Genomic DNA, 111359 nt, shown 5'->3' with positions numbered 1-111359 from the left:
CCCATCCGGCGACAAGCTCGCGGCGCACCACCCCACGATCCGCTCGAGCGCGCCGAGATAATTGAACACGTCCGACGCAACGATAAGCCCATAGCGATCCGGAGAGATCGGCATGTCCTGAATGTCGGCCTTTTCAAGGACATCGTAAACGCCCTTCGCGCGCGCCTCCTCCAGCATGGCCTGAGACAGATCGATGCCGGTGAGATGGGTGCAATGCGGACGCAGCACCGGACCGATCAAACCGGTCCCGCATCCCAGATCGAGCGCGCGTTCCACCGGAAGATCCGACAGTTGCGCAACCGCGTCCTCGATGATCTGCGGTCCCTGATAATCGAGGTGTTCCAGCAGCGAGGCCTCGAAGCGCGGCGCGTATTGGTCGAACAGCATCTCGACAAAGGCCGGCGGCATCGTATCGCTCAATGGTTGATCGCGCAGCAGGTCGCGGCGCAGCCCGGCTCCGAACGGATCGTCGGGCTGTTCCTGAACCGCGCGGCCCCACGCTTTGGCTGCTCCGTCGCGGTCCCCTGCCCGTTCCAGGTATTCACCCAACCGGAACCATCCCGCGCCCCATGTCGGCACGATCTCAAGCGCCCCGCGCAACACATCCACCGCCGCATCGATATCGCCCAGATGCGCCAGTGTCTCGGCAAACTCCGCCCGCCTGTCGGCTCGAAGATCACCGGACGCAAACAGCTTTGCCACCATCTTGCTTTGTCTGTCCAAAAGGCCCGCTCATTTGCCTGCATCCACAGACCACGCGACGGGCGACACGCTTCACCGAAACCCCGGTGAACGACAGCGCGTTAGCGCCACGACGGCCTGCCTGTCAATGGACAGCTTGCACCGGGTGCGATGATGAACCTGCAAAAGGCATGATGCGCCCGGCCAATCCGTCAAACGCTGCGACCGATGCCCGACGGCGGGACGGATAACGATCTTCCGGAACCTCGGCTCCGTGAGCACATCCACACGTCCCGCGCAGAGCGCGCACAGCACCCCGAGGTGTTTACGAGCGCTCACATGTCGCAAAGGAGATGGACGCCCCGGAAACGAAAGCATATCGGGGCAGCATGACCGTCAACACATCGCCCGTCCCCTCAACCGACCGCATCCTCGCAGGCGTCGCCCTGATGCTGGGCTTCTGCGTGACGGCCCCGTTGCTTGACGTTGCCGCCAAACTGGCGTCCAGCACCGTCCCGGTGGGGCAGATCACAGCGGCACGCTTTGTCGTGCAATGCGTGCTGATGGCCCCGGTCGTCTGGCTCATGGGGCTGTCAGTGCGCGTGGCGCCAAGGCACTGGCTCCCCCTTGTGGTGCGGGCATTGCTTCTGTTTGTGTCGACCTTCTGTTTCATCGCCGCGATCCGCGTGATGCCGCTGGCCGATGCACTGGCGATTGTCTTCGTCGCGCCGTTCATCGTGCTGCTGGTGGGGAAATTCTACCTGAAGGAAGATGTTGGACCCCGCCGCGTCGGGGCCGCGATGGTGGGGTTCACGGGGGTGCTTTTCGTGATCCAGCCCAGCTTTTCGGCCTTTGGGGCGGTGGCTCTCTATCCACTGGGAACCGCCGTGGGCTTTGCGTCTTACATCCTCGTGACACGCGGTCTATCCAGACATGTGCATCCGGTGACGCTGCAGTTCCACACCGGGCTTGTGGCAAGTGTGCTCTGCCTTCCGGTGATGGCGTTGTCCGATGGCACGGGGTCGGACCTACTCGATCCGGTCTGGCCTGAGGGTATCGTTTGGCTCTGGCTGTTTGGCGTCGGCTTTTTCGCAACGGTCAGCCACATGATGATGACCTACGCGTTGTCGCTCGCGCCGTCTGCCACGCTGGCCCCGCTGCAATATTTCGAACTGCCCGTTGCCACCCTTCTGGGGTACCTCGTGTTCGGCGATTTTCCGAATGCACTGACTTTGATCGGCATTGCCATCATCATCGGCGCGGGGCTTTACATGATCCACCGCGAACGGGTCACCGCACGCCAACTGGTGACAGAACGCGCCGCGCCACCGATCTGACGGATCGCATCGCAGCGATGGCCGGGTCACTTTTTGATGTCAGGGTGGACAAGTGGTGCGGGTGAAGGGACTCGAACCCCCACGCCAAAGGCGCCAGAACCTAAATCTGGTGCGTCTACCAATTCCGCCACACCCGCATTGCGCTGGTCACTAGCAAAGCTCAGGAGCCGATGCGAGTAGAATTTTCGTACGAAAATTCTTTTGCCGAGAAACTTCGTACGAAGTTTCTTAGCGCGCGAGGGTTGAGAAAACCTTTGGCAACATCTCCGGCAGGTCTTCGGCTATGAGGCCGGGGCCGAAACACCGTGCCGCCTCGCAATGCAGCCAGACCGCTGCTTCGGTGACGCAGAAGAGGTCCGGCGCGGTTTCCGGCGCGGCAAGACCGGCAATCAGGCCCGCCAGCACGTCCCCGGCCCCGGCGGTGGCCAGCCACGGAACGGCACGCGCCCCGGTGGCGCTGTGAACGCTTGCCCCTCCGCCGGGTTGGGCGATCACGGTATCCTCACCCTTGAGCAGGACCACACACCCGGCCCGGTCCGCCGCGATCCGGACCACGTCTATCTTGGAGCGCTGCCCGCGACTGGATTGGGCGAGATCGGGGAAGAGACGCGCGAACTCTCCTTCATGCGGGGTCAGCACCGTGCGCGCATGGGTCAGCGCGAACAGCGCATCCGGGGCGTCGGCAAAGGAGGTGAGCGCATCGGCGTCCAGCACCACCGCAGGATCCCGCCATCCCCGGTCGCCCCGGCGATGCGCCAGGGCGGCAGCGACAAGCGCGCGGGTCTCTTCGCCCACGCCCATGCCCGGACCAAGGCAGAGAGACGAGACCCGGTCATCCACGATCTGCCGGAACGCATCGGGATCTCCGCAGGCCCGCAGCATGATCGCATCCAGATGACAGGCGTTTTCGGTCAGCGCATCCGGCGGACAAAGGACGGTCACCAGTCCCGCTCCGCTGCGCAGGGCGGAGCGCGCGGCCATCCGGGCCGCGCCGCCCCGGCCCGGGCCACCGGCAAGAACCATGGCGTGACCGTAGTCGTACTTATGTCCCTGCCCGCGCAGTTTGGCGATCATGGACCCGGGCCAAAGGCGCAACGGGAGATCGCTGTGCAGGAACTCCGGCGCCGCGAGTCGGGCGCGGTCCGGATCAGGCGCGGTCCCGACCATGGCCCGCTCTGCCGCGTCCGGACCGGTCAGCCCGATATCCACGGTCCTCACGTCGCCACACAGAACCGGCCCAAGGGCCAACTTGTGGCCGGCCTTAACGCTGTGAAACGACACGGTCAGGTCGGCGGAATTGACCCTGGGCGCGGTCTCTCCATCCGACGGCACCATTCCGGTGTCGAGATTCAGACCGGATGGACAGTCGACCGCCAGACGCCGAATGCTCTGCGCCTCGCTCCAGACGTTCATCAGCCGGACATCCAGAACCTCGTTCAGCATGTCGGGCAAGGGGCGCGTCAGGCCGGTGCCGAATACTGCATCGACAAAAAGATCGGGGCGCTCGCACGCGCGGATGGTCTCGGGGGCGCAGGGCGAAACGCGTCCCATCTCGAGCCAGAGGTCGTGGTTGGTCTTGGCATCCGGAGGCAGTCCGGATCCGTCGCCGTACAGAAAGACATCGACCGACCAGCCCCGGTCGGCAAGGCGCCGGGCTATGACAAACCCGTCTCCACCATTGTTGCCCGGCCCGCACAGGATCAGTGCGCGGTGGCGTCCCTTGGCAAGTTCGGGCCATTTGGCCAGCGCGGTTTCCACGGCACCGCGCCCGGCGCGTTCCATAAGCTGCAGGCCGGTCACGGCGCCCGACTCGATTTCTGCCAGCTCAATGGCGCGCATCTGGGCGGAGGTGAGCAATTCGGTCACGGGATTTCCCTCGCTCGATTCAATTCTGCACGTTTTTTGTGCAAGATGCATAATTTTTGATCGCCACAATCCAAAGGCGGCTGCGGGATGCGCTATTGATACCCTAGCCGATTGTGGCCCCCAAACAGAAGTGGTCTGTCGGGCCTCGACGCAGGAGCGAGGGAGCCGCCATGAAAAAGATTGAAGCCATCATCAAACCCTTCAAACTCGACGAGGTGAAGGAAGCTCTTCAGGACGCCGGAATTCAAGGTCTGAGCGTTGTGGAAGTCAAAGGCTTCGGCCGTCAGAAAGGCCACACGGAACTGTACCGTGGTGCTGAATACGTGGTGGATTTCCTGCCCAAGGTGAAAATCGAGGTTGTCCTCGACGACGATCAGGTGGACGGCGCGATTGCCGCGATCGTCGAAGCCGCCAAGACCGACAAGATCGGCGACGGCAAGATTTTCGTGTCGCCTATCGAGCAGGCCATCCGCATCCGTACCGGCGAGTCCGGATCCGACGCGATCTGACCTGCCCCGAAATATCGAAACAAGACCCAAACTCAGTGAAAGGGAAGAGAGAATGAGCACTGAAGCGCTTCTCAAGATGATCAAGGACGAAGATGTCGCCTATGTTGACATCCGCTTTACCGACCCGCGCGGTAAGCTGCAGCACGTGACTGTGATGTCCGACCAGGTGGATGAAGATTTCCTCGAAGAAGGCTTCATGTTCGACGGCTCCTCCATTGCAGGCTGGAAATCCATCGAAGCCTCCGACATGAAACTCATGCCGGACACCGAAAGCGCGTATCTCGATCCGTTCTACGCCGAAAAAACGGTCTGCGTGCATTGCTCCATCGTCGAGCCGGACACCGGCGAAGCCTATGAGCGCGACCCGCGTTCCACCGCGCAGAAGGCGGAAGCCTACCTGAAGTCCTCGGGCATCGGTGACGTGTCCTACTGGGGACCGGAAGCGGAATTCTTCCTGTTCGACGACGTGCGTTACTCGAACAGCATCAACAAGGTGTCCTATGAGGTCGATGCGCTCGACGCGTCCTGGAACACCGATACCGAATACGAAATGGGCAACACCGGCCACCGTCCGGGCGTCAAGGGCGGTTACTTCCCGGTGAACCCGATCGACGACGGTCAGGACATCCGTTCGGAAATGCTCTCGACCATGAAGCGCCTGGGCATGAAGGTCGACAAGCACCACCACGAAGTGGCGTCCTGCCAGCACGAGCTGGGTCTGATCTTCGGCACGCTGACCAAGCAGGCCGACGAGCTTCAGAAATACAAGTACGTCATCCACAACGTCGCGCAGGCCTATGGCAAGTCGGCCACCTTCATGCCGAAGCCGATCTACGGCGACAACGGCACCGGCATGCACTGCAACATGTCGATCTGGAAAGACGGCAAGCCGCTCTTCGCTGGCGACAAGTACGCTGACCTGAGCCAGGAAGCGCTTTACTTCATCGGTGGTATCCTGAAGCACGCGAAAGCGCTCAACGCCTTCACCAATCCGTCGACGAACTCCTATAAGCGTCTGATCCCGGGCTTCGAAGCACCGGTGCTGCGTGCCTACTCCGCACGCAACCGCTCGGGTTGTGTCCGTATTCCGTGGACCGAAAACCCGAAAGCAAAGCGCGTCGAAGCCCGCTTCCCCGATCCCTCTGCAAACCCGTACCTGTGCTTTGCAGCGCTGCTCATGGCCGGCATCGACGGCATCATGAACAAGATCGATCCGGGCGAGGCGATGGACAAGAACCTCTACGACCTGCCGGCGGAAGAGCTGGAAGGCATCCCGACCGTCTGCGGTTCGCTGCGTGAAGCCATCGAAGAGCTGAAGGCCGACATGGACTTCCTTCTGGCCGGTGACGTGTTCACCAAAGACCAGATCGATGGCTACATCGACCTGAAGATGGAAGAGATCGAGCTGTACGAACACACACCGCACCCGGTCGAGTTCGGCATGTACTACAGCTGCTGATCTCAGGATCGGACAGTTTCGGGAAAAGGCGTCCTTCGGGGCGCCTTTTTTCGTTGGCGCGACATTTTTCTGGTTGCCCAGAAATGGCCGCTGTTCCGTCCCCGACTCGCCTTATCCGGGTGGGACCTCTGACCTTGGCCCTCCTGCTCTGACGGGGCCGTTCGGAAACCTGCGTTGAGGACCTGTGTCATGACCACCAATTTCGAAGACCGCATTGCCCGGTTGAATGCGAAAGCCGGGGTTCAGAGTGTCGAGCTTGCACTGGAGACGCCTCACAGCCACCCGGAACCGCAGGATGAACTTCATGCCGCTCCGGCCTCGCGACCGATCCTGAAATACGTGTTCGTCGGGCTGCTGATCCTTGTCGTGATGCCGGTCGGCGCCGCGATGGGGACGATCTACTATGCCAAGAACAAGGACACGATTGCGGGTCTGACCGGAGGCTTCAGCAACATCAGCTTCGGTCGCTGACCGCGTCTCAGCCGCAGGGACTCGGACTTCGCGCTACCCCGCAAGTGGCGGAATCGCGCGCCTGACAGACCCTGTGCAGTTGTACCGATTGCAGCGACGACCGCACAAATCCGCGCGGTTTGTCCCATCAAAATGCCCTAAACAGACCCAATTTCCCCTTTGCGCCCGAATACGACCCCATTTCGAACACATTCCAACGCTTGAATGGCGATAACGGAATTTTCTTGCACCTGGGGAGGTGGAAAAATGTCTGCTTCGGACGTCACAGTGATCAGCCTCGTGACCGACAAGTGCCGCGATGACATTTGTCAGTCTGTCGTACCTTCGATTGCCCGCGCGCTCACGGCGCAGCGTGTGAACTTCAAGCGCCTGCCGCTCACCCGTGATTACATCGACTGGGTGATCAACGACACGGATACGCTGACCGTTGCCATCGACGCAGGAGAAACGGCCAGCGTTCTGCTTCTGGCCTCACGCGGAGAGGATGCGCAGTCCTGCTCGAGCCGTCTTGCCAATCTCGCCGCAGACCTCTGCCGTGACTACGACGCCCACACGGTCTTCTGGAACGGATCGAACCAACCCATCGCGGTTGCGGATTTCCTTGCCGCCGGAGACCCGGTCGCCAGCACGGAGACCGCCAACCGGATCGTGCCGCGCAAGGTCAAGGCCGTGCGCAAGCGCCGTGCGGAACAGCGTCGCGAAGCTGCCCGGATGGACAACTGGTTGATTGCAGCGATGCGCAGCAAGATGAACAGCATCACGGTCGAAGAGATCGAAGAGATGGAACTCGCGGAACGCCGCACGACATCGGCGCCGCTGCGCCTGTCGGCCTGGGCTTTCTCGTTCACCACGGCGCTGATCGCGCTGCCGCTGGCTTTCCCGCTGATCATCCACAACGCGATGCGGGGCGAGGACCTGCGCGCAGGTGCAATGGCGCTTGGTGTGGCCGGGCTCTACGCCGGGTTGGCCCAGTCCGGCATGGCACCGGGTCTGACCGGACTGCTCTGATACCATCACTTGATCGTGCGGGCACGGGGAAACCTGTCCGCGCGTTCTCGCTTGCCGATCCCGACACGTTTGTTAACGTTCCGCCAGTTCAACTGTTGGAGTGTTTCTTGATGCGTCGTCTCATTGCTGCTGCCTGTATGTCGATATGTGCAGCCTTCCCCGCCCTCTCGGCAGAATGTATCACCAGCAAAGGCGCGTTCGATCAGTACAAGCAAACGCTGGCCCGCGAAGCTGCGGCGGCAGGCATTGGACAACGCGGCCTGTCGGCTCTGCAGAACGCACGGTTGTCGAACATCACGTGGAAATTCGAATCCAATCCGGGCAATCAGACCGGCACGCTTCAGGGTGATCCCGCAAAGTTCCTGGCCAAGCGGTCGGGCAGCACAGCGGAGAATTTCATCGCGCAGACCCGCAACAAGATTGCGCGCAACCCCAACACATTTTCCTCGATCGAACGGAATTACGGCGTGCCCGCCGGGATTCTTGCGACGATCTGGGGGCTTGAGACAAGCTGGGGCGGCTATCTGGGCGGCACCTCTGTGGTCGATGGCGCTGTGACGCTGTCATCCTACTGCCGCCGGCACCCGCGCTTTGAACCTCATGCGATCGCGGCGCTTCAGATGGTCGATGCGGGAATTCTGTCCCCGGCGACCAAGGGCGGCCCATCGGGCGAACTGGGCCACATGCAGTTTCTTGCGGGCAACTGGCTGAAATACCGCGTCGATGGCAACGGCGATGGCCGCGCCGATCCGTATGACGCCGTCGATGCGCTGGCCACCGCCGCCAACATGCTGCGCCGCAATGGCTGGCAGGCGGGGCAGCCGTTTGGCGAAGGCACGCGCAATTTCAATGTGTTGTCGGTCTGGAATGACAGCGGCAACTACCTGCGCGCCATCGTCTATTCCGCCCAGCGCGCCGGAAGCTAAGCCACCTCTGCTGTGCCCGGAACGTCTTTCCGGGCCAGCACGAAGGTGTGAATCGTAAACAGCACCGCATCGCTGTCTGGCAGGCGCCAGATCACCTGACGTTCGCTGCGCAGATACGGCGTCTGACCGGCCTCGGTCACAGGTCGTGGCGAGGTCTCGGAGCGCGGCTGGTGCAGCTTCGGGTCTTCGTACCAAAGCGCGTTGAACCGCCAGATCGGGCGACCCGGACGCACCCCGTCGAACAGGCGCTGAACCCGGCGGGCGATGTCATCCGTGTAGCTTTTCACCGGGACATGGATATGCGTCAGCGGGTGTCCGATCTTTTCCGAGAGCCGCCAGCTTGCCGGGAAACAGAGAACGGCCCCAGTCAGAACGTGCTCGTCTCCGCGCTTCTCAAGCAGGCAGACATCGTCCTGAAGGATCTGGCCCAGTGTCCCGAACGGATCCTTCCGGTCAATCCCGACTCGGCGGCCATCCGGGCAGGTCACGGTGGCTCCGCTCAGGTCGAAACCCGGTGGCAAATGCGCCAGCACCGCATCCATCATCCTGTCGAGCGTCTCCGGGTCCGGCTGCGCGGTGGCGATCACATCCGCGCGGTGTTCAGACATCAGGCGCAGGCGTTCCGCCATCTGCGCGCCATAGGCGTCATCCACAAGAAACCACGGTGCGTCCCCCAGCGGAGAAACACCCGGCAGCATCCGAGGTGCAGAGACGTCGTAAGGCAAAGAGCGTTGCAGGATCATACGGCCTGATTAGCCCAAGGGCGCGGGACGCGAAAGAGACCCGATCCAGCGACATGCAGTTGCAGCAAAGCCAAAAACGTCAAATCCCCCGCCGGACATGGTCGCAAATCGGCGCGTTTGACCATCGTTTCCTGTTCAGCATCGGCGCAGGAGACAACGCCATGAACACCCATTTCCGCGACACGCGAAAAATCGACCCGACCCGTGGGGCCACCACGGGCGACAACACGCCCAACGACCAGAACCGGGTCGAGATCGGCCCGACGCAGCTGGCTTATGCCGAATGGGCCGCAGCGGGTCTGGAGCTGCCCGACCTTCAGGAAATGCGCCGCTACCGCTGGGCACGGCTGACGCAGCATATCGTGGATCGCGATTATGCCGGGCTGCTCATGTTCGACCCGTTGAACATCCGCTATGCCACCGACAGCACGAACATGCAGCTTTGGAACACGCATAACCCGTTCCGCGCGGTGCTGCTGTGCGCCGATGGCTACATGGTGATCTGGGACTACAAGAACTCGCCCTTCCTGTCGCAGTTCAACCCGCTGGTGCGCGAAGCGCGGTCCGGCGCGGACCTGTTCTATTTCGACCGGGGCGATAAGGTTGACGTGGCTGCCGACGTCTTCTCGAACGAAGTGCGCGCGCTTCTGGCCGAACATGCGCCGGGCAACAGGCGGCTGGCGGTGGACAAGATCATGATTCACGGGCTGCGCGCGCTCGAGGCGCAGGGCCTGGAGATCATGGAAGGGGAAGAGGTCACCGAGAAATCCCGCTCGGTCAAAGGGCCGGACGAGATCAAAGCGATGCGCTGCTCCGTTCATGCCTGCGAAGTGGCTATGACCGAAATGGAGCGCTTCGCCCGGACGCATGTACCCGGTGGAGCCGTGTCCGAGGACGACATCTGGGCCGTCCTGCATGCCGAAAACATCCGACGGGGCGGCGAATGGATCGAAACCCGCCTGCTGACCTCCGGGCCACGCACCAATCCGTGGTTTCAGGAATGCGGCGGACGGATCGTGCAGAACAACGAGATCGTCGCTTTCGACACCGATCTGGTGGGCAGCTATGGCATCTGCACCGACATCAGCCGGACGTGGTGGATCGGAGATCGGCCCCCGCGCCCCGATATGATCGACGCGATGAAACATTCCCATGAGCACATCATGACCAATATGGAGATGCTCAGACCCGGCGTGACGATTCCCGAACTGACCGCCAACACCCATGTGCTGCACGAGAAATATCAGGCGCAGAAATACGGCTGCCTCATGCACGGTGTCGGCCTGTGCGACGAGTGGCCTCTTGTCGCCTATCCGGATCAGGAGGTTCCCGGAGCGTTCGACTATCCGCTGGAGCCCGGCATGACGCTTTGCGTTGAAGTTCTGGTGGGCGAGGTTGGCGGCGACTTCTCGATCAAACTGGAAGATCAGGTTCTGATCACCGAGACCGGCTACGAGAACCTGACCAGGTATCCGTTCGATGCGGCGCTGATGGGGCTGACCGCCTAGGTCGGATCAAAGACAAACACCCGCGCCAATACCCCGCTGTGGTCGGACCCGAGCAGCGGGCGCAGTCTCGCCTCGCCACCTCCGGGTGCATAGACATGATCGATCGGAAGCGGTGCGCCAAGTTTGCGCAGCGTCGGAAAGAGTGGCCCGGCGCGATGCGTTCCGGTGCTTGCGGACAGGCTGCGCAGCGCGTGGGACCATGGAACCATGTTGAAATCCCCGCCGATCACCACCGGATCCTCGAGTTCGGCCAAGACCGGCAGGATGCGCTCGAGCTGGCGCGCCTGTCCGTGCGGCCAGGGCCAGAACGCGTGCAGGCTGACCGCCCAGAACGTTCCCTCCGGCGAGGCCACCTGAACACCGACAAGTCCCTGATTTTCAAGACATAGCTCGCCCTCGACCGGCCATCGCGACAGGATGGCGACACGCGCCCATTCAACCAGCGCACAGCTGGCCTGATAGGGGTACTCCGCCCGCAGATCGCGCACCAGCGGCGCACTGCGCGAGGTCAGTTCCTGAAGCGTGACGATATCTGGATCGGCGGCGCGGATATCGGCCGCAAGTGCCGCCACCTGATCATTCTGGAACAGAAGGTTCTTCTGGTAGACGGACACGGGCCCGGACGGATGTGATACGTATTTCTGTGCCACGATCTGCACCATGGCGGCGATGCACAGCACCGCCACCGACCAGCGCAGCCACGCGGGCCAGTTCGACCAGATCACCCAGATCGCAAAGACCACCGCAATCGGGATTCGAAACACGGCGAGGCTGTCACCCGCGGGGTGCAGCGCTCCGGCAAAGCTGCCGAAAAATCCGGCTCCGAGGCCGAGTGCAACAATACTCACCATCCATGGCATCGCTCTCACCATCCCGTGACGCTCCCGACACAATGCTTGCGCAAGGGGCCACGGCCCCACACTCGCAACACCGATAACCGCCAAAGGGCGCCCTGCCCCGGCCCCAAGGACCTGACCCATGACCACCGAACGCATCACCTTTCCCGGCCATTCCGGAGATCCGCTTGCCGCGCGTCTCGACCTGCCCGATGGTCCACATCTGGCCACCGCCCTTTTTGCGCATTGCTTCACCTGTTCCAAGGACATTCCGGCCGCACGGCGGATCGCCGCGCGTCTGGCCTCGATGGGAATCGCGGTACTGCGGTTTGATTTCACGGGCCTCGGCCATTCGAAAGGCGAATTCGCCAATACGACCTTTTCCTCGAATGTGGGCGACCTGCGGGCGGCGGCAGAGTATCTGACCGGGCGCGGAATGGCTCCGAGCCTGCTGATCGGTCATTCGCTTGGAGGCGCTGCGGTGCTGCGCGCTGCCGGTGAGATGGCGGGAATCAAAGCGGTGGTGACGATTGGCGCGCCGTTCGATCCGGGCCATGTGACCCACAATTTCGCTGACGCGCTCGAGGACATCGATACACGCGGTCAGGCCACGGTCGATCTGGGTGGGCGCCCGTTTACCATCGGCAAAGCCTTTGTTGAGGACGTGACAGCGCAGGCGCTGGCTCCGGCGATCCGGGGGCTGAAAGCGGCCCTTCTGGTCATGCATGCCCCGCGCGATGCCGTGGTGGGAATCGAAAACGCCACCAACATCTTTACCGCCGCGCGTCATCCCAAGAGCTTTGTGACACTGGATGATGCAGACCACCTGATCACCGAGCCGCGCGATGCGGAATACGCCGCCGAAGTGATCGCGGCCTGGGCCGGCCGCTACCTGCACCTGACACCGCCTGCGCCCCCCATCGGTGCGCCAGAGGGCATAATCCGCGTGTCCGAGGCCGACCCGACCCGGTTTCTTCAGGATGTTCAGTCCGGACCGCATCACCTTTTGGCGGATGAACCGCTGGCCTATGGCGGCACCAATCGCGGGCTGTCGCCCTATGGGCTGCTTGCTGCCGGGCTTGGGGCCTGTACGTCGATGACGCTGCGCATGTATGCCCGACGCAAGGGCTGGCCGCTGACGCATGTGTCGGTGGATGTCAGCCACGACAAGGTCCACGCGCAGGATGCGGGCACGCCAGCGGCCGGAAATATCGATCTCTTCCGCCGCAGGATCACCGTCACCGGCGACCTGACCACCGAACAGCGGCAGAAACTGCTGGAGATCGCGGACAAATGCCCTGTTCACAAGACGCTCGAGGCGTCTAGCCGGGTGGAAACGGAACTGGTCTAGGACCCGCGCTGAAAACGCGTCAACGCGTTTCCGGCGATCCGTCTGCGGATCGCCCTGCGCCCGGTTCATAATGGTCTTGAGAATTATGAATTTGTCTCAACAGCGCCGATGTGTCAGGCAGGCGCAACTCTCCTGATCAGCGGGCCTGTCATGACCAACCCCTTGCACGACCTTCTTTCCCAACGCGATTGGCTTCTGGCCGATGGCGCGACCGGGACCAATCTGTTCAACATGGGGCTGGAAAGCGGCGATCCGCCGGAGTTCTGGAACGAGACCAAACCCGACAACATCCGCGCGCTCTATCGCGGCGCGGTCGAGGCGGGCAGCGATCTGTTCCTGACCAACACGTTCGGCGCGAACGCCTCGCGTCTGAAGCTGCACAATGCCGGCCACCGGGCGCGCGAGCTGTCGCGCATCGGGGCCGAGATCGCCCGGGAGATCGCGGACGCGGCAGGCCGCACGGTGATCGTCGCGGGGTCCGTTGGCCCAACAGGCGAAATCATGGAGCCGGTGGGCGCGCTGTCGCACGCGGATGCGGTCGAGATGTTCCATGAACAGGTGGAGGGCCTCAAGGAAGGCGGCGCCGACGTGGCCTGGGTCGAAACCATCAGCGCGCCGGAGGAATTCCGCGCTGCGGCCGAAGCCTTTGCCCGGGCCGACATGCCGTGGTGTGGCACCATGAGTTTCGACACGGCGGGCCGCACGATGATGGGGGTCACCTCGTCAGCCATGGTGGAGCTTGTCGAGTCGCTGCCCAATCCGCCGCTGACCTTCGGCGCCAATTGCGGAACCGGTGCGTCCGATCTTCTGCGCACGGTGCTGGGTTTCGCCGCCACGGGGACCGAACGGGCGATCATCGCCAAGGGCAATGCAGGCATCCCGAAATATGTCGATGGCCACATCCATTACGATGGCACACCCGAGCTGATGGCCCGCTACGCGGTTCTGGCGCGCAACGCGGGCGCCAAGATCATCGGCGGCTGCTGCGGCACAATGCCGGTGCATCTGCGCGCCATGCGCGAAGCGCTGGAGACCACCCCGAAGGGCGACGCGCCGACGCTTGAGCAGATCGTGGCCGAGATCGGCCCGTTCAGCTCGGACAGCGATGGCACTGGCGATCAGAGCGGCGCGCCCAAACGCGAACGGCGCGGACGCCGCCGCGCCTGAGCGGTTTGTCCGTAACGCCATGTTGACCCCACCCAGTACAAACCTGAGGACATGTGTGATCTCTTTGCCCGGACCCTGTCCCGGGTCAAAACAGACTGAGCTGGTCTCCGGCACGGGGTGGCCGTTGAAACAGGCCGCAGTCGAGGGGCTGCAGATCACCGTCAAGCCCAAGCCGTCTGCGCGCTTTCGTGAAGCGTTGCGCAATGAGGGCGGCATAAGCCCCCTCGCCGCGCACCCGTTTGAAGAACTGGGCATCATAGACCTTGCCGCCATGCATTTCGCGCAGCTTGGACATCACGCGGGATTTCCGGTCGGGGTAATGCTCGTCCAGCCAGGCCTCCCACAGCGGGGCTACCTCCAGCGGCAGGCGCAGCATTGCCCAAGTGGCGGCGCGCGCGCCGGCGTCGCGGGCGGCAGACAGAATCGGCTCGATCTCGGAATCGGTCAGGCCCGGCACGACGGGCGACAGCATCACGCGCACCGGGATGCCCGCGTCCGTCAGCCGGCGGATCGTCGCCAGCCGACGGGTCGGGCTGGGCACCCGCGGCTCCATCCGGCGGTTGAGCTCCGCGTCCAGCGTCGTGATCGTGATGCCGACCCGCACAAGGTTCTGCGCCGCCATGTCCGACAGGATATCGATATCCCGTTCGATCAGGGTGCCCTTGGTCGCAATCATCACCGGATGCCGGAAGGCGCGCAGAACTTCGAGGCACGCGCGCATGATCTGGCGATCCCGTTCGATCGGTTGGTAAGGGTCGGTATTGGTACCGATGGCAACCGGCGCGATCTGATAGCGCCGCGCGCGCAATTCGCGCTCGAGCACATCGGCCGCGTCGGGCCGCGCCACCAGCCGTGTTTCGAAATCGAGCCCCGGCGACAGGCCAAGCCAGGCATGGGTCGGTCGCGCAAAGCAGTAGATGCAGCCATGTTCGCACCCCCGGTAGGGGTTGATGGTGCGGTCGAAGGAGAGGTCCGGCGAGGACACGTAGTTGATCAGGCTTCTCGGACGCTCCTCGGTCACCTCGGTGCGCAGCGCCGGCATCTCTTCTTCAATGTCCCAACCATCGGCCACGTCGACGCGACGGTGGCGTTCAAAACGACCGGTGTCCCGGCTCAGGGCACCGCGCCCGCGCCGTTGCTCGGGTGGTACATATCGGTCCGATTGGGTCATTGCGTGAAGATAGAACGAAAAGAGAACATCCACAAGCGTGGCGTGCATTCGGTCTTCCGCAGGACACCCTGCGTCGGTTGCGTTCGCGCGCATGTCGGATTTCACCAAGTGAGCGTGTCGGAAAACCACGAATAGTCGGAAAAACAATGCCCGGCGGCGACGCCGGCGTCTGGAGTGACATCTATGGCTGACGAAGAAGACGATATCATCCTGTCGGAACTGAACGACGAGGAACTGGTCGAACAGATGTTCGACGACCTGTATGACGGTCTGAAGGACGAGATCGAAGAAGGCGTGCAGATCCTGCTGGAGCGCGGATGGCAGCCCTACGACATCCTGACCAAGGCGCTTGTCGGCGGGATGACCATCGTCGGCAACGATTTCCGCGACGGTATCCTCTTCGTTCCGGAAGTGCTTCTTGCGGCCAACGCGATGAAGGGTGGCATGGCCATTCTCAAGCCGCTGCTGGCGGAAACCGGTGCGCCGCGTGTCGGCAAGATGGTGATCGGCACCGTCAAGGGCGACATTCACGACATCGGCAAGAACCTCGTCTCGATGATGATGGAAGGCGCCGGGTTCGAGGTGGTCGATCTGGGAATCAACAACCCGGTGGAAAGCTATCTGGAAGCGCTGGAAGCGGAAGAGCCCGATATTCTCGGGATGTCCGCGCTGCTCACCACCACCATGCCCTACATGAAGGTCGTGATCGACACGATGGTCGAGAAAGGCATCCGCGACGACTACATCGTTCTGGTGGGCGGCGCGCCGCTCAACGAGGAATTCGGCAAGGCCATTGGCGCAGACGCCTATTGCCGTGACGCAGCCGTGGCGGTGGAAACCGCAAAGACCTTTGTCGGACGGAAACACAATCAGCTGGCCGCTGGATGATTTTGCGCGAATTTGCGCTTTTTTGGCCTCGCCCTTCGGCGGGGCCTTTTCATATCGATCAAACTGCCCCATATTTTTGGAACAAGGAGATCAACATGCCAGTGACCACCTTCGTATCCATGATCTTGGCCGTGATTGCGGCGTCCGGCCTGACGGTCTGGGCCATGGCGCAATTCGGCATCCTCAAGGTCCTGCCCGCGCTGATTGCTCTGGGGCTTCTGGCGCGCTGGGGTCTGGCGCATGTCCCCGGCGATGACGAGCCTGCCTGACGACACAACCCTGACAGATGCGGGTCTTGAAGCGCGCGGTTCCGGCCGGGTGCTGATCGTAGCCTGTGGTGCATTGGCGCGCGAGATCATCGATCTGCGCGATCTGCACGGCTGGACCCATCTCGATCTGACCTGCCTGCCCGCGATTCTGCACAATCACCCCGACAGGATCACCGCCGCCGTGCGCGAGACGGTTCAGAAGCATCGCGATCGTTACGACGACATCTACATCGCCTATGGTGACTGCGGCACCGGAGGCCAGCTTGAGAGCGCCTGCGCCGAGATGGGTGTGCAGATGATCGCCGGGCCGCATTGCTACAGCTTTTTCGAAGGCAACACCGCGTTTGCCAAGCGCGATGAAATTACCGCCTTCTACCTGACGGATTTCCTTGTGCGCCAGTTCGATGCCTTTGTCTGGAAACCGTTGGGACTGGACCGGCATCCGGACCTGCGGGACATGTATTTCGGACATTACGAGACACTGGTCTATCAGGCACAGACCGACGATCCGGCACTGACCGAACGGGCGCGCGCCTGCGCTGCGCGTCTGGGACTGCGATTTGAACGGCGCTTTACCGGCTACGGCGATCTGGAACGCCATCTGACGGATTGGGCACAGGTGTAGGGTTTCCGTCGACGGAAACCCCCGGACGCGTCGACGCGTCCGGGCCTCAGTCCGAAGACTCGCGCAGGATTGTCGAGACCGGAACCATGGCCACGCTCGAGGCCCTGTCCTGCAGGCTCCAGAGCAGGAGCGCCGACAGCGTGTCCGGTGTCAGACGTCCCAGCATCACCACCGATCCATCCTGCCGCGCGCGGAAGGCAGCCCCGTCGAGGAACCGTCGTTTGGTCCGGGCATCCTGCCCTTCACCATCGAAATCGCGCAATATGCTGACCGCCGGAACATTCTCGCGGCGGGCAATCGCCTGGGCGGTGTTCAGGCCGTTCGGCACAAAGACAAGGCCGTGACCGCTGTCGGCGGCAAAGCGCGTGGCCTGTTCGGTCACATCACGCCCGCCCTGCAAAGGTCCGCCCGGCGCTTCGATCAGCGCAACCGATTCCGGTACGGCCGCAGTGGCTCCGGCGAGGATCTGTTCGACATCCGCAGGCTGCGCGGCGTCGGGCAGATCGACGAGAACCGCCACCTCATAGCCCAAGGCCCGATAGCCCTGCATCCGCGCGGCGGCGTCGGGGTGACCGGGATCCAGCGCAAATGTCACCGGGAACGGGAAGGAATCGAGCGTATCCGGACCAAGTGGCCCCGTTCCATCGTCAATCATCACGATGGACATTTTCGGCAATGCGGGATCGATCTGCACATCTGCCGCATAGCGCTCGAGCGGAGGCAGGCTGCTGTCGGCGGTTGGCGCTGCCTGTGGTGCGGTGTCCTCCTCCTGTTCAGCGGTCCCGATGGACGGAAGCCGCGACCCGTTTGCGGCATTCCGGTCAATGATCGAGCCGGCCGGACGACCGATTGTCGGGCGCTGAAGTGCCGCTGTGGTGTCGTCGGTCCGGGGCTGCTCCTCTGCCGCGTCAGGCACAAGGCGGCGCACCTGCGGACGGTCGGACTGGTCCGCGCCTTCTGCGTCCGCGCTGCCCGTCTCGGGCGATGCAGTGTCATCGGGCTCGGGTGTCGGGTCGGGTTCGGCGGGTGTCTCGGGGTCTGGCACCAGCGGTGAGTCCCCTTCCGGCACCGAAGGCGCCGGAGGTTGCGCCGGTTCGGTCGAGACATTCAGCCCGGTTTCGCTTTCGGGTGTCTGAAGCGTCGGTGCCGGCGCTGCATCGGGCGACGCATCCGCACCCGGCGCGACAGGTGCCGCCGGGGCGTCGGGAGCGTCCGGCGCATCCAGCGCGGCGATGTCGTCTCCCGTATCGGGTGCAGGCATAGGCGCGGCGGCGGTGTCGGCGGGTGTGGCGTCCTGCGACGGATCGGGCGACGCAAGGTCCGGCGACTCTGCTGTTGCCGTCACAGCCGCTTCATCACTCGGACGGCGGCCGGGAACGGCGGGTTCCTGCGCTGGTATCGATGCCTCCGCCGTGTCCGCGTCCGGAGCCGTTTCCACCTCGGGTTCGGTGGCATCCGTTTCCGTGCTCTCTGGCGCAGGCTGGGGCTGCGGGTCCGGGGACGGCTCCGGCTGCGCCTCGGGTGCAGCATCCGTCATCGGTTCGGTGTCAGTCTCGGGCCCTGTCGCAGCTGTCGTGTCCGACGTCGCAGGCGGCTCGGTCGCCTCAGCCTCGGGTGCTGACGTATCGACAGCGTTGTCGGCCTCAGCCACAACCGGCTCTGTCCGGGGCTGCACCCCGTCCTCGGGTCCCGGGGTCAGAACCGACACGGCCCCCAAGCCGCCGACCGACAGCACAGTCCCCCAGATGGCCCCTGACAAAAACCCTCGTGCCATGTTTCCTGCCCTCGCCTTGCCCTCGCAACTGTGCCCGGCATCTCGCGCGTGCCGGTTGTATGACCCGCGCCCTTGACGCGCCTTGGTCGGCCTGCGCATGTATACCGCGATTGCCCCCTGCCCCGCCAGCCCCGACTGAGAAGAAACACCCATGCTGCTGCTCATCGACAATTACGACAGCTTTACCTACAACCTCGTGCATTATCTGGGCGAACTTGGAACCGACGTGAAGGTGGTGCGCAATGATGCGCTCACCGTGCAGGACGCGATGGGGCTGAACCCCTCGGGCATCCTGCTGTCACCCGGCCCCTGTGACCCAGATCAGGCGGGCATCTGCCTGCCGTTGACCCTTGCCGCCGCCGAAACCGGGATGCCCCTGATGGGCGTGTGCCTCGGGCACCAGACATTGGGTCAGGCCTTTGGCGGGTCGGTGGTGCGCCATTCCGAGATTGTGCATGGCAAGATGGGTCTGATGCACCACGCAGGCAAAGGTGTGTTTGCCGGTCTGCCGTCACCTTTTGAGGCGACACGCTATCACTCGCTGGTGGTGGACAAGGACACGATCCCGAACTGTCTCGAGGTGACGGCCTGGTTGGAAGACGGCACCGTGATGGGGCTGAGCCACCGCGACTTGCCGATGCACGGTGTGCAGTTCCACCCCGAAAGCATTGCCTCGGAACACGGGCACGCGCTGCTGAAGAATTTTGTCAACGAACTGAAGGTTCCCGCATGAGCGACGCGATGAAGCCCCTGATCTACGCTGCCTCTGAAGGCCCGCTGAGCCGGTCGCAGGCCGAACAGGCGTTCGAACTGCTGTTCGACGGCGAAGCGACCCCGGCTCAGATGGGCGGTTTGCTGATGGCGCTGCGCGCACGCGGCGAGGCGGTGTCGGAATACGCGGCCGCCGCGGCGGTGATGCGCGCCAAATGCACGGCGGTAAAAGCGCCCGAAGGTGCGATGGACATCGTCGGCACCGGGGGTGACGGCATGGGCACGCTCAACATCTCGACCGCGACGGCTTTCGTCGTGGCGGGCGCTGGAGTGCCGGTGGCCAAACACGGCAACCGCAACCTGTCGTCGAAATCCGGATCGGCGGATGCGCTGACCGAGATGGGCATCAATGTGATGGTGTCGCCCGAGGTGGTGGAACGTGCCATTGCCGAGGTCGGGATCGGCTTCATGATGGCCCCGATGCACCATCCGGCGATGAAGCATGTGATGCCGGTGCGGCAGGAGTTGGGGTCGAAAACCATCTTCAACATCCTTGGCCCGCTCACCAACCCGGCTGGGGTCAAGCGGCAATTGACCGGCGCCTTTGCCATCGACCTGATCTTCCCGATGGCGGAAACGCTGAAGGAACTGGGGTCGGAAAAGGCCTGGCTGGTGCATGGCGGCGACGGCACGGACGAGATCTCGATCTCGGCCCCCACGCAGGTGGCGGTGCTGGAGGATGGAAAGATCCGGGGCCGCGAGGTGCATCCCGAGGATGCGGGCCTGCCGGTCCACCCCTTCCGCGACATTCTTGGCGGCACACCGGCGGAAAACGCGCAGGCGTTCCGCGATCTGCTGGACGGGGCCAAAAACGCCTACCGCGATGCTGTGCTGCTGAATGCGGCGGCGGCGCTGGTGGTGGCGGATAAGGCAGCCGACCTCAGGGTCGGGGTAGAGATGGCCGCCGAGAGCATCGACAGCGGCGCGGCCAAGGCCAAGGTCGAAGCTTTGGCGCGGGTCACTCAAGCGGCGTGATCTCCGTTCGGGGGTTGGACGATGCGTCGACGCATCGTCGATTTTCCGTCGACGGAAAATCCTGGGGCTCTGCCCCAGACCCCGAGGTATTTTCGAAACAGAGAAGCAGGGGCGTCGCATGTTGACCCCGCCTGATGCATGGCGGCATTTGCCGTTTTTTGCGGAGAGTTTGCCGGGGATCGCGGCTGTAGTCGCCAATGAGACCCGTGTTGTTCTGCCCCCCGCGCCTCTGGTGTTTGCGGCGCTGGAGGCCTGTGCGCCTGACGATGTGCGGGTGGTCATCCTCGGGCAGGATCCCTATCCGACGCCCGGCCATGCACATGGGTTGGCGTTTTCCGTGGCACCGGATTTGCGCCCCCTGCCCCGATCATTGGGCAATATCTTCAAGGAGCTGCACAGCGAGTTTGGCGATGTGCCGCCCAATGGCGACCTGCGTTTCTGGGCCGATCAGGGCGTGTTGCTGTTGAACGATGTGCTGACCGTTCCGGCCGGGGACGCGCGGGGGCATCGGCGGCTTGGCTGGCAGAAACTGGTGCCTCAGGTGTTGGAGGCGCTTTCGGACCGGCCACGCGCCTTTGTGCTTTGGGGCAATGATGCGCGGGCCCATGCGCCGCGTCTTGCCGGGCATGGGCATCTGGTTCTCGAAAGCGCCCATCCCTCACCGCTTTCGGCCCGGCGCGGGTTTTTCGGCTCGCGCCCCTTTTCCACCGTGAACGCGTGGCTTAAAGAACAGGGTCAACAGCCGATCAACTGGACGGACCCATGAGCGCAACCATTCTCGACAAGATCAAGGCCTACAAGCTTGAGGAAGTGGCCGCCGACAAGGCCCGCGTGCCGCTGTCGGCTGTGGAAGAGGCTGCACGGGCGGCTGATCCGGTGCGCCCCTTCGGAGCGGCGCTGCGCGTGGCTCAGACCACCGGCTACGGGCTGATTGCCGAGGTCAAAAAGGCCTCGCCCTCCAAGGGACTGATCCGCGCCGATTTCGAACCTGCCACGCTTGCACAGGCGTATGAGGCCGGGGGCGCGACCTGTCTGTCGGTGTTGACCGACACCCCCAGTTTTCAGGGCGACAAATCCTATCTGGTGGCGGCGCGGCAGGCGACGTCGCTGCCGGCGCTGCGCAAGGATTTCATGTACGACACCTATCAGGTGGCCGAAGCGCGCAGCCTGCATGCGGACTGCATCCTGATCATCATGGCCAGCGTGTCCGACGCGCAGGCGGCGGAACTGGAAGACGCGGCCTTCGCATGGGGCATGGACGCGCTGATCGAGGTGCATGACCGTGAGGAGCTTGATCGGGCATTGGCACTGAAATCCCCTCTGATCGGTGTAAACAACCGTAATCTCAAAACCTTCGAGACCACTCTTGAGACAACGCGCGAACTGTCGAAGCATGTGCCGACCGATCGGATGCTGATCTCGGAATCGGGTTTGTTCACCCCGGCGGATCTGGCCGACATGGCGTCCTGCGGTGCGCGCAGTTTCCTCATCGGCGAAAGCCTGATGCGTCAGGCGGATGTGACGGCGGCCACGCGCACGCTGCTCGCCGATCCGGTGGCGGCATGAGCGGGCTGACCCATTTCGACGCCAAGGGCGATGCCCATATGGTCGATGTGTCGGACAAGGCCGTCACATCGCGGGTGGCGGTGGCCGAGGGCTATATCCGCATGGCACAGGAGACCTTTGACATCATCACCGAAGGTCGGGCCAAGAAAGGCGACGTGATCGGCGTGGCACGGCTTGCGGGGATCATGGGCGCGAAGAAGACGCCCGATCTGATCCCGCTCTGCCACCCCCTGCCGGTGACCAAGGTTGCGGTGGAACTGACACCTGCACCCGACTTGCCGGGTCTGCGGATCGAGGCAACGGTCAAGACCACCGGGCAGACCGGGGTCGAGATGGAAGCGCTCACCGCTGTATCGACGGCGGCGTTGACGGTCTATGACATGGCAAAAGCCGTGGACAAGGCGATGGAGATCACCGGCATTCGGGTGATGCTCAAGGACGGGGGCAAGTCCGGGCGGTACGAGGCGACATGATCTCGGTCGCTGAGGCTCTGGATCAGCTTTTTGCGCTTGCCCGGCCGCTAGGGGTCGAGACCGTGCCGCTGTTGCAGGCACACGGGCGCGTGCTGGCGCGGGATGTGGCGGCGACGCGGAACCAACCGCCGTTCGATGGGTCGGCCATGGATGGCTACGCGGTGACTGAAGTGGCACCGGGGCTGAAACTCAGGATGATCGGGGAGTCCGCTGCGGGGCACGGATTTTACCAAACGGTCAAATCCGGCGAAGCGGTGCGGATCTTTACCGGTGCGCCGGTCCCTGACGGGGCGACTGCGGTGGTCATCCAGGAAGATGTCACCCGCGATGGCGACTGGATCACCATCGGGGACTCCCCTGAGGACAACGATCACATCCGTCCCGCCGGGGGCGACTTCAGGGTTGGCGATACGGTCAGCGCGGGGCGGGTTCTGGGCTCCAACGACATTGCGCTTCTGGCGTCGATGAACATTGCTGAGGTGCCGGTCGCGCGGCGGCCGGTGGTGGCATTGATCTCGACCGGGGACGAATTGGTGATGCCCGGTGAGACCCCCGGCCCCGATCAGATCATCGCGTCGAACACCTTTGGCCTGCATGCGCTGATGCGCGATCTGGGGGCCGAGCCGCGGCTTTTGCCGATTGCGCGGGACAACGAGCCGTCGCTGAAAACCGCCTTTGAACTGGCCCGGGGCAGCGATCTGATCGTGACGATTGGCGGCGCGTCGGTGGGCGACCATGACGTGGTGGCCAATCTTGCGCCGCAGCTGGGCTTTGATCAGAGCTTTTACAAGGTTGCGATGCGCCCCGGCAAACCGCTCATGGCCGGGCGCTTTGGCGAGGCGATGATGATCGGCCTGCCGGGCAATCCGGTGTCGGCGATGGTCTGCGGACATGTGTTTGTCGCCCCTGTTGTGCGGGCGATGCTGGGCTTACCCGCTCAGCCCGCGCCGCGACGGACCGGCGTTCTGTCTGAACCGCTTACACCCAACGGGCCGCGCGAGCACTACATGCGGGCACGGTTCGAGAATGGCGGTCTGGTGGCGTTTGGGTCGCAGGACAGTTCGCTTCTCAGCATTCTGGGGAAGGCCGATGCGCTGATCGTGCGGGCGCCGAATGACGGGCCACGCGCCGCCGGTGAGACCGTGGAGTACCTGCCGCTTCGCTGAAATCACACCGTTCTTAACGGATTCTTGACACAAAACAGGAACATCCATAGAACAAACAGTGAGGATCATGCGAGCGGAGGCAGAACATGCTGACGAAAAAACAACTGGACCTGCTGGAATTCATCAACAAGCGCGTGGCGCGCGATGGTGTGCCGCCCAGTTTTGACGAAATGAAAGAGGCGCTGGACCTGCGGTCGAAATCGGGCATTCACCGCCTGATCACCGCTTTGGAAGAGCGGGGATTTATCCGGCGTCTGGCACATCGGGCGCGCGCGATCGAGATCGTGAAGCTGCCCGACACACTTGCTGCGAAGCCCGCGGGCTTCACGCCGCAGGTGATCGACGGTGACCGGCCCGACTCCCCTGCCCCGGCACACTCCATGCCGGTGGAAACCGTCGATGCGATGGACCTGCCGCTGATGGGCCGGATTGCCGCCGGTGTTCCGATTGAATCGATCAATGACGTGCCTCCCTCCGTGGCGGTTCCCGGTGCGATGCTTTCGGGCAGCGGGCGTCACTACGCGCTTGAGGTCAAAGGCGACTCGATGATCGACGCCGGGATCAATGACGGCGATGTGGTGGTGATCCGTGAAACCTCGTCAGCCGATAACGGCGATATCGTCGTGGCGCAGGTGGAGGGGTATGAGGCCACGCTCAAGCGGTACAAGCGCAAGGGCGAGAGCATTATCCTCGAGGCCGCAAACCCCGCCTATGAGCCGCGCATCCTGCCCGTGGGCGCGGTGAAGGTGCAGGGGCGGCTTGTCGGGTTGATCCGCACTTACTGAGCCTGTCGCAAGGCTGCATCATTCCAAAGGCGCGCGCCCGACCGGTCGCGCGCTTTTTCGATCTGCCATGTCCCCGTTTCAGTGCGGGAGACGGCAAGACTGCCCATGCCCCTCAGATGATCGGCATCAAGGACGACGCAGTTCGTCGCCTGCGGCCTGTCAGGCAACGGCGCGCTTGCAATGACCAGCGCGCCGTCAGAGCAGCCGTCGTAGGATGCGGCATTGCGTTTCCCATGGATATGGCGGACCGGCGCAGTGGGATTCCAGAGCGCCGCGGCCTCGGGCTGACTCAGCCCCTGCCCGTCGTTTTCCAACCAGACACTGGCCACAAAGCCAGCGCCCCGCGCGCGGGACAAGGCCCGCCCGTGCGACGTCATCACCCCGACGAGTTGCCCGTTTTCGGCCACCAGAATTTCCGGGCGGTCGGCCTTTGACCAAAGCGCGGCAGCCAGGACCAGCGGGATCAGTCCCATCATGCGCAGGCGACCCTGCCAGAGGATCACGAAAAGCGCCCCGAGCGCGATCATCGGCAGGACCGCCGGTCCCGGCGTCATGATCGGGCGCACCGCGCCGGTCCAATCGGCCATGGATTGCGCGACGTGAAGGATCCAAGTCAGGCCGATCCCCATGATTTTCAGGCCGAGCGCTTCGAGCCCGAACGGCATAAGCAGGACGCCCACAACCGCTGCCGGGATCACCAGAAGACCCATGAGCGGCACGGTCAGCAGGTTTGCAAGCAATCCGAACTGGGCGATCTGATTGAAATGGGCCATCGCAAACGGGGCTGTTGCGGCACCGGCCACGGCGGACGACAGGACAACCGACGCAATCCCCCGCAACACACGATGGCGTGGCAGATCCTGTGTGCTGTCGCGGATCGCACCGAACACCGCGACCAGCGCGGTTGTTGCCGCAAAAGACATCTGGAACCCCGGTCCGATCAGCGCCTCCGGCCGCAAGAGCAGGACGATCAGCGCCGCCAGCGCGACCGCCCGCAGAGAGAACGCGCGACGGTCGACCATGATGGCCAGCAGCATGACGGCCACCATGACAAAGGCCCGTTCCGTGGCGACGTTTCCGCCAGACAGCAGGAGGTAGACCGCCGCAACGGCCAGCGCGCCAGCGGCCGAGATCTTTTTGACCGGCCAACGCAAGCCGACGGGCGTGAGCAGAAGGCCAAGACGGAGAACGGCAAAGGCAAATGCGCTGACAAGGCCCATATGCAGCCCGGAGATGGCCAGCAGATGTGCGAGATTCGTGTCCCGCAGCGCCTGCAGCACAGGCTGCGGGATGGCGCTGCGGTCTCCGGTGATGATTGCCGTCGCAAAGGCTCCGGTGTCGCCGGGCAGCGTGGCCTGAACGCGCGCCGAGATTGCCATGCGGGTCTGGAACACGGGTCGGTTGTGTCCGGCTTTCTCCCACAGGACGAGAGGAACGCGCGTGTACCCCACCGCGCCGAGCCGCAGGAACCACGCGTGGCGCCGGAAATCGAAGCCTCCGGGTTCGACCGCGCCCCCTGGCGGGGCGAGATGGGCCGTGGTCATCACCGTCTGGCCGGGTTCAGGCGCGACGCCGGCATTCGTCGCGTGCAGCGACAGTCTTACGCGGCGCGGCGTCTGGGACAGTGGGACATCCGTGAGCCATACGCGGTCGAGCGTGATGCGCCGCGCGTCGGAGGCGGACCGGTCAATGGCGACAACCCGGCCTGTCACAGGGCCGTAGTATCGCCAGTCGAGCACGGGGCCCGCCACCAGATGCGCCCGTGTGCCGGCCAGCGCCAGCCCCAGCGCGACCATCGCCACGGCACAGATCAGCGGCGCAAGACCCGAGACGCTGCGCAGGTGCCAGACAAGCAGCAGCGCTCCGGCAGCTGCGGATGCCGCAAGCATCCAGACAGAGGGTTCGAAGCGGAGCGTGAAATAAAGCCCGATGCCAAGGCCAAGGAACACCGGAGCGAAAGGGAACAGCCCGCCACGCTGCGCCAGAAGCGCCCCGGCGATGGCATCGCGCAGCCGCGCCATACTTGCCCCCGTTGCAGGTGCTGGTTAAGACACCCGCAAGATATCTCCCTTATGGTGAATGAAAGGTAAATGCGCGCTATGTCCCGCCAGATCGTCACCCGTTTCGCCCCCTCGCCCACCGGATACCTGCATATCGGCGGGGCGCGCACGGCGTTGTTCAACTGGCTTTACGCGCGTGGGCGTGGCGGCAAGTTCCTGCTTCGGATCGAAGACACGGACCGCGCGCGCTCGACGCCCGAGGCCACAGCGGCAATCCTGAAGGGGTTGGACTGGCTTGGCCTTGACCATGATGGCGACGTGGTGAGCCAGGCCGCGGGCGCGGATCGTCATGCAGAGGTGGCGCATGAGCTTCTGGCCAAGGGGGCGGCATACAAGTGTTTCTCGACGCAGGAAGAGATCGAGGCGTTCCGCGAGGCGGCTCGGGCCGAGGGCAAGTCGACCCTGTTCCAGAGCCCGTGGCGCGATGCGGACCCGAGCACGCACCCGGATGCACCCTTCGTGATCCGTCTGAAAACGCCGACCGAGGGCACCACCGTGATCCGCGATCAGGTGCAGGGCGACGTGACCATCCGCAACGATCAACTGGATGACATGGTTCTGTTACGGTCAGACGGCACACCGGTCTACATGCTGGCGGTTGTTGTCGATGACCATGATATGGGTGTGACCCATGTGATCCGGGGGGATGACCACCTCAACAACGCCGCGCGGCAGATGGGCATTTACACCGCGATGGGATGGGATGTTCCCGTTTGGGCGCACATCCCGCTGATTCACGGACCCGACGGCAAGAAGCTCTCAAAGCGGCATGGCGCACTGGGGGTCGAGGAATACCAAGCGATGGGCTATCCGGCGGCGGGCATGCGCAACTACCTTGCACGTCTGGGCTGGAGCCACGGGGACGACGAATTCTTCACGGATGATCAGGCCAGGGAATGGTTCGATCTGGGGGGAATCGGCAAGTCACCGGCGCGGTTCGACTTCAAGAAGCTCGAGAATCTGAGCGGCCAGCACATTGCAGTCGCAGACGATGCTGCACTGCTGCATGAGTTGCAGTCCTACCTTGATGCCGCAGGGGAGCCGCCTCTGAGCGACGCGCAGGCGGACGGGATGCATCGTGCGATGTATTGCCTCAAGGAGCGGGCGCGCACATTCCCGGAACTCATTGATAAAGCGCACTTTGTTCTGGCAAGCCGCCCAATTGAGCCCGATGAGAAGGCCGCGAAGGCGCTTGATACGGTATCCCGTGGTATACTGAGATCGTTGACGCCGCAGTTGCAAAATGCTAGCTGGACGCGCGACGAGCTTGAAGCCGTCACATCCCGATTTGCAGAAGAGCACGGGACCAAATTCGGCAAGCTGGCAGGCCCGATGAGGGCGGCGCTGGCGGGCCGGGCCGTGACGCCGAGTGTGTTCGATATGATGCTGGTTCTGGGGCGCGACGAGACCATCGCGCGCCTGTCGGAAGCAGCCGCCGCGGGGGACGTCTGACACCGGCTTGGTGGTGTTTCCCGAGGCTTGGGATAGCTGGCTCTGAACCTCTTGAGGTCAGGGCAATGAGACGAAGGGACCACGAATGTCTGACACCTCCAAATCCGCACGTTTGACCATTGGCAATGACACTTATGACCTGCCGATCTATTCGCCCTCTGTCGGGCCGGATGTGATCGACATTCGCAAGCTCTATGGCCAGGCGGGCGTCTTCACTTACGACCCGGGTTTCACCTCTACCGCGGCGTGCGACAGCACCATCACCTATATCGACGGCGACAAGGGCGAGCTGCTGCACCGGGGCTATCCGATTGATCAGCTGGCGGCCAAGTCGCACTATCTCGAAGTGTGCTACCTGCTGCTTTACGGTGAACTGCCGTCGGCAGCGGAGCTTGAGCATTTCGAGAGCACGATCACCCGCCACACAATGATCCACGAGCAGATGCACAACTTCTTCCGTGGGTTCCGTCGTGACGCGCACCCGATGGCCACGATGGTGGGTGTGGTTGGTGCCATGTCGGCCTTCTATCACGACTCGACCGACATCTCTGACCCGCGCCAGCGCGAGATCGCCTCGCACCGCCTGATCGCCAAGATGCCGACGATCGCCGCGATGGCCTACAAGTACTCGATCGGTCAGCCCTTCGTGTACCCGCGCAACGATCTGGATTATGCGGCTAACTTCCTGCACATGTGCTTTGCCGTTCCGGCCGAGGAATATGTCGTGGACCCGATCCTTGCCCGTGCGATGGACCGCATCTTTACCCTGCACGCCGATCACGAGCAGAACGCCTCGACCTCGACCGTGCGTCTGGCGTCGTCTTCGGGCGCAAATCCGTTCGCCTGTATCGCTGCCGGTATCGCCTGCCTCTGGGGTCCGGCGCATGGTGGTGCGAACCAGGCCTGCCTCGAGATGCTCAAGGAAATCGGCACGCCCGACCGTATCCCGGAATACATCGCCCGCGCCAAGGACAAGAACGATCCGTTCCGCCTGATGGGCTTCGGCCACCGCGTCTACAAGAACTTCGACCCGCGCGCGACGGTGATGAAGCAGTCGGCCGACGAAGTGCTGGACCTGCTGGGCGTCGAGAACAACCCGATCCTCGCCACCGCGAAGGAGCTGGAACAGGCCGCACTGGCAGACCCGTATTTCGCCGAGAAAAAGCTGTTCCCGAACGTGGATTTCTATTCGGGCATCATCCTCGAGGCGATGGGCTTCCCGACATCCATGTTCACGCCGATCTTCGCACTGAGCCGGACCGTTGGCTGGATTTCCCAGTGGAAAGAGCAGCTTGCCGATCCGCAGATGAAAATCGGCCGTCCGCGCCAATTGTATCAGGGCGAGACGATGCGCGACTATGTCGACATCGAGAACCGCTGAGAGAACAGGAAAGGCCGCCTTCGGGCGGCCTTCTTCATATGACGCAACTGCGCACGAAAAGGCTGGTGCTGAGAAAGGCCCGGATCGCAGATCTGGAGGATCTGCATGCGGTCTACAGCGATCCGCTGGTCATGCGCTATTGGTCCACACCGCCGCATGAGGACATTGCCCTCACCCGCCGCCATCTGGAACGCATGATCGCGTCATCTGAGCCGGTCGTGACCTATTTCGTGATCGAACGCGCAGGCCATGCCATTGGCTGTGCAGGCGTGCATATGGGCGACGAGGTGGGGTTCCTGCTGCGGTCGGACCATTGGCAACAGGGGTTGATGTCCGAGGCGCTGTCAACCCTGATCCCATATTTCTTCGAAGACCTGCGATATCCGCAACTGACGGCGGATGCCGATCCCATGAATGCCGCGTCGGTGGCGACGCTGATTGCCGCCGGATTCGTAAAGACCGGCGAAGCCCAGAACACGTTCTGCGTCGATGGGGTGTGGTCAGACAGCGTGTATTTCACGCTGAAGCCGGAGTTTCGGGCGGCATAGGCCGGGTACGCCTGCCCGACCCGCCTGCGGATTGCGTCAGCGGCCTTCGTACTGCGCGGGGCGCTTTTCGAGGAACGCCATAACGCCTTCCTTGAAGTCGCGGGTCTTTCCACATTCGCCCTGCAACCGCGCCTCGAGCGCAAGCTGCGTTTCGAGATCGTTGTCAAACGCCGATCTGATGGATTGCTTCACACGCTGGTAGGCTGCTGTCGGCCCTTTGGCGAGGTGAAGCGCACGGGAATTCCAGTGATCTGCAAAGCTGGCATCGGCCACCGCTTCGTAGATCATACCCCAATCGTCCGCCTGACGTGCGGTGATCTTGTCCGCGAACAGCGCCGCCCCCATCGCCTTGGCCAGCCCCATCTGGCGCGGCAGGTAGTAGGTGCCGCCCGCGTCGGGGATCAGACCGATCCGGGTGAAGGCTTGCAGGAAGAAGGCGGATTCGGTGGCGATGACCACATCCGCTGCCAGCGCGAGATTGGCCCCTGCCCCGGCCGCCGCGCCGTTGACCGCACTGATCGTGGGCACCGGGCAGTCATAGATCGCACGCAGCATCGGCACGTATTCGTCGCGCAGCGTGCGTTCGAGGTCGAGATTGGCTGCCGTCGCGCGGTCGCCCAGATCCTGTCCTGAGCAGAAGGATTTCCCCGCGCCCGTCAGCACGACGACCCGCGCGGACTTGCCGCCTTCGAGTACGGCATCTGTGATCTCGGCGCGCATCTGCGTGTTGAGTGCGTTCATCACCTCGGGCCGGTTCAACGTGACCGTGGCGATATCGTCGGTGATGTCAAAGGTGATCGTGTCATATTTCATGCGCCGGGCACTCCTGCTGATGTTGGTCGCATGAAACACACAAGCGCCCGGTTTGGCAAAGCCCAACGCGGCGTCACATCCTGAGCTCAGGAGTCTTTCAGGATTTCCTTGAGACGGGCCTCTTCATCAGCAGACAGCCCCGCCTCGGTCGGGGCGGCGGCTGTTGCACGGCCGCGCACGTAGACCAGACCGATCCCGAGTGCGAGCAGGAACAGCGCCGGGCCGGACAGCCACAGGACAAGGTTCCAACCGTCGGTGCGGGGTTTCAGCAGGACGAATTCACCGTAGCGTTCGACCAGATAGTCCAGAACCTCGCTGTCACTGTCGCCCGCCACCAAACGTTCGCGCACCACAAGGCGCAGTTCCCGCGCGAGATCCGCGTTGGATTCGTCAATGCTTTCGTTCTGACACACGACGCAGCGCAGTCCCTTGGACAGCTCTCGGGCCCGGTTTTCGAGCACGGGATCGTCCAGCATTTCGTCCGGTTGAACCGCAAAGGCCGGCATGGACAGAGGTGCGGCCAGCGCAAGGCACAGGATCACGGCAAGGGACTGCAATTTCCTCAGAACAGTGTTCATTCCGCCGGAACCCCCTGCGGAGCCGCCTGGCGCCGCGCACCGGCGGCCACACGGTAGCGGCGGTCGGTCAGGGACAGCACGCCCCCAAGCGCCATCAGGATCGAACCGGCCCAGATCCAGTTCGCCAGCGGCTTGATATAGGTCCGCATGACCCAGCCGCCGTCGGCCTGCTCATCTCCGATCACCACGTAAATGTCACGCAGGAAGCGATAATCGATTGCGGCTTCGGTCGTCGGCATCTGCGCGACGGGGTAGTTGCGCTTTTCCGGGTTAAGGACCGCAATCTCGTTGCCGTCCCGGCGCACGGTCACATCGCCCATCGTCGAGAAATAGTTCGGACCGCGCACCTGGTTGACCGCAGTCAGTTCCAGTTCGAACACGCCCACCTGGAAAGGCTCTCCGATCTGCGCAACGCGGATGTCTTCTTCCTGCCAGGCCATCAACCCGGCAATGCCCACCATCGTGACCCCCAGACCGATATGCGCGGTCGCCTTGCCCCAGTCCGCCCGTGGCAGGCGCAACAGGCGAGACAGGTCACGGGACTGACCGGTGCGGTTCATGAGATCGATCAGCGCTCCGGATACGATCCATGCGCCGAGGAACATGCCCACCGGGCCCAGAAGGCTGTTGCCGGTCTGCATGGTCCAGAACAGGCCCATCACGAGAACGCTGAGGATGAAAGCCGGGACGAGCTGCCTCAGAGTCCGGTCCAGCTTGGCCCGTTTCCAGCTGAGCATGGACCCGAGCGGCAGCAACAGGCCAAGCACCACCATGAAGGGCGTAAAGGCCATGTTGAAGAACGGTGGACCGACGCTGAGCTTCGTGTCGAAGAACATCTCGGCGACAACAGGCCAGAGCGTTCCGACGAAGACGACAAAACAGCTGACGGCCAGCAGTACGTTGTTCGCCACAAGCGCGCTTTCACGGCTGGCCACGCTGAAGACGCCCTTTGCCTCCATTGCCGACGCACGGAACGCATAGAGTGTCAGCGCCCCGCCGGTGAAGAACACCATGATCATGAGGATGAACACGCCCCGTTCCGGGTCATTGGCGAAGGCGTGAACCGAGGTCAGAAGCCCCGACCGGACGATGAACGTGCCGATCAGCGAGAAGCCGAAGGCGAGGATCGCCAGCAGGATGGTCCAGCTTTTCAGTGCCTCGCGCTTTTCGACGACAATGGCCGAGTGCAGCAGCGCGGCGGCCAGCAGCCAAGGCATGAAGGATGCGTTCTCGACCGGGTCCCAGAACCAGAAGCCGCCCCAGCCCAGTTCGTAATAGGCCCACCACGACCCCAGAGCGATGCCGATGGTCAGAAAGACCCACGCGGCCAGCGTCCACGGGCGCACCCAACGCCCCCAGGCCGCGTCCACACGGCCTTCGATCAGGGCGGCCACGGCAAAGCTGAAACAGATGCTGAGGCCCACATAGCCCAGATACAGGAAGGGCGGATGGAAGGCCAAACCCGGGTCCTGAAGCAGCGGGTTCAGGTCCTGCCCGTCAAAGGGCGGTACTGCGAGGCGCAGGAACGGGTTGGACGTGAAGAGGATGAAGGCGAAAAACGCAACGGCCACCGCGGATTGCACGGCAAGCACGCGCGCGCGCAGCGTCGGTGGCAACCCTTTGCCGAACCAGGCGGCCATCGCGCCGAAGAGGGTCAGGATCAACACCCAGAGGAGCATCGAGCCTTCGTGGTTCCCCCAGACGCCACTGATCTTGTAGAGCATCGGCTTGGCCGAATGGCTGTTGAGCCAGACCAGACGGAGAGAAAAATCAGAGGTTACAAAGGCATAGGTCAGCGCAGCAAAAGCAAACCCCGTCAGCAGGAACTGCACCGTGGCGGCGGGTTCAGCCACCGCCATCCAGCCGGGCCAGCGTTTCTGCGCCCCGACGAGAGGCACAACGGATTGCACGATCGCGACAAGAAACGCGAGGATGAGGGCGAAGTGACCGAGTTCTGTAACCATAAGTCACAGTATAGGCCCCGCGCATGGCGGGGCCAATCCGTTTCGGACCTTCCGGAGGTTCACATTGTCGCGGGTTTTCCGTCGACGGAAATCCCGGACGCGTCGGCGCGTCCGCGCCCTAGCGGAGTTGCCGCAACCAGTCTTCCAGCGCGGCGTTGCCGTCGGGCTCTGGCTCTTCTGTCGGCTGAACCGGTTCGGGTGTCGGTGCGCGGCGTGGCGTTGATCGCGCCAGGTGCTCCACGAGTTCGCGCTGGAACTCCTGCCCCTTGGTCTGATGCCGGGCACCGAAATAGAAGCTCACGATCGCGCCCAATAGCCACCAGAGCGGCTCTGGCACCAAGGCCAGCCCGAGCATTCGGGCGGAAAACCAGTCCGGATCCAACATCGCCGCAATGAAAAGCCCCAGCGTGCCCAAAGCCAAGGCCGGACGCGGCACCCGGTTCAGCGCATCCATAAACCGGTCGAACCAACTGCGCTGGGGTGCATAGAATTCGGCGGCGAACTGGGTCAGCGACGCATCGTGCCGCGCGTGGTCACGCTGCGCCTGTGCCTCGGCATTGGGACGGAAGACCTCGACCGTATCCCGCACCACGTTGCGGCCCGAGCCAAAGACCAGAGAAAACACCTGTTCGATCAATCCCATGCTGCCACCCTTCTGCGGAATGCTGCGTCACTCAGATGATACCGGGGCGCGATGAAGCTCTCGGCCCGCGTGATCCATCCCCCCTTCCCGCCTGCCCGACTGCGCGCGTATTTGCGGCTGACGGGGCGGCGGTCGGCCAGTTCGAAATAGTAGGTGCGCCGTTCGATCCCGTAGGCATCGACGATGTGGTCCGGCGCACTGGCTTGGGCGCGCGCGGTTGCCGCGATGGTCCTGGGGCCGATCACGCCGTCGACAGCCACGGAGAAGTCCATCTTGCGCAAGAGGCGTTGCAGGATCTTCACCGCATTGGCCCCGGCGTTCACATACATATCGAACACCGTTGCGTGCAGGGGCTGCGGCAGGTCCGCGATGCGGGGCTTCTCAAAGTAGTGGTCGATGAAGATCGCAACGGCCTGCTCTTCGGTCAAGCGCCGCACATCGGCCGCCGTCACTTGCCCATCGCCCGTCAGGTCAAGGCCCAGACGGCGCATCGTGTGGATCGTCACGCCATGTTTCGTGGCACCGCCCGGATCGTCGGGATCGTTCACATAGCCACCTTCACGGGCCACGATCTCCTTTGCAACAGACCGCACATTGCGGTTTCCCTGGTCCATCCCACGCCCCCGATTGCTCCTTGCCGCAAAGACTGCGAAGCTGTGGTTAACCAAATCACAAGGCACCGGACGGTGGGGAGCGCGCCCTTGAAACAGATTGATATTGAACAGAAATCTGCTGCAGAGATTATCGACCGGCTCGATCTGGCCCCGCATCCGGAAGGTGGGCATTACCGCCAGACCTGGATCGCAGACGAAGCCGGGCGGCCCTCGGGCACCGGTATCTATTTTCTACTCAGCGCAGGCGAGCGCAGCCATTGGCACAAGGTGGATGCAACAGAGATCTGGCACCACTATGCCGGCGCGCCGCTGATCCTGTCCCTGTCAGAAACCGATACCGGACCGGCGCTGGAGCATGTTCTGGGACCGGACCTGTTTTCCGGGCAGGCCCCGCAAGTGATCGTACCGCCACACCATTGGCAGGCCGCGCGCAGCACCGGCGACTGGACACTGGTGGGCTGTACGGTCAGCCCCGCGTTTCAATTCGAAGGTTTCACCCTCGCGCCTTCCGGGTTTGACATTCCCCGCGCCGGTTGAGAGAGCGCATCCATGACAGATGTCCCGTTCCTCACCCCGCTTTCCCCGAACCAGCAGCGCGCCTTCGGTCTGACGGAGCCATGGCCGCTGGCCTTGGCCGACCGCGTGCGTTTTGCCGAGCTTGATCCGCTCAACCACGTCAACAACGTGGCATACCTGATCTGGTTCGAGGGGGCCCGTGTGACCTATTTCAAGCATGTGGGACTGACGACATATACGGCACCCGACTCTGAGCCGCGCATCGTCATCCGGCGGGGCGAGATCGACTGGCTTCAGGAGATGCGCGCAGACGAAGAGTATGTGGTGGTGACGCGGACAGTGGATTACCGCACCACCAGTTTCACGCTCCGGCAGGAGATCTGGTCGGGCGGGACGGTGCGCGCGGCCTTCACATGCGTGATCGTTCTGCTGATGCCCGATGGCAGCGGACGCATGCCGATCCCGGAGCCTGTGCGGGATCGATTCCATGCGGTGGACGGGGTGGAAAGGCGCGTCGACGCGCCTTGATCAAGCGCGTTCGAACGCGCTTGCCCGCCTCAGGAATAGCGTTTGACGTAGCCCAGCAGCGCTTGTGTGCTGCCGTCCTTGTCGTCAGCTGGCGCATCACCAGACACGAGCGGGCCAAGCGACGTGGCCAGTTCCTTGCCCAGTTCCACACCCCACTGGTCGAATGAGTTGATCCCAAGGATCACCCCTTCGACAAACACGCGGTGTTCGTAGAGCGCGATGATCTGGCCCAGCACCTCGGGCGTCAGTTTCGGCATCATCAACGTTGTAGAGGGACGGTTGCCCGGGAACACCCGATGCCGCGCCTGCCGTTCCAATTCGTCACCGGTCAGGCCTTTCTTCGCCATGATCGCCCGCGCTTCGTCCAGCGAGCGCCCGCGCAGCAGCGCTTCGGACTGCGCGAGGCAGTTGGCGATGAGCAGCTCGTGGTGATGGCGGAGATCCGCCTCGTGCCCTTCGGCGGCAACCATGAATTCGCAGGGAATGACCCGCGTGCCCTGATGGATCAGCTGGTAGAACGCGTGCTGGCCGTTGGTGCCGGGTTCTCCCCAGACCACGGGGCCGGAATGAACGGTCAGGCTCGTGCCGTCCATCGCCACCGATTTGCCGTTCGATTCCATTTCCAGCTGCTGTAGGTAAGCCGGCAGGCGTGACAGACGGTTGTCATAGGGCAGCACCGCGCGGGTGGCATGGCCCAGACCCTGGTTGTGCCAGATGCCCACAAGCGCCAGCATCACCGGCATGTTCTCGTGCAGCGCCGCCGAACGGAAGTGCCGGTCCATCGCCTGCCCGCCGCGCAGGAACGCCTTGAACGCGTCCGGGCCAATGGCGATCATCAGCGAGAGGCCGATCGGCCCCCACATGGAATAGCGCCCGCCGACCCAATCCTCGAAACCCAGAACGCGCTCAGAAGGGATGCCCCACTCGCTGGCGGCGTCTGCGTTGGACGAGAGCGCGATGAAGCGGCCATCGGTGCTGACACCGTGCTCCTGCAACCAGGCGCGCGCGGTGCGCGCGTTGGTCATGGTCTCGATCGTGGTGAAGGTCTTGGAGGCAACGATGAAAAGCGTCTTTTCCGGATCGCAACCGCGCAGCGTGTCCGCGATATCGGCGGCATCGACATTCGATACGAAGTGGCAACGCGGACCGTCGCAATAGGGCGCGAGTGCCAGATAGGCCATTGCGGGGCCAAGGTCGGACCCGCCGATGCCAATGTTCACAACATCGGTAAAGTCCGACGCTCGGACATCGTTGGCCACCGTTTCCATCCGGGCCAGCGTATCCAGCACGCCGGGTATCACGTCCTGACCATCGACCATCACCGGGTCGCCATCCAGATTGCGCAACGCCGTGTGCAGGACCGCGCGTCCCTCGGTGTCATTGATCTTGGTGCCCGAGAACATCGAATCGCGCCGCGCTTCGACATAGGCCGCACGCGCCAGAGCAATCAGCACGTCCCGCGTTGCCGTGTCGATCTGGGTTTTCGAATAGTCGAACAGCAGATCCAGAGCCGTTACGCTGAACGCTTCCGCGCGATCCGCGTCGGCGTCGAAAAGGTCAAGAATGGACCGGTCACGGCCCGCCTCTGCTGCAGTTTTCAATGCGTCCCACATGGTCTTACTCCGCCCAGTGAACAGTTGCGCCGTCGAGAACGGCGTTGATCGGTGCATCTTCCGGCAACTTGCCCCGCGCGTTTTCCAGCGCCTCGCGTTTCTCATCCCCGAAGATCAGCACATGTTTGCGGATTGCCTCGTTCAGCACCCGCGCCGACAGCGTGATCCGTGGCTCGGGCGCGCCGGGTGCCCGCATCGGGACAAGGATCGGCGCGTGGGGATCAAGCGCCTTGGCCAATTGGTCCGCTCCCGGAAAAATCGAGGCGGTATGCATGTCGTTGCCCATACCCAGCAGCACCACAGCGAGCGGCAGTTCATCGATGATCTGCGATTCCAGTTCGGCCAGCACCTCTTCAGGTTCGTGTGCCGGGACGTAGAGCGGCAGCAGCCGCGCTGCTGCGGCCCGGTTGACCAGCAGTCGCTCGCGGATCAGGCGCGTGTTCGAGCGGTCGCTGTCCTCGGGCACCCATCGTTCGTCGGTGAGCATCACATCGACCCGGCTCCAGTCCAAGTCGGCGGCACAGAGATCGTCGAACACCGGTCCGGGCGACGTGCCCCCCGGGACAGCCAGCACAACACGGTCCTCATGGGTAAGGATCGTCCGCAGATCACCGGCAAGCTTGTTGGCGAGATCCATCGCCAGCATCTCGCGGTCGGGATAGGTTTGCAGCTCGTAATTCATGCGGTCACCTCGCTCCACTTTTGTGCGTCACCGCAGCCGCCATCCGGCAAGCCGCGGCATGCGTCCGGCGGTTCAGGCCTTCACGTCGCGCCACTTGCGACCATCCCGATGCATCAGCATCAGGGCGTCTTCGGGACCGGAACTGCCGGGTTCGTATTCCTTGGGCACATCGTTGCGTGCTTGCCAGCCCTCGATCAAGGGGTCGGTCCACGCCCATGCGGCTTCGACCTCGTCCCCTCGCATGAAAAGCGTCTGGTTGCCCCGGATCACGTCCATAATCAGACGCTCATAGGCGTCCGGCACCTCTTCGGCATCCGGGCCCAGCGCGTCTGCAAAGCTCATATCCAGCGGTACGTCGAGAAGACGCATCCCCCCCGGTCCCGGTTCCTTGATCGTTACATCCAGCGTCATGCCTTCGTTCGGCTGCAGCCGGATGGCCAGCACGTTGCGGTGCCGCCCGGCATCTGCCCCGAAGATCGAGTGCGGCGCATCCTTGAACACAACAGCAATTTCGGACGCACGGGACTTCAACCGCTTGCCGGTGCGCAGATAAAACGGCGTCCCCGCCCAGCGCCAGTTCGAGATATGACACTTCATGGCAATGAAGCTCTCGGTACGCGACTTGGGGTCTTCCACATCCTGGCGATAGCTGGGGCCGTTTTCATCGGCGCCGTACTGACCGCGCACGATGTGGTGCCAATCCACCGGTTCAAGCGCGCGGATGACCTTGAGCTTTTCATCCCGCACCGAATCCGGTTCGAATTTCGAAGGCGGCTCCATCGCGATCAGGCAGAGAAGCTGCATCAGGTGGTTCTGCACCATGTCCCGCATCGCGCCGGACTTGTCATAATAACCACCGCGCCCGCCGACACCCACGGTTTCAGCCACGGTGATCTGGATATGATCGACATACTGCGCGTTCCAGAGCGGCTCGAACAGCATGTTCCCAAAGCGAACCGCCATCAGGTTCTGAACGGTTTCCTTACCCAGATAATGGTCGATCCGGTAAATCTGATGTTCGTCGAAATGCTTGGCCAGCGTCGCGTTCAGCGCCTTGGCCGAAGCGAGGTCATGTCCGAACGGCTTTTCGACGACAATCCGGCTGTCCGGTGTCGCCATGCCGAACCTGTGCAGCCGCTCTGCCAAGTCCCCAAACAGCGACGGACCCACCGAAAAGTAAAACGCACGGACCTTGTTGTCGCGCACCTTTTCATTGAGCTGCGCCCAGCCGCCATCGCCCTTAGCGTCGGTCATCACGTAGGACACGGTTTCCAGAAACGCTTCGAGCATTCCGCTTTCGCTGCCACGCGATCCGCCGAATTCGGCAATCGCGTCCGCCACCATCGACCGATAGCCAGCGTCATCCATGTCTGAACGCGCGGCCCCGATGATCTGCGAGCCTTCCGGCATCTGCCCCGAACAGAAGCGCCGGAACAGCCCGGGCAAGATTTTGCGACGAGCCAAATCCCCCGTACCACCAAAAATCACCAGATCAAACGGATCTACGGGAATAACGCGAGACACCATGGCGCGGTCCTTCCGATTCTACTTCGGTCAGCGTCTTGTTAGCGCTAACGAGCCAGATGTAAACTTGTTTCCTCACATATGTGGCAAGTCTAACACTCCAAAATGCGTCTGCAATCGCGTTGCTGAAGGAACAGGCAAACGCCCGCCCGCCTGTATCATCGCGCTTGATCCTGCGCCTGCCCCGTGTCACCACCGCGCCAACCAAGGAGGCTTCGATGGCACCCCGCAAAATCATCATCGACACCGATCCCGGCCAGGATGACGCCGTCGCGATCCTGCTGGCCCTTGCGTCGCCGGATGACCTCGACGTTCTGGGAATCACGGCCGTTGCAGGCAACGTGCCGCTGCCGCTCACGCAGAAGAACGCACGGATCGTTTGCGAACTTGCCGGCAAACCGGACACCCGGGTGTTTGCCGGATGTGACGCCCCCATCGCGCGCAAGCTGGTCACGGCGGAACATGTGCATGGAAAGACCGGTCTCGACGGGCCAACCCTGCCCGACCCGACCATGCCGCTTGAGGAACAGCATGCGGTGGATTTCATCATCGACACTCTGCGGTCCGAGCCTGAAGGAACAGTCACGCTCTGCCCTCTGGGTCCGCTGACGAATATCGCCACCGCTCTGACCCGCGCGCCGGATATTGCGAACCGCATCCAGGAAATCGTTCTGATGGGCGGCGCATATTTCGAGGTCGGCAACATCACTCCGGCGGCAGAGTTCAACATCTATGTCGATCCAGAGGCGGCGAAGATCGTTTTCGACTGCGGCGCACCGATCACCGTCATGACACTGGACGTGACCCACAAGGCGCTGGTCACCAAACAGCGCAATGACGCGTTCCGCGCGCTGGGCACTCCCGTCGGCATTGCAGTGGCGGAAATGACGGATTTCTTTGAACGGTTCGACAAGGAAAAATACGGCAGCGCAGGCGCGCCGCTGCACGACCCCTGCGTCACCGCATATCTGATCAAGCCCGAACTTTTCACCGGTCGGCACATCAATGTCGAAATTGAAACCGGGTCCGAGCTGACACTTGGCATGACCGTTGCGGACTGGTGGCGCGTGACCGATCGCCCACCAAACGCCACCTTCATGGGGGACATCGACGCCGACGGGTTCTTTGCCCTGCTGACGGACCGGCTGGCCCGCCTATGAGATCGCTGCATCTGGCCACCCCTGAGGACGCGCCCAAACTGCTGCCACTGGTCGCGGCGTTTCATGAACATCAGGGGCTGGCCACATCCCCGGAACACCAACATGACGCGATCATGCCGTTGCTCGAAGGCAGCCCGCACGGAGCCATCTGGCTGATCGGTCCGCGCCGCGCACCTGTCGGTTACGTGGTCATTTCGTTTGGATGGTCCATCGAATACGGCGGCATGGATGCGATCGTGGACGAGATCTATGTCCGCAGCGCCGTGCGCCGACGCGGTATGGGCTCGGAGGCGTTGAACGGGTTGGCCAAAGCGTTGCAACAGGGAGGCGTCCGCGCCCTCCACCTTGAGGCTGATCTGGAAAACGAGACGCTGATCCGGTTCTACCAGCGCGCCAAGTTCGTCACCCGCGAGGGCTATGCCTACATGTCGCGAGAGTTGTAGGCGCGTGCGGTCTCTGGCGCGCTGACGATCCCGCCCCTATATCAGCGGCATGACCCTGCACATTCCCTTCGACAACAGCTACGCCGCCCTGCCCGACGGGTTTTTCGCCCGTGTCCATCCGGAGCCGGTGCGAGAACCGTCGCTGATCGCCCTGAACGAACCCCTTGCGCGTGAGCTTGGCATTGACGGGTTGGACGACCCGAACATCGCCGCGCTTTTTGCAGGCAATGCCGTGCCCGAGGGTGCCGCCCCGCTGGCGCAGCTCTATGCCGGACATCAGTTTGGTCAATACAACCCGCAGCTTGGCGATGGACGCGCGATCCTTCTGGGCGAAACCATCGGCACCGATGGTATGCGGAGAGACATTCAGCTCAAGGGGTCGGGCCGCACGCCGTTTTCCCGCATGGGCGACGGGCGGGCGTGGCTGGGCCCGGTTCTGCGCGAATACGTGGTGAGCGAGGCCATGCACGCGCTGGGGGTTCCAACGACCCGCGCACTGGCGGCCGTACGCACCGGAGAACCGGTGATCCGCGAACGCCCGCTGCCCGGTGCGGTCCTGACCCGTGTGGCGCAAAGTCATCTGCGTGTCGGCACGTTTCAGGTGTTTGCCGCCCGCGGAGACACCAAAGCGCTGCAAACGCTGTTCGACTATGCTGTTGCGCGGCACTATCCCGACGCCACAGACCCGGCATCTTTTCTCGACGCGGTCATGCGGCGCCAGGCGGCCCTCGTCGCCCACTGGATGAGCCTTGGCTTCATCCATGGCGTGATGAACACCGACAATTGCAGCATTTCGGGCGAAACCATCGATTACGGCCCCTGTGCCTTCATGGACAGCTATCACCCTGAAACCGTCTATTCCTCAATCGACCGCTATGGACGCTACAGCTATGCCGCGCAGGCCGACATCATCGTGTGGAACATGGCGCAACTGGCAACCGCGCTGCTGTCTCTGATGCCGAACCCCGAAGCCTCGGTTGAACCCTTCACTGCGCAGATCCACACCATGCCGGACATGATCCGGGCCGAATGGCTGCGGCGGTTCGGGGCAAAGATCGGGATTGCCGATCCAGAGCCCGGAGATGCCTCTCTGATCGCGGATCTGCTGACACTGATGCAAACGGCCGAGGCAGACTTCACCAACACGTTTCGCGGGCTTGCAGACGGCACTGCCCGCGAACAGTTTGCCGACGCGTCTGCGTTCGACGAGTGGTCCGCGCGTTGGTCCGCAAGACTTGACGACGAAAACGACCCGCACGGGTGGATGACTGCGGCAAACCCCGTTCTCATCCCACGCAATCACCGGATCGAGGAAATGATCACCGATGCGGTTGCCGGGGACGACAGTCTTTTCCACCGTCTGATGGCGGCCTATGCCATGCCCTATGACGCGCGGGAACAGTTTGGCGATCTGCGCAAACCGCCCGCCCCCGAGGAGGTCGTCGAGGCCACGTTCTGCGGGACCTGACTCAGCGCCTGCGCCGTCGGTTGATCAGCACGATCCCGACGGCGACAAGGCACATCGCGCCAAGAAATCCGGGGCCCACCGGCTCGTTCAGCAGCAGCCACCCCAGACCTACGGCCAGCACCGGAGACAGGAAGCTGAACGCCGCGATGTCCGAAGCCGGGTAGATCGTCATCAGGCGAAGCCAGAACAGAAAACCGAGGCTCGCCACAAAGACCGCCTGGAAGGCAAGTCCGGCGAGATGCAGCGCCGTTGGCGTGCGGATAAGCTCACCGAACAGCGGGGCCACGGCCAGCAGTCCGACCGCCGACACCGAAAGTTGCCAGAACAACTGGCTTTCCGGTTTCAGCTCGGACACCCTGGTAAGACGCACGGTCAGTGCGATCCCGGCCCAGGCAAAAGCCGACAGCAGCGCAAGAATATCGCCCGTCAGGCTTCCTGCCTCCCGCGAGTCCGGATCGAACAGCGCCCAGACGACACCCGCCATAGCCAACGCCAACCCAAACGCGCGCCGCCAGGACAGGGTTTCCCCGGGCAAAGAGAAATGCGCAATCAACGCCAGCCAGACCGGCATCGAATAGAACAGGATCGACACGCGGGATACCGTGGTCAGATCCAGCGCGATGAACAGAAAGATGAACTCAACCGTGAACAACCCGCCGAGCAGCAGCCCGGGCCAGAAGGTGCGCCGAAGACCCTCCAGCCGCCTGCCCCGAAGCCAGAGCCACAGTCCCAGCACCCCAAGCGCCAAGGCCGATCGGAGCCCGGCTGCGAAAACCGGGCCGAACCCGGCATTCGTGACCTTGATCACCACCTGATTGAAGGCGAGCACCGTGGCAAACACCACAAGCCCCGCCGCTCCGGCCAGATCGATTGCATCCTTGCGTTCCATCCGGCTCAGGGACACCCGCATGCGACCGGGGTCAAGCAGAAAGACCTTCGCCACGTTCCGTCGGAAAAGCCCTGATCTTCCGCGATGGCAAAGGTTTTTCCACATCCCACGCGCGAATCGGGCATCCTGCCCCGAGTAAGACAATCTGATCGACGGAGTTTTGATATGAGTCTCATGGGAACATTGGCCAAAGTGGCCATCGGATATGCCGCAGCGCGCGGCGTTGACCATCTGTCCGGCGGAAAGGGCCTGGGCGGTTTGATGGGCGGCGCGCAGGTTCCGGGCGACAATCCCATGGCTCAGATCCAGGCGCAGATGGGGCAGATGATGGGGGGCGACAACCCGCTTGCCGGCATCATGGACAAACTGCAATCCGGCGGGCTGGACCTGTCGGCGATGATGGGCGGCGGCGCTGCTGGTCAGGCTGCCGGCGACAAGGGAGGGCTGCTGTCGCAGCTTGGTGGCGCGGGCGGTGCCGGACTGGCCGGCCTTCTGGCTGCCGCGGGCGGAATGGCCGCCGCCGGTGGCAAGAACATGGGGGGCATGCTCGACCAGTTCGCCAATTCCGGCGCGGCTGCCCCGCAGGCCGAGGAAACCGCTGCCCTGATGCTGCGCGCGATGATCCAGGCCGCGAAATGCGACGGCGGCATTGACGAAGCCGAACGCGCCAAGATCCTCGACACGGTGGGCGACGATGCCGATGCCGAAGACATCGCCTTCGTACAGGAACAACTGGCCGCCCCGGTGGATGTCGACGCACTGGCTGCCGACACGCCCGCACCGCTGCGCGCGCAGGTCTATTCCGCGTCTCTTATGGCGATCCGGCTCGATACCCAACCTGAGGCACAATACCTCGACGCATTGGCGCGGGCGATGGATCTGGACCAACCCACGGTGAACGCGCTGCACATGCAGATGGGGGTTCAGCCGCTTTACAGCTGATCCTGACGCTCTGAATGAAAGGTATCCTTCTGGCCTGTCTCGGTGTCCTGATTCTGACACCGGACGCGCTGCTGATCCGTTTGTCCGGGCTTGATCCCGCGCCACTTGTGGCGTGGCGCGGGCTTGCGATGGGAACGCTGTTTCTGACGGCTGCGGTGCTGACAGGCCAGATCCGCCATGTCGCGCGTCTTGCCTCGGCGGTTGGGGCGGGCTTGATCCTGGCGCAATGGGCCAATGCCGCATTGTTTGCCCCGGCGATTGCAATTGCACCGGTGGCGCTGGTCCTGATCGCAGTGGCCACGGTCCCGATCTGGGCCGCCCTGCTGTCGTGGCTGCTTTACCGGCAACCCACGCGCCCGGCGACATGGATCACGATTGCGGTCGTCTGTGCGGGGATCGTGCTGGCCATGTCCGGCAAAGGCGATGTGACCCTGACCACGGGCGCGTTGCCCGGAGTGGCCTGCGGGCTTGGCGTGGCGATCAGCCTTGCGCTGAGTTTCACCCTGCTGCGCCACAACCCCGAGATGCCGCTTCTGCCTGCCGTCGGCAGCGGCTCCATCCTTGCCGGGCTGAGCGCCTTCAGCCTGACGGATATCGGAGAGATGACCTCGGGAACGACCTGGGCCATCGCACTTGCGAGTTTCGTCGTGCTGCCCCTGTCGTTCTACCTGATGTCCGAAGCCTCGCGCCACACGGCGTCGGTCAACGTGAGCCTCGTTCTCCTGCTTGAAACCGTGCTCGGGCCGGTCTGGGTCTGGACCTTTCTGCGCGAAGCCCCCACCCCGAACATGTTTGTCGGTGGCGCGATCGTGGTGACGTCGCTCGGGCTTTACCTTTGGCACCTGCGCCGCAGGACATAATTTTTGCCGCCCGGCTTATGGTCATGGCAAGCCGGGTTGGCTAAACCTCTCTGCACCACGACAAGGGGCCCCGACGATGTCCGACACCATCATCTCGCGCTGCGAAGCCCAGGGACTGCGCCTGACCGAGCAGCGCCGCACGATTGCACAGGTGTTGGAAGACGCAACCGATCACCCCGATGTCGAAGAGCTCTACGCCCGCGCGTCCAAACTCGATCCGAACATTTCGATCGCCACGGTGTACCGCACGGTCAAACTGTTCGAAGAGGCCGGAATCCTCGAGAAGGTCGATTTCGGAGACGGGCGCGCCCGGTACGAAGACGCCGAACGCGACCATCACGACCACCTGATCGACCTGCAGACGGGCAAGGTGATCGAATTCGTCGATCCCGAAATCGAAGCCCTGCAGGAAAAGATCGCCGCGAAGCTTGGATACAGGCTGAAGGGCCACAAGCTCGAACTCTACGGCGTGCCGATCAAGAAGTGACCGGCATCCGGCGAACCGGCTGGCCGACAGGTCTGGTCTCTGCCGACAAACAGGCGTAGCTGGACGCTATGCAGACCGTCCGCGCCATTCTTCTGATGATCCTTGCAATGGCGCTTCTTGCGCTCAGCGACATGTTCATCAAGCTGTCCTCCCGCGCTTTGTCGCCGGGACACGTGATGTTCTTTCTGAGCCTCGGCGGCAGCCTGTGCTTCGTGCTGATCGCCCTTTGGCAACGTGCCAACCTGTTCAGCCGGGATTTCTTCCACCCGTGGGTCATGGCACGAAACGGGTTGGAGATCATCGGAGGGCTGGGGCTTGTCATGTCCATCGGGATGATCCCGCTGTCACTCTTCGCGGCGATCATGCAGATGGCGCCCCTAGTCGTGACACTGGGCGCGGCGGTGTTTCTGAAGGAACCCGTTGGCCTGCGGCGGTGGCTGGCCATCCTTGCCGGAATCGTGGGTATGCTGCTGGTCATCCGCCCCGGCGCAGAGGGCTTTGAACCTGCCGCGCTGTTCGCAGTGATGGGTGTGTGCGGGCTCGGCCTGCGAGACCTGATCACGCGCCGCGCGCCGGATCATGTCCCGTCGATCTCGCTGGCCACCTGGGGCTTTGCAGCCACGATCCCAACCGGTTTTCTGCTCATGCTCGCGATGGACCCGCCCGGTGAGGTGACCCGGGTCACGACTGCGCATATGGCCGGGGCGGTTGTGGTCACGGCGCTGGGTTACTACGCGGTCACGCAGGCCATGCGAATGGCACCTGCCGCCGTCGTCTCTCCGTTCCGCTACACCCGTCTCATCTTCACGATGAGCCTCGGCATCCTGGTGTTCGGAGAACGGCCCGACGGCATGACCCTTCTCGGCGCGGCAATCATCCTGACCGCAGGCCTGTATGCGCTCTACCGGGAACGGAAACTGGCGCTCGAACAGGAGCGGCAGAGTAGACACGCGACACGTTAGCGCTAACTGCCCCAGTTTACATTGGCTCTTTCCCTGCTATACCGCCGCGTAGATGCAGCTTCATCAGGACCAAGCGCAATGAGCACCATCATCGACATTTTCGCCCGTGAAATCCTCGACAGCCGGGGCAACCCGACGGTTGAAGTCGACGTCACACTCGAAGACGGCACCATCGGACGCGCTGCCGTGCCGTCGGGCGCGTCCACCGGCGCATACGAAGCGGTCGAAAAACGCGATGGCGACAAGAGCCGTTACATGGGCAAAGGCGTGCTCGAAGCTGTTGCGGCGGTAAATGGTGAGATCGCCGAAGAGATCGTCGGCATGGACGCCACCGAACAGGTCGGGATCGACATGGCGATGATCGAACTCGATGGCACGGACAACAAGGGCCGCCTGGGTGCGAACGCCATCCTCGGCGTCAGCCTCGCCGCCGCCAAGGCCGCCGCCGATTTCTCGGCCCAGCCGCTTTACCGCTATGTCGGCGGCACCTCGGCGCGCATTCTGCCGGTTCCGATGATGAACATCATCAATGGCGGCGAACACGCCGACAATCCGATCGACATCCAGGAATTCATGATCATGCCGGTCGCGGCCCAGAACATCCGCGACGCGGTGCGCATGGGCTCTGAAGTGTTCCACACGCTGAAGAAAGAGCTGTCGGCAGCAGGCATGTCGACCGGCCTCGGCGACGAGGGCGGCTTTGCGCCCGAGCTTGGCTCGACCCGCGATGCGCTCGACTTCATTCTGAAATCCATCGAGAAAGCGGGCTACACACCCGGCGAGGATATCTATCTCGCGCTCGACTGCGCGGCGACCGAATATTTCAAAGACGGCAAGTATGAACTCAAGGGCGAAGGCAAATCGCTGACCTCGGACGAGAACGTCGCCTACCTGCAGGCACTCGTGAATGACTACCCGATCATCTCCATCGAAGACGGCATGTCCGAAGACGACTGGGATGGCTGGGCGATGCTGACCGAGGTGCTGGGCGACAAGGTACAACTGGTCGGCGACGATCTTTTCGTGACCAACCCGGCGCGTCTGGCTGACGGCATCGCCCGCGGCTGCGCGAACTCCATGCTGGTCAAGGTCAACCAGATCGGCACGCTGACCGAAACGCTCAAAGCTGTTGAGATGGCACACCGCGCCCGCATGACGAACGTCATGTCGCACCGCTCGGGCGAAACCGAGGACGCGACGATTGCCGACCTCGCGGTGGCCACGAATTGCGGTCAGATCAAAACCGGCTCGCTGGCACGGTCCGACCGGTTGGCCAAGTACAACCAGTTGATCCGCATCGAAGAGATGCTGGCCGAGACAGCCGAATACGCAGGACGGTCCATCCTGCGCGGCTGATCAGCTTCCAATTTTCCTTCGGAAGATCCGACAGGCCGGGCGTTGCGCGCCCGGCTTTTTTCGTATTTGAAAAAAGAAGACGTGCAGGCGGTCTCTTAGCTGCCCGCGTCGGGTTCTTTGTAGACGCCCTGCTCCTTCAACGCATCCACCACCTCAGCCGGCATGTATTCTTCATCATGTTTGGCAAGAATTTCAGTGGCTTCGAACACGCCATTCACATAGCGACCGGTGCCGACCATACCCTCGTTCTCCGAGAAAAGATCGGGAAGGACGCCGGAATAGACCACGGGGACAGTCGCCCCGCCATCGGTCACGCTGAAGGACACGGTTGACCCCTGCCCGCGCACGATGGAGCCCTCTTCGACCAGCCCGCCAATGCGGAACACCTCGTTCGGTGCCGGCGGCTCTGCCATCACCTGGCTGGGCGAGCGGAAGAAGTTGATCCCGTCGCGCATCCCATAGCCGATCAGCGCCGTGGACAGGATCAACGCGACCGTCGCCAACGCGATCACCTGGATGCGGCGTTGTTTCTTCAGCGATTTCAGAGCCATGGCATCCTCCCGATTGCGCCCAATTCAATATAGACACAGATGGGCCGCGCGCAAACTGCGGCAGATCAATTTGCCGCAGTCTGAATTGGTTTTTTCTTAACCCCATGGGGACCAAGAGTCTTCGTACGAAGACTCTTGGCGCTGCCCAGAAAATTCTAGGGGAAACACGGGGCCAGCATCAGGCCAGCCGTTTCCTCCAGACCCAGCATCAGGTTCGCGTTCTGCAACGCCTGCCCCGAGGAGCCTTTCGTCAGGTTGTCGAGCGCCGCGACAATGATGGCCCGACCCTCGATCCGGTCCCCCGTCACACCGATATGACAGAAGTTCGATCCGCGCACGTGGTGGGTCGAGGGGGTTTCCCCGAACGGCAATACTTCGATGAACGGCTCATCCGCATAAGCGCTGGCCAGCGCACCATACACCGCCTGCGCATCACCGCTGACATAGCAGGTGGCGAGAATACCCCGGTTTGCCGGGATCAGATGCGGCGTGAACTGGACGCGCACCTCTTCGCCCGCCAAGGCGCTGAATTCCTGATCGAATTCCCCCAGATGCCGGTGCGTGCCCCCAACGGAATAGGCGTTGTAGCCTTCGGACAGCTCGGCATGCAGAAGGCTTTCCTTGAGAGAGCGCCCCGCCCCTGACACCGCGCATTTCAAGTCTAGGATGATGTCCTTGAGCCCGATCACTTTCTCGGCGATCAGCGGCCGCAGGATGTATTGCCCGGTTGCCGCATTGCAGCCCGTGCCGGCCACCAGCCGCGCATCGCGGATCGCATCGCGGTAGAACTCGGTCAGGCCATAGACAGCCTCTTTCTGCATCTCGACCGCCGCATGCGGGTTTCCGTACCACGTCTCGTACGCTGCCGGATCGCGCAGCCGGAAATCCGCGGACAGATCAACGATCTTGAGGTCCGTCGGCAGTTTCGAGATCACCTCCTGGCTGGTCTTGTGCGGCAAGGCACAGAAGCACAGGTCGATGCTCGAAAAGTCGATTTCTTCCCATGTCACAAGTTGCGGCAGATCGAGATGGCGCAGGAACGGAAACACCTGCGCAATCGTCTGACCCGCCTTGGAATTCGCCGCCAGCGCGGCAATCTCCATGTCGGGATGGGTTGCGATGAGGCGCAGAAGTTCGGCTCCGGTATAGCCGCTGGCACCGATGATGGCGATCGAAAGGGTCATGAGAATTCCTGAGGTGGGAGTTGAGGAAACACGTCTGCTACCTTCATGGCAACACGATTCATGTGGCAGCCGGCAGCGCCACGGGATTGTTCATCGTCGGACCAGACGGAATACAACCAGCGTCATCATCGTTTCCTTCTCTGCGTGCGGGATACATCCGAAATACCCGCCGCGCAACCGTTTGACGTTGACACCAAAACTTGCAACCGAACAGGAAAGTTGGTTCCGTAGTGAAATGGGCTACGCGAAAGACAAAAAACCACTCCCACTTTGGCGGTTGTTTTGGAATATGGGCGGGTATTTCACGCTCTTCGGAGCAGCCATTGTCATAGTGACGCTACTCATATTCAACGAGAAAGCTAAGTCCGAACAGGAATTTGCACTGCATGGAGAGGTCGCCACCGCAGAACTTGTCCGCAACTACACAACCCGGAAACGAAAGACCACCGGCACCGTTGGATCCAAAACCGTATACAACTTCTCCCTTCGGTACGAGACCGTTCAAGGCATGGCGGTCTCGAGTGACCGAAGAGTGGAAAGGCATCTTTTTTACGCCTACGACGAAGGCTCTGAATTCGAGATAAAATACCTCCCAGACAATCCTCAGAAAACGCGCATCGGCGATGATGACTACGCAAGAAGTGCCGCCGAGGCGCTTCGGATCGCGATATTGCTCGCCGTTATCACGACAATCATCTCAGGCTATGTCTTGCGCCAGGCGATGGCCGCGCGGCATGCACGCGATCATGGGCGCCGCGAAACTGCAAAGGTTGTCAGAGTCCAGAAAACTTGGGTGCGCGGTGTCAAAGACTGGCAAAGCCGTTTGATCTGGATGGATTCATCAGGGCAGGAACACAAAAGCCGCCTGTATGAATATGATGAAATCAAGGATTTCGAACCCGGGCAGACAATTGCCTTTTACAGAGGAAAGAAACGGGCGTGGTGGACCGGGGACGTAGGCGAAAGAGCCGAAGATTGAAAGACCGCTCCCAATGCAGATACAAGCGTTTGAATGCTCAACCGCTTCTTAGCGTCAGGCCGCTTCAAACGTGATCCGTCGTCGCAGGAACTGCGTTGCATGGTCCGACACGCGCTTCGGGTCGCCCGTGGTCAGGAACATCGAGTCCTCCCCCGGCCCTTTCATGTTCGGATGGCGCTCAAGGTAATCGGCCAGCGACTCGGCCACCAGATTGGCCTGGCTGTAGACAGCGACCTCCGGTCCCAGCGCGTCCTGAAAGATCTCCTGCATCAGCGGGTAATGCGTACAGCCAAGGATGGCCGCCTGCGGGTTGGGCATCTTGCGCTTGAGCGCGTCGACATGGGACCGCACCAATGCTTCGGCCAGGATCATGTCGCCCTCTTCGATGGCATCCACCAGACCGCCACAGGCCTGCGCCTCGACATCGACACCGATGGCGCGGAAGGCCAGTTCGCGCTGGAAGGCGCGGCTTCGCACGGTGGCCGGGGTTGCAAACAGCGCCACGTGTTGAACCGCAACTTCGCGCGGCGGGGAATTGTCGCCCCATTGCCGTTCGGTCAGCGCTTCGATCAGGGGCACGAACACGCCCAGCACACGCTTGTCGCGCGGGATCCAGTTTTCCTGCATCCGCCGGAGTGCCGCCGCAGAGGCGGTGTTGCAGGCCAGAATCACCAGATCGCAACCCGCCTCCCACAGCCGTTCGGTTGCGGCGCAGGTCAGAGTGTAGACGTCGTCGGCATCGCGCACACCGTAAGGCGCGTGCTTGTTGTCACCCAGATAGACGAAGGGCACGTCAGGCAGACGCTTGGACACCGCATCCAGCACCGTCAGCCCACCCAGACCGCTGTCAAATACGCCTACCGCCATATCGCCCTCGCGCATGTGGCAAGGGGTGGCGTTCAGCCGCGCACCCGGTGCCGCTCTTCAAACTCAAGGCCGTAGTCGTAAGACGCGTACGGCGTTGGAGACAGCTCATACGTGGCTTTGCGCAGAAAATCCATCAGCTCTCGCGCGTCTTTTTTGCGCGTGTCGATCTCCGGCGCTGGGATCGGCGCACCGATGACGATCCGCACCGGCGTGTCGACCCGCTTGCGGAACTCTTTGATCAGAAGCCCCATGCGCAGAGTGCTGTGCAGGTGACTGGCCATCTGGAACAGACGGCTGGTGTGACCGTCGAAATAGATCGGCACCACGGCGGCGTTGGATTTGGCAATCATACGGGCGGTGAACCCGCGCCAGCCGGGGTCCATCGGCGTGGCAAAGGGGGTGACGGCGGTGGACACGGTCCCCCCGGGGAACACGCCCACGCAGCCGCCATCACGCAGGTAATCCAGCGCCACTTTGCGCGTCTCGATGTTCTGCGCGACCGCCTCTTTGGTCTCATCGAAATTGACCGGCAGGATGATGCGGTCAAGGTCTTCGGCCTTGCGGAAGACCTTGTGCGCCAGAATTCGGAAATCGCCCCGCGTGACCGACAGGATATGGCCCAGGATCAACCCGTCGAGGATGCCATAGGGATGGTTGGCGATCACGATCAACGGACCGGTCTTGGGGATATTGCCAAGCGACCCGCCCACCACGTCGAGGCTGAGACCGTACCGATCGACCATGACCTCCCAGAAATCCCGACCTTGGGCCACCTCGTCCTGATAACCCGCCGCGCGCTTGATCAGAGCAAGACGCCCCGTGGCGTTTTCCATAAGACGGATTATCGCGCGACCGGGTTTGGAACGGGCGGAATAGGCGTAGGAAATGTCACGGGCGGCGGAGGATGGCACCGATAGGTCTCCGGTCAATCAAACTCGCGCTCTGCTAGCGCGGGTCTGATTATCCGCAAAGATGTAACAGTTCTTTAACGGCTTTATGACGCATCACTCCGCCGCCTGCTTCAACCCCGCCCCACCGGAGCGCAGAACCGCCAGCAGCTCTTCCCGCCGTTTCTCGGCCTTGGCGGCATTGGCGTGCTTGACCGGACCGAAGCCCCGGATCTGCAGGGGCAGTTCGGCCAGGGCCACCAGCGCATCCATGATCTCGGGCTTGGCCTTGGGGAGCCATTCGCGCATGTCGGCCTCGTACTGCTTGATCAACGCGCGCTCCATGCGGCGTTCGTCGGTACGGCCAAACGGGTCGAACATCGTTCCCCTTAACCACTTGAGTTTCGCCAAGAGACCAAAGCCGCGCAGCATCCCTTCGCCGTACTGCTTTTTCACCGGACGCCCGTCCGGTCCGGTCTTGGACAGCATCGGCGGGGCAAGGTGGAAGGTCATCTTGAAGTCACCGCCAAACTGCTCTTCCGCCTTGGCGCGGGTTTCCAGATGCAGGCGGGACACCTCGTATTCGTCCTTGTAGGCCAAGAGCTTGTGATAGCCTTTCGCCACCGCCTCTTTCAGACGGGGCTCCGAGACACCGTCCACCAGCTTTCGGTAGCGTTTGGCATAGCGGGTGCTTTGATATTTTACCAAATGGTCAAATCTGTACGCGATCTTCTCGTCCAGCGTCTTGGGCAGCGGGATCACCTTGGGTTCGGCCACCCGCGCTGCGTCCTCGGGATGCAGTACCGCCCAGCGGCCGATCTCGAAGGCCCGGATGTTTTTCTCGGACGCCGCACCGTTCAACTCGATGGCCTGAACGATGGCGTCATAGGTCAGCGGCACCAGCCCGCGCTGCCACGCGGCGCCAAGGATCATCATGTTGGAAAAGATCGAATCCCCCAGCGTCGCCTTCGCCAGATCGGAGGCATCGAACAGATCGAGCCCGTCCCGCAACCGCGCCTGAAGCGACACGGTCAGCCGGTCGGTCGGCAGGGCAAACTCGGTGTTCCGGGTGAAATCGCCGGTTATGATTTCGTGGCTGTTGACCACCCCGCCCGTGCGCCCCGTGCGCATGAGACCCAAGGTCTTGGCCCCGGCGCTGACCACCAGATCGCCGCCGATGAGCGCATCCGCCTCGCCGGTCGCCACGCGAATGGCGCTGATGTCGGCGGGGGTGTTGGCCAGCCGCAGATGGATATGCACCGCACCGCCCTTCTGGGCGAGGCCAGCCATCTCCATCATGCCGGCCCCCTTGCCGTCGATCTGCGCCGCCTGCGCCAGCACCGCGCCGATGGTGACGACGCCGGTCCCGCCAACGCCTGTCACAACGACGTTCCAAGTGCCGTCGATCTTGGGCAACTCGGGCGCAGGCAGGTCCGGCAGGTCGAGAGATGTGGTCGCGGCCTTCTTCACCTGCGCGCCTTCCAGCGTCACGAAGGACGGACAGAACCCTTTGAGACACGAGAAGTCCTTGTTGCAGGACGACTGATCAATCGCCCGCTTCCGGCCCAGTTCGGTTTCTTTGGGCACGATGGACACACAGTTCGACTGCACGCCGCAGTCGCCGCAGCCTTCGCAGACATCTGTGTTGATGAACACGCGCTTGTCGGGGTCGGGAAACTGGCCCCGCTTGCGGCGGCGGCGTTTTTCGGCGGCACAGGTCTGGATGTAGACAATGGCGCTGACGCCTTCGATTTTCGCCAGCTTGGCCTGCACGGTCTGCAAATCCGCACGTTCCGCAAATTCAACGCCTTTCGGGAAAGAGGTGAGATCCACATCCTCTTTCTCGTCATAGACGACGGCAAGGTGTTTCACTCCCATCGCGGTCAGTTCTGCCGCGATCTGCTGCGGCGACAACCCGCCGTCGTTTTTCTGACCGCCGGTCATGGCGACGGCATCGTTGAAGAGGATCTTGTAGGTGATCGTCGTCCCCGCCGCGATGGCCGCGCGGATCGCCTGCACGCCGGAATGGTTGTAGGTGCCATCACCGATGTTCTGGAACACATGCGGCGTCTTCGAGAACAGCGACTCCCCAATCCAGTTCGCACCCTCGGCCCCCATATGGGTAAAGCCCAGTGTCTCGCGGTCCATCCACTGCACCATGTAGTGACAGCCGATCCCGGCATAGGCGCGGCTGCCCTCGGGCACCTTGGTCGAGCTGTTATGCGGACAGCCGGAACAGAAATACGGAAGCCGCGCCGCAATCTCTTCCGCGTTGTCGGCCTTTCGCGCCTCATCAATCGCCTGCATCCCGGCCCGGATACGGTCGGTGTCGCGCCCTTCTTCGATCAGGATGGTCCCAAGCTTTTCAGCAATCAGGATCGGGTCAAGCGCGCCGCGTGTCGGAAACAGTTCTTCGCGGTGCAGGCCACCCGCACCGCCCTTGTACCAGCCGTAAACACGGACGCGGTTATCGTCGAACAGCGCTTCCTTGATTTGCACCTCGATCAGCTTGCGCTTTTCCTCGACCACCACGATCAGTTCCAGCCCCTCGGCCCAGTCGTGGAACCCGCGCATGTCCAGCGGCCAGGTCTGGCCCACCTTGTAGGTGGTGATGCCCAGCCGCTCGGCCTCATCCGCATCGATGCCCAACAGCGACAGCGCATGCACGAGGTCGAGCCAGTTCTTGCCAGCCGCCACAAAGCCGATCTTGGCCCCCGGCTTGCCCCAGATCCGTTTGTCCATCTTGTTGGCATGGGAAAACGCTTCGGCGGCAAAGCGTTTGTGGTCGATCATCCGCGCTTCCTGCGCATGGGGCGTATCGACAAGGCGGATGTTCAACCCGCCTTCGGGCATGTCGAAATCCGGTGTCACAAAAGACATCCGGTCCGGACGGCCATCGACCACAGAGGTCACTTCGACCGTGTCCTTCATCGTCTTGAGGCCGACCCACAGGCCGGAAAACCGCGACAGCGCAAAGCCATAAAGGCCGTAATCCAGGATTTCCTGCACCCCGGCGGGCGACACAACCGGCATATAGGCATCGATCATTGCCCATTCGGACTGGTGCAGCACGGTCGAGGATTCCCCGGTATGGTCATCGCCCATCGCCATCAGCACCCCGCCATGCGGCGACGTGCCTGCCATATTGGCGTGCTTCATCGCATCGCCCGACCGGTCCACCCCCGGCCCCTTGCCGTACCAAAGACCAAAGACACCGTCATAGCGCCCTTCGCCGCGCAGTTCGGCCTGCTGCGCGCCCCAAAGTGCTGTCACGGCGAGGTCTTCGTTCAGACCTTCCTTGAAGGTCACATCCGCCGCTTTGAGGAACTTTTCCGCGCGGTGCATCTGCATATCGACCGCGCCCAGAGGCGATCCGCGATAGCCGGTGACATAACCCGCCGTGTTCAGCCCCGCCGCCATGTCGCGCGCCTTCTGCATGAGCATCAAGCGCACCAGCGCCTGTGTGCCATTCAGCAAAACGGGCGATTTCGTCAGGTCGAACCGGTCATTCAGAGTGATCTCGGCTTTGGTCATTCAACGCCTCCCCGCGTAAAATGTGCCTCCAGTTTAACACAAATTTAGGTCATAAAGGCTGACCTTACCACAAAATTCTTGTGAATTTTCAGTGATAGGTGAAGTTGTCGTTCATATATTCCTTTATGTCATGTAAAGCGTTTTTAACGATTGAAAGTGTATGTCATGGACTGGGACAAACTCAGAATATTTCACGCGGTCGCCGATGCGGGCAGCCTGACCCATGCAGGAGACTCGCTGCACCTGTCCCAGTCTGCGGTATCACGGCAGATCCGGGCACTCGAGGAATCGCTCAATACCGTGCTGTTCCACCGTCACGCGCGCGGACTGATTCTGACCGAACAGGGTGAGTTGCTGTTCGATGCCACGCGCTCGATGAACAAGCGGATCGAGGCCGCCACCGCACGCATCCGCGACAGCGAAGAAGAAGTCTTCGGTGAACTGCGCGTCACAACCACCATCGGGTTCGGATCGCTGTGGCTGGCCCCACGCCTGCCGAAGCTCTATGAGAAATACCCGGATCTGAATATCGACCTGATGCTTGAAGAGCGCGTGCTTGACCTGCCGATGCGCGAAGCCGACGTGGCCGTGCGGATGAAGGAACCGAGCCAGGCCGACCTGATCCGCAAGCGCCTCATGTCGATCCGCATGCGGCTTTACGCGTCGCCCGAATACCTTGCCACACACGGCGAGCCGCAAACGATCGAGGATATCGCCCAACACCGCCTGATCTGTCAGAACCCGCGCGCCGCACAGGTGAGTGCGGGTATGATGCTTGTGCAACAGCTGTTGACCTATGACATCCGCTCCACCCTGACGGTGAACAATTACTTCGGGGTGCTGCAGTCGGTTCTGTCCGGTCTCGGCATCGGCGTTCTGCCGGATTACATCATCGAGGATTTCCCAAGCGTACGCCGCGTTCTACCTGACGTAGAATCGGTCGAGGTGCCGGTTTTTCTCGCCTATCCCGAGGAGTTACGCCAATCCAAGCGCATCGCCGCCTTCCGCGACTTCGTGCAGGAGGAAATCTTTGCGCATCGGCAGACTCGCAAGGCACTGGAAGGCGAATAAGCCGCGAAACTGTGACCCATGCGCCTCACGCATAACGGGAATGACGTGTGTAATGGGCTATAGGGGTTGCCATGCAACAGAGCGATGACATATTTGGCACATATGAGGTGAAACGCTGATTTGCGCATCATCTTCATACCTCCCTGTTGGACTTCGGCCGAGCTTTTGCTCGGCCTTTTTTTTGCGCGCAGCACATCGCTTGAACAGCACCTTCCGCATGGGCCAAGCGACCAGACAGAAGCCGCTCCTGTGTGTTCTCCTGTTTGCAGATACTTCGAGGGTGAATTGGCCACAGTCCAAGCCGAGCCTGTGCCCCCTTCCCCGTCGAATGGTCACAGGCCCCGCGAAAACCCCGCCGGGTCTTTTCACCACCTCTCGTTTCGCCTAAACCGCCGGCATCTGCGCAACCCACGGGGACATCCGGATGCAAGAGCCAGCCATCACCGAAGAGATCATCTCTGCCCACGGCATCAATGCCGACGAATATGCCGAGATCCTTCGGATCATGAACCGCGAACCCACGTTTACCGAGCTGGGCATCTTTTCCGCGATGTGGAACGAACACTGTTCCTACAAATCCTCCAAGAAATGGCTGCGCACCCTGCCCACCACAGGCCCGCAGGTGATCTGCGGACCCGGCGAAAATGCCGGTGTGGTGGATATCGGTGACGGGCAGGCCGTGGTCTTCAAGATGGAGAGCCACAACCACCCGTCCTACATCGAACCCTATCAGGGTGCAGCGACCGGTGTTGGCGGCATCCTGCGCGACGTGTTCACCATGGGCGCGCGACCCATTGCGGCAATGAACGCGCTCAGCTTTGGGGAAAAGGATCACCCCAAGACACGTCAGCTTGTGCATGGTGTCGTTGAAGGGATCGGTGGATACGGCAACTGCTTTGGCGTCCCCACTGTGGGCGGAGAGGTCCGGTTTCACCGCGCCTATAACGGCAACTGCCTCGTGAACGCGTTTGCCGCCGGTCTCGCGGATGCCGACAAGATTTTCTACTCCGCCGCCAGCGGCGTCGGTCGCCCGGTTGTCTACCTTGGCGCCAAGACCGGACGCGACGGTGTCGGCGGTGCGACGATGGCTTCGGCCGAGTTCGACGACACGATCGAAGAAAAGCGCCCCACCGTTCAGGTTGGTGACCCGTTCACCGAAAAGCGCCTCATGGAAGCCTGCCTCGAGCTGATGCAGACCGGCGCGGTGATTTCCATTCAGGACATGGGGGCCGCGGGCCTCACCTGTTCGGCGGTCGAGATGGGGGACAAGGGCAAGCTGGGCATCCGGCTCGATCTCGAAAAGGTGCCGCAGCGCGAAGCGAACATGACCGCCTACGAAATGATGCTATCGGAATCCCAGGAACGGATGCTGATGGTGCTGGACCCGGCAAAAGAGGCCGAGGCCCGCGCGGTGTTCGACAAATGGGACCTCGACTTTGCCATCGTTGGCGAGACCATCGCAGAGGACCGCTTCCTCATCGTCCACAACGGCGATGTGAAAGCCGATCTGCCGCTGTCGCGGCTGTCCTCCTCCGCCCCCGAATACGACCGCCCCTGGGTTCCGTCCGAAGCGCCTGCCGCGATGGAGGACGTACCGGCGGTCGATCCAATCGATGCGCTCAAGGCGCTGCTTGGCAGCCCGAACTACTGTGCCCGCAACTGGGTGTTCGAACAGTATGACACGATGGTTATGGCCGACACGGTCGAAGGCCCGGGCTGGGGCGCAGGTGTGATCCGTGTCCACGGCACTGACAAGATGCTCGCCTTCACCTCGGACGTGACGCCGCGCTACGTCACGGCGAACCCGGTCGAGGGCGGCAAACAGGCGGTGGCCGAAGCGTTCCGCAACCTCTGCGCCGTCGGGGCCAAGCCGCTGGCGACCACCGACAACCTGAACTTCGGCAACCCGGAAAAGCCCGAGATCATGGGCCAGTTCGTCGGAGCGCTTCAAGGCATCGGCCGCGCCTGCGAGGCGCTGGACATGCCCATCGTGTCGGGCAACGTATCGCTTTACAACGAAACCGATGGTCAGGGCATCCTGCCAACACCGACCATCGGCGCGGTGGGGCTGATCGCGGCGGGCGAAGAGCCGATCCTTGGCCGCGCCCGCGACGGCCATGTGGCACTGGTTGTTGGCGAGTCCCACGGTCATTTGGGCCAGTCCGCTCTGCTGTATGAGGTGTTCAACCGCGAAGACGGCGACGCGCCTGCGGTCGATCTGATCGCCGAGCGCCGCAATGGCGATTTCATCCGCGACAACCGCGAACTGATCAAAGCCTGCACCGACCTGTCGGATGGCGGCCTTGCCCTTGCCGCCTTCGAGATGGCCAGCGGATCCGGCGTTGGTGTCGTGATCGACGACGCCGATCAGGCGATGCTCTTCGGTGAGGATCAGGGGCGCTACCTCGTGGCCTGCAATTTCGATCAGGCCGAGGCGCTGGTCGTGGCCGCCGGTCAGGCGGGTGTGCCGATTGCGACCGTTGGCCGTTTTACCGGTGACAGCGTCCGCCTTGGCGGGTCCGAAGCACCTCTTTCGGAACTGAAAGACCTGCACAGCGGCGCGTTTGCCGGGCATTTCGCCTGATCCCGCATCCGCCAGAACTGTCGCACAAAAAAACGCCCCGGATTACTCCGGGGCGTTTCGCGTTCTGCCGAGGAAAGGACTACTCGGCAGGCATTTCGGCGGTCTCACCACCGCCGACAAGGCTGTCGGGCAGGACAAAAGCCACCAGAACAAAGACAGCGCCGATCGCGATGCCCAACAGATCACCCGAGACGGACATCAGCCCGTCATAGGACGACCCCGGGATGGAGCCGAGGGTCACTTTGCCGCCGGCCAGATCATCGAGCAGACCGGTGGCTTTCCATGCCGGATAGGTCGCCATATACGCCGCTGCACCCAAGAGGCCGCCCGCGATGAAGAAGAGCGCGTCCTTGCGCCCAGAGGCTGCCGCGCAGACGCCTGTACCGGGGCAGTAACCAGACGCGGCCCAGCCAGCACCCAGCATCAGCCCGCCGATGAACACGCCCACGTAGGCCGCTTTCACCGACATGTGGCCGACATCGACAAGACCGATCATCTGGCCGCCGAACATCAGGATCGATCCGACACCGATGGCCAGCAGGATGGTTTTCATCAGGTGCAGCCGCCGTAGCGTCAGCATCCCGCCGATCCAGTTGGGGTTCGTGGCCCCGATCCGGTCCAGCACCGCACCAAACGCGGCACCGATGACAATCGCAAGAAGAATGGAGGTCATGGCTCAGCCCCTTTTGTAGATCAGCATGGCGGTCGGGATGGCAGCGGCAAACGCACCGGCGGCGAAGATGTAGCCCGACAATGCGGTCTGCATCATGCCCGACATCATGTGCCCCGATGTGCAGCCCCCGGCGAGACGCGCGCCGTAAAGCACGATAAAGCCGCCAAGAAAGGCCACCGCGTAGCGCATCATCGGCGTGTCACCGAAGTTTTCGCGCCAGATCGCCGGTGCCACGCGTTCCACCGCATCGATCCCGCCGCGCAACCGCGCCGACAGGAACGCGCCAACGGCCATCGCCAGCACGAAGATGAAGCTGTAATTCAGCGGGTCGGCTGCGGAATTGGCGTATTTGCCGCCCGATTTCGCCATATAGGCGTTTGTCGAGGTATAGCCCTCGTCGGTCTGGGTGATGAAATCAGGGTTCACCGCATCGGCCACGATCCCGTCGAGGATCACAAACTGCGTCGACACCCCGATGGGTTTGACCAGCAGCACGGCGGCGAAAAACACCAGCCCCAGCAGCAGGCCCCCGGTTTTCCAATTAAGTACCATCTGTTCGGCTCCTTCATATTCCTCTTTCAGAATATCAAAAAGCCGCGCTGCCCTGTTTGATCCATGTCAAACGCATTTCCACTTGCAGAATGCCACGCCCAGCGGGCGGCACACGCGTCAACGCGTGTGGGCTTTCCATCGATGGAAAGCCTCCCCGATCTAGAGCATAGCCATCAGCCGGGCCTTTTCGCCCGGATCGTCGGGGCGAGAGATCGCCGCCGCCAGTTCTTCCAGTGACTGGATCGAATGCCCGGCGCGGAAGCTGTCCACATGGGGCAGCATCGCGCGGATGCCTGTTGCCTTGGGCGCAAACCCGTCCCAGCGCAGAAGCGGATTCAACCAGATCAGCCGGCGCGAGGAGAGGTGCAGCCGTTCCATCTCTTTCTCAAGCGCACCCGCATCATCGCGGTCCAGACCGTCGGTGATGAGCAGCACCACCGCGCCCTGCCCCATTACCCGGCGTGACCAGTCGCGGTTGAAGGCATGAAGGCATTGGCCGATCCGCGTGCCGCCTTCCCAATCCTGCGCCTCGGCCCCGGCTGCCTTGAGTGCCGCATCCACATCGCGGGTCGCCAGATGGCGGGTGATGTTGGTCAGGCGCGTGCCAAAGGTGAAGGCATGCACCTTGGCCCAGCCCGCACCTTTTTCATTGGCAACGGCGTGCAGGAAATGCAGCACCATGCGGGAATACTGGCTCATGGAGCCGGAGATGTCACAGAGCACAACCAGATTGGGCCAGCGCGGACGCGGCGTCTTGCGGGCGATGGCTCTGATCTCACCGCCCTGCCGCATGGATTTCATCAGCGTGCGCCGGTAGTCGGCCTGCCTGCCCAGGACCGACGCCTTGCCCCGCCGTGACGGGATCGGCTTTACCGGCAGGGTCAGCTTGGCAAGCATCCGCTTGGCCTCGGCCACTTCGGCGGTGCTCATCTGTTCGAAATCGAGCGTGCGCAGCTTTTCCTCGGCGCTCATGGTGAGCGTCGATTTGATCTCGATCTCGGTGCCTTCCTCGGATTGCTCGTTCTGCGGCACCTCGGGCAAGAGATCATCAAGCAGCGCCTGCGCCGCGCGCTTTTCGCCGGAAGCCGCCGATTTTTCCTCCTGCACACCCCGGATCGCGGGCAGCATGAAGGACATCATGTGTTCCAGATATCGCGGGTCGCGCCAGTAAAGCCGGAACACCTGCGCAAAGATCACCCGGTGTTCGGGGCGGTTCACGAAACAGGCATGCAGCGTCCAGAAGAAGTCCATCCGCTCGGTGAAGCCCGCCGCCTCGACCGCGCGGATGGCGTCGATCACCCGGCCCGGACCGATAGGCAAACCGGCCCGGCGCAGGGCGCGGGCGAAATGGATGATGTTCTGCGCCAGACGCGGATTGTCAGGCAGTTCAAGCGGGATGTATTCGGCCATTACATGGCCGACCGGGGGCGCTGCCCCCGGACCCCCGAGGTGTTTTCAGCCCAAAGAAGCATCATACCGGTTCGAGTGACGCCTTGGCTTCATCGAGCAGGCGTTTGGCCTCGGACCCTTGCAGTTTCTGGATGTCGTCCTGGTATTTCAGGATCGCGCCCAGCGTGTCCGAAATCACCTCTGGCGAGAGGTCGATCACGTCGAGCGCCAACAGGCATTTGGCCCAGTCGATGGTTTCCGCCACGCCGGGTTTCTTGAAGATATCCTCGGTACGCAGGCGCTGCACGAAAGCGACGATTTCGCGGCTGAGGGTTTCGGCGGCTTCGGGTGCGCGGGTGCGCAGGATTTCCACTTCCCGGTCAAAATCCGGGTAATCGACCCAGTGATACAGACAGCGCCGCTTGAGCGCGTCATGCACCTCGCGGGTGCGGTTGGAGGTCAGGATCACGATGGGGGGCTCGGGCGCTTTGATCGTGCCCAGTTCAGGGATTGTGACCTGAAAGTCGGACAGGGCTTCAAGCAGGAATGCCTCAAACGGTTCATCGGTACGGTCGAGTTCGTCGATCAGAAGCACCGGAGGACCATTCTCATCCGGACGCATGGCTTCGAGCAGAGGACGTTCGACGAGGAAATCGGGGCCGAACAGTTCGCGCTGGAGCATCTCGCGGTCGGCATTGCCCGCCGCCTCGGCCGTGCGGATGGCGATCATCTGGGCCGGGAAGTTCCATTCGTAGACGGCGCTGGACGCGTCCAGCCCTTCGTAGCACTGCAGACGGATCAGCTTGCGGCCCAGGGACGCCGCCAGCGCCTTGGCGATCTCGGTCTTGCCGACGCCCGCCTCGCCTTCGAGAAACAGCGGACGGCCCAGTTTCAGCGACAGGAACACCACCGTGGCCAGTGCCCGTCCGCAGACATAGCCGGTGTCGGCCAGCATGGATTGAACGGCGTCGATACTGTCGGGTGTCTGCATGGGGTGCTCCTCTTCAGGGACTTGCTGCCCCGCGCCCGCCCCAAAGGTCAATAGCGCCAAGGTCGCACGTGACGGGCCGGAATTGACGCCTCCAGCGCGACCTGACAGAGTTAGAGCATTGATTTTCCTCAGCCAAGGCGCCTGTTGCCGTGTCCATCACCGCCGTTCTGTGTGTCCGCAACGAGGCGGCCTTCCTCCTGGACTGGCTGGCCTGGCACCGCAGCGTCGGCATTTCGGATTTCGTTGTGGTGTCGAACGAATGTGACGACGGCACAGACACGATGCTGGACCGGCTCGAGGTGTTGGGCTGGCTGACCCATATCCGCAACGCGCCCCCCTATGGCAAGGGCGGCATCCAGTTCAGCGGGTTGAAGCTGGCCGGCAAGACCGAAGCGGTCAAACGCGCGGACTGGCTGGTGGCTGTGGATATCGACGAGTTTGTGAATGTGCATGTGGGTGATCGGACCCTGCCCGCGCTGATCGGGGCGCTGCCTGAGGCAACCGCGATCACGCTGACCTGGCGCAATTTCGGCAATGCGGGGTTTGTGGCCTATGACGACCGGCCCCTGCCGCTGCAATTCACCCGCGCCGGACCGCGCCCGCTTCTGTGGCCTTGGCGCGCAGCGATGTTCAAGACGCTGTATAGAAACGACAAAACCTATCGCAACCTTGGCGTTCACCGTCCGCGCAACCCGGTGGAAGACCGGATCTCGGAGGCCCGCTGGTACGATGGGAACGGGGCCGCGCTGCCCCCCGACATGGCCACAGGCCGCATCTTTTCGGATTACCGTTTGCCACAGCACGGTCTGGTCCAGCTGAACCACTATCCATTGGGTGCGGTGGAAAGCTATGTGCTCAAGGCCGACCGGGGGCGCGCGGTCCACAGCGCGGAGATGCTTGGCCTCGACTACTGGGTGGAGCGCAATCTCAATACCGAAGAGGACACAAGCGCGCTGTCGCTGTGGGACCGCGCGGCGCCGATCCGGGCAGAGCTCGAGTCCGATCCGGAGCTTGCCCGATATCATGCGGCCGCTGTGGCGTGGCGGCGCAACCGGTTCAGGGACCTTCTGACCGAAGACCGCTACCGCGATCTTTATGGCCGGCTTCTGATGACACCTCCCTCTCAGCCGCTCTCCGACCCGGCGGTGGAACGTCTGACCCGCGCCGCCCTGTATCGGCCAGAAACCGGCGAGGAATCTTCATAGAACCCCCTGCATTTCGGCCCAATTTTGCCTAAATCCCACTCTACCCCTGACTGCAAAATAACGACCCGAAAGCGGGCGCAGGTCAATGAGGACATTTTGATGAAGCAGGACGGAACAGACCCGTATCGCCTTTCGCTAAGCGATCTGTGTCCCGCAGAGTGGTACAAGGAACTCGAGGCGCTCGGAACGGAGCACGGATTCTTCGAGCCGCTGGGCAAGCATCACAATGCCGCCTTCATCGAGAAAGGCGACACGCTGCTTGTCAGCTTCGAATCCCTGCCTGCGATCCAGGCTCTGTCTGAAGATGCCCGTCCGGTCGGATTCGACCTTGCCGCGGCGCGTGACTGGTCCTGCCTGACGGTGATCAGCAACCGGGACACGTGGTTTCGTGACCCCGAGGTTTACGGCTTTTTCGACCAGATGACGGATGACGGCTTTTTCGAGGATTTCGATCAAGTCGTTTTCTTTGGCGCCGGGCCGTGTGGCTACGCCGCCTGCGCGTTTTCGGTTGCCGCACCGGGCTCTACCGTGATTGCGCTTGAACCACAGGCCACGCTCGATCCGCGCGTCACCGAGTGGGACGACCGGTTCACCCATATGCGCCGGGTCGATTTCACGGACCGCTATGGCTATGCACCCGACATGCTTGAAGCGGCGAAAGCCGCCTACGTTGTCTATGACCCCCAGCGCCCGCTCGATGCCATGCATGCCGCCCTGTTCGAGCGCAGCGGCACGAAGCGATTCCGCGCGCGCCATCTCGGCGCCGGGATGCAGTCCTATCTCGGCCAGATGGAGGTGCTGGAGCCTCTGGTGACACATGCGGCGGACGGCACGCTGGACGACCAGCTCTTTGCCCAACTCTACCGCAGACGGCGGACCAACACAGCCTACTGCAAGAAGCTCTTTGCGTACCTCGAAGCTCAGGAGCGGACCTACCTTGCCGAAATGGTGTGTTCCTTCATCGTCGATGCCTTCGGCGCACCGCGCTATCGGCGCAAGCTGAAGGCGATGCGCGAGACGCGCACCGGCGAACCCGCGACCGAGTGAACTCTGGTGTACGACCAGTGCGCGTGATACGCGCCGGTCATGACTGATACGCTCACGCTCCGCACACCCGACGACTGGCACCTGCACCTGCGCGATGGCGCGATGCTGCGCGCCGTGGCACCCGAAACCGCACGCCATTTCGCGCGTGCGATCATCATGCCGAACCTTGTCCCGCCGGTTGTGACCGGAGCTGACGCAGCAGCGTATCGCGAGCGCATCCTCAGCGCCCTGCCGGAGGGGTCGTCCTTCACCCCGCTGATGACCCTGTACCTGACGGAAGATACGGATCCCGACGATCTGGCCCGCGCCTATGCCGATGGGATCATCACCGCCGTCAAACTCTACCCCGCCGGGGCAACGACCAACTCGGCCTCCGGCGTGCGGAATTTCGACACCGTCCGCCCGGTACTGGAGAGGATGGCCGAGATCGGCTGTCCGCTCTGCGTACATGGTGAGGTGGTGGACAGCGACATCGACATTTTCGACCGAGAGGCCGTGTTCATCGACCGCGTGCTCGATCCGATCCGCCGCGCCACGCCGGGACTGCGCGTGGTGATGGAGCATATCACCACAATGCAGGGCGTCGAATACGCGTCCGAGGGCGGGCCCGATCTTGGTGCGACGATCACCACGCATCACCTTGTGATCAACCGGAACCACATCCTCGCAGGTGGGATCAAACCGCATTACTACTGCCTTCCCGTCGCCAAGCGCGAAGAGCACCGTCTCGCCCTGCGGCGTGCGGCAACGAGCGGTGATCCGACGTTCTTTCTTGGCACGGACAGTGCCCCACATACGGATGCGAACAAGCTCTTGCCCTGTGGCTGTGCCGGCTGTTTCACAGCGACAAACACGCTGTCGATCCTTGCGCAGGTCTTTGAAGAAGACGGCGCGCTGGACCGTCTGGAATCCTTTACCAGTATCAATGGGCCGAAATTCTACCGCCTGCCGGTGAATGACAGCACCGTGACCCTGATCAGGGGCGCGCCGGTCGAGTATCCCGACCACATCGCAACCGACGACGGACCCGTGACGGTGTTCGATCCGCTTATGCCGCTCAATTGGCGCGTCGCAGACTGACGCAATCCACAAAGAAATCCTCCGCTGCTTAGGCTGATTTCCTGCATGGGAATCAGTGATCTACGGCTGCCCGCACTGTGCCTGCCTGTTCAACAGGCAGGTTATGTATGGCGTGGCGGGCCCGCTCTTGCACGCTAACCGATTGAAAAACAACAACCCAAACTGGTTAACGGCAAGATTGCATCACCCTGTAGGGTGTAAACCAAAGATTACAATTGCGTGTGTCAGATTTTTATTACACACTCACTGCAAACACAGTTTCACGTTTGCAGATCGGCTTTCGAGGGGTGCAGGCCGGTCGCTCTGGGCACCTCGCCCGCTAATCGAGCGCTCCGAACCTAAATTGAACCAACCGAAGGAGGAGTTCAAAAATGTCCACTGACGACGAAGACAAGGTCTGGCCGACGGGTCTGACCTTGAGGGAAGCTGAGGAGGTCCACAGCTACCTGATCGACGGAACGCGCGTGTTCGGTGCCATCGCACTGCTGGCGCACTTCCTTGTTGCCGTGTCCACACCGTGGCTTGGGTAAAGGAGGCTCCACATGAATAACGCAAAAATGTGGCTCGTCGTACCGCCCGCCGTGGGTGTTCCGGTGTTCCTGGGAGCGGTGGCCGTTGGCTCTTTCGCAGTTCACGTCGCCGTCCTGAGCAACACTTCCTGGGTGGCGGATTTCCTGTCCGGTCAGGAGCTTGGAAGCGGCGATATGGCAGCGGCAACGATGATTGCGCCGAAGGCCGACACCGCCAAAGCAAGCTATGTGGTTCCGCAGGCGGATGGCAGCCTCGAAGTGACGATCATCCTTCCGGATGGCACATCGACGCAGGCATTGATCCAGCCGTCACAGTTACGACCCGAGTTGTAACCGTATCACAGCAGTGTGGACCCGGACGCGCCGCGACCGGGCCCACATGTTCCCGGAGTTCAGCCGTTCGCTGGCCTGACCACGGCGCGACCGGCGTTGACTAAGGTGTTCCGGATGTTCGACTACCGTCGCATCGTTCTGACCCGACTGGCCTCGATTGGTCCGCGTTACCTGCCCTTTGCCGATGTGGCATCGGACACGGTCCCGCTGTCCCGCCTGCTGCGGCTTTCACTGTTTCAGGTGACGGTCGGGATGGCGCTGGTACTGCTGGTCGGCACCCTGAACCGCGTGATGATCGTCGAGCTGTCGGTTCCGGCCAGCCTTGTCGGCACGATGCTGGCGCTGCCTATCATCTTTGCCCCCTTCCGGGCCCTGATCGGGTTCAAATCCGATACCTACAAATCGGCCCTCGGGCTGCGCCGCCTACCCTATATCTGGAAAGGCACGCTGTACCAGTTCGGCGGTTTTGCCATCATGCCCTTCGCTCTGCTGGTGCTCTCCGGCTATGGCGAAGCCTACGACGCCCCGCGCTGGATCGGATACAGTTCCGCCGGACTGTCCTTCCTCCTGGTCGGCGCGGGCGTGCACATCGTGCAGACCGTGGGCCTTGCCCTTGCCACTGATCTTGTAGACGAGGCCGACCAGCCCAAGGTGGTCGGCCTGATGTATGTCATGCTGCTCTTCGGCATGGTCATCAGCGCCATCATCTACGGGCTGATGCTTGAAAACTACTCACCCGGACGTTTGATCCAGGTGATCCAGGGCTCTGCGGTCGTCACCGTCGCGGTCAATTTCCTTGCCATGTGGAAACAGGAGGCCCGTGACCGCGTCCGGGCTCAGGCGATGGCTGCGGCCCCCGACATCGCCTTCCGCGATGCCTGGGCACAGCTGATGCAGAATGCGGGCATGATGCGCCTTCTCTTGGTCATCGCGCTGGGGACGTTCGGCTTCGGCATGGCTGACGTTCTGCTAGAACCCTATGGCGGCGAGGCCCTTGGCCTTTCCGTCGCCAGCACCACCAAGCTGACTGCCCTGCTTGCAGGCGGAACGCTCATCGGCTTTGGCGTCGCGTCCCGTATTCTGGGCAATGGCGGTGCGCCATCGGCCACGTCTCTGACCGGGGCGCTGATCGGCATCCCCGGCTTTGCCGCGATCATCTTTTCGGCCTATGGCGGCGGCACACCCGCCTTCCTTGCCGGAACGTTGATGATCGGTCTTGGCGCGGGTCTCTTCGGCCACAGCACCCTGACAGCCACCATGCGGGCCGCACCGCGCGAAAAGGTCGGTCTGGCGCTGGGTGCCTGGGGCAGCGTTCAGGCCACTGCGGCCGGTATCGGCATGGCACTGGCAGGATGGGTCCGCGACACCGTTGTGGCCCTGCCGTCCGAGGCCAATGGCCTTTCGGTCGAAACACCCTACAACGTAGTATTCTCGATGGAGATGGCGTTCCTCGTGGTGGCTGTCCTCATCATTCTCCCGCTCGTCGGGTCCCGCACCGGGGCACGGGCGCAATCCAACCCGGTGGAGGCACCATGACAACAATCATCACTCGGTACTTCGACAGCGCCGATCAGGCCCGGTCCGCAAAACGCGAACTCGTCTACACGAACAAAGTGTCGCCCGACATCATTCGTATCTACGAAGAGCCGAAGGGCGTGGCCGACCGTCTGGAAAAAGCAAACGTGCTGCCCGACACTGCCAAAGCCTATGCATCGCGCATGAAGTCCGGCGGGGCCGTTCTCATGGTGCGCGGCAAATACAAACCGCTGGGTGTGGCCAAGATCGCCCGAAACGTCGCCGCCGCCAAAGGCGCGGTGGACATGGGTGATCTCAACGAGGATGTGTTCGTCAAGGACAAGCACGGGCGTGGACTGAGCGTCATGAGCGACCACCCCTACATGCTCAGCCGTCGCAAAGACCCGTCTGACACACGCCACCACATGGCAGACTGGCCGATCCCGCTGATCAGCCGTCGCAAACCCTATGATGACATGGTGATCGACCGCCATGGGCGCATGGCGAACTGGCCGATCGGCCTCATCAGCCACCGCAAACCGTTCACGGGCTCCATCTTCCCCCGCCATGCCCGCATGGCGAACTTCCCGATCCGCCTGATCAGCCGCCGCAAACCCTATACCGGCTCCATCTTCCCGCGCCACGCGCGGATGGCGAATTGGCCGATCCCGCTGATCAGCCGCCGAAAGCCCTGGGACAGGTTCGCCTTCCCGCGCCACATGCGAATGGCCAACTGGCCCTTCCCGCATCTGATCAACGGCAAGCAGGGCACCAACGCGCTGATGCCGGGTGGTCCGCGAATGGCGAATTTCCCGATCCCGCTGCTCAGCAAGCGCGAACCGTTCGACAAGTCGATCTTCCCGCGCCACGCCCGGATGGCGAAATTTCCCATCGGCCTGATCAGCCGCCGCAAGCCCTATTCCGGATCGCTGATCCCGAGACATGGGCACATGGCCAACATGATCCTGCCGCTGGTGGTCCGCCGCGAAGAGACCAAAGGCAAGGGCTGGTCGTTCTCCCGTATGCTCGGTCTGCCCACGGTAACGCGCCGCTGAAGCACCACATAACAGACAGACCAAAGGGCGGGCGACCTACGCGGGTGCCCGCCCTTTTCCTCTGCGGCAAAACCCGCTAGAGCGGCGCAAACTGCCCCGGAGTGCTGCCATGATCCCGACATCCTACCCCTCGCCCGAGGAAATCGCCCGCCTGACCGCGCGGATGCTGCTGGAAATCGGAGCGGTCAACTTCCGGCCCGAGGACCCCTTCATCCTCGCCTCTGGCCTGCCCTCGGCTACCTATATCGACTGCCGCAAGCTGATCTCCTTCCCGCGCATCCGGTCGACGCTGATGGATTTCCTGACCGTCACCGTCATGCGCAACGCCGGGTTCGAAGCCTTCGACAACATCGCAGGTGGCGAAACGGCGGGCATCCCCTTTGCCGCGATGGTCGCGGAACGCATGGCGCTGCCCATGACCTATGTCCGCAAAAAGCCCAAAGGCTACGGCCGCAACGCCCGCATCGAAGGCGCGATGACCGAAGGCCAGCGCGTGCTTCTGGTCGAAGACCTGACCACCGATGGCGGCTCAAAACTCAGCTTTGTCGATGCGATCCGCGAAACCGGGGCGACCTGCGGCCATACGGCGGTGATCTTCTACTACGACATCTTCCCGGAAACGACGAAGACGCTCGGCGATCACGGGGTGCAACTGCATCATCTCTGCACATGGTGGGACGTGCTGGCCGAGGCCCGCGCTCAGGGCGCGTTCGACGATGCGACTCTGACCGAGGTTGAGGCGTTCCTTAAAGAACCCCGCGCGTGGCAGGACGCCCGGAAGTAACCCCGCTCAGGATCTGGCAGCCCAGAGTCTGCCGCAACGCGCCAATAAGGTCGTCCAGCGTTTCCGCGCTGACATACATGCCGCCGGTGCGATCCGCGAGGCACCGCGCCACCGGCTCAATATAGCTGTCCTGCGGCTGATCGGGCCATGCGAAGTGTTCGCCGCGCACCCGGAAGCCGATCACATGCACCGTCATGTCCGCCCCTGCCGCCAGATCGGCGGCCAACTGGCACGGTGATCCGCCACAGGTCTCTTTGCCGTCTGTCACCAGGACGATCTCGCCGGGTTTGTTCTCGTAATCCAGCACCTGCGCCGCCGCCGCGATGGCTTCGGTCAAAGGCGTCTCCCCAGCCGGGTGCAACTGCTCGATCTGCGAAATGATCCGATCCGCCGCGTCCGGCTCCGGTGGAAACCGCACCACAACGCTGGCACAACTTTCGCGACGTCCGAAGCCATAGGTCACCAAACCGATCCGCCGCGCCGGGGCGACCTGCGGCATCACCGTGCGCACCGCCCGCCGGGCATCAAAGATGCGCGGCTCGTCCAACAGATTGAAGCCCATCTCGGCCATCGAACCGGACCCGTCGAACACCACCATCGCATCCCGCGTGCAGGTCTGCTGTGCATGGGCCGGGGCAAGGCCCACGCCCAACACAACCAAGGCGGTCAGAATCGGTCTCATGTTCTCTGCGCCTTTCCTTTGGGTCACCCAACCGTCGCATGCGCGATGGCGGTCTGTAAACGAAGTGTAACAAAGTTCATCGGCCGCTTGCCGCGTGTTCGCATGGTCACAGCGAGTCGCTGCTGCCACCATATGTTGACGAACGGCGGCCAAATCGCGCAAGATACGGAGGCATCAGCCACTCACAGCTTTTCCACAGGATATACATTTTGCCCTTTGCCGGACATATCGCTACCTCGGTCCCGGGGACAGTTGGGGGTGCTGCATGAACGAGATCACGACATTCAATCCGACCGGGGCAGAAATCCAGAACCCCGAAACCATGCCGCACTCGATCGAGGCCGAGCAGCAGTTGCTGGGCGCGATCCTGACCAACAATGACGTGTTCGACCGCGTGGCTTCGATCATCGGACCGCAGCATTTCTACGATCCGGTCCATGCCCGCATCTTCGAAATCGCCTCCGCCCGCATTGCCAAGAACAACCTCGCCTCTCCGGTGACTCTCAAGGCCTTCATGGAAGATGATGAAGGACTGAAGGAACTGGGTGGCCCCGCCTATCTCGTTCGCCTCGCCGGTGCTGCGATCAGCTCTTTCGCGGTGCGTGACTACGCACAAATGATTTACGACCTCGCCGTGCGCCGCGATCTCATCTCACTGGGCCGCGACATCAGTTCCAAAGCGGCCAAGGTCGATGTCGCATCAGAGCCGCGCGAACAGATCGTCGAAGCGGAACAGGCCCTTTACAAACTGGCCGAACAAGGCCGCAGCGAGAGCGGATTTCAAAGCTTTCTCAAGGCGGTAACGGACGCCGTGAATGTCGCAAACGCCGCCTATCAGCGCGAAGGCGGGCTGGCGGGCATCTCGACCGGGCTGGTGGACATGGACCGCAAGCTTGGTGGCCTGCACAAGTCCGACCTGCTGATCCTTGCCGGACGCCCCTCGATGGGGAAAACCTCGCTGGCCACCAACATCGCGTTCAACATTGCCAAAGCCTATCGCAAAGGCACCCGACCGGACGGAACCGAAGGCACGGTCGAAGGCGGTGTTGTGGGCTTCTACTCTCTCGAAATGAGCGCCGAGCAGTTGGCCGCGCGGATTCTGTCAGAAGCGGCCGAAGTGCCGTCGGAGCAGATCCGCCGCGGCGACATGACGGAAACCGAATTCCGCCGTTTTGTCGATGCTGCCAAATCGCTCGAGGCCTGCCCTCTTTTCATCGACGACACGCCCGCCCTGCCGATCAGCCAGTTGGCCGCCCGCGCCCGCCGTCTGAAGCGGACACACGGGCTCGACGTGCTGATCATCGACTACCTCCAGCTGGTCAAAGGCACTGGCAAGGGTGACAACCGGGTAAACGAGATCTCCGAGATTTCGCAGGGCCTCAAGGCCATCGCCAAGGAGCTCGACATTCCGGTGATCGCGCTGTCGCAGCTGTCGCGTCAGGTGGAAAGCCGCGACGACAAACGTCCCCAGCTGTCGGACCTGCGTGAATCCGGCTCCATCGAACAGGACGCCGACGTGGTGATGTTTGTGTTCCGCGAGGAATACTACAAGGAGCGCGAAAAACCCGGCGAGCACGATCTCGAAAAGATGGCCGCGTGGCAGGAAGAAATGGAACGGCTGCACGGCCGCGCCGAGGTGATCATCGGCAAGCAGCGCCACGGCCCCATCGGGACGGTGGAACTCAGCTTCGAAGGCCGCTTCACCCGCTTCGGTAACCTCATCAAACCGTGGCAGCAGGGCGCGGACGAGATGTAAAGCGGCGCGCCATCGCGTTACCAATTCCGCCGCACTTCAGAGCCAAAGCACTGCGCGAGGGTTTTCCATCTTGACCCACCGCGCAGACACGCACAAACACCGCGCATGGCACAGGCAGTATTAACGATTGATCTGGGTGCGATTTGCGCCAACTGGCGGGCACTCGCAGCTATGAACGCGGGCGAGACCGCCGCCGTGGTGAAGGCAAACGCCTATGGCCTCGGAGCGGCAACCGTATCCAGGGCACTGGCAGAAGAAGGCGCGCGCACGTTTTTCGTCGCTCAGGCCGAAGAAGGCGTGACCGTCCGCGAGGCACTTGGACCGGGCCCAACCATCTGCGTCTTTGGCGGCCATATGGAAGGCGATGCAGCGCTTCTGCGACAGGCCAATCTGGTCCCGATGATCAACTCCATCGACCAGATGCTGCGCCATGTCGAGGCCCTGCCCGGCCATCCGTTCGGTATCCAGCTCGACAGCGGCATGAACCGTCTGGGGATGGAACCCGCCGAATGGTCCGCCCTGCGCGACATTGCCCTGAGCCAGAACCCGGTTCTGGTGATGAGCCATCTGGCCTGCGCCGATGAGGCCGGACATGGAATGAACGAGTTCCAGCTCCAGACCTTTCGCCAGATGACCGACGGCCTCGATGTTCCGCGTTCTCTGTCAGCGACGGGCGGCACGCTGCTTGGCCCCGACTACCATTTTGACATGACGCGCCCGGGCATCGGTCTTTACGGCGGATTGCCTTTTGTCGATGCGCGGCCTGTCGTATCTCTTGCGATCCCGGTCATTCAGGTGCGCGACGTGAACCCCGGCGAATCCGTCGGTTACGGCAACAGCTGGGTCGCCCGCGTGCCCAGTCGGATCGCCACGATCTCGGCGGGCTATGCCGATGGCATCATCCGCGCCATGGGGCCGAAAGCCCACGTCTGGGCCGGTGAAACCCGCTGCAAGATCGTTGGTCGCATTTCCATGGACCTGATCGGTGTCGATGTCGGTCAGGTCAAGGACATGCCCGAAACGGTGGAACTGTTGGGGGCGCACCAATCGGTCGATACTCTAGCCGACGCCGCTGGCACCATCGGGTACGAAATCCTGACGTCGCTCGGCACCCGCTACGCCCGCCGCTACATCGACCGGTAACGGCAACAGGGTCATGAGCTTCTTCGAACCCTCCCCCGTCCTTCTGGCCTTCATCTTCGCCCAGCGCTTCCTGTTCTTCGAACTGCTGGGACTGCTGGCTGTGCTGCGGGTGATCGTCGGACGTGGCGCGGCGCGTCTGCCTGCGCTGGCAACCCTGCTGATCTGCGCGGCAGCCGTCTTTGCGACATTTGCACCGGCGCTGAACCTGCAAACCCTGCCGTTCTACGCCGACATCGCCCGCGTGCAGGCCATGGGCGGAGGCATGACCCTGCCAATCGTAGCCTCAAGCATCTTCGCGCTGAGTCTCCTCATACCGGCGCGCCGCTGGCGCTGGATCGATGTCGTGCATGTTTTCGGAGCGCTGGCCTTTCTCGGCCTTTGGGCCGCAACGCGTATCTGACGGATGCAGGTGCTCAGATGGATCAACCTCTCGCTGCTGGTGCTCTACCCGGTGGCCTGGGCCGCGCCGCTCATGCGCGCGGGGTTGCTGCCGCTCTTCGGACTGAGTGAAATCAGCGTTCTGACAGGGGTGCAGGCGCTCTGGGCCGAGGATATCTTTCTCGCCCTCGTCGTGACGCTCTTTGCGCTGGTCGCGCCTTATGTGAAGACCGTCGGCGTCGCGCTCGTCCAGTTCGGACTGCTCAGCCGCCGCACCCTGCCCGTTCTGGCGATACTGGGCAAACTGGCGATGGCCGACATCTTCCTGATCGCGCTGTATATCACCATCGTCAAAGGCATTGGCATCGGGCGCATCGAAACGGCCTGGGGGCTTTATCTTTTCACGGCCTGCATCGTGGCGTCTTTGCTCGTCATGATCGCAGAGCCGAAAGATACGGAAACAAACTCTGCCGATTGATCACTCTTCGGAAACAATGCCACATTTCCGCCTTGATTGATCACGCCTCGAGGGCGAGTCCGAAAAATCGTTAAAAAACAGTATGTCCTGAGACCAGTTCGGCATAAAGTTGCCGATGTTGCCAACAGTTTAGGTGGTTTTGGGGGTTTATCGATGATTGGTGCGATGCGCTCGCTCGTGGTTGCCACGGGGTGGCTGATGCAACGCCTGATGTTTGCGGCGGTGGCTGTTCTGGGGCTCGGCCTGCTGGCGTATACGATGGCCTGCGCCTTTGGTTACGCGCCGTGGCTGGACATGACCGCTACATTTGGGGGTGTCGCCTATCCGCAGGCCGGATGGGTGGTACAGATCGGGGTGACAGCTCTTCTGCTCGGTCTCATGGCATTCCTGCCCGCCAATGCGCGGATCATGGCGCTGGAGACCTCTCATCGGCGCTTTCACATTGGCATGGAGGACGTGGCCCGCGCCTATCGTGCCTCCCATGCCGCCGACCGGGATGGCGTGTTCAAACTGAAATCGGAATTTGATTCGGTCCGCGAACGCATGGCCTATCTCCGGGATCATCCGGATCTGGCGGAACTGGAACCCTCCGTTCTCGAGATCGCCAGCCAGATGAGTCACATCTCGCGCGATCTTGCGGACACATATTCAGACGGCAGCGTTGCGCGGGCCCGCGACTTCCTGATCCAGCGACAGCAGGAGATCGAGGAATTCAACACCCGCCTCGACGCCGCCAAGGCGACCGCCGCAGAAATGCGTGTCTGGATCGACCGGGTCGAACTCGAGGAAACCGTGGCGCAGGCCCAGTTGAGCCGTCTGAACGAAGAGCTGGCCGAACTTCTGCCCGAGCTGCACAGCGCTGAGGACACGCCACAGATCCCCGCGCGCAGGCCTCAATCCCTGCAAGAGCCGTCGGACCAGTGGGACGAACCGCCAGACCTGCCCGCCAATGACGACAATCGGATCGTGGCGCTTCTGGCGCGGCGCGCCGCCGAATAACCTGCCCTGCGCAACCGCCGCTTGCAGGCCCGCGCAGCTTGGGCCACAAGCGGCAGCATGGCGAAACCATCGGCGAATTTTGTCTGTCAGTCCTGCGGCAACACCACAACCAAGTGGTCGGGGCGCTGTGATCCCTGCGGCGAATGGAATTCGATCGTCGAAGAGGTGCCGCTGGCAACCGGCCCGGCAGCCAAGACGCTTGGCGCCTCCAAGGGCCGGTCCTTGCCCCTCAGCGACCTCTCGGGCACCGAAGCCCCGCCCCCCCGGACCACGTCGAACCTGACCGAACTGGACCGCGTACTGGGCGGCGGGCTTGTCCCCGCCTCTGCCCTGCTGGTCGGCGGCGACCCGGGCATCGGGAAATCGACACTCCTTCTGCAGGCAGCAGCGGCCTTCGCCAATGCGGGCCTCAAAGTGATCTACATCTCCGGCGAAGAAGCCAGCGCCCAGGTACGGATGCGCGCCGGTCGGCTGGGCCTGCGCGATGCTCCAGTGAAACTGGCAACAGAGACCAACCTGCGCGACATCCTGACGACGCTGGAAACCGAAAAGCCCGATCTCGCCATCATCGACTCGATCCAGACCATGTGGGCCGACAACGTGGCCTCGGCCCCCGGCAGCGTGGCGCAGGTGCGCGCCTCGGCACACGAGCTGACCAGCTTTGCCAAACGGCGCGGAACATCCGTGGTCATGGTCGGTCACGTCACCAAGGAAGGCCAGATCGCCGGTCCCCGCGTGGTCGAACACATGGTCGACACGGTGCTCTATTTCGAAGGCGAACGCGGCCACCAGTTCCGGATCCTGCGCGCGGTCAAGAACCGCTTCGGCCCGGCCGATGAAATCGGCGTGTTCGAAATGACAGGCGCAGGTCTGGCCGAGGTGGCGAACCCCTCTGCCCTGTTCCTGTCGGAACGCGGTGATCCCTCTCCCGGCTCTGCCGTTTTTGCCGGGATCGAAGGCACGCGTCCGGTTCTGGTCGAGTTTCAGGCCCTTGTCGCGCCCACTCCACACAGCCAGCCCCGCCGCACCGTGGTTGGATGGGATGGTGGCCGCCTTGCGATGATCCTTGCCGTTCTGGAAGCGCGCTGCGGGATTCCCTTTGCCGGTATGGATGTCTATCTCAATGTCGCAGGCGGCATGAAAGTCAGCGAACCCGCCGCCGACCTTGCCGTTGCCGCCGCGCTGCTCTCGGCGCGCGAAGACGTGGCCCTGCCCGCCGAAACCGTGGTATTCGGTGAAATCAGCCTCTCCGGCGCGCTGCGTCCGGTGGGTCAGACCGAAAACCGGTTGAAAGAGGCGGAAAAACTTGGTTTTACCGCCGCGATAGTGCCAAAGGGTGGAAATTCGGTGACCCGCGACGGGATTCGCACCACCGAGATCGACGCTTTGGCCAGCTTTGTTGGTGATGTGTTCGGCGCAGGTTAGCGCCATCCGATGGAAAAGAAGGGCCAGGACCGATGGAAGGGTTCACCATTATTGACGGCGTTGTGGCCGTCGTCATCGTTCTGTCTGCGCTTCTGGCCTATTCCCGCGGAGTTGTGCGCGAGGCCATGGCCATCCTCGGCTGGATCGCCGCCGCCGTACTGGGTTTCATGTTCGGCCCGCAGCTGCGCCCGCTCATGACGGAAATCCCGGTCATTGGCGAATTCATGACCGGCAGTTGCGAACTCAGCGTGATCGGAGGCTTCGCCGCCGTCTTCACCATCGCACTCGTCATCATGTCTTTCTTTACCCCGCTCTTTTCGACGCTGGTGCAGCGCTCTGCATTGGGTGGCCTCGATCAGGCCCTTGGGTTTCTCTTTGGCGTGGCGCGCGGCATCCTGCTCGTGGCAATCGCCTTCTTCGTCTACGAAGTGGTGATCACCTCGCAGGACATCGCCATGATCGATGACAGCCGTTCCGCCGTCGTGTTCGGCCGTTTCACCGGCCAGATCGAAGACCAGAACCCCGAACAGGCCCTGGGGTGGATCACCGCCCAGTACGAGGCGCTGGTCGGTGTCTGCGACGCTCCGGACGCAAACGACGCCTGATCACGTCAGAAACGCGTCGATCTCATCAAACAGAACGTCGAACGCCGGATCACGCGGCGAAATGAGATGGTTCGCCGTGTCCAGTTGCAGCAGCCGCGCATTCGGCAGATGCGCCGCGATCAGCTGGGCCTGGCTGAACGGATGAATACTATCCCGCGCCGCATGGGCAACCAGCACCGGCGCGCTGACATTCTTCAGAACCGCAACCTCGTCATAGCGCGAACAGCATTCCCGGATTTCGATCGCCCGCTCCGCACTTGCCGACGCCGCCTGTAGATCAAGGATTTCCGACAGTTCGTCTTCCGATGCGCTAGGCATGAACAGCGTTCCCAAAGACCGCAGATACCCGCTGTCCGGCTGCCCCCAGCCATTGCGGATCATCACACCAAGAGCTTCGGTCAGGGCCGAACCGGACGATGGTTCGCGGACCCGTGACCCCTGAATGAACGCCCCGACAGTGACAATCCGCCTGACGCGTTCCGGGTATCTCGCCGCAAAATGAAACGCGACAGCTGCGCTCTGCGACGAGGCGAGAATGTCGAATCGATCATGCCCTGCGGCATCCACAACCGTCTTGAGGTCCGTCACCGCATTGCCGACAGTGATCTCTCCACAGTCGCGCGATGACATGCCGGTTCCGCGCGGATCGTAGCGCACGAGGGTCCGCGCCTCTGACAGACGGGTGATCCAAGGACCCCAGATCGAACTGGTGAGATCCTTGTCGAGATGGGTCAGCCAGTGCCCCGCCCGCACAAGCGCCGGACCATCTCCGATCTCCGACCAAGCCAGAACCGTTCCGTCCTCGGACGCGCTCATGCGAACGACCTGCGACAGCGACCGCTCTGCACGGGCCGGTCGGCTCTGTCCGGAAACCGGCACCACCAAACGGATCCCGCAGCGCGCCACCGTCTGAATCACCTCCTGCCGCTGCCCGCTGTCGCCCACAGCCGAACGCGCCGCGCTGATCCGTGCGGAAATCGTCGCATCCGACACATGCCGGCCCTGCCAGATCCGTTCGACCAGCTGGTCATAGCTCAACAGATCGCCGCCGGACTCCACCAGCACATGCAGGAGGTCAAACACCTGTGGCTCAACGTGAACAGGCTCTCCGTCCCGTATGAGCGCATGGGCGTCGGTGTCGAGCACACATGTCGCAAAGGCGTATTTCATCCGATCATGCTGCGCGCTGTCCCACGGTTTCTCAAGACTTTTTCCGCGTCTCGGGCAAATCACCGGAAAATCCCAAAGGTCTCTAAAGACCTTCTTCAAGCGCACTCCAGCGGGCCATGTCACGATGACACCACAGATCGAAAGGAAACCCGACATGACCCGTTCCAACGACATCCGCTACCGCGCCGACGGTTCAATCGACACCGCTTTCTACATGGCGCGCGGCCGCCATCTGCGCAGCTGCAAGGCCCATGAATTGCTGGGATCGCCGGTAGACGACACCCGACGCGGACCGACCCGCCGGACCCCACCGCTCGGCTGATCCACGACCATTCGATTGTCCCGGGGCAATCGACGACCCGGTTTCCGAAAAACCGTTCCGGTTTCTCCGGTCTCCGGGTCATCTGAAAACCAAGGGGCGTTCCGGTCACAATGCCTTCAGATTTCCGCATCCTTGCGTGACAGCCGTGTAACAACCCCCTATGAGGAACCCGAACTCTGCTGCCACGGATTCGGAGTCCCGATTTGTCCGACACCCAGATGCCCCCCGCTCATCCGTTTGACGACGATAAGCTCAAGGAAGAATGCGGAATTTTCGGCGTTGTCGGTGTGACCGACGCGGCGAATTTCGTGGCGCTTGGTCTGCACGCGCTTCAGCATCGCGGTCAGGAAGCGGGCGGGATCGTCAGCTACCACCCCGACCACGGCTTCAACAGCGCCCGCCGCTTCGGCTATGTGCGCGACAATTTCACCAGCCAGAAGCTGATGGAAACCCTGCCCGGCGATCTCGCCATCGGCCATGTGCGCTACTCGACCGCCGGATCCAAAGGCCAGACCCAGATCCGCGACGTGCAGCCCTTCTTCGGCGAGTTTTCCATGGGGGGCGCGGCGATTGCCCATAACGGCAACATCACCAATGCCGAGGCCCTGCGCCGCGAACTGATCGACCGCGGCTCAATCTTCCAGAGCTCCAGCGACAGCGAATGCATCATCCATCTGATGGCCCGCTCGCTTCAGCGCAACATCCCCGAACGCATGGAAGACGCGCTGCGCCGCGTCGAAGGCGCGTTCTCGGTTGTGGCCATGACCCGCACCAAGCTGATCGGCGTCCGCGACCCGCTGGGCGTGCGTCCGCTGGTGCTCGGCAGGATCGGCGATGGCTGGGCGCTCAGCTCGGAAACCTGTGCGCTAGACATCATCGGCGCAGAATACGTGCGCGAGATCGATCCGGGCGAAATGGTGGTGATCACTGCCGACAAGGGTGTGGAATCGATCCGTCCCTTCCGCCCTCAGAAGTCGCGCTTCTGCATTTTCGAACATGTCTACTTCTCGCGCCCGGACAGCATCATCGGCGACCGCTCGGTCTATGAGACCCGCCGCCAGATCGGTGTGGAACTGGCCCGCGAAGCCCCGGTCGAGGCCGATCTGGTCTGCCCGGTGCCCGACAGCGGCACCCCTGCCGCCATCGGCTATGCCCACGAATCCGGCATTCCTTACGGCATGGGCATCATCCGCAACCAGTATATGGGCCGCACCTTCATCGAGCCGACCGAGCAGATCCGCAACATGGGTGTCCGCCTCAAGCTCAACGTCAACCGCGCGCTGATCAAGGGCAAGCGGGTGATCCTCGTCGATGACAGCGTGGTGCGCGGCACCACCAGCCGCAAGATCAAGGAAATGATCCTCGATGCCGGTGCCGCAGAGGTGCATTTCCGCATCGCCTCCCCACCCACCGCATGGCCCTGCTTCTACGGCGTGGACACGCCGCAGCGCGAAAAGCTGCTCGCGGCCACCATGTCGGAAGAGGAAATGCGCGACCATCTCGGTGTCGACAGCCTCAAGTTCATCTCGCTCGACGGCCTTTACCGCGCCGTTGGCGAAGCCTCGGGCCGCGACGCCAGGTCACCGCAGTATTGCGACGCCTGTTTCTCGGGCGAATACCCGGTGAAACCGTCGGACATGGTCGAAAAAGGCTTCCAGATGAAAGCCGCCGAGTAACCCTCGGCAACCATCCGCGCAGTCACGACGCGCCCCCTGTTCTTTGCCCGCAATCGCGCCCATGTGGCGGGTCAGCGAGACAACAGACCCGTGAGTCATGGCACAAGAAACCACCCCTCCCCAGGTTGCCCGACAGGCGACCGAAACCACCAATGACCTTGGCGGCGCCATCATCCTGCTCGGCACCTTCGGACCGCAGTCCGACCCTCAGGCCCTCCTCAAGCTGCGCGGCGGCAAAACGGAAACCGTGTCGCGCGGCGATACCGTGAACGGCCAGACCGTCGTCGCCATCGAAGAGGGCCGCGTCGCGCTGGCCCGGAGTGGCAATGCGCATTGGCTGACCATGCCCGCGCCCAACTCCTGATCTTCTCTGTTTCACAAATACCTCGGGGGAGTCGCGCGTGCGCGACGGGGGCAGCGCCCCCACCCCGGCCTCCAAAAAGAAAACCCCCGCCGATCTCTCGACGGGGGCTTTTTTACCGCTTGGTAAAATAGATCAGGCGTTGCGACCCGAAAGCACTTTCCACGCGCCGGTGACGAGCAGCGCGGCAATCACGGCCTTGATCGCGTCACCCAGAAGGAACGGTGCCATCCAGCCCGCCCAAAGCTCCGGCATGGTCTTGCCAAGCATCGCTGCCGGCCAGGCAAGGCCTGGGATGTAGATCATCGCCGACAGCGCGATGCCGACAAGCGCGGTGGACACCACGCCGCGTGCGATGCCTTTCTCAACCGCCAGACCGGCGAGCCAGGCCATCGCAACAAAGCCGTAGAGGAAGCCTGCGGTCGGCCCCACCAGGGATGCAACGGAGCCGCCATTGGCGAAGACGGGCAGACCCATCGCGCCGTAGCCCAGATACGCGATCATCGTCGCCAGCGCGAGGCGCGAGCCGAAGGTCAGCCCGACCATCAGGATCGCCAGCGTCTGCAGGGTGATCGGGACAGGCCAGCCGATGCTCACCTGCGCTGCCGCTGCGATGAAGGCTGCACCGCCGAGCGCGAGCAGCGCCTGACGGAATAATGTGGTCTTGCCCAAGGCGGCTTGCGTCAATGTCATGGCGATTGTCCCTCGTGTGACTGTCATTTGCCCTGTTAATTCTGCAAATGCAGCATTGAGTCAAGCACTGCCCCCTTGCGGGCGGAGCGACAAAAAGGCAAGTGACACGACATGACGGACACATCTCGCCCCCTCGCGCTGGTCACCGGCGCCTCCCGTGGTCTCGGCTTTGCATTGGCAGAGGCGCTGGCCGACACGCATCACATCATCGCCGTCGCGCGCACCGTGGGCGGGCTGGAAGAGCTGGATGACCGCATCCAGTCCAAGGGAGGCAGCGCCACGCTTGCGCCGATGGATGTCACCAAACCCGATGCGATGGCACAGCTCTGCCGCTCGGTGCATGACCGCTGGGGTCAGATCAGCCTCTGGGTCCATACCGCGATCCATGCCGGACCGCTCTCACCCGTGGATCACCTCGACCAGAAAGACTGGAAGAAATCGGTATCGATCAATCTCGATGCGATGTCCCACCTCGTGCCCTATATCGCGCCGCTGCTGAAACGCGAGGGCAGCGCGGTGTTCTTCGACGACCCGCATGGGGGAGAAAAGTTCTTCGGTCATTACGGCACCACGAAGGCTGCGCAGATCCACCTTGCGCGGTCCTGGCAGGCGGAAACCGCCTCGATTGGACCGAAGGTCAAAATCCTGACGCCCAAGCCGATGGCCACCCACGTCCGGGCGCGGTTCTTCCCGGGCGAAGACCGCAGCGCGCTGGCGCTGCCCGCCGACGAAGCGGCGCGGCTCCTGCCCGAAATCCTGGCCAATTGATCCGGGCAGGCGGATGCGTCCCCGCATCCGCGATTTTGCGTCAACGCAAAATCCACACCGCGTGAAAACCGGCGGAAGCTTGCCGCAGGGCGGGGCTTGGCCTATTCAGGACCAAAGCAAGGCAGAGCAGATGCGCATACTCATCACCAATGACGACGGGATCAACGCACCGGGCCTCAGGGTCCTCAGCGAGATTGCCGAACAACTGGCCGGACCGGGCGGCGAGGTCTGGACGGTCGCCCCCGCCTTTGAACAATCCGGCGTCGGACATTGCATCAGCTATACCCACCCGATGATGATCAGCGAAATGGGTCCGCGCCGGTATGCCGCCGAGGGCAGCCCGGCGGATTGCGTTCTGGCCGGTCTGCACGAGGTCCTGTCCGACACGCGTCCCGATCTGGTGCTCTCGGGCGTGAACCGGGGCAATAACTCGGCCGAGAACGCGCTCTACTCCGGCACGCTGGGCGGCGCCATGGAAGCCGCGCTTCAGGGCATCCCTGCAATTGCGCTCTCACAATACTATGGCCCCGACAATGCACAGGCGATTGACCCGTTCGAGGCCGCCCGCCTGCACGGGACCGAGGTGATCCGGCGGATTATCGCCCATGATCCGAAGGACCAGAACGGCGGCTACCGCCTGTTCTACAATGTGAACTTTCCGCCGGTCCCCGCTGCCGCCGTCAAAGGCACGCGGATCACGCCGCAGGGCATCCGTCAGGGCACCCGGTTTTCGGTCGAGCCGCACAATTCGCCTTCGGGCCGCCGGTTTCTCTGGATCAAGGGTGGCGACCAGCGTGCGCCCACGGCTCCCGGAAGCGATGCCTCGGAAAACCTCGCGGGCTTTATCAGCGTCACGCCGATGCGCGCCGACCTGACCGCCACCGACCAGCTGCGCGCCATGCAGGACGCCTTTCACTGATGGATGACGCGGAACGCAAGATGCAGTTCCTTTATGCCCTGCGGTCGCGTGGCGTGACCAACGCCGCCGTATTGACCGCGATGGAGCAGATCGACCGCGCGCCCTTTATTCGCGGCTATTTCGCCGAACGCGCCTATGAGGACATGCCGCTCCCCATCGCCTGCGGCCAGACGATCAGCCAGCCCTCCGTGGTGGGTCTGATGACGCAGGCGCTCGAGGTCACGCCGCGCGACACCGTGCTCGAAGTGGGCACCGGGTCGGGCTATCAGGCCGCGATCCTGAGCCAGCTGGCCCGACGGGTCTACACTGTGGACCGCCACCCCCGCCTCGTCCGCGAGGCGCGCGAGGTGTTCGACCAGCTTGGCCTGACGAATGTGACCGCCTTCACCGCCGATGGCAGTTTCGGACTGCCGGATCAGGCGCCGTTTGACCGCATCCTCGTCACCGCCGCCGCAGAAGATCCGCCGGGGCCGCTTCTGGCGCAGCTCAAGGTGGGGGGAATCATGGTTCTTCCCGTGGGTCAGTCGGATGCCGTACAGCATCTGATCCGGGTCCGGCGCACGGAAAGCGGGCTCGATTACGACGAATTGAGGCCGGTTCGGTTCGTCCCTCTGGTCGAAGGGGTGGCCCGCGACGGCTAAACCGGGCATACTGCGCCACATGACGACCGGGGCACAACCGGCGCATCTGAGGATATCGATATGGGCACTTGCACGATTTTTCGCGGTTCCGGTTTCCGAGTTGGCACCAGCCTGTCTCTTCTGGCTCTGCTGGCCGCCTGTTCCGAACCGCTCGATCTTGATCTGCGCGGCAAACTCAACGGTGGTTTCAACACCGCTGATGCCGCCCGCGCCGCAACGGCTCCGCGCCCGGATCCTGACAATCGCGGCGTGATTTCCTACCCCAATTACCAGGTCGCTGTCGCGCAGCGCGGCGACACGCTCGCCAAACTCGCAGCGCGCGTCGGCCTGCCCGCCGACGAACTGGCGCGCTACAACGGCATCCAGACCGGTGATCCGCTGCGCGCGGGCGAGATCATTGCCCTGCCCCGCCGCGTGACTGAACCGTCCCCGGCGACGGGCGCAATCAGCACCGGGCCGATCCGGCCCGCGTCCGAGATCGACATCACCACTCTGGCCAGCGATGCCATCGACCGCTCGGCCCCGACACCATCGACGCCCCGGCCAACCCCACAGACCGGCACCGAGCCGATCCGCCACCAGGTCAAGCGCGGCGAGACGGCGTTCACGATTTCCCGGCTCTACAACGTATCCGTACGGTCGTTGGCCGAATGGAACGGGCTCGACAGCAACTTCACCCTGCGCGAAGGCCAGTTCCTGCTGATCCCCGTGGTCACGCAGGCCGCGCCACCGGTCGAGGACACGCCCCGCCCGCCGGGAACCGGCTCCCCCACCCCCGAGCCGCCGTCTGCCTCGCAACCTCTGCCCGACGAAAACACGGCCCCGGCAGCCGCAGCCCCCTCTGCCCCCAGCGCACCCGTTGCCAATGTCGGCAGCCAGACCGCAGCAAGCGCCCCGGACGCTGCCATGTCCTTCCCGGTACAGGGCAGTATTATCAGGGAATACGCCAAGGGCCGGAACGACGGCATCGACATCGGCGCATCGGTGGGCACCACGGTCAAGGCTGCGGCCAGCGGCCAAGTGGCGGCGATCACCCGCAACACCGACGGGATCAACATTCTTGTGATCCGTCACCCGGACAACCTGCTGACGGTCTACACCCATGTGGACAACATCTCGGTCGGCAAGGGCGACGCGGTGAGCCGCGGTCAATCCATTGCGAAGGTGGCCGATTTCGATCCGGCTCGGGTGCATTTCGAAGTGCGCAAAGGCTTCGACAGCGTCGATCCGATGGAGTACCTGCGCTGAGCATCGCGGCCCCGCGCCTGTCTTCATCCACGCATTAACAAATCCTAAACGGGTGCCCGATTATTCTGCGAATAATCGCGGCCGTCGGCGGTAAGTGCTTTGCCAAGGCGCGGCAGGCGGGCCTTCTTCATCAGCTTGCGCAGATCCCACACCTCGCCGGACCGGCGGTTGGCTTCCTCATGCACCAATGCCACGGCACGGGCCACGGCGTCCGGCGCACTGGCATGGAGCCCGACAAGAAACGCATCCGGGTCGGATCGGGACAGCCCTTCTTCCGCCAGAATATTGCGCGGAAAATCCTTGGCATTGACCGTGATGATGACATCAGCATGACCTGCGATGGCCGCAGCCAGCACATGCACGTCATTGGCGTCCGGCAACCACAACCGGTCCAGCAGGCCCGCCTGTGGCGTGACCTTGGCGCGCGGCCAGCGGGCGGTGACCATGGCAATCTCGGCATCCGCCTGCACCTGACCGGCTGGCCCCAGCTTGGCCGCCGCACGGGACCATTCCCCGAGGATGCGCTCGGACCAGATCGGCTCGAACAGACCCTGCGCTGCAACGCCCAGCAACACTTCGCGCATCACCGTCGGATACAGAACGCAGGTGTCGAGGCAGACCTTCACAGCCGGAAGAACAGCGCTTTAAGGTATCCCGATTCTGCCAGCTGCGGCAGAAGCGGATGATCCGGCCCTGCCTGCCCGGTGTGGATCAGCTGCGCCCGACGCCCAGCCCGGCCGATGCCACGCAGACATGCGCCGGTGAAAGCCGACAGGTCTGCCGCGTGCGAACAGGAGCACAGAACGAGATACCCGTCCTCGGCCACCAGCGGCGCGGCCAGACGCGCCACCCGCTCATAGGCGCGCAGCCCTGCCTCTCGCGCTTTGTGGGAGGGCGCAAAGGCAGGCGGGTCGCAGACGACCAGATCGAACGTCGCAGTCTCTTCGCCAAGCGCGGTCAGAACTTCAAAGGCATCGCCCTTGGTGGTGGTCAGCTTGTCCGCCGCTCCCATCCGCGCGGCCCCTTGCTCAGCCAGATCGAGCGCGGCCTCAGACCCATCGACACACTGTGCCGACACCGCGCCTCCCGCCAGCGCGGCAAGGCCGAAGCCTCCGACATGGGAAAACACATCGAGCACCCGCGCATCCTGTGCCAGACCGGACGCAAAGGCATGGTTCGGGCGCTGGTCGAAGAACAGACCGGTCTTCTGGCCTCCCATCAGATCGGCCATGTAGGTGGCACCGTTCATCTCCACCGGAACCGGCGCCGACGGCGCGGCGCCCAGAAGCACCGCGTCAACATCGTCCAGCCCTTCAAGCGCGCGCCCGCGCCCGCCTGCATTCTTCAGGATCGTGGTCACACCCGTCACCTCGGCAAGCGCCGCCGCCAGGTCGGCCAGCAGGGCATCGGCCCACGCGGCGTTGGGCTGCACCACGGCAATGTCACCGAACCGGTCGATGATCACCCCGGGCAACCCATCCGCTTCCGCATGGACCAGACGATAGAACGGAGTCGGGAACAGCCGCTCCCGCAACGACAGAGCCTTGCGCAACCGAGCTGCAAACCACGCCTGATCCGGATGTGCCGCGTCGGGTCCGTCCAGCACGCGGCCGATGATCTTGGAGTTCGGGTTCACCCCGACAAGGGCCAGGGGACTGCGGTCCGCGTCCTCCAGCAGCGCGATCGTTCCCGGCGACATCGCACGGGTGCGGCGGTCGGTGACGACCTCGTTGGCATAGACCCAGGGATAGCCGCGCCGGATCGCCTGCGGCTTGGTCTTGGGTTTGAGTCGGAGAACGGGCAAAGGGGACGGTGTCATACCGCCCCCTTTACGCCCCTCGCTCCAAAGGGGAAAGCCCGATCGGTGATGTCATAGATCGTTGATCTGCTGCAAAAGCCCCAGCTTTGCCGTCACATGGCCACCCGGGCGCGTCAGCTCTTCGACGAACACCCGTTCAAGATGGGCAGTGATCCGCGCCTTCTGAGTGTCACCACGCCCCTCGGCGGCCATTGCCGCCTGTCCGGCCAACGCGTCGAGATCGGCATTGACCTCTTTGGTCGGCCCGATCTGCTGACCGGTGGCAATATCCACAAGCCGGTAGCGGAAATCGATATCGTGCACCCCGCCCACCGTGTAGCGCGCTTTCTCCGACAGCGCGTGGAACCGCAGAACCTGCACATCCATACGGACAGCCGTGGCACCGCTCACACGCGGCGTAGCCCGGCGCAGGCCCGCTTCGAAGATCGCTTTGACCTGGGCATGACGGTCACCACGCGGCTCGCCGCGCCAGACGATATCGCCACGCGGATAATACAGGTTGCGCTCATTGACCTTGAGCGAACGCGGCACCGACACGGTAAAACTCTCGACCCACACATCCGGCGGAGCCTGCCCCACCATCGTGTCGTCGGGCGTGGCAAACCGGCTGGCCGTCGGCGCACTGCCACAGGCGGTCAGCGAAAACGCCAGAATCACGCCAAGCAGCGTTTTTGTCAGGATACCCATTTTTGCCTCCTTCTCCGGGACGCGTGCTCTTGTCCTCACGGTACAACCTGCCCCGGCAAATCGACCGTATCTGGGCGAAAACGGTACAATTTACGGCAATTCTGCTGTTTTGCCGCCGCTGAGGTCTGGCACAGGGAGGGGTTTACTGTTAGCGCTAACTTCACTACATGACCCCTAAGGAAATGGCTGATCTTGCGCGGAGGCAAAATGGCACACTCGCTGAACGACACGATCAAACGGGTGACAGAGCGTGTTCAGGAACGCTCTGAGACCTCCCGCGGCCGTTACATGGACCGGATGCGCCAGGCCGCTGCGGAAGGCCCGCGTCGCGCCCATCTGAGCTGCGGAAACCAGGCCCATGCCTATGCGGCTATGGGTCAGGATCAGGACAAGCTGGCAACTGAACGCAGCCCGAATATCGGCATCGTCACCGCCTATAATGACATGCTGTCGGCGCACCAGCCGTTCGAGAAATACCCCGACATCATCCGCAACGCAGCCCGCGCTGCCGGTGGGACGGCACAGGTCGCAGGCGGCGTGCCCGCCATGTGCGACGGCGTCACACAGGGTCAGGTCGGGATGGAACTGTCGCTTTTCTCGCGCGACGTGATCGCGCTGGCCGCCGGGGTGGCGCTCAGCCACAACACGTTCGATTCCGCGCTCTATCTCGGTGTCTGCGACAAGATCGTGCCGGGCCTCGTGATTGCGGCTGGAACCTTCGGTTACCTGCCGGGCATCTTTATTCCCGCTGGCCCCATGCGCTCTGGTCTGCCGAACGATGAAAAGGCCAAAGTCCGCCAGAAATTCGCTGCCGGTGAAGTGGGCCGCGATGAGCTGATGAAGGCCGAAATGGCCTCTTACCACAGCCCCGGCACCTGCACTTTCTACGGCACCGCAAATTCCAACCAGATGCTGATGGAATTCATGGGCCTGCACCTGCCCGGCAGCAGCTTTGTCAATCCGGGCACCCCGCTGCGCGAAGCGCTGACAGTGGCAGGCACGGAACGCGCGCTCGAGATCACCCAGCTTGGCAACGACTACCGCCCAGTCTGCGACGTGCTCGATGAGAAAGCGTTTGTGAACGGCATCGTCGGCCTCATGGCCACAGGCGGCTCCACCAACCTTGTGCTGCACCTGCCCGCGATGGCACGGGCGGCGGGTGTGGAACTGCGGCTCGAGGATTTCGAAGACATCTCCTCGGTCACGCCGCTGATGGCCAAGGTCTATCCGAATGGTCTGGCCGATGTGAATCACTTCCACGCTGCGGGTGGTCTGGGCTTCATGATCGGCGAACTGCTCAAAAACGGTCTCTTGCACGAAGAGGTCAAAACCGTCGCCGGTGACGGGCTGCACCTTTATACGCAGGAACCCAAAGTTGCGGACGGGCGCGTGGTCTACGGCCCCGGCGCAGGCGAGACGCAGAACGACAGGATCCTCCGCCCCGCAAGCGATCCCTTCCAGCCCACGGGTGGCCTCAAGCAGCTTGCAGGCAATCTGGGCAAAGGCATGATGAAAACCTCGGCCGTCGCCCCGGAACGCCACGTGATCGAAGCCAAGGCCCGCGTGTTCCACGACCAGGAAGACGTGAAAACCGCGTTCAAAAACGGCGAGTTCACCGAAGACACCGTTGTGGTGGTCCGCTTCCAGGGCCCCAGCTCCAACGGAATGCCGGAACTGCACAGCCTGACCCCCACTCTCGCGGTGCTTCAGGATCGCGGGCTGAAGGTGGCTCTTGTCACCGACGGTCGCATGTCCGGCGCATCGGGCAAGGTGCCCTCGGCCATCCATGTCTCGCCCGAAGCGGCCAAGGGTGGCCCATTGGCGCGGGTGCGCGATGGTGATGTGCTGCGTGTCGATGCCGTCAGTGGCAAGATCGACTGTCTGGCGGAAGATTTCGACCAGCGCGAACCGGCGACAGCCGATCTGAGCGGCAATGGTCACGGTGTCGGGCGCGAGCTTTTTGCAGCCTTCCGCGAAAACGTGGGATTGGCAGAATTCGGCGCGGGTGTCGTTGTTTAACGCATCACATCAAGACAGCGCCACAAGCAACAGGAAAACAATATGATTACGCCTCTTCAAGCCAGTGTCAAAAGCGAAAAACTCTGCCGCCTTGCGCCGATCATCCCCGTGCTGGTGGTGGACGATGCGAGCGTCGCCCGTCCCCTGGCAGAAGCGCTTGTTGCGGGGGGCTTGCCGGTGCTCGAAGTCACCCTGCGCACCGAAGCGGCGCTGGACGTGATCCGCGAAATGGCGCAGGTCGAAGGCGGCGTCGTGGGGGCTGGCACCCTGCTCACCCCTGAGGACGTACAGAACGCTGTTGCCGCTGGTGCCTGGTTCGGGGTGTCACCCGGCGCCACCGACCGGTTGCTCGACGCCTGCGAGGCGGCGGACCTGCCGCTCCTGCCGGGGGCAGCGACCGCGTCGGAGGCGATGGCACTGCTTGAGCGCGGCTACACCGTGCAGAAATTCTTTCCCGCCGAAGCCAATGGCGGCGCGCCCGCGCTCAAGGCCATCGGCGCACCGATCCCGCAGGTCCGGTTCTGCCCGACCGGCGGCGTTTCGATGAAGAACGCGCCGGACTACCTTGGTCTGTCCAACGTGCTGTGCTGCGGCGGCAGCTGGGTGGCACCCAAGGATCTGGTGGCCAAAGGCGACTGGAAAGCCATCGAAGAACTGGCGCGCGAAGCCGCACAGCTGTCGCGGTAAGTCCCGGGAAGCGCACGATCCATTCCGTGTTTGTTAACCAAGCGCGCCGAGTGTCCTGCACATCGGATCCGAGACCCGTTCCGTCTTTTGGCGGAACACCCCAGGCGACTACCCTCTCTCTACGGACGCTTAATGTGCGTTCAGACCATGAGAGACGCGTCTCAACAGGCCCTTCGGGGTACAGGTTCGGAGCCTCATGGGCTCTGCACGGGGGAGAGGATGTCCACCCAACTCAGGTGACGTCACCTCTTTTTTCGGAAACAGCTTCGGGACCCGACCCGAGGAACACACGATGTATCGCATGAACGCGTGCCCAGCCAAAGGCAACGCGCGGTTGCACCTGCGCACCCCAAGCACCTCGTGCAGCCCATGGCGAAGGCGCGATGTCTTCACAGAGCCCTATTTGACCGGCGCTGCAAGACGCACGATTGGCTGCTTTCTGTCAGTGTTTGTCGCTGGTGCGTAAACGGCTCATTGTGACGGGTGTGATCCCCAAAAAGGATGCAATCAGCATATGGGGAAAGATGTCTTCATAGCCGGGGAATGCCTGGCGAAACCAAGTGAGCCGCTCAGCCCCTTTAAGAGCGGCGAGGCACCACTCTCGATCTACCTTGCGGCTGAGCGCGTCCCGCAGAACCCCATTGGCCCAATTTCGGATGGGTTCCGATGAAATCATCCGATTTGAAAGTAGATCACTGTCGATCCTTGCAAGCAGGGCATCGGTCGTTGCCGCAATAGACACGAGCGAGACACCGTCGCGCGTTCGAGCGATATTCGGGGTGATAACGCAGGGACCCACATAGAACCCGACGCAGACTTCTTTGCCGTCTTGGTCACAAATACTGCTCACCAAGCACCCTTCCAACAGAACGAATTCGTCTGTTTCGGGCTGTTCCTGCCGGGTAAGGTGCGCCCCCTTGTCCAAACGCATTCGTTTCCAATCAGACGCAAAATCCTCCGCGCAAGCCATATCTGACAGGTCGGGAGACTGCATCAGAAACGTCCGTAAATCCATCCGAGCGTGCCTTATCAAATGATAATGCGGGTAACCGCGTCTGAGGGCATGTGTGGCACGGATCAAGGAGTTTACAAAATGACGAACAGAAATCTGTCAAAACATATTGGAAAAGTTGCGGTTGTCTCAGGGCTGATAGGTGCATCAGTCTATTTTCTGATGATCAATGTCACGCTCGCCCATATCGAAGCGGCCTCAGGGCACGTCCCATTCGACATGCGTCCTTTCGGCTATGACCCCGCAGAGGCGGCGACGCTTCTCGAAGCGTTGGGAGTGGAAGGGCGCGCGTATTATCTCAGTCACCAGATCGCTTTGGACACAGTTTATCCATTCATGCTCGCGTTGACTTTAATCGCAACGATCTGCTGGTTTGGGCAAAGCATGCCAAACAGAATACTTGTCCACTTCGGCATTGCCTTTTCGGTTGGCAGTGCTCTGTTCGATTATGTCGAGAACCTTGGTATCGCGGCCATGATTTGGAGCTGGCCAGAGATTTCCGTGCCACTGGTTTATGCCACGAGTTCAGCCACAATTCTTAAATCCGCTTTAACAACCGTGGCTGTGCTGCTGACGCTTCTGGTAGGGTTTAACCGGACACGTCTCTCTGAAGCGGACGTTCGTCCATAATTGGAGAATGGCGGCTTTGTTTGGATGTTGTTGAAAAACTCTGCTTGAGCGTTGCGTGATCGGCTGATTCACTTGCCCTGAGGCAAGGGAGATCTGGCGATGATGGGACCGAAGCAGGTTGCTCAGAGGGCTTTGTTCTACGAGTTCAGCATTGAGGATCACGTTCCTGCTGATCACCTGTTGCGGTCGATCGACCGGTTTGTCGAGCTTGGTGACATGCGTGAGCATCTCGCGCCGTTCTACAGTTCGACGGGGCGACCCTCGGTCGATCCCGAGTTGATGATCCGTATGCTGATCGTCGGCTACGCCTTTGGCATCCGGTCTGAGCGGCGGCTCTGTGAAGAGGTGCATCTGAACCTTGCGTATCGCTGGTTCTGTCGTCTCGATCTGACGGACGCAGTGCCCGATCACTCCACCTTTTCTAAGAACCGACACGGACGTTTCCGGGACAGCAACCTCTTCCGGCATCTGTTCGAGCAGGTACTGGCGCGCTGCATTGCCGAGGGACTGGTCGGCGGCGAGAGCTTTGGAGCAGATGCTTCGCTCATCAAGGCTGATGCCAGCCGTTATACGAAGGTGGACTTCTCGGGCTGGTCTGCAGCAGATGCGGTAAACCGGGCGACGCAGGAATACCTCGACACGCTCGATGATGCGGCCTTCGGCGCGGCGACACCGGTAAAGCCGAAGGCGATCTCGCCCGCCGACCCGGCCGCGCGATTGACTGGCGCCAACGGAGACAGGCCCTTCTTTGCGTACAGCACCAACTACCTCGTCGATCTGGACCATGCGATCATCGTGGATGTCGAAGCGACTGCGCCGATACGGCAGGCGGAAGTTGGTGCCGTGCGCGACATGCTGGTGAGAACACAGGATCGTTTCGACCTACACCCATGGCTGCTGGCCGCAGACACGGCCTATGGTGCGGCGGAGATGCTTGGCTGGCTTGTGAAAGAGCAAGGCATCGAACCCCACATCCCGGTCTTCGACAAGTCCGAGCGCAAGGACGGCGCCTTTCCTGCCACCGAGTTCAACTATGATCCCGACATCGATGCATACAAATGTCCCGGCGGTAAGGAACTGAAGCCGTACTGGCGAAACATCTCAAAGGGGCGCCCGGCGTTCGGCAAGGATGGCTTCAAGAAATACTACGCCCGGAAACAGGATTGCGCGGCGTGTCAGCTGAAGCCCCGATGCACGCCGAAACAGGTGACACGGAAGATCGCCCGATCCAGGCATGAAGACGCCCGCCAAAAAGCACGGGATATCGCGAAGACAGATGCCTATGTCGCCTCCAGCTACGCGAGAAAGAAGGTAGAGATGCTCTTCGCCCACCTCAAACGCATTATCGGCCTCGACCGCCTCCGCCTTAGAGGACCAAACGGCGCCAAGGACGAGTTCCACCTCGCAGCAACAGTCCAGAACCTCCGCAAACTTGCCAAGCTCAGACAAATTCCGGTGTGAAGAGCCTGGCAGAAACCGTTCGACCATCAATTCAAACGAAATCCCCGGTCGACTTTTTCAACAGCATCTTTGCATTGCCGTCATTCCATAGCCACCAAAATTGCGAGGGTTCCAGTGCGTGTGCGCCTTTCCAACGCAGGTCTTGGTTTTGCCCTCTATTACGAAAGGCTTATGCCTCCAGTTCGGCGTCCCAGTAAAGGAAGTCCATCCAGCTGTCGTGCAGGTGGTTGGGTGGAAACTTGCGCCCCATGTTCAGAAGCTCCTGCGCCCCCGGCTGACGCGGCGGCTTGCGCAGGGCCAGACCCGCTTGCCGCAGGCTTTTCGAGCCTTTGCGCAGGTTGCAGGGCGCACAGGCAGCCACGACATTTTCCCAGGACGTGATTCCCCCCGACGCACGGGGCACCACGTGGTCGAAGGTCAGTTCCCCCTTCGCGCCGCAGTATTGGCAGCGGAATTCATCCCTCAAGAAAAGATTAAAGCGCGTGAAGGCCACGCGCTTTTGCGGTTTGACGTAATCCTTGAGCACCACGACGCTCGGTATTCGGAGCGTCATCGAGGGGCTTCGGACCACCTCGTCATATTCGGCGACGATGTCCACCCTATCGAGAAACGCCGCCTTGACCGCATCCTGCCAGGGCCAGAGCGACAGCGGATAATAGGACAAGGGCCTGTAATCCGCGTTCAGCACCAGCGCCGGGTGGTGTCGCAGCGCACCCGGCTCGCGCACAAAAGCTGTTCTGAAAGTACCATCCATCGGGGGACTCGTCTCCTGCCCTGTCTGCCTGTACCAGCGTCAGGACGGGAGCCCCGCCCCGATCTCTGGTGAACACTATATATCGCGGAAACCATCCGGCAACCCCCGCAATATGCGGTGTTTGTCGCAGCGATAGCGCAGGATAATCACAGGTCTGTGACAGCCCCCTCAATCGGGGATCGAAAACACCTGTCCGGGGTAGATCAGGTCCGGGTCGCGGATGCGATCGCGGTTGGCCTCGAACACTTTGACATAAGCCGGACCTTCACCGTAGCGGTCGCGCGCGATGGCCCAGAGCGTGTTACCCGGCTGTACGGTGACGACCTTGATCACCGACGGCCCTTCGGCCCGGTCCGCTGCGGCAGCAAGCGCCTCCGGGTCTTCGCGGCGGAACGGGCTTTCGACCCGTGACGTGACGCCCCCTTCGGCGTCAACCGCATCCACGCGCAGCGTGTAGGTGCCGCTGTCCACATCGGGCAGTTCAACTCGCCACTGGCCGTCGACCCCGATTTCGGTCGTCAGAACCGGTTGGTTGTCGAGATAGATCCGAACGAATTCCTGGGCCGTGCCCCGCCCGGTCAGGGCCACAGCGCCCTCATCCTCGTAGGTGATGGCATCCAGCGCGATCTGGTCGAGCACCTCGGGCGTCCCTCCGCCCGGTTGCAGTATGTTGATGCCCTCCTCGGTCGACAGGATCACGGCCGGCGCGGTCGGCGCCTCGGCGACAACCGTTTCAGGCGCAACGGTTTCTGGGGCAGGTTGTTCAGCAACCTCGGCCGCAACAACCGTTTGTTCGTCCTGTGCTGCCGGAGTCGCAGGCGAGTCCGGCTCGACCGGAGCTTCGGTTTCGACCGATGGGACCCCCGTTTCTTCCGTCTGCGCGACGGTTTCCGCAGGCTGTTCCACGGCGGACGTTTCAGGCGTGGCCTCGTCAGTCGGCAGAGCCGCAACCTCGACCGGTGGCACGTTTTCCGCTTCTGGTTCCGCCTCGGACCGCGTGGCCGGAGCGGGTGCCTCGGCAACGGACACCATCGGCGCAAGGATCACCTGATCGGTGCTTTCGATCCGCCCCAGGTCCCCTTCGGACACAAGGCTCACCACACGTGGAGCCGCGCTTTCAGGCAGATCGAGAAAGGTAACGAACTTTCCAGCCCCATCCGCCTCGGCGCGACCGGCCTCCACCCCATCGACAAGGATGATTATCTCGCGCGCGCCCGGTGCACGGCCTGCCACGAGGGTCTGTCCGTCCGGTGCCACGCGCACGATGTCGAAGGCCGGGGGAACGGGTTCGGGAGATGCGGTTTCTTCTTCCGGCGCCTCTGCGGTCCCCTCCACCGGTGCAGGTTCCGCTTCGACGGTTTCGGCCTCAGGCGCGGCGGTGTCCGGTTCCGCACTAGCAGGCTCCGGTGCATCCGGGGCGTCTGCGACCGGGGCTTCTGAAGAAGATGTTTCCGGCGCATCGCTGTCGGGCAGAACCGCAACCTGCGCCGCCGGGGTTTCGGGATCCGGTGCCGGGAACAGACGCCCGCTGGCATACAGCCCCACGACAACGGCACCCACCGCTGCCACGCCGCCCAGAACCAATCCGGACGTGCCGTTTGCAAATGCGAATTTGCTCATTTTACCCCAAGTGTCCGTGACAGAATGGCCATGAGCCATTCCCGCAGTTGAGCGTATCTATCAAGGCAGGTATCACGAGGCAACTTCCCACCGCGTATCAAGGACGCTGCCCATGATCTCGAAGTCCATCTGTGTCTATTGCGGCTCACGTCCGGGCGGGAATCCGGCCTATGCACGCGAAGCCGACGCTCTTGGTCGTGCCATTGCCGCCGAAAACTGGCGCCTTGTCTATGGCGCGGGGGATGTCGGTCTCATGGGGACCGTTGCGCGTGCCGCGCAGGATGCGGGCGGCGACACGTTCGGGGTGATCCCGACGCATCTGCTGGACCTTGAGGTTGGCAAAACCGACCTGACGCGCTTCATCATCACCGAAACGATGCACGAGCGCAAAAAGGTCATGGTGATGAACGCCGATGCCATCGTCGTCCTGCCGGGCGGGGCCGGGTCGCTTGACGAGTTTTTCGAGGTGCTCACCTGGCGGCAACTGGGCCTGCATGGCAAGCCGATCATCCTGCTGAGCGTGGACAACTACTGGGCACCGCTGACAGCGCTGCTCGATCACGTGGTCGATCAGGGCTTCGCCGACAGGTCGCTGCTCGGGTTCGTGGAAACCACCACTTCGGCCTCGGACACCATCACGGCCCTGCGGCGCGCCCTGTCCTGAGTGTAGGCGCTGCTCGAATAGATCGCGAGCGCGGTCCAGATCAGCGCAAACGCAATCAAGTGAACTGCGGTGAACGGTTCACCCAGGATCAGCACAGCGCAGAGGAATTGCAGCGTCGGGTTGATGTATTGCACGACGCCGACCGTCGACATGGTGAGCCGCCGTGCGCCATAGGAAAACAGGATCAGCGGCAGCGCGGTCATCGGGCCAGAGGCCACAAGAAGCGCGGACTCCAAGGCCTCCCGCCCTAACACGCCGCCCGGCCCCAGATGAAGATGCGCCAGCCACGCGATGGCAATCGGGCTGAGCATCAGCACCTCGGCGGTTACAGACACGACCGGTCCCAGATCGAGCCGTTTCTTGAGCAGACCATACAATCCAAAGGTGGTCGCCAGCACCAGCGAGATCCACGGCAGGATGTGCAACCCGATGGTCAGCGACACCACCGCTGTCGCCGCCAGCGCGATGGCCAGCCATTGCGGCGGGCTGAGCCGTTCACCGAAGAACACCCGGCCCAGAAGCACCGCCACTAGGGGAAAGATGTAATACCCCATCGAGGATTCCGTCGCGCGGCCGACCTGGATGGACCAGATGAACAGAAACCAGTTGACCGAAATCAGCAGCGCAGCAGTCAGGATCACACGCACGGAATGCGCCGTGGTCATGGCCCCCCATAGAAGACCAAGCCGCCCCTGCAGCATGAGAACCGCGGCAAAGAACACCAGAGACCACACCGTGCGATGCGCAAGAACCTCGTGCGGAGCAACGCTGCCGAGCGCTTTGTAAAACAGCGGAGACAGGCCCCAGACCGTGCAGGCGGCGATCAGCGCCAGAACGCCTTTGCGAGTGTCTGTCATGGTTTGCGCCTCCGCCGAAAGCGGTATCCGGCGGCGGAGAGATGCGCAAGTGGCCGCGCTGACCCGGAGCGAAAGGCTAGAGCGCGCCCTTGTCCACCATATAGCGCAGCATCTCGGGCCGATAGGCCGTCAGCTCATCGCGCACCGCCGCGTGGCGCAGCATGTCATTGCGATAGCTCGTTACGGCCTCTGGCCAGTCGAGATAGGGAATGACCCGACCCTCGAACAGGTCGATCCATTCAAGCGTCACGATGGTCCCGCAATCGCCCATCCAGAGCCGGTCACGCGGAAGGCTCGACCGGGTGAGCATTTCACCCAAGGCCGTCAGGCGTTTGGTGATGATGTCGTGCGCCGCCGCAATCGCAGACGCATCGCGGTTGGCCGGGGAAACATGCGGAAAGGTCAGCCGCAACGCGGGTTCCAGGCGGGTGTCGGAAAAGCGGGACCGTTCCCGCGACAGCGCGCGCCCGATGACTGTATCCGGCAACATCGCGGGATCGGGATGGCGCTCCTCCAGATATTCGGCAATCGCTTCGCTGTCGGTCAGCACCAGATCGCCATCGACCAGCGCCGGAATGTTGCCCGAGGGGACGATCGAAAGGTAATCGGCCGACCCGCCGCCTCCGGGCGGGGGCTGCTCTTCGAAGTCCAGTTTCTTGTGCCGCAGCAGAATGCGCAGCTTGGCACAGTAAAGCGAATGATCGGAGGTATAGATGCGCAACATGGGTTACAGTGTACTACAACTGAAAAAGCCCTGCCGGAAAGACAGGGCTTTGAATTTTCAACGTCAGCCTGATCAGGCGTTCGACAGGCGCTCGGCCACGTTTTCCCAGTTGACGAGATTGTCGAGGAAGTTGGCCAGATACGCGGGACGCTTGTTGCGGAAGTCGATGTAGTAGGAGTGTTCCCACACGTCGCAACCCAGCAGAGCCGTCTGGTCAAAGCAGACCGGGTTCACGCCGTTTTCGGTCTTCGTGACCTTCAGCGTACCGTCGGTGTCGACCACCAGCCACGCCCAGCCGGAACCGAACTGGCCCGCGCCTGCGGCAGAGAAGTCTTCCTTGAACTTGTCGACCGAACCAAACGCATCGACGATACGCGCTTCAAGCTCGCCCGGCATCTTGTTGTCGCCCGGCCCCATCATTTCCCAGAACTGGTTGTGGTTCCACAGCTGGCTGATGTTGTTGAAGATGCCGTTCTGCGCCACGGCCTTGGGATCATAGGTGCCCTTGATGATCTCTTCCATCGATTTGCCGTCCCATTCGGTGCCGGCGATCAGCTTGTTGCCGTTGTCGACATAGGCCTTGTGGTGCAGGTCGTGGTGGTATTCGAGTGTCTCTTTGGACATGCCTTTGCTGGCCAGCGCGTCGTGGGCGTAGGGCAGATCAGGAAGTTCGAAAGCCATGGTGGTGTCCCCTCGTTGGTGCGTCAAATTACACAGGCATACGTGATGCGACGTCCCGCCAAGGTCAAGCCCACGGGGACGCCAAACCGGGATTAATCCCGCCTGTCAGTCAGATAACGCGTCAGCGGGTGAAATGGTTCACCGCCGAAGCGTCATCCGCTGCAGTGCTGAGAAGCGCAAACATGTAGGCTGCCACTGACCGGAAACAGACCACCCGTGCCGTGCTGGCGTCGTCCATCCAGAAGGCGGCGGCAACCTGTGCCATGCGGGTCCGGCGGACCATTCCGGGTTTGAATGCGTCGGGCGACATGTCGACCGGAGCCAGTTTTGCGATCACCTCGCGCATCATGCTGCCCTTGAGCTGGAACACCGCGCGGGCGTCCGAGACGTTGACCACAAGCGCGTGCGAGTCAGCGAGTTTGGTCGCCAGGTCATCTGCCTTCGCCTGCGCGTCGTCATAGGAGCAGAGCAACAGCGCCTCGTCAGGCGACATCCAGAGCGCGCCAGTGCTGCCCGCAAACACGGTTTCGCGGATGCCCGGCAGGGTCACGCCGAACACGTCCTTGACCACTTTGACGATGGCCTTGTCCGTAAGATCGCCACGCAGGGTCACCATGCCCTGCCCGGCCAGTTCCTCGATCTTCACCAGACCGTCGAAAGATGCGCCACCCAGCGCCAAAGCCACATCAGACATTCTGCTTCTCCCCCTCGGGATCAAAGAACACGGGGCTCACGATCCGGGCTTTCTTGGCCGGTTCACCCCCGTTGGTAAAGCTGATCACCTCGCCCATGCGGTCGGGGCCATTGAGCACCAGACCCATGGCGATGCCCTTGTTCAGCGTCGGGCTGTGATAGGTCGAGGTCACACGGCCCTGCGTGTTGGTCTGACCATTCTCGTTGGTGCCCTCGGCGATGGCATAGGCCCCGTCCTTGAGCACCGACCCGTCGAGCGTTTCGAGACCCACCAGCTTCCAGCGCTTGGGATCGGTCATGTGCGACCGGGCCTGAGCGCGTTTGCCGATGTAATCGTCTTTCTTCTTCGAGATCGCCCAGTCGAGGCCCAGATCCTGCGGGATCACCGTGCCGTCGGTTTCGTCACCGATCATGATGAAGCCCTTTTCGGCCCGCATGATGTGCAGCGCCTCGGTGCCGTAAAGCGTGATGTCCCACTCCTTGCCGGCCTCGATCAGCTTGTCCCAGAAGGCGCGGCCCAGATTGGCGGGCACGGCGATTTCGTAGCTGAGTTCACCCGAGAACGAGATGCGATAGGCCCGAACAGGGAAACCGCCAAGGGTGCCGTCTTTCCACTCCATGAAGGCCAGCGCCTCTTTGGACACATCCATGCCGCCCAGCTTTTCCAACAGCTTACGGGCATTCGGGCCCACCACGGCGACCTGCGCAAACTGTTCGGTCGCGTTGACGGTCCAGACCTTCCAGTCCCACCATTCGGTTTGCAGCCACTCTTCCATATGGGCATGGATACGGTCCGCACCGCCCGTGGTGGTGTGGCAGAGGAACGTGTTCTCGTCGATCCGCGCCACCACGCCGTCATCGGTCAGAAACCCGTTTTCGGTGCACATCAGACCGTAGCGGCATTTGCCCGGTTTCAGCGTGCTCATCATGTTGGTGTAAAGCATGTCGAGGAAGCGGCCCGCATCCGGCCCCTTGACGATGATCTTGCCGAGGGTCGAGGCGTCCAGCAGGCCGAGGCTGTTGCGCGTGGCGAGAACCTCGCGCTTGACCGCGTCATGCACGCTTTCGCCGGATTTCGGGAAGGCATAGGGACGCCGCCAATGGCCGACCGGTTCCCAATGGGCGCCATTGGCTTCGTGCCAGGCGTGCATGGGCGTCTTGCGGATCGGCTGGAAAATCTCGCCACGGGCCTCACCGGCAATCGCACCCATCGAGATGGGGGTATAGGGCGGTCGGAAGGTGGTCGTGCCGACGCGCGGAATTTCTTCATCCAATGCATGAGCAAGGGTCGCAAGGCCGTTGATGTTGCTGAGTTTCCCTTGATCGGTCGCCATGCCGAGCGTGGTGTAGCGCTTGGTATGTTCGACCGACTCGAACCCTTCCTGCGCGGCGAGTTGCACGTCGGAAACCTTGACGTCGTTCTGGTAGTCGAGCCACGCCTTCATGCGCAGTTTCTTCTGCGCACCCTGCGGCATCATCCAGACCGGGACAAGCGGGGCTTCATCGGGCGCATCGCCGCTTGGCGCGGCGCTGTCGGCCTCTTCAACACCGACACGCCCGGCAGCGGTTTTTCCTGCGTTTGCAGCGTTCTGCAGCACGTCCTTCAGGTGGAACGCACCGTCGGCAGCACCGGAGGCGATGACAAACGGGTTGCCGTCATGGCTTGTGGGCGCGCGGTCGTGATCGGGGCGGAAGGCCGCTTGATCGGCATCCCATGTCAGCTTGCCGCCACAATGGGACCAGAGATGCACCACTGGCGACCAGCCGCCGGACATTGCGACAGCGTCGCAGAAGATTTCCTCCAGCACTTCGCCTTCGCCTGCCTGCACGCCGCGACAGACGGAATGCACACGTTTCGCGCCTTTGACCTTGACCGCCGCCGCGCCGGTTTCGACGCGGATGCCAAGCGCCTTGGCCTCGTCCATCAGCGCGCCTCCCCCCTTAGGGCGGGCGTCGAGGATCGCGGGCACCTTGAGACCGGCCTGCACCAGCGCGATCGCGGTGCGGTAGGCGTCGTCATTGTTGGTGACAACCACCGTCCGGTCACCGGGGCTGACGCCGTAGTTCACGAGGTAGTCGCGCACGGCAGAGGCCAACATCACGCCGGGAATGTCGTTGCCTGCAAAGCTGAGCGGGCGTTCGATGGCCCCGGTTGCGGTGATGATCTGGGCCGCACGGATGCGCCACAGGCGGTGGCGCGGGCCAGCGACTTCGGGCGCGTGGTCGGTCAGCCGTTCGTAGCCCAGCACGTAGCCGTGATCGTACACCCCCGCCCCCATCGTGCGGGTGCGGATCTGGGCGTTGGGCATCGCGTCGAGTTCTGCACGGGCCTTTTCGACCCAGGCCTCGGGCGACAGGCCGTCGATGGTGCCACCATCGACCGGCGCGCGGCCCCCGAGATGAGCAGTCTGTTCCAGAAGCAGCACCTTGGCCCCGGCGCGGGCAGCGGTCAGCGCCGATTGCAGACCGGCGACCCCGCCACCGATCACCAGAACGTCGGTGAAGGCGTAGAAATGCTCGTACCGGTCTTCGTCCCGCGCTTCGGCATCGGGGGCTTTGCCCAGACCGGCGGAATGGCGGATGAACGGCTCGTAGATGTGTTTCCAGAACGGGCGCGGATGGATGAACATCTTGTAGTAGAAGCCCGCGCTCAGGAAGCGCGACAGCAGGTTGTTCACCACACCCACATCGTATTCCAGCGACGGCCAGTGGTTCTGGCTGGTGGCGGTCAGCCCGTGGAAGATCTCAGTAGTCGTGGCGCGCTGGTTCGGCTCGAACCGGTTGCCCTCGCCCAGATTGACCAGCGCGTTCGGTTCCTCGGATCCCGACGCCACGACGCCGCGCGGACGGTGGTATTTGAAGCTGCGCCCCATCAGCATCTGGTCATTGGCCAGAAGCGCCGAGGCCAGCGTGTCGCCCTGGTAGCCCTTCATCAGGGCACCGTTGAACTTGAAGGACACAGGCCGGTTGCGGTTGATCAGGCGGCCCTGGGTTTGAACGCGGGTGCTCATAAGTCAGACCTTGGCGCTGGCGGAGGCGTCGGAGCCTCCGGCAGGAGTTTTCTTGGCAAGATGAAGGGTCATGCGATGTCCCTCCATTTGAATCCGGGGCGCTTGGCGCGGATGGTGTCGAGGATGTCTTTCGGCGGCTCGGTCGTCTGGGCCTTGTAGGTGCCGAAGACTTCGAGCGTGTTCGTGCAGCGCGCCGCGTGGAACCACTTGCCGCAGCCGTTCACATGCCGCCAGCGTTCGAAATGCACCCCCTTGGGGTTTTCGCGATGGAACAGGTAGCCGGTGAAATCGTCATCGCTGGAGTCGGGGCCAAAGCGTTTCAGATGCGCTTCGCCACCGCCATGCAGTTCGGTTTCTTCAGCGGCCACGCCGCAATAGGGACAGGTGATCACGAGCATGAGGATGCCTCCAAAGTGACGCTGGAGTTCGTGCGCTGTGCGCGGAAACCAAGGGCGGCGCCCGGCCGCGGGTGGGTGCGAAGCGCCCGCCCATGGGGGCGGTCGGGCGCTGCCCGGCGTACCGCCGGGCGAGTGCTCAGATCATCGTGCATCAATGCGCCACCCCCGCAGCCACGCTCTCGTCAATAAATCGGCCCTCGCGGAAGCGGTTGAGGCCGAACTCGGCGGTGAGTGGTGAGTAACCCTTGGCGATCAGTTCGGCCATGCCCCAGCCGGAACCGGGGATCGCCTTGAAGCCGCCGGTGCCCCAGCCACAGTTGATGAAGCAGCCGTCGAGCGGCGTTTTCGACAGGATGGGCGAGCGGTCGCCGGTCATGTCGACGATCCCGCCCCACCAGCGCAGCATCTTGAGGCGCGAGATCATCGGGAAGGTCTCGATCAGGGCGCGGACGGTTTCCTCGACATGGTGGAACGACCCGCGCTGGGTGTAGTTGTTGTAGCCGTCGGCGCCGCCGCCGATGACCATTTCACCCTTGTCGGATTGCGACATGTAGCCGTGGACTGTGTTGGCCATCACGACCACGTCCATGCAGGGCTTGATCGGCTCGGAGACCAGCGCCTGAAGCGCGACGGATTCGATGGGCAGACGGAAGCCCGCCATTTCGGCCAGCACCCCCGAGTGACCGGCGACGACAATGCCCAGCTTGTCGCAGTCGATCTCGCCCTTGGTGGTGGTCACGCCTTTGACGCGGCCACCCTCCTGCCGGATCGCGGTGACCTCGCATTGCTGGATGATGTCCATGCCCATGTCGGAGCAGGCGCGGGCATAGCCCCAGGCCACGGCGTCATGGCGGGCGGTGCCGCCGCGCGGCTGCCAGAGCGCGCCGAGGACCGGGTAGCGTGGGCCGTTGAGTTCGATGATCGGGCAGAGTTCCTTGACGCGGGCGGGGCCGATGAACTGGGTCTCGACGCCCTGCAGGGAGTTGGCGTGCGCGGTGCGGCGGTAGCCCCGGATCTCGTGCTCGGTCTGGGCCAGCATCATCACGCCGCGCGGGCTGAACATGACGTTGTAGTTGAGATCCTGCGACAGCGTCTCGTAGAGCGAGCGCGCCTTTTCGTAGATCGCGGCAGATGGATCCTGCAGGTAGTTGGAGCGGATGATCGTGGTGTTGCGGCCAGTGTTGCCGCCGCCAAGCCAGCCCTTTTCGATCACCGCAACGTTGGTGATGCCGAAATTCTTGCCGAGGTAATAGGCAGTTGCGAGGCCGTGGCCCCCTGCCCCCACGATGATCACATCGTAGTTCTTCTTCGGCTCGGGCTTGCGCCAGGCCCGTTCCCATCCGGTGTGGTAGCGGAGGGCTTCACGGGCAACGGCAAAGGCGGAATAGCGTTTCATAAGGCGCGACTCGAAGCTTGGGTGGATTTGACGGATATGTGGACCGAACCGGCCCGGAGGCGGATACTCACAGCGTCGTATTACCGTGTTTTTGCGACATGGCGCTTTGTCACGGGAATTTGCCCTTTTTTCAAGCGGCCTGCGACTATACATGGCTGTGAAACAGCTTGTGGATTTTGCATACGATGACGTCTTTCTGGATCGCAACCGTGACTTTGGCCGTTGCCATGGCCGGGCTGCTGGTGATGGCCCTGATCCGGGGCCAGCGCAACACTGGCCCTGCCGAGGCGTTCGACCTGCAGGTCTATCGCGACCAACTGACGGAAGTGGACCGGGATCTGGCCCGGGGTGTGATCTCTGAAGAGGATGCCGAGCGCCTGCGGACCGAGATTTCGCGTCGCATCCTTGCGGCGGACGCCAAGGCGTCGGCACGGGGGGCCGGTGGGATACAGCCCAGACCGCTTGGCTACGCGGTGGCATCGGTGATCGGCGCGTTGGTCGTGGGCGGGAGCTATTGGCTCTATTCACAACTGGGCGCACCGGGCTACGGCGATCTGGGGCTGTCGCAGCGGCTGGAAATGGCAGAGCTGGCGCGCGAGAACCGTCCCTCGCAGGCGGAAGCGGAATCGCAGATGCCCGCAACCGGAGAGACCGAGGTTCAACCGGAATATGCCGATCTCGTGCAGCGCCTGCGCGGTGCCGTGGCCGAGCGGCCCGGCGATTTGCAGGGCCATATCCTGCTGGCGCGGTCCGAGGCGGCGCTTGGCAATTACGTGGCCGCCTATGAGGCACAGCAGCAGGTGCTGTCGATCAAGGGCGATGGTGCGTCCGGCAAGGATTACGCCGATCTGGGCGATATGATGGTTCTGGCTGCCAGAGGTTATGTTTCCCCCGAAGCGGAGCGCGTCCTGGAAGCGGCGCTGGCGCGTGAGCCTGACAATGGCGTTGCCCTTTACTACATGGGTCTGATGATGGCGCAGACCGGCCGGCCCGACGTGGCGTTCCGCCTTTGGGACCGCCTGCTGCGCCAAAGCCCGCCGGACGCAAGCTGGCTGCCGCCGATCCTCGCGCAGATCGAAGAAATGGCATTCCGCGCAGGGGTGTCCGATTATCAGGTACCGCAGATTGCAAACATGCCGGGGCCGAGCGCCGACGATGTTGAAGCGGCTGGCGAGATGACGGCGGAAGAGCGCCAGGACATGATCCGGGGCATGGTGGCGCGGCTGTCGGACCGGCTGGCCAATGAGGGCGGCACACCCGAGGAATGGTCGCGTCTGATCTCATCGCTTGGCGTTCTTGGCGACGAAGCGCAGGCCATTGCGATCTGGAACGAAGCGCAGGAGGTGTTTGCGGACAATCCCGACGCGCTGGATATCGTGCGCGAAGGTGCGCGGGCTGCGGGTCTGACGCTTTAGAACGCCACGAACGGCCGACGCTTGGCCACGTAAAACAGGAAAACACGGCTGGTGATCTTCGAAGAGTTTTCAGATTTCGCGGCGGAACTGCCGCCGATGCGTGCCATCGCAGGGCTGGACCTTGGCACCAAGACCATTGGCGTGGCGGTATCGGATGGGTTGCGCAGCGTGGCGACCCCGCTGGAGACAGTCAAACGCAAGAAGTTCGGAACGGATGCCGAGGCGCTGCTGGCGATTCTTGCCAAACGCGACATTGCCGGGCTTGTTCTGGGCCTGCCGCGCAACATGGACGGCTCGGAAGGGCCGCGCTGTCAGTCGACACGGGCTTTTGCGCGGAATTTTTCGGCGCTCTGGGACCGTCCGATCACGTTTTGGGACGAACGGCTGTCGACAGTTGCGGCAGAAAGGGCACTGCTTGAGGCGGATACGACCCGAAAACGTCGCGCAGAGGTGATCGACCACGTCGCTGCGTCGTATATCCTTCAGGGGGCGCTGGACCGGCTGCGCCATATTCAGGCCGAAGCATAAGGAAACACGCGCCAATGAAAGACGACATCTGGGCCCGCGACGAGATCGAAAGCCCCTGCGTGAAAATCTGCGTCGTGCATCCCGAAAGCCGTCTGTGCACCGGGTGCCTGCGCACCATCGACGAGATTGGCGCGTGGTCGAAGATGTCGCCCGAGGCGCGGCGCCAGATCATGGCGGAGCTGCCTTCCCGAGCGGGCCAACTGAGCAAGCGGCGTGGTGGACGCGCCGCACGTCTGGCGCGCTGACATCCGTTCTGACCTTCAGGATCGAGACAAAAAAACCGGGGCCACTGGCCCCGGAGGTTTTGTTGATCGTCGATAGAAGTCTTTGCGTCAATCCAGTTCGAGAACGCAGGTACAGAACTGCTTGGCCTTCCAATGCGCCTTCTTGCTGACCTGGACGTTGTAGAGGATCTGGTAGGTGTCATCCTCTTTCGCAAGGCAGCAGGCTGTCACTTCGACATCCTTTGGGGCCGTGGCGCAGAAATTCCGCCCCAGGTAATACATGTCCGGCTGCACATCTGCCGTGAACATCGCGCGGCGCTTGCCGTTTTCGTCAGTGACGCATTTCACCTTGGGGCAGGATGCGGGTGCCGGTTTCGGTGAAATGTTGGTCGCGATCCGCGGTTCACGCGGTTCGTCCGGCTTTTCCGGTGTCTCCGGAGTCTCCGGTGTTTCGGGCGTCTCCGGTGTCTCCGGTGTCTCCGGTGTTGTCGGACGCTCGAATGTCGGCTTTTCGTATGTCGGCTCGTCCGGAGGAACATCGCGCGCAAACGCGGGGGCCGCGATCAGAGCGAAAATCAGCAGGGCAAGTCTCATATCATTTCCCTCAAGGCACCGCTTACACTGCGGGCATGTCTATCATGGCTCCCCGCCTCAGAGAACTCACTTCTCGGGCGGGATGCTCTTTTTCAACCACGTCAGGCTGCGGCTTGGGCAATGCTGACGCTTTCCACGATGAGGATCTGGTCAAGCGAGACCGCCCCTGCACCGGAGGCCACAACAGCAACCGTCTGACCGTTGGCCTGAACCAGCGTGTCGCCGGTCAGATCGTCGGTTTCGAGCGAAATCGATGTTCCGGCAGAGGTACCAACCGGCACGGAAACGATCACCACTTCATCTTTGGCAAGGTCCATGACCGTTGGCGCATTGGCCGGATCAACCCATGTGCCGGTGTAGAAGATGTCGTTGCCCGCTTCGCCATAGGCCACGTCACCGCTGCCCATCTGGATGTCGTCATCTCCTTCACCACCCAACAGCAGATCCGGATCCACAATATCCTGCGCTTCGATCAATTCGTCATCATTGCCATCCCAGATGCCGAAGATCTGATCATTGCCTTCGCCACCGTCGAGCGTATCCGCGCCCGCACCACCGACCAGCGAATCAGCTCCGCCGCCGTCCATGATGCTGTCGTCGCCGTCATTGCCGAACAGGGTATCGTCGCCGATGCCGCCGTACATCGTGTCATTGCCGTCGCCGCCGACAACTTCATCGTTGCCTTCCTGGCCATCGACAATGTCGTTGCCCGCGTCGCCGAAGACCGTGTCATCGCCAAGGCCGCCATACAACTCATCATCGCCGGTGCCACCGGCAACCAGATCGTTGCCAGAATTGCCTTCAACGGAATCGTTGCCCTCGCTGCCAAAGACCTGATCGTCGCCGTCGCCACCAAGAACGCTGTCATCGCCGGTTTGGCCGTCGAGAATATTCGCGCCGTCATTGCCGTTGATCGCATCGTTGCCATCACCGCCGACAACCGTCGCGGCTCCGTCCGTTGCGGTCAGCGTGTCACCGCCCTCGGACCCAAAGGTCACACCATCGGAGGTGATCACCCCGTCGCCGGTGTTCCCACCTGTGTCAGTACCACCCGTGTCAGTACCACCCGTGTCGGTGCCACTGCCGGTATCCGTCCCGTCGCCACCATCACCATCGACGCCACCTGTATCGGTGTCGTCGTCATCTTCACTCGAATCCACGAACAGGCCAGCCGTGATGCCCAGAAGCGTGAGAGCCAAAAGCGCTGCATATTCCATAACACGTTAATCCCAAGATTACCGAATGGCATTGAAAGTACCTGTCCGCGCAGGGGCGCTCATAATAAAATCGTCAAATTTACGAAAATTGTGCGGGATCGCGAGACAGTCTTTTTGCGACCGCTGCGATTGTTCACAACCACCCGCCGGAATGTGGCAACGCCTTATTTTTGCCGCAGCCAGATTCCGCCTTTTTCAGGTGATTCAGGACGCAGATACGCAACCATTCTTCCGGCTGCGGGCGCGATGGCGCTATGCTGCCACGGGGCAACCCCGTGCAGCAAGAACGGATTGAGGAGAACCGCTTCGCCGGGGCGCGAAAAAAGCGAAATGCGCCGGCATTCCGAAAAGACCCGTTTTCGCGCGGCCTGATAGATGTCGGTGATGTCGGTAACCGGCCAGTCCGCCTCGGGTAGATGACCCAGCGCATCGGTGAGTGCCGCCTGAAGGATATGGTGGCTTCCGTCCCAGACCACCAGAGGACTCGCTCCGGGGGAGGTTTCGGTCAGAGGCAGGCCGAGGATCCAGTCATGCCGTTCGCGCAGAAACCGTCGCTTTGGCGACCCTTCGGCCAAGAGACCATCCATATGCGCGGCATCGCGGTTCAGGCGGTAGCGAAAGGCGACATCGCTTTCGCCTGCGCGTGGCCGGGGATATCCGGGATAGGTCACCGACAGTTGCGCGGGGTGCAGGTCTTGCCGTTGTCCGATCCGGTCCACCGCAGGGCCAGCCAGTGGAACACCCGCAACCGTTCCCTGCGGATCCGATCGCAGCGCATCGACGCCAACGAACCACGTACCTTCGCATTGCAGCCATTGCGCCCGCATCGCGGGGTCGCGGGTGACGCGCTCTGCGACGTGCCGTGCGGCTACAGCCCAGCGATGGGTGTCCGCGTTCCAGCCGAACCGGATATAGCCGCAATCCGGCCAGCCCCGCACCATCGGATCAGCCCGCGAGGCGGTCGGGGTGGGCCATCAGGTCGCGTGCTTCATCCAGCACCTCAAGCCCTGCCCCGGGCCGGTTCGCCTTTTCCGACAGGACGCGACGCCATGTGCGCGCGCCGGGCTGTCCGGCAAAAAGCCCCAGCATGTGCCGCGTGATCTGGTGCAGCCGACCGCCATTCTCCAGATGATCCGAGATGTAGGGGCGCATCGCGTCGATCACGGTATCACGGCTGTGAGACACCGGCTTGTCGCCAAATATCCGTTCATCGGCCTCGGCGAGAATGTCCCAGGGCCGATGGTATGCCGCCCGCCCGATCATCACCCCGGTCATACCCCGCGCAATGAGTGCCTCGGCGTCGTCCAGCGTTTCGATGCCCCCGTTGATCGACATCGGGAGATCCGGGAATTCTGCGGCCACGCGCAGCACCAGATCATAGTCGAGCGGAGGGATGTCGCGGTTCTCCTTGGGCGACAGCCCCTGCAGCCACGCCTTGCGCGCGTGGACAATCAGGTAGTCGCAGCCTGCCGAACGTACCTTTTCGATGAAGTCGGGCAGAACCTCTTCCGGGGTCTGGTCGTCGACCCCGATCCGGCATTTGACCGTGACCGGCACATCAACTGCCGCCTTCATCGCCGCGACGCAGTCCGCCACCAGCTCCGGCGTCTTCATCAGGACGGCGCCAAATGTCCCGGATTGCACACGGTCTGACGGACAGCCGACATTGAGGTTGATCTCGTCATACCCGGCCTCGGCCCCCATCCGGGCGGCCTGCGCCAGCTCTGCCGGATCCGACCCGCCGAGCTGCAGGGCAACGGGATGTTCTTCCGGGCTGTAATCGAGCAAATGCAGCGCCCCACCCCGCACCAGGGCCGGTGACGTGACCATCTCGGTATAAAGCAGCGCACTCTGACTGATCTGCCGGTGAAAGTACCTGCAGTGACGGTCGGTCCAGTCCATCATAGGCGCGACAGACAACCGCGCTGCCTCGGTATTTGCGTTTCTGGGCATTCAAAGGTCTCCTCGGGTCCGCTGATGGTCGGAGCGAACCCGCTTGGCACACCATACGCGCAGGGCACCGGCTGCACCACCCTGCCTCGTGCAACGACAGGCAAAGGGCGTTGATTGGGCGGGTCCGACAGCGGCTCATTTTGCCTTAACGCAAGTCAGGACAAGCTCCAAAGCTCGACGAGGTTCACTGACAGTGGCTCAGAGAAACAGACATTGGTGCTGCATGCAGCGATTTGCCGGATCGGATCCGAAGCAGACACCAGCCGTTAGCCAGCTGTGTCTTATGTTCCATCGCGCGGTTCAGTCGACAATTCGTCGATCTGAAGGCTCACTGTACCGAGGCGCACAGCAACGTGGGTCGATCGAGGGTCGGCACCCATTGATTTCATTTAGATTCAATTTGTCCGCACCAGTCTGACATAATTGTTAGGG

General features: G+C 62.6%; 110 protein-coding genes and 1 tRNA gene (1 of these 111 running past the window's edge). 65 read left to right on the top strand and 46 right to left on the bottom strand.

The window, feature by feature from the left end; translation table 11 throughout:
• On the bottom strand, positions 1–705 hold the 5' portion of the coding sequence (locus MGEO_RS11435) for a methyltransferase domain-containing protein (RefSeq protein ID WP_085637439.1). It extends 258 nt beyond the left edge of the window; 705 of the gene's 963 nt are visible here — the first part of the coding sequence; it begins with the start codon at positions 703–705; its stop codon lies beyond the left edge, outside the window.
• 365 nt (positions 706–1070) lie between these two features.
• On the opposite strand from MGEO_RS11435, the gene MGEO_RS11430 reads away from it, so the two are divergent.
• Positions 1071–2018 carry a DMT family transporter gene (locus tag MGEO_RS11430; protein ID WP_085637490.1) on the top strand — a complete coding sequence of 316 codons (948 nt, stop codon included), beginning with the start codon at positions 1071–1073 and terminating at the stop codon, positions 2016–2018.
• A gap of 53 nt (positions 2019–2071) precedes the next feature.
• On the opposite strand, the gene MGEO_RS11425 is transcribed toward MGEO_RS11430, so the two are convergent.
• Positions 2072–2155: transfer RNA gene (locus MGEO_RS11425), tRNA-Leu, on the bottom strand.
• Positions 2156–2246: 91 nt separating this feature from the next.
• Positions 2247–3884, bottom strand: coding sequence for an NAD(P)H-hydrate dehydratase (locus MGEO_RS11420; protein WP_233139854.1), 1638 nt, complete (start codon positions 3882–3884; stop codon positions 2247–2249).
• Positions 3885–4054: 170 nt separating this feature from the next.
• On the opposite strand from MGEO_RS11420, the gene MGEO_RS11415 reads away from it, so the two are divergent.
• The 5 genes from MGEO_RS11415 (at position 4055) to MGEO_RS11395 (ending at position 8257) form a co-directional block, all read left to right on the top strand.
• Positions 4055–4393: a P-II family nitrogen regulator gene (locus tag MGEO_RS11415; RefSeq protein WP_085637432.1), complete on the top strand. Its 339-nt coding sequence runs from the start codon at positions 4055–4057 to the stop codon at positions 4391–4393.
• A 52-nt stretch (positions 4394–4445) separates the two neighbouring features.
• Positions 4446–5852: a type I glutamate--ammonia ligase gene (gene glnA / locus MGEO_RS11410; RefSeq protein ID WP_085637429.1), complete on the top strand. Its 1407-nt coding sequence runs from the start codon at positions 4446–4448 to the stop codon at positions 5850–5852.
• A gap of 189 nt (positions 5853–6041) precedes the next feature.
• Entirely contained in the window at positions 6042–6323 is a 282-nt protein-coding gene (locus MGEO_RS11405; protein WP_085637426.1) for a hypothetical protein, read from the top strand.
• Between the two features lie 246 nt (positions 6324–6569).
• Positions 6570–7331: a hypothetical protein gene (locus MGEO_RS11400; RefSeq protein WP_085637423.1), complete on the top strand. Its 762-nt coding sequence runs from the start codon at positions 6570–6572 to the stop codon at positions 7329–7331.
• Between the two features lie 110 nt (positions 7332–7441).
• Positions 7442–8257: a lytic murein transglycosylase gene (locus MGEO_RS11395; RefSeq protein ID WP_085637420.1), complete on the top strand. Its 816-nt coding sequence runs from the start codon at positions 7442–7444 to the stop codon at positions 8255–8257.
• Here MGEO_RS11395 and MGEO_RS11390 read toward each other — a convergent pair.
• Complete coding sequence (locus MGEO_RS11390) at positions 8254–9000, bottom strand: heme-dependent oxidative N-demethylase family protein (protein ID WP_085637417.1); 747 nt, start codon at positions 8998–9000, stop codon at positions 8254–8256. The genes MGEO_RS11395 and MGEO_RS11390 overlap by 4 nt on opposite strands.
• Positions 9001–9161: 161 nt before the next feature.
• Between MGEO_RS11390 and dddP the strand changes: the two genes are divergently transcribed.
• Entirely contained in the window at positions 9162–10508 is a 1347-nt protein-coding gene (gene dddP, locus MGEO_RS11385) for a dimethylsulfonioproprionate lyase DddP (RefSeq protein WP_085637487.1), read from the top strand.
• On the opposite strand, the gene MGEO_RS11380 is transcribed toward dddP, so the two are convergent.
• Positions 10505–11368 (bottom strand): endonuclease/exonuclease/phosphatase family protein, encoded by an 864-nt coding sequence (locus MGEO_RS11380; protein WP_211297945.1) that lies wholly within the window; start codon positions 11366–11368, stop codon positions 10505–10507. The genes dddP and MGEO_RS11380 overlap by 4 nt on opposite strands.
• A 118-nt stretch (positions 11369–11486) precedes the next feature.
• Here MGEO_RS11380 and MGEO_RS11375 point away from each other — a divergent pair, with 118 nt between their 5' ends.
• Positions 11487–12695 carry a bifunctional alpha/beta hydrolase/OsmC family protein gene (locus tag MGEO_RS11375; protein ID WP_085637412.1) on the top strand — a complete coding sequence of 403 codons (1209 nt, stop codon included), beginning with the start codon at positions 11487–11489 and terminating at the stop codon, positions 12693–12695.
• 150 nt (positions 12696–12845) lie between these two features.
• A complete protein-coding gene (gene bmt, locus MGEO_RS11370) occupies positions 12846–13862 on the top strand; it encodes a betaine--homocysteine S-methyltransferase (RefSeq protein WP_085637484.1) in 1017 nt (338 codons plus the stop codon).
• A gap of 85 nt (positions 13863–13947) precedes the next feature.
• On the opposite strand, the gene MGEO_RS11365 is transcribed toward bmt, so the two are convergent.
• On the bottom strand, positions 13948–15033 hold the full coding sequence (locus MGEO_RS11365) for a PA0069 family radical SAM protein (protein ID WP_085637481.1): 1086 nt from the start codon (positions 15031–15033) through the stop codon (positions 13948–13950).
• 183 nt (positions 15034–15216) lie between these two features.
• On the opposite strand from MGEO_RS11365, the gene MGEO_RS11360 reads away from it, so the two are divergent.
• The 3 genes from MGEO_RS11360 to MGEO_RS11350 all read left to right on the top strand — a co-directional run bounded on the left by MGEO_RS11360 (position 15217) and on the right by MGEO_RS11350 (position 16815).
• Entirely contained in the window at positions 15217–15921 is a 705-nt protein-coding gene (locus MGEO_RS11360) for a corrinoid protein (protein WP_085637409.1), read from the top strand.
• A gap of 95 nt (positions 15922–16016) precedes the next feature.
• Positions 16017–16190 (top strand): hypothetical protein, encoded by a 174-nt coding sequence (locus MGEO_RS21565; protein WP_170102903.1) that lies wholly within the window; start codon positions 16017–16019, stop codon positions 16188–16190.
• A complete protein-coding gene (locus tag MGEO_RS11350) occupies positions 16162–16815 on the top strand; it encodes a DUF1638 domain-containing protein (RefSeq protein WP_233139852.1) in 654 nt (217 codons plus the stop codon). Before MGEO_RS21565 ends, MGEO_RS11350 begins: the two co-directional genes overlap by 29 nt.
• Before the next feature lie 46 nt (positions 16816–16861).
• Here MGEO_RS11350 and MGEO_RS11345 read toward each other — a convergent pair whose 3' ends face one another.
• Positions 16862–18589 (bottom strand): divergent polysaccharide deacetylase family protein, encoded by a 1728-nt coding sequence (locus MGEO_RS11345; RefSeq protein ID WP_085637400.1) that lies wholly within the window; start codon positions 18587–18589, stop codon positions 16862–16864.
• 151 nt (positions 18590–18740) lie between these two features.
• On the opposite strand from MGEO_RS11345, the gene MGEO_RS11340 reads away from it, so the two are divergent.
• The 7 genes from MGEO_RS11340 to lexA all read left to right on the top strand — a co-directional run bounded on the left by MGEO_RS11340 (position 18741) and on the right by lexA (position 24325).
• Positions 18741–19322, top strand: a complete 582-nt coding sequence (locus MGEO_RS11340; RefSeq protein WP_085637398.1) for an anthranilate synthase component II — start codon at positions 18741–18743, stop codon at positions 19320–19322.
• The gene (gene trpD, locus MGEO_RS11335) at positions 19319–20335 is read left to right on the top strand and encodes an anthranilate phosphoribosyltransferase (RefSeq protein ID WP_085637395.1); all 1017 of its coding nucleotides are present in this window, start codon (positions 19319–19321) and stop codon (positions 20333–20335) included. The genes MGEO_RS11340 and trpD overlap by 4 nt, the downstream gene beginning before the upstream one ends.
• Positions 20336–20453: 118 nt before the next feature.
• The gene (locus MGEO_RS11330; RefSeq protein ID WP_170102904.1) at positions 20454–21101 is read left to right on the top strand and encodes a uracil-DNA glycosylase; all 648 of its coding nucleotides are present in this window, start codon (positions 20454–20456) and stop codon (positions 21099–21101) included.
• Positions 21098–21901, top strand: coding sequence for an indole-3-glycerol phosphate synthase TrpC (gene trpC, locus MGEO_RS11325; RefSeq protein ID WP_085637392.1), 804 nt, complete (start codon positions 21098–21100; stop codon positions 21899–21901). The genes MGEO_RS11330 and trpC overlap by 4 nt, the downstream gene beginning before the upstream one ends.
• The gene (moaC, locus tag MGEO_RS11320; RefSeq protein WP_085637389.1) at positions 21898–22374 is read left to right on the top strand and encodes a cyclic pyranopterin monophosphate synthase MoaC; all 477 of its coding nucleotides are present in this window, start codon (positions 21898–21900) and stop codon (positions 22372–22374) included. The genes trpC and moaC overlap by 4 nt, the downstream gene beginning before the upstream one ends.
• Positions 22371–23540 carry a molybdopterin molybdotransferase MoeA gene (locus tag MGEO_RS11315; RefSeq protein ID WP_085637386.1) on the top strand — a complete coding sequence of 390 codons (1170 nt, stop codon included), beginning with the start codon at positions 22371–22373 and terminating at the stop codon, positions 23538–23540. Before moaC ends, MGEO_RS11315 begins: the two co-directional genes overlap by 4 nt.
• 86 nt (positions 23541–23626) lie before the next feature.
• Positions 23627–24325 carry a transcriptional repressor LexA gene (lexA, locus tag MGEO_RS11310; protein WP_085637384.1) on the top strand — a complete coding sequence of 233 codons (699 nt, stop codon included), beginning with the start codon at positions 23627–23629 and terminating at the stop codon, positions 24323–24325.
• Here lexA and MGEO_RS11305 read toward each other — a convergent pair.
• Positions 24319–26346 (bottom strand): ComEC/Rec2 family competence protein, encoded by a 2028-nt coding sequence (locus tag MGEO_RS11305; RefSeq protein WP_085637381.1) that lies wholly within the window; start codon positions 26344–26346, stop codon positions 24319–24321. The genes lexA and MGEO_RS11305 overlap by 7 nt on opposite strands.
• A gap of 78 nt (positions 26347–26424) precedes the next feature.
• Here MGEO_RS11305 and gltX point away from each other — a divergent pair, with 78 nt between their 5' ends.
• The 3 genes from gltX to MGEO_RS11290 all read left to right on the top strand — a co-directional run bounded on the left by gltX (position 26425) and on the right by MGEO_RS11290 (position 29766).
• Positions 26425–27837, top strand: a complete 1413-nt coding sequence (gene gltX / locus MGEO_RS11300) for a glutamate--tRNA ligase (RefSeq protein ID WP_085637474.1) — start codon at positions 26425–26427, stop codon at positions 27835–27837.
• A gap of 85 nt (positions 27838–27922) precedes the next feature.
• Positions 27923–29218, top strand: coding sequence for a citrate synthase (gene gltA / locus MGEO_RS11295; protein ID WP_085637378.1), 1296 nt, complete (start codon positions 27923–27925; stop codon positions 29216–29218).
• 38 nt (positions 29219–29256) lie between these two features.
• Complete coding sequence (locus MGEO_RS11290; RefSeq protein WP_085637375.1) at positions 29257–29766, top strand: GNAT family N-acetyltransferase; 510 nt, start codon at positions 29257–29259, stop codon at positions 29764–29766.
• Positions 29767–29802: 36 nt separating this feature from the next.
• Here MGEO_RS11290 and MGEO_RS11285 read toward each other — a convergent pair whose 3' ends face one another.
• The 5 genes from MGEO_RS11285 to MGEO_RS11265 all read right to left on the bottom strand — a co-directional run bounded on the left by MGEO_RS11285 (position 29803) and on the right by MGEO_RS11265 (position 34378).
• Positions 29803–30579, bottom strand: coding sequence for an enoyl-CoA hydratase-related protein (locus MGEO_RS11285; protein WP_085637372.1), 777 nt, complete (start codon positions 30577–30579; stop codon positions 29803–29805).
• Positions 30580–30665: 86 nt separating this feature from the next.
• Positions 30666–31157: a cytochrome c-type biogenesis protein gene (locus MGEO_RS11280; RefSeq protein WP_085637368.1), complete on the bottom strand. Its 492-nt coding sequence runs from the start codon at positions 31155–31157 to the stop codon at positions 30666–30668.
• Positions 31154–33121, bottom strand: a complete 1968-nt coding sequence (locus MGEO_RS11275; RefSeq protein ID WP_085637365.1) for a heme lyase CcmF/NrfE family subunit — start codon at positions 33119–33121, stop codon at positions 31154–31156. Before MGEO_RS11275 ends, MGEO_RS11280 begins: the two co-directional genes overlap by 4 nt.
• 118 nt (positions 33122–33239) lie before the next feature.
• Entirely contained in the window at positions 33240–33764 is a 525-nt protein-coding gene (locus MGEO_RS11270; protein WP_085637362.1) for a holin family protein, read from the bottom strand.
• Positions 33755–34378, bottom strand: coding sequence for a holin-associated N-acetylmuramidase (locus tag MGEO_RS11265; RefSeq protein ID WP_085637359.1), 624 nt, complete (start codon positions 34376–34378; stop codon positions 33755–33757). The genes MGEO_RS11270 and MGEO_RS11265 overlap by 10 nt, the downstream gene beginning before the upstream one ends.
• Positions 34379–34465: 87 nt before the next feature.
• Between MGEO_RS11265 and MGEO_RS11260 the strand changes: the two genes are divergently transcribed.
• Together MGEO_RS11260 and MGEO_RS11255 are read left to right on the top strand one after the other, a co-directional pair.
• The gene (locus MGEO_RS11260) at positions 34466–34915 is read left to right on the top strand and encodes a cupin domain-containing protein (RefSeq protein WP_408607497.1); all 450 of its coding nucleotides are present in this window, start codon (positions 34466–34468) and stop codon (positions 34913–34915) included.
• Positions 34916–34927: 12 nt separating this feature from the next.
• Positions 34928–35422: an acyl-CoA thioesterase gene (locus MGEO_RS11255; protein WP_085637356.1), complete on the top strand. Its 495-nt coding sequence runs from the start codon at positions 34928–34930 to the stop codon at positions 35420–35422.
• A 29-nt stretch (positions 35423–35451) separates the two neighbouring features.
• On the opposite strand, the gene pgi is transcribed toward MGEO_RS11255, so the two are convergent.
• From pgi to zwf, 3 genes are all read right to left on the bottom strand, one after another.
• Entirely contained in the window at positions 35452–37035 is a 1584-nt protein-coding gene (gene pgi / locus MGEO_RS11250; RefSeq protein WP_085637353.1) for a glucose-6-phosphate isomerase, read from the bottom strand.
• A gap of 4 nt (positions 37036–37039) precedes the next feature.
• The gene (gene pgl, locus MGEO_RS11245) at positions 37040–37717 is read right to left on the bottom strand and encodes a 6-phosphogluconolactonase (protein ID WP_085637350.1); all 678 of its coding nucleotides are present in this window, start codon (positions 37715–37717) and stop codon (positions 37040–37042) included.
• 72 nt (positions 37718–37789) lie between these two features.
• Positions 37790–39244: a glucose-6-phosphate dehydrogenase gene (gene zwf / locus MGEO_RS11240; RefSeq protein ID WP_085637347.1), complete on the bottom strand. Its 1455-nt coding sequence runs from the start codon at positions 39242–39244 to the stop codon at positions 37790–37792.
• A gap of 215 nt (positions 39245–39459) precedes the next feature.
• On the opposite strand from zwf, the gene MGEO_RS11235 reads away from it, so the two are divergent.
• Genes MGEO_RS11235 through MGEO_RS11225 form a run of 3 tightly spaced genes read left to right on the top strand, consistent with a single transcriptional unit; the run spans position 39460 to position 42312 of the window.
• The gene (locus tag MGEO_RS11235; protein WP_085637468.1) at positions 39460–40401 is read left to right on the top strand and encodes a nucleoside hydrolase; all 942 of its coding nucleotides are present in this window, start codon (positions 39460–39462) and stop codon (positions 40399–40401) included.
• Entirely contained in the window at positions 40398–40844 is a 447-nt protein-coding gene (locus MGEO_RS11230; protein ID WP_085637343.1) for a GNAT family N-acetyltransferase, read from the top strand. The genes MGEO_RS11235 and MGEO_RS11230 overlap by 4 nt, the downstream gene beginning before the upstream one ends.
• A 49-nt stretch (positions 40845–40893) precedes the next feature.
• The gene (locus MGEO_RS11225) at positions 40894–42312 is read left to right on the top strand and encodes a protein adenylyltransferase SelO (RefSeq protein ID WP_085637340.1); all 1419 of its coding nucleotides are present in this window, start codon (positions 40894–40896) and stop codon (positions 42310–42312) included.
• Position 42313: 1 nt separating this feature from the next.
• Here the strand turns inward: MGEO_RS11225 and MGEO_RS11220 are convergent, their stop codons facing one another.
• Positions 42314–43201, bottom strand: a complete 888-nt coding sequence (locus MGEO_RS11220; protein WP_085637465.1) for a DMT family transporter — start codon at positions 43199–43201, stop codon at positions 42314–42316.
• A gap of 165 nt (positions 43202–43366) precedes the next feature.
• On the opposite strand from MGEO_RS11220, the gene MGEO_RS11215 reads away from it, so the two are divergent.
• The 5 genes from MGEO_RS11215 (at position 43367) to eno (ending at position 47808) form a co-directional block, all read left to right on the top strand.
• Complete coding sequence (locus tag MGEO_RS11215; RefSeq protein WP_085637337.1) at positions 43367–44143, top strand: DUF533 domain-containing protein; 777 nt, start codon at positions 43367–43369, stop codon at positions 44141–44143.
• Between the two features lie 14 nt (positions 44144–44157).
• Positions 44158–45003, top strand: coding sequence for a DMT family transporter (locus MGEO_RS11210; protein WP_085637334.1), 846 nt, complete (start codon positions 44158–44160; stop codon positions 45001–45003).
• Positions 45004–45079: 76 nt separating this feature from the next.
• The gene (locus MGEO_RS11205; protein WP_085637331.1) at positions 45080–45490 is read left to right on the top strand and encodes a Fur family transcriptional regulator; all 411 of its coding nucleotides are present in this window, start codon (positions 45080–45082) and stop codon (positions 45488–45490) included.
• 68 nt (positions 45491–45558) lie between these two features.
• Complete coding sequence (locus MGEO_RS11200) at positions 45559–46452, top strand: DMT family transporter (RefSeq protein ID WP_085637328.1); 894 nt, start codon at positions 45559–45561, stop codon at positions 46450–46452.
• Between the two features lie 78 nt (positions 46453–46530).
• Entirely contained in the window at positions 46531–47808 is a 1278-nt protein-coding gene (gene eno, locus MGEO_RS11195) for a phosphopyruvate hydratase (RefSeq protein ID WP_085637326.1), read from the top strand.
• Positions 47809–47903: 95 nt separating this feature from the next.
• On the opposite strand, the gene ccmE is transcribed toward eno, so the two are convergent.
• Both ccmE and argC read right to left on the bottom strand, forming a co-directional pair.
• Positions 47904–48359 (bottom strand): cytochrome c maturation protein CcmE, encoded by a 456-nt coding sequence (ccmE, locus tag MGEO_RS11190; protein ID WP_085637323.1) that lies wholly within the window; start codon positions 48357–48359, stop codon positions 47904–47906.
• A gap of 155 nt (positions 48360–48514) precedes the next feature.
• Entirely contained in the window at positions 48515–49543 is a 1029-nt protein-coding gene (gene argC / locus MGEO_RS11185; protein ID WP_085637320.1) for an N-acetyl-gamma-glutamyl-phosphate reductase, read from the bottom strand.
• Positions 49544–49778: 235 nt separating this feature from the next.
• Between argC and MGEO_RS11180 the strand changes: the two genes are divergently transcribed.
• On the top strand, positions 49779–50522 hold the full coding sequence (locus MGEO_RS11180; protein ID WP_158091011.1) for a DUF3592 domain-containing protein: 744 nt from the start codon (positions 49779–49781) through the stop codon (positions 50520–50522).
• A gap of 54 nt (positions 50523–50576) precedes the next feature.
• Here the strand turns inward: MGEO_RS11180 and murI are convergent, their stop codons facing one another.
• The 3 genes from murI to MGEO_RS11165 all read right to left on the bottom strand — a co-directional run bounded on the left by murI (position 50577) and on the right by MGEO_RS11165 (position 55810).
• Complete coding sequence (murI, locus tag MGEO_RS11175) at positions 50577–51389, bottom strand: glutamate racemase (RefSeq protein ID WP_085637462.1); 813 nt, start codon at positions 51387–51389, stop codon at positions 50577–50579.
• A gap of 32 nt (positions 51390–51421) precedes the next feature.
• Positions 51422–52300 carry a lysophospholipid acyltransferase family protein gene (locus MGEO_RS11170; RefSeq protein ID WP_233139849.1) on the bottom strand — a complete coding sequence of 293 codons (879 nt, stop codon included), beginning with the start codon at positions 52298–52300 and terminating at the stop codon, positions 51422–51424.
• Between the two features lie 93 nt (positions 52301–52393).
• Positions 52394–55810, bottom strand: a complete 3417-nt coding sequence (locus MGEO_RS11165) for an indolepyruvate ferredoxin oxidoreductase family protein (RefSeq protein WP_085637311.1) — start codon at positions 55808–55810, stop codon at positions 52394–52396.
• A 165-nt stretch (positions 55811–55975) separates the two neighbouring features.
• Between MGEO_RS11165 and MGEO_RS11160 the strand changes: the two genes are divergently transcribed.
• Together MGEO_RS11160 and purL are read left to right on the top strand one after the other, a co-directional pair.
• Positions 55976–56881 carry a LysR family transcriptional regulator gene (locus MGEO_RS11160; RefSeq protein ID WP_085637308.1) on the top strand — a complete coding sequence of 302 codons (906 nt, stop codon included), beginning with the start codon at positions 55976–55978 and terminating at the stop codon, positions 56879–56881.
• 424 nt (positions 56882–57305) lie between these two features.
• Positions 57306–59465 (top strand): phosphoribosylformylglycinamidine synthase subunit PurL, encoded by a 2160-nt coding sequence (gene purL, locus MGEO_RS11155; RefSeq protein ID WP_085637305.1) that lies wholly within the window; start codon positions 57306–57308, stop codon positions 59463–59465.
• 79 nt (positions 59466–59544) lie between these two features.
• Here the strand turns inward: purL and MGEO_RS11150 are convergent, their stop codons facing one another.
• From MGEO_RS11150 to MGEO_RS11135, 4 genes are all read right to left on the bottom strand, one after another.
• Positions 59545–60138 (bottom strand): YeeE/YedE thiosulfate transporter family protein, encoded by a 594-nt coding sequence (locus tag MGEO_RS11150; RefSeq protein ID WP_085637302.1) that lies wholly within the window; start codon positions 60136–60138, stop codon positions 59545–59547.
• A 3-nt stretch (positions 60139–60141) separates the two neighbouring features.
• Positions 60142–60690 carry a YeeE/YedE thiosulfate transporter family protein gene (locus MGEO_RS11145; protein ID WP_085637299.1) on the bottom strand — a complete coding sequence of 183 codons (549 nt, stop codon included), beginning with the start codon at positions 60688–60690 and terminating at the stop codon, positions 60142–60144.
• Between the two features lie 159 nt (positions 60691–60849).
• Positions 60850–62100, bottom strand: a complete 1251-nt coding sequence (locus tag MGEO_RS11140; protein ID WP_085637296.1) for a vWA domain-containing protein — start codon at positions 62098–62100, stop codon at positions 60850–60852.
• Between the two features lie 61 nt (positions 62101–62161).
• On the bottom strand, positions 62162–63070 hold the full coding sequence (locus MGEO_RS11135; RefSeq protein WP_085637293.1) for an AAA family ATPase: 909 nt from the start codon (positions 63068–63070) through the stop codon (positions 62162–62164).
• Positions 63071–63219: 149 nt separating this feature from the next.
• Between MGEO_RS11135 and MGEO_RS11130 the strand changes: the two genes are divergently transcribed.
• From MGEO_RS11130 to MGEO_RS11095, 8 genes are all read left to right on the top strand, one after another.
• The gene (locus MGEO_RS11130; protein ID WP_085637290.1) at positions 63220–64275 is read left to right on the top strand and encodes a glycosyltransferase family 2 protein; all 1056 of its coding nucleotides are present in this window, start codon (positions 63220–63222) and stop codon (positions 64273–64275) included.
• A gap of 99 nt (positions 64276–64374) precedes the next feature.
• Positions 64375–65322 carry a phosphoadenosine phosphosulfate reductase gene (locus MGEO_RS11125; RefSeq protein ID WP_085637287.1) on the top strand — a complete coding sequence of 316 codons (948 nt, stop codon included), beginning with the start codon at positions 64375–64377 and terminating at the stop codon, positions 65320–65322.
• Between the two features lie 39 nt (positions 65323–65361).
• Entirely contained in the window at positions 65362–66402 is a 1041-nt protein-coding gene (pyrC, locus tag MGEO_RS11120) for a dihydroorotase (protein ID WP_085637284.1), read from the top strand.
• 371 nt (positions 66403–66773) lie between these two features.
• Complete coding sequence (gene pufB, locus MGEO_RS11115) at positions 66774–66932, top strand: light-harvesting antenna LH1, beta subunit (protein WP_085637281.1); 159 nt, start codon at positions 66774–66776, stop codon at positions 66930–66932.
• Positions 66933–66944: 12 nt separating this feature from the next.
• Positions 66945–67265: a light-harvesting protein gene (locus MGEO_RS11110; protein WP_085637279.1), complete on the top strand. Its 321-nt coding sequence runs from the start codon at positions 66945–66947 to the stop codon at positions 67263–67265.
• A gap of 114 nt (positions 67266–67379) precedes the next feature.
• Positions 67380–68801 (top strand): PucC family protein, encoded by a 1422-nt coding sequence (locus MGEO_RS11105; RefSeq protein WP_085637277.1) that lies wholly within the window; start codon positions 67380–67382, stop codon positions 68799–68801.
• On the top strand, positions 68798–69835 hold the full coding sequence (locus MGEO_RS11100) for a PucR family transcriptional regulator (protein WP_085637274.1): 1038 nt from the start codon (positions 68798–68800) through the stop codon (positions 69833–69835). Before MGEO_RS11105 ends, MGEO_RS11100 begins: the two co-directional genes overlap by 4 nt.
• A 109-nt stretch (positions 69836–69944) precedes the next feature.
• The gene (locus MGEO_RS11095) at positions 69945–70619 is read left to right on the top strand and encodes an orotate phosphoribosyltransferase (protein WP_085637271.1); all 675 of its coding nucleotides are present in this window, start codon (positions 69945–69947) and stop codon (positions 70617–70619) included.
• Here MGEO_RS11095 and MGEO_RS11090 read toward each other — a convergent pair.
• The gene (locus MGEO_RS11090; RefSeq protein ID WP_233139847.1) at positions 70582–71301 is read right to left on the bottom strand and encodes a vWA domain-containing protein; all 720 of its coding nucleotides are present in this window, start codon (positions 71299–71301) and stop codon (positions 70582–70584) included. The two genes, MGEO_RS11095 and MGEO_RS11090, sit on opposite strands and share 38 nt — an antisense overlap.
• 265 nt (positions 71302–71566) lie before the next feature.
• Here MGEO_RS11090 and MGEO_RS11085 point away from each other — a divergent pair, with 265 nt between their 5' ends.
• The 7 genes from MGEO_RS11085 (at position 71567) to MGEO_RS11055 (ending at position 78085) form a co-directional block, all read left to right on the top strand.
• Complete coding sequence (locus tag MGEO_RS11085; RefSeq protein WP_085637268.1) at positions 71567–73057, top strand: replicative DNA helicase; 1491 nt, start codon at positions 71567–71569, stop codon at positions 73055–73057.
• A gap of 105 nt (positions 73058–73162) precedes the next feature.
• Positions 73163–74200: an alanine racemase gene (alr, locus tag MGEO_RS11080; protein WP_085637265.1), complete on the top strand. Its 1038-nt coding sequence runs from the start codon at positions 73163–73165 to the stop codon at positions 74198–74200.
• Positions 74201–74213: 13 nt separating this feature from the next.
• The gene (locus tag MGEO_RS11075; RefSeq protein WP_085637263.1) at positions 74214–74600 is read left to right on the top strand and encodes a hypothetical protein; all 387 of its coding nucleotides are present in this window, start codon (positions 74214–74216) and stop codon (positions 74598–74600) included.
• 3 nt (positions 74601–74603) lie between these two features.
• Positions 74604–75056, top strand: a complete 453-nt coding sequence (locus MGEO_RS11070; RefSeq protein WP_085637260.1) for a paraquat-inducible protein A — start codon at positions 74604–74606, stop codon at positions 75054–75056.
• A 153-nt stretch (positions 75057–75209) separates the two neighbouring features.
• Positions 75210–76055, top strand: coding sequence for a DNA repair protein (locus MGEO_RS11065; RefSeq protein WP_085637257.1), 846 nt, complete (start codon positions 75210–75212; stop codon positions 76053–76055).
• A 57-nt stretch (positions 76056–76112) separates the two neighbouring features.
• Positions 76113–77480, top strand: coding sequence for a DNA repair protein RadA (radA, locus tag MGEO_RS11060; RefSeq protein ID WP_085637254.1), 1368 nt, complete (start codon positions 76113–76115; stop codon positions 77478–77480).
• Between the two features lie 32 nt (positions 77481–77512).
• The gene (locus tag MGEO_RS11055) at positions 77513–78085 is read left to right on the top strand and encodes a CvpA family protein (RefSeq protein ID WP_085637251.1); all 573 of its coding nucleotides are present in this window, start codon (positions 77513–77515) and stop codon (positions 78083–78085) included.
• Here the strand turns inward: MGEO_RS11055 and MGEO_RS11050 are convergent, their stop codons facing one another.
• Positions 78086–79255, bottom strand: a complete 1170-nt coding sequence (locus tag MGEO_RS11050) for an alpha/beta fold hydrolase (RefSeq protein ID WP_158091010.1) — start codon at positions 79253–79255, stop codon at positions 78086–78088.
• Positions 79256–79409: 154 nt separating this feature from the next.
• On the opposite strand from MGEO_RS11050, the gene MGEO_RS21395 reads away from it, so the two are divergent.
• The 3 genes from MGEO_RS21395 (at position 79410) to MGEO_RS11040 (ending at position 81617) form a co-directional block, all read left to right on the top strand.
• Positions 79410–79577, top strand: a complete 168-nt coding sequence (locus MGEO_RS21395; protein ID WP_158091009.1) for a hypothetical protein — start codon at positions 79410–79412, stop codon at positions 79575–79577.
• Positions 79578–79795: 218 nt separating this feature from the next.
• Positions 79796–81253, top strand: a complete 1458-nt coding sequence (gene purF, locus MGEO_RS11045; protein WP_085637245.1) for an amidophosphoribosyltransferase — start codon at positions 79796–79798, stop codon at positions 81251–81253.
• A gap of 97 nt (positions 81254–81350) precedes the next feature.
• Positions 81351–81617, top strand: coding sequence for an amidophosphoribosyltransferase (locus MGEO_RS11040; RefSeq protein WP_233139845.1), 267 nt, complete (start codon positions 81351–81353; stop codon positions 81615–81617).
• Between the two features lie 132 nt (positions 81618–81749).
• Here the strand turns inward: MGEO_RS11040 and MGEO_RS11035 are convergent, their stop codons facing one another.
• Positions 81750–82334, bottom strand: coding sequence for a biotin transporter BioY (locus MGEO_RS11035; RefSeq protein WP_085637242.1), 585 nt, complete (start codon positions 82332–82334; stop codon positions 81750–81752).
• Positions 82335–82418: 84 nt separating this feature from the next.
• Here MGEO_RS11035 and MGEO_RS11030 point away from each other — a divergent pair, with 84 nt between their 5' ends.
• The 4 genes from MGEO_RS11030 (at position 82419) to MGEO_RS11015 (ending at position 85883) form a co-directional block, all read left to right on the top strand.
• A complete protein-coding gene (locus tag MGEO_RS11030; RefSeq protein WP_085637239.1) occupies positions 82419–83075 on the top strand; it encodes an SDR family NAD(P)-dependent oxidoreductase in 657 nt (218 codons plus the stop codon).
• Positions 83076–83205: 130 nt separating this feature from the next.
• Positions 83206–83994, top strand: coding sequence for a 5'/3'-nucleotidase SurE (gene surE / locus MGEO_RS11025; RefSeq protein ID WP_085637454.1), 789 nt, complete (start codon positions 83206–83208; stop codon positions 83992–83994).
• Positions 83994–84635, top strand: coding sequence for a protein-L-isoaspartate(D-aspartate) O-methyltransferase (locus tag MGEO_RS11020; RefSeq protein ID WP_085637236.1), 642 nt, complete (start codon positions 83994–83996; stop codon positions 84633–84635). Before surE ends, MGEO_RS11020 begins: the two co-directional genes overlap by 1 nt.
• 60 nt (positions 84636–84695) lie before the next feature.
• Complete coding sequence (locus MGEO_RS11015; protein ID WP_085637233.1) at positions 84696–85883, top strand: LysM peptidoglycan-binding domain-containing protein; 1188 nt, start codon at positions 84696–84698, stop codon at positions 85881–85883.
• Positions 85884–85927: 44 nt separating this feature from the next.
• Here MGEO_RS11015 and MGEO_RS11010 read toward each other — a convergent pair whose 3' ends face one another.
• The 3 genes from MGEO_RS11010 to MGEO_RS11000 are packed head-to-tail and all read right to left on the bottom strand — an operon-like array spanning position 85928 to position 88389.
• On the bottom strand, positions 85928–86509 hold the full coding sequence (locus MGEO_RS11010; protein ID WP_085637230.1) for an RSP_2648 family PIN domain-containing protein: 582 nt from the start codon (positions 86507–86509) through the stop codon (positions 85928–85930).
• Complete coding sequence (locus MGEO_RS11005; protein WP_085637227.1) at positions 86506–87702, bottom strand: RSP_2647 family RNA methyltransferase; 1197 nt, start codon at positions 87700–87702, stop codon at positions 86506–86508. Before MGEO_RS11005 ends, MGEO_RS11010 begins: the two co-directional genes overlap by 4 nt.
• Positions 87703–87753: 51 nt before the next feature.
• Positions 87754–88389 carry a DUF6778 family protein gene (locus tag MGEO_RS11000; protein WP_106299179.1) on the bottom strand — a complete coding sequence of 212 codons (636 nt, stop codon included), beginning with the start codon at positions 88387–88389 and terminating at the stop codon, positions 87754–87756.
• Between the two features lie 207 nt (positions 88390–88596).
• Between MGEO_RS11000 and edd the strand changes: the two genes are divergently transcribed.
• Positions 88597–90408 carry a phosphogluconate dehydratase gene (gene edd / locus MGEO_RS10995; RefSeq protein WP_085637224.1) on the top strand — a complete coding sequence of 604 codons (1812 nt, stop codon included), beginning with the start codon at positions 88597–88599 and terminating at the stop codon, positions 90406–90408.
• Between the two features lie 42 nt (positions 90409–90450).
• Positions 90451–91095, top strand: a complete 645-nt coding sequence (locus MGEO_RS10990; RefSeq protein WP_085637221.1) for a bifunctional 4-hydroxy-2-oxoglutarate aldolase/2-dehydro-3-deoxy-phosphogluconate aldolase — start codon at positions 90451–90453, stop codon at positions 91093–91095.
• A gap of 442 nt (positions 91096–91537) precedes the next feature.
• Here MGEO_RS10990 and MGEO_RS10985 read toward each other — a convergent pair whose 3' ends face one another.
• Positions 91538–92110, bottom strand: coding sequence for a Crp/Fnr family transcriptional regulator (locus MGEO_RS10985; protein WP_085637218.1), 573 nt, complete (start codon positions 92108–92110; stop codon positions 91538–91540).
• A 78-nt stretch (positions 92111–92188) separates the two neighbouring features.
• On the opposite strand from MGEO_RS10985, the gene MGEO_RS10980 reads away from it, so the two are divergent.
• A complete protein-coding gene (locus MGEO_RS10980) occupies positions 92189–92737 on the top strand; it encodes a hypothetical protein (protein ID WP_085637215.1) in 549 nt (182 codons plus the stop codon).
• 99 nt (positions 92738–92836) lie between these two features.
• Positions 92837–94198 carry a transposase gene (locus MGEO_RS10975; RefSeq protein WP_085637212.1) on the top strand — a complete coding sequence of 454 codons (1362 nt, stop codon included), beginning with the start codon at positions 92837–92839 and terminating at the stop codon, positions 94196–94198.
• 169 nt (positions 94199–94367) lie between these two features.
• Here the strand turns inward: MGEO_RS10975 and MGEO_RS10970 are convergent, their stop codons facing one another.
• A complete protein-coding gene (locus MGEO_RS10970; RefSeq protein WP_085637209.1) occupies positions 94368–94952 on the bottom strand; it encodes an HNH endonuclease in 585 nt (194 codons plus the stop codon).
• Between the two features lie 168 nt (positions 94953–95120).
• On the bottom strand, positions 95121–96572 hold the full coding sequence (locus MGEO_RS21705; RefSeq protein WP_085637206.1) for a LysM peptidoglycan-binding domain-containing protein: 1452 nt from the start codon (positions 96570–96572) through the stop codon (positions 95121–95123).
• 112 nt (positions 96573–96684) lie between these two features.
• Between MGEO_RS21705 and MGEO_RS10960 the strand changes: the two genes are divergently transcribed.
• Positions 96685–97236: an LOG family protein gene (locus MGEO_RS10960; RefSeq protein WP_085637203.1), complete on the top strand. Its 552-nt coding sequence runs from the start codon at positions 96685–96687 to the stop codon at positions 97234–97236.
• Here MGEO_RS10960 and rarD read toward each other — a convergent pair.
• The 7 genes from rarD to MGEO_RS10925 all read right to left on the bottom strand — a co-directional run bounded on the left by rarD (position 97143) and on the right by MGEO_RS10925 (position 104996).
• Positions 97143–98093, bottom strand: coding sequence for an EamA family transporter RarD (gene rarD / locus MGEO_RS10955; protein WP_085637201.1), 951 nt, complete (start codon positions 98091–98093; stop codon positions 97143–97145). The genes MGEO_RS10960 and rarD overlap by 94 nt on opposite strands.
• A 76-nt stretch (positions 98094–98169) precedes the next feature.
• Positions 98170–98817: a glutathione S-transferase family protein gene (locus MGEO_RS10950; protein WP_085637198.1), complete on the bottom strand. Its 648-nt coding sequence runs from the start codon at positions 98815–98817 to the stop codon at positions 98170–98172.
• Between the two features lie 72 nt (positions 98818–98889).
• Entirely contained in the window at positions 98890–99498 is a 609-nt protein-coding gene (locus MGEO_RS10945) for a superoxide dismutase (protein WP_085637196.1), read from the bottom strand.
• 121 nt (positions 99499–99619) lie between these two features.
• On the bottom strand, positions 99620–100192 hold the full coding sequence (locus tag MGEO_RS10940; protein WP_085637194.1) for a sarcosine oxidase subunit gamma: 573 nt from the start codon (positions 100190–100192) through the stop codon (positions 99620–99622).
• The gene (locus MGEO_RS10935) at positions 100185–103202 is read right to left on the bottom strand and encodes a sarcosine oxidase subunit alpha family protein (protein ID WP_085637191.1); all 3018 of its coding nucleotides are present in this window, start codon (positions 103200–103202) and stop codon (positions 100185–100187) included. The genes MGEO_RS10940 and MGEO_RS10935 overlap by 8 nt, the downstream gene beginning before the upstream one ends.
• 68 nt (positions 103203–103270) lie before the next feature.
• Positions 103271–103600: a sarcosine oxidase subunit delta gene (locus MGEO_RS10930; RefSeq protein ID WP_085637188.1), complete on the bottom strand. Its 330-nt coding sequence runs from the start codon at positions 103598–103600 to the stop codon at positions 103271–103273.
• Between the two features lie 151 nt (positions 103601–103751).
• Positions 103752–104996 (bottom strand): sarcosine oxidase subunit beta family protein, encoded by a 1245-nt coding sequence (locus MGEO_RS10925; RefSeq protein WP_085637184.1) that lies wholly within the window; start codon positions 104994–104996, stop codon positions 103752–103754.
• Between the two features lie 185 nt (positions 104997–105181).
• On the opposite strand from MGEO_RS10925, the gene ccmI reads away from it, so the two are divergent.
• The 3 genes from ccmI to MGEO_RS10910 all read left to right on the top strand — a co-directional run bounded on the left by ccmI (position 105182) and on the right by MGEO_RS10910 (position 107184).
• Positions 105182–106411 (top strand): c-type cytochrome biogenesis protein CcmI, encoded by a 1230-nt coding sequence (gene ccmI / locus MGEO_RS10920; RefSeq protein WP_085637181.1) that lies wholly within the window; start codon positions 105182–105184, stop codon positions 106409–106411.
• A 96-nt stretch (positions 106412–106507) separates the two neighbouring features.
• Positions 106508–106939, top strand: a complete 432-nt coding sequence (ruvX, locus tag MGEO_RS10915; protein ID WP_408607498.1) for a Holliday junction resolvase RuvX — start codon at positions 106508–106510, stop codon at positions 106937–106939.
• 14 nt (positions 106940–106953) lie between these two features.
• The gene (locus MGEO_RS10910) at positions 106954–107184 is read left to right on the top strand and encodes a DUF1289 domain-containing protein (RefSeq protein WP_085637175.1); all 231 of its coding nucleotides are present in this window, start codon (positions 106954–106956) and stop codon (positions 107182–107184) included.
• An 87-nt stretch (positions 107185–107271) separates the two neighbouring features.
• On the opposite strand, the gene MGEO_RS21560 is transcribed toward MGEO_RS10910, so the two are convergent.
• The 4 genes from MGEO_RS21560 to dusA form a co-directional block, all read right to left on the bottom strand.
• A complete protein-coding gene (locus tag MGEO_RS21560; RefSeq protein WP_198948102.1) occupies positions 107272–107757 on the bottom strand; it encodes a hypothetical protein in 486 nt (161 codons plus the stop codon).
• 101 nt (positions 107758–107858) lie between these two features.
• On the bottom strand, positions 107859–108974 hold the full coding sequence (locus MGEO_RS10900) for a calcium-binding protein (RefSeq protein ID WP_085637169.1): 1116 nt from the start codon (positions 108972–108974) through the stop codon (positions 107859–107861).
• Positions 108975–109138: 164 nt separating this feature from the next.
• Positions 109139–109915, bottom strand: a complete 777-nt coding sequence (locus tag MGEO_RS10895; protein ID WP_085637166.1) for a hypothetical protein — start codon at positions 109913–109915, stop codon at positions 109139–109141.
• 4 nt (positions 109916–109919) lie between these two features.
• Positions 109920–110927 (bottom strand): tRNA dihydrouridine(20/20a) synthase DusA, encoded by a 1008-nt coding sequence (gene dusA, locus MGEO_RS10890; protein WP_085637162.1) that lies wholly within the window; start codon positions 110925–110927, stop codon positions 109920–109922.
• Positions 110928–111359: the final 432 nt, after the last annotated feature.

The sequence above is a fragment of the Marivita geojedonensis genome (assembly GCF_002115805.1).
Taxonomy (GTDB): domain Bacteria; phylum Pseudomonadota; class Alphaproteobacteria; order Rhodobacterales; family Rhodobacteraceae; genus Marivita; species Marivita geojedonensis.
This window is presented reverse-complemented; position numbering and strand designations above follow the sequence as displayed.

What these genes read in the sequence shown, in the direction of transcription:
- MGEO_RS11430 (WP_085637490.1), top strand. Translation starts at nt 1,071, where the DNA reads ATGACCGTCAACACATCGCCCGTCCCCTCAACCGACCGCATCCTCGCA.
- MGEO_RS11415 (WP_085637432.1), top strand. Translation starts at nt 4,055, where the DNA reads ATGAAAAAGATTGAAGCCATCATCAAACCCTTCAAACTCGACGAGGTG.
- glnA (WP_085637429.1), top strand. Translation starts at nt 4,446, where the DNA reads ATGAGCACTGAAGCGCTTCTCAAGATGATCAAGGACGAAGATGTCGCC.
- MGEO_RS11405 (WP_085637426.1), top strand. Translation starts at nt 6,042, where the DNA reads ATGACCACCAATTTCGAAGACCGCATTGCCCGGTTGAATGCGAAAGCC.
- MGEO_RS11400 (WP_085637423.1), top strand. Translation starts at nt 6,570, where the DNA reads ATGTCTGCTTCGGACGTCACAGTGATCAGCCTCGTGACCGACAAGTGC.
- MGEO_RS11395 (WP_085637420.1), top strand. Translation starts at nt 7,442, where the DNA reads ATGCGTCGTCTCATTGCTGCTGCCTGTATGTCGATATGTGCAGCCTTC.
- MGEO_RS11390 (WP_085637417.1), bottom strand. Translation starts at nt 9,000, where the DNA reads ATGATCCTGCAACGCTCTTTGCCTTACGACGTCTCTGCACCTCGGATG.
- dddP (WP_085637487.1), top strand. Translation starts at nt 9,162, where the DNA reads ATGAACACCCATTTCCGCGACACGCGAAAAATCGACCCGACCCGTGGG.
- MGEO_RS11380 (WP_211297945.1), bottom strand. Translation starts at nt 11,368, where the DNA reads ATGCCATGGATGGTGAGTATTGTTGCACTCGGCCTCGGAGCCGGATTT.
- MGEO_RS11375 (WP_085637412.1), top strand. Translation starts at nt 11,487, where the DNA reads ATGACCACCGAACGCATCACCTTTCCCGGCCATTCCGGAGATCCGCTT.
- bmt (WP_085637484.1), top strand. Translation starts at nt 12,846, where the DNA reads ATGACCAACCCCTTGCACGACCTTCTTTCCCAACGCGATTGGCTTCTG.
- MGEO_RS11365 (WP_085637481.1), bottom strand. Translation starts at nt 15,033, where the DNA reads ATGACCCAATCGGACCGATATGTACCACCCGAGCAACGGCGCGGGCGC.
- MGEO_RS11360 (WP_085637409.1), top strand. Translation starts at nt 15,217, where the DNA reads ATGGCTGACGAAGAAGACGATATCATCCTGTCGGAACTGAACGACGAG.
- MGEO_RS21565 (WP_170102903.1), top strand. Translation starts at nt 16,017, where the DNA reads ATGCCAGTGACCACCTTCGTATCCATGATCTTGGCCGTGATTGCGGCG.
- MGEO_RS11350 (WP_233139852.1), top strand. Translation starts at nt 16,162, where the DNA reads ATGTCCCCGGCGATGACGAGCCTGCCTGACGACACAACCCTGACAGAT.
- MGEO_RS11345 (WP_085637400.1), bottom strand. Translation starts at nt 18,589, where the DNA reads ATGGCACGAGGGTTTTTGTCAGGGGCCATCTGGGGGACTGTGCTGTCG.
- MGEO_RS11340 (WP_085637398.1), top strand. Translation starts at nt 18,741, where the DNA reads ATGCTGCTGCTCATCGACAATTACGACAGCTTTACCTACAACCTCGTG.
- trpD (WP_085637395.1), top strand. Translation starts at nt 19,319, where the DNA reads ATGAGCGACGCGATGAAGCCCCTGATCTACGCTGCCTCTGAAGGCCCG.
- MGEO_RS11330 (WP_170102904.1), top strand. Translation starts at nt 20,454, where the DNA reads ATGTTGACCCCGCCTGATGCATGGCGGCATTTGCCGTTTTTTGCGGAG.
- trpC (WP_085637392.1), top strand. Translation starts at nt 21,098, where the DNA reads ATGAGCGCAACCATTCTCGACAAGATCAAGGCCTACAAGCTTGAGGAA.
- moaC (WP_085637389.1), top strand. Translation starts at nt 21,898, where the DNA reads ATGAGCGGGCTGACCCATTTCGACGCCAAGGGCGATGCCCATATGGTC.
- MGEO_RS11315 (WP_085637386.1), top strand. Translation starts at nt 22,371, where the DNA reads ATGATCTCGGTCGCTGAGGCTCTGGATCAGCTTTTTGCGCTTGCCCGG.
- lexA (WP_085637384.1), top strand. Translation starts at nt 23,627, where the DNA reads ATGCTGACGAAAAAACAACTGGACCTGCTGGAATTCATCAACAAGCGC.
- MGEO_RS11305 (WP_085637381.1), bottom strand. Translation starts at nt 26,346, where the DNA reads ATGGCGCGGCTGCGCGATGCCATCGCCGGGGCGCTTCTGGCGCAGCGT.
- gltX (WP_085637474.1), top strand. Translation starts at nt 26,425, where the DNA reads ATGTCCCGCCAGATCGTCACCCGTTTCGCCCCCTCGCCCACCGGATAC.
- gltA (WP_085637378.1), top strand. Translation starts at nt 27,923, where the DNA reads ATGTCTGACACCTCCAAATCCGCACGTTTGACCATTGGCAATGACACT.
- MGEO_RS11290 (WP_085637375.1), top strand. Translation starts at nt 29,257, where the DNA reads ATGACGCAACTGCGCACGAAAAGGCTGGTGCTGAGAAAGGCCCGGATC.
- MGEO_RS11285 (WP_085637372.1), bottom strand. Translation starts at nt 30,579, where the DNA reads ATGAAATATGACACGATCACCTTTGACATCACCGACGATATCGCCACG.
- MGEO_RS11280 (WP_085637368.1), bottom strand. Translation starts at nt 31,157, where the DNA reads ATGAACACTGTTCTGAGGAAATTGCAGTCCCTTGCCGTGATCCTGTGC.
- MGEO_RS11275 (WP_085637365.1), bottom strand. Translation starts at nt 33,121, where the DNA reads ATGGTTACAGAACTCGGTCACTTCGCCCTCATCCTCGCGTTTCTTGTC.
- MGEO_RS11270 (WP_085637362.1), bottom strand. Translation starts at nt 33,764, where the DNA reads ATGGGATTGATCGAACAGGTGTTTTCTCTGGTCTTTGGCTCGGGCCGC.
- MGEO_RS11265 (WP_085637359.1), bottom strand. Translation starts at nt 34,378, where the DNA reads ATGGACCAGGGAAACCGCAATGTGCGGTCTGTTGCAAAGGAGATCGTG.
- MGEO_RS11255 (WP_085637356.1), top strand. Translation starts at nt 34,928, where the DNA reads ATGACAGATGTCCCGTTCCTCACCCCGCTTTCCCCGAACCAGCAGCGC.
- pgi (WP_085637353.1), bottom strand. Translation starts at nt 37,035, where the DNA reads ATGTGGGACGCATTGAAAACTGCAGCAGAGGCGGGCCGTGACCGGTCC.
- pgl (WP_085637350.1), bottom strand. Translation starts at nt 37,717, where the DNA reads ATGAATTACGAGCTGCAAACCTATCCCGACCGCGAGATGCTGGCGATG.
- zwf (WP_085637347.1), bottom strand. Translation starts at nt 39,244, where the DNA reads ATGGTGTCTCGCGTTATTCCCGTAGATCCGTTTGATCTGGTGATTTTT.
- MGEO_RS11235 (WP_085637468.1), top strand. Translation starts at nt 39,460, where the DNA reads ATGGCACCCCGCAAAATCATCATCGACACCGATCCCGGCCAGGATGAC.
- MGEO_RS11230 (WP_085637343.1), top strand. Translation starts at nt 40,398, where the DNA reads ATGAGATCGCTGCATCTGGCCACCCCTGAGGACGCGCCCAAACTGCTG.
- MGEO_RS11225 (WP_085637340.1), top strand. Translation starts at nt 40,894, where the DNA reads ATGACCCTGCACATTCCCTTCGACAACAGCTACGCCGCCCTGCCCGAC.
- MGEO_RS11220 (WP_085637465.1), bottom strand. Translation starts at nt 43,201, where the DNA reads ATGGAACGCAAGGATGCAATCGATCTGGCCGGAGCGGCGGGGCTTGTG.
- MGEO_RS11215 (WP_085637337.1), top strand. Translation starts at nt 43,367, where the DNA reads ATGAGTCTCATGGGAACATTGGCCAAAGTGGCCATCGGATATGCCGCA.
- MGEO_RS11210 (WP_085637334.1), top strand. Translation starts at nt 44,158, where the DNA reads ATGAAAGGTATCCTTCTGGCCTGTCTCGGTGTCCTGATTCTGACACCG.
- MGEO_RS11205 (WP_085637331.1), top strand. Translation starts at nt 45,080, where the DNA reads ATGTCCGACACCATCATCTCGCGCTGCGAAGCCCAGGGACTGCGCCTG.
- MGEO_RS11200 (WP_085637328.1), top strand. Translation starts at nt 45,559, where the DNA reads ATGCAGACCGTCCGCGCCATTCTTCTGATGATCCTTGCAATGGCGCTT.
- eno (WP_085637326.1), top strand. Translation starts at nt 46,531, where the DNA reads ATGAGCACCATCATCGACATTTTCGCCCGTGAAATCCTCGACAGCCGG.
- ccmE (WP_085637323.1), bottom strand. Translation starts at nt 48,359, where the DNA reads ATGGCTCTGAAATCGCTGAAGAAACAACGCCGCATCCAGGTGATCGCG.
- argC (WP_085637320.1), bottom strand. Translation starts at nt 49,543, where the DNA reads ATGACCCTTTCGATCGCCATCATCGGTGCCAGCGGCTATACCGGAGCC.
- MGEO_RS11180 (WP_158091011.1), top strand. Translation starts at nt 49,779, where the DNA reads ATGGGCTACGCGAAAGACAAAAAACCACTCCCACTTTGGCGGTTGTTT.
- murI (WP_085637462.1), bottom strand. Translation starts at nt 51,389, where the DNA reads ATGGCGGTAGGCGTATTTGACAGCGGTCTGGGTGGGCTGACGGTGCTG.
- MGEO_RS11165 (WP_085637311.1), bottom strand. Translation starts at nt 55,810, where the DNA reads ATGACCAAAGCCGAGATCACTCTGAATGACCGGTTCGACCTGACGAAA.
- MGEO_RS11160 (WP_085637308.1), top strand. Translation starts at nt 55,976, where the DNA reads ATGGACTGGGACAAACTCAGAATATTTCACGCGGTCGCCGATGCGGGC.
- purL (WP_085637305.1), top strand. Translation starts at nt 57,306, where the DNA reads ATGCAAGAGCCAGCCATCACCGAAGAGATCATCTCTGCCCACGGCATC.
- MGEO_RS11150 (WP_085637302.1), bottom strand. Translation starts at nt 60,138, where the DNA reads ATGACCTCCATTCTTCTTGCGATTGTCATCGGTGCCGCGTTTGGTGCG.
- MGEO_RS11145 (WP_085637299.1), bottom strand. Translation starts at nt 60,690, where the DNA reads ATGGTACTTAATTGGAAAACCGGGGGCCTGCTGCTGGGGCTGGTGTTT.
- MGEO_RS11140 (WP_085637296.1), bottom strand. Translation starts at nt 62,100, where the DNA reads ATGGCCGAATACATCCCGCTTGAACTGCCTGACAATCCGCGTCTGGCG.
- MGEO_RS11135 (WP_085637293.1), bottom strand. Translation starts at nt 63,070, where the DNA reads ATGCAGACACCCGACAGTATCGACGCCGTTCAATCCATGCTGGCCGAC.
- MGEO_RS11125 (WP_085637287.1), top strand. Translation starts at nt 64,375, where the DNA reads ATGAAGCAGGACGGAACAGACCCGTATCGCCTTTCGCTAAGCGATCTG.
- pyrC (WP_085637284.1), top strand. Translation starts at nt 65,362, where the DNA reads ATGACTGATACGCTCACGCTCCGCACACCCGACGACTGGCACCTGCAC.
- pufB (WP_085637281.1), top strand. Translation starts at nt 66,774, where the DNA reads ATGTCCACTGACGACGAAGACAAGGTCTGGCCGACGGGTCTGACCTTG.
- MGEO_RS11110 (WP_085637279.1), top strand. Translation starts at nt 66,945, where the DNA reads ATGAATAACGCAAAAATGTGGCTCGTCGTACCGCCCGCCGTGGGTGTT.
- MGEO_RS11105 (WP_085637277.1), top strand. Translation starts at nt 67,380, where the DNA reads ATGTTCGACTACCGTCGCATCGTTCTGACCCGACTGGCCTCGATTGGT.
- MGEO_RS11100 (WP_085637274.1), top strand. Translation starts at nt 68,798, where the DNA reads ATGACAACAATCATCACTCGGTACTTCGACAGCGCCGATCAGGCCCGG.
- MGEO_RS11095 (WP_085637271.1), top strand. Translation starts at nt 69,945, where the DNA reads ATGATCCCGACATCCTACCCCTCGCCCGAGGAAATCGCCCGCCTGACC.
- MGEO_RS11090 (WP_233139847.1), bottom strand. Translation starts at nt 71,301, where the DNA reads ATGAGACCGATTCTGACCGCCTTGGTTGTGTTGGGCGTGGGCCTTGCC.
- MGEO_RS11085 (WP_085637268.1), top strand. Translation starts at nt 71,567, where the DNA reads ATGAACGAGATCACGACATTCAATCCGACCGGGGCAGAAATCCAGAAC.
- alr (WP_085637265.1), top strand. Translation starts at nt 73,163, where the DNA reads ATGGCACAGGCAGTATTAACGATTGATCTGGGTGCGATTTGCGCCAAC.
- MGEO_RS11075 (WP_085637263.1), top strand. Translation starts at nt 74,214, where the DNA reads ATGAGCTTCTTCGAACCCTCCCCCGTCCTTCTGGCCTTCATCTTCGCC.
- MGEO_RS11070 (WP_085637260.1), top strand. Translation starts at nt 74,604, where the DNA reads ATGCAGGTGCTCAGATGGATCAACCTCTCGCTGCTGGTGCTCTACCCG.
- MGEO_RS11065 (WP_085637257.1), top strand. Translation starts at nt 75,210, where the DNA reads ATGATTGGTGCGATGCGCTCGCTCGTGGTTGCCACGGGGTGGCTGATG.
- radA (WP_085637254.1), top strand. Translation starts at nt 76,113, where the DNA reads ATGGCGAAACCATCGGCGAATTTTGTCTGTCAGTCCTGCGGCAACACC.
- MGEO_RS11055 (WP_085637251.1), top strand. Translation starts at nt 77,513, where the DNA reads ATGGAAGGGTTCACCATTATTGACGGCGTTGTGGCCGTCGTCATCGTT.
- MGEO_RS11050 (WP_158091010.1), bottom strand. Translation starts at nt 79,255, where the DNA reads ATGAAATACGCCTTTGCGACATGTGTGCTCGACACCGACGCCCATGCG.
- MGEO_RS21395 (WP_158091009.1), top strand. Translation starts at nt 79,410, where the DNA reads ATGACCCGTTCCAACGACATCCGCTACCGCGCCGACGGTTCAATCGAC.
- purF (WP_085637245.1), top strand. Translation starts at nt 79,796, where the DNA reads ATGCCCCCCGCTCATCCGTTTGACGACGATAAGCTCAAGGAAGAATGC.
- MGEO_RS11040 (WP_233139845.1), top strand. Translation starts at nt 81,351, where the DNA reads ATGGCACAAGAAACCACCCCTCCCCAGGTTGCCCGACAGGCGACCGAA.
- MGEO_RS11035 (WP_085637242.1), bottom strand. Translation starts at nt 82,334, where the DNA reads ATGACAGTCACACGAGGGACAATCGCCATGACATTGACGCAAGCCGCC.
- MGEO_RS11030 (WP_085637239.1), top strand. Translation starts at nt 82,419, where the DNA reads ATGACGGACACATCTCGCCCCCTCGCGCTGGTCACCGGCGCCTCCCGT.
- surE (WP_085637454.1), top strand. Translation starts at nt 83,206, where the DNA reads ATGCGCATACTCATCACCAATGACGACGGGATCAACGCACCGGGCCTC.
- MGEO_RS11020 (WP_085637236.1), top strand. Translation starts at nt 83,994, where the DNA reads ATGGATGACGCGGAACGCAAGATGCAGTTCCTTTATGCCCTGCGGTCG.
- MGEO_RS11015 (WP_085637233.1), top strand. Translation starts at nt 84,696, where the DNA reads ATGGGCACTTGCACGATTTTTCGCGGTTCCGGTTTCCGAGTTGGCACC.
- MGEO_RS11005 (WP_085637227.1), bottom strand. Translation starts at nt 87,702, where the DNA reads ATGACACCGTCCCCTTTGCCCGTTCTCCGACTCAAACCCAAGACCAAG.
- MGEO_RS11000 (WP_106299179.1), bottom strand. Translation starts at nt 88,389, where the DNA reads ATGGGTATCCTGACAAAAACGCTGCTTGGCGTGATTCTGGCGTTTTCG.
- edd (WP_085637224.1), top strand. Translation starts at nt 88,597, where the DNA reads ATGGCACACTCGCTGAACGACACGATCAAACGGGTGACAGAGCGTGTT.
- MGEO_RS10990 (WP_085637221.1), top strand. Translation starts at nt 90,451, where the DNA reads ATGATTACGCCTCTTCAAGCCAGTGTCAAAAGCGAAAAACTCTGCCGC.
- MGEO_RS10985 (WP_085637218.1), bottom strand. Translation starts at nt 92,110, where the DNA reads ATGGATTTACGGACGTTTCTGATGCAGTCTCCCGACCTGTCAGATATG.
- MGEO_RS10980 (WP_085637215.1), top strand. Translation starts at nt 92,189, where the DNA reads ATGACGAACAGAAATCTGTCAAAACATATTGGAAAAGTTGCGGTTGTC.
- MGEO_RS10975 (WP_085637212.1), top strand. Translation starts at nt 92,837, where the DNA reads ATGATGGGACCGAAGCAGGTTGCTCAGAGGGCTTTGTTCTACGAGTTC.
- MGEO_RS10970 (WP_085637209.1), bottom strand. Translation starts at nt 94,952, where the DNA reads ATGGATGGTACTTTCAGAACAGCTTTTGTGCGCGAGCCGGGTGCGCTG.
- MGEO_RS21705 (WP_085637206.1), bottom strand. Translation starts at nt 96,572, where the DNA reads ATGAGCAAATTCGCATTTGCAAACGGCACGTCCGGATTGGTTCTGGGC.
- MGEO_RS10960 (WP_085637203.1), top strand. Translation starts at nt 96,685, where the DNA reads ATGATCTCGAAGTCCATCTGTGTCTATTGCGGCTCACGTCCGGGCGGG.
- rarD (WP_085637201.1), bottom strand. Translation starts at nt 98,093, where the DNA reads ATGACAGACACTCGCAAAGGCGTTCTGGCGCTGATCGCCGCCTGCACG.
- MGEO_RS10950 (WP_085637198.1), bottom strand. Translation starts at nt 98,817, where the DNA reads ATGTTGCGCATCTATACCTCCGATCATTCGCTTTACTGTGCCAAGCTG.
- MGEO_RS10945 (WP_085637196.1), bottom strand. Translation starts at nt 99,498, where the DNA reads ATGGCTTTCGAACTTCCTGATCTGCCCTACGCCCACGACGCGCTGGCC.
- MGEO_RS10940 (WP_085637194.1), bottom strand. Translation starts at nt 100,192, where the DNA reads ATGTCTGATGTGGCTTTGGCGCTGGGTGGCGCATCTTTCGACGGTCTG.
- MGEO_RS10935 (WP_085637191.1), bottom strand. Translation starts at nt 103,202, where the DNA reads ATGAGCACCCGCGTTCAAACCCAGGGCCGCCTGATCAACCGCAACCGG.
- MGEO_RS10930 (WP_085637188.1), bottom strand. Translation starts at nt 103,600, where the DNA reads ATGCTCGTGATCACCTGTCCCTATTGCGGCGTGGCCGCTGAAGAAACC.
- MGEO_RS10925 (WP_085637184.1), bottom strand. Translation starts at nt 104,996, where the DNA reads ATGAAACGCTATTCCGCCTTTGCCGTTGCCCGTGAAGCCCTCCGCTAC.
- ccmI (WP_085637181.1), top strand. Translation starts at nt 105,182, where the DNA reads ATGACGTCTTTCTGGATCGCAACCGTGACTTTGGCCGTTGCCATGGCC.
- ruvX (WP_408607498.1), top strand. Translation starts at nt 106,508, where the DNA reads ATGCGTGCCATCGCAGGGCTGGACCTTGGCACCAAGACCATTGGCGTG.
- MGEO_RS10910 (WP_085637175.1), top strand. Translation starts at nt 106,954, where the DNA reads ATGAAAGACGACATCTGGGCCCGCGACGAGATCGAAAGCCCCTGCGTG.
- MGEO_RS21560 (WP_198948102.1), bottom strand. Translation starts at nt 107,757, where the DNA reads ATGAGACTTGCCCTGCTGATTTTCGCTCTGATCGCGGCCCCCGCGTTT.
- MGEO_RS10900 (WP_085637169.1), bottom strand. Translation starts at nt 108,974, where the DNA reads ATGGAATATGCAGCGCTTTTGGCTCTCACGCTTCTGGGCATCACGGCT.
- MGEO_RS10895 (WP_085637166.1), bottom strand. Translation starts at nt 109,915, where the DNA reads ATGGTGCGGGGCTGGCCGGATTGCGGCTATATCCGGTTCGGCTGGAAC.
- dusA (WP_085637162.1), bottom strand. Translation starts at nt 110,927, where the DNA reads ATGCCCAGAAACGCAAATACCGAGGCAGCGCGGTTGTCTGTCGCGCCT.